At 62.5% G+C, this 82,712-nt stretch carries 78 protein-coding genes and 1 tRNA gene; 34 read left to right on the plus strand and 45 right to left on the minus strand.

Going from position 1 to position 82,712, the window contains the following annotated elements:
• Window positions 1-434 precede the first annotated feature (434 nt).
• Both mazG and EQG66_RS12035 read left to right on the plus strand, forming a co-directional pair.
• On the plus strand, window positions 435-1,235 hold the full coding sequence (mazG, locus tag EQG66_RS12030) for a nucleoside triphosphate pyrophosphohydrolase (RefSeq protein ID WP_281273946.1): 801 nt from the start codon (window positions 435-437) through the stop codon (window positions 1,233-1,235).
• Between the two features lie 322 nt (window positions 1,236-1,557).
• Complete coding sequence (locus EQG66_RS12035) at window positions 1,558-2,103, plus strand: hypothetical protein (protein WP_129404846.1); 546 nt, start codon at window positions 1,558-1,560, stop codon at window positions 2,101-2,103.
• A 325-nt stretch (window positions 2,104-2,428) separates the two neighbouring features.
• Here the strand turns inward: EQG66_RS12035 and EQG66_RS12040 are convergent, their stop codons facing one another.
• The 9 genes from EQG66_RS12040 to dusB all read right to left on the minus strand — a co-directional run bounded on the left by EQG66_RS12040 (window position 2,429) and on the right by dusB (window position 12,601).
• Entirely contained in the window at window positions 2,429-2,719 is a 291-nt protein-coding gene (locus tag EQG66_RS12040) for a type II toxin-antitoxin system RelE/ParE family toxin (RefSeq protein ID WP_129404847.1), read from the minus strand.
• Window positions 2,712-2,957, minus strand: coding sequence for a type II toxin-antitoxin system ParD family antitoxin (locus EQG66_RS12045; RefSeq protein ID WP_129404848.1), 246 nt, complete (start codon window positions 2,955-2,957; stop codon window positions 2,712-2,714). The genes EQG66_RS12040 and EQG66_RS12045 overlap by 8 nt, the downstream gene beginning before the upstream one ends.
• Window positions 2,958-3,100: 143 nt before the next feature.
• Complete coding sequence (hflX, locus tag EQG66_RS12050) at window positions 3,101-4,438, minus strand: GTPase HflX (RefSeq protein ID WP_129404849.1); 1,338 nt, start codon at window positions 4,436-4,438, stop codon at window positions 3,101-3,103.
• 226 nt (window positions 4,439-4,664) lie between these two features.
• Window positions 4,665-5,177, minus strand: coding sequence for an RNA chaperone Hfq (hfq, locus tag EQG66_RS12055; protein ID WP_281273947.1), 513 nt, complete (start codon window positions 5,175-5,177; stop codon window positions 4,665-4,667).
• A 129-nt stretch (window positions 5,178-5,306) separates the two neighbouring features.
• Window positions 5,307-6,677, minus strand: a complete 1,371-nt coding sequence (gene ntrX / locus EQG66_RS12060) for a nitrogen assimilation response regulator NtrX (protein ID WP_129404851.1) — start codon at window positions 6,675-6,677, stop codon at window positions 5,307-5,309.
• The gene (locus tag EQG66_RS12065; RefSeq protein WP_220428662.1) at window positions 6,667-8,937 is read right to left on the minus strand and encodes a sensor histidine kinase; all 2,271 of its coding nucleotides are present in this window, start codon (window positions 8,935-8,937) and stop codon (window positions 6,667-6,669) included. Before EQG66_RS12065 ends, ntrX begins: the two co-directional genes overlap by 11 nt.
• Window positions 8,938-9,018: 81 nt before the next feature.
• Window positions 9,019-10,482, minus strand: a complete 1,464-nt coding sequence (ntrC, locus tag EQG66_RS12070) for a nitrogen regulation protein NR(I) (RefSeq protein ID WP_129404911.1) — start codon at window positions 10,480-10,482, stop codon at window positions 9,019-9,021.
• Between the two features lie 8 nt (window positions 10,483-10,490).
• Window positions 10,491-11,573, minus strand: a complete 1,083-nt coding sequence (locus EQG66_RS12075; protein WP_129404912.1) for a two-component system sensor histidine kinase NtrB — start codon at window positions 11,571-11,573, stop codon at window positions 10,491-10,493.
• Window positions 11,574-11,602: 29 nt separating this feature from the next.
• The gene (gene dusB, locus EQG66_RS12080) at window positions 11,603-12,601 is read right to left on the minus strand and encodes a tRNA dihydrouridine synthase DusB (RefSeq protein ID WP_129404852.1); all 999 of its coding nucleotides are present in this window, start codon (window positions 12,599-12,601) and stop codon (window positions 11,603-11,605) included.
• A gap of 102 nt (window positions 12,602-12,703) precedes the next feature.
• Between dusB and EQG66_RS12085 the strand changes: the two genes are divergently transcribed.
• A complete protein-coding gene (locus EQG66_RS12085) occupies window positions 12,704-13,876 on the plus strand; it encodes a bifunctional 2-C-methyl-D-erythritol 4-phosphate cytidylyltransferase/2-C-methyl-D-erythritol 2,4-cyclodiphosphate synthase (protein ID WP_129404853.1) in 1,173 nt (390 codons plus the stop codon).
• Between the two features lie 8 nt (window positions 13,877-13,884).
• A complete protein-coding gene (locus EQG66_RS12090; RefSeq protein WP_129404854.1) occupies window positions 13,885-14,394 on the plus strand; it encodes a CinA family protein in 510 nt (169 codons plus the stop codon).
• Here the strand turns inward: EQG66_RS12090 and EQG66_RS12095 are convergent.
• Window positions 14,349-14,816 carry a type II toxin-antitoxin system RatA family toxin gene (locus EQG66_RS12095; RefSeq protein ID WP_129404855.1) on the minus strand — a complete coding sequence of 156 codons (468 nt, stop codon included), beginning with the start codon at window positions 14,814-14,816 and terminating at the stop codon, window positions 14,349-14,351. The genes EQG66_RS12090 and EQG66_RS12095 overlap by 46 nt on opposite strands.
• 4 nt (window positions 14,817-14,820) lie before the next feature.
• Window positions 14,821-15,798, minus strand: a complete 978-nt coding sequence (gene lipA, locus EQG66_RS12100) for a lipoyl synthase (protein ID WP_129404856.1) — start codon at window positions 15,796-15,798, stop codon at window positions 14,821-14,823.
• 42 nt (window positions 15,799-15,840) lie between these two features.
• On the opposite strand from lipA, the gene EQG66_RS12105 reads away from it, so the two are divergent.
• From EQG66_RS12105 to EQG66_RS12120, 4 genes are read left to right on the plus strand one after another with little or no spacing between them, the layout of a single operon-like run.
• Window positions 15,841-16,800: a sodium-dependent bicarbonate transport family permease gene (locus EQG66_RS12105; RefSeq protein ID WP_129404857.1), complete on the plus strand. Its 960-nt coding sequence runs from the start codon at window positions 15,841-15,843 to the stop codon at window positions 16,798-16,800.
• 4 nt (window positions 16,801-16,804) lie between these two features.
• Window positions 16,805-17,116, plus strand: coding sequence for a P-II family nitrogen regulator (locus tag EQG66_RS12110; protein WP_129404858.1), 312 nt, complete (start codon window positions 16,805-16,807; stop codon window positions 17,114-17,116).
• The gene (locus EQG66_RS12115) at window positions 17,116-17,754 is read left to right on the plus strand and encodes a carbonic anhydrase (protein ID WP_129404859.1); all 639 of its coding nucleotides are present in this window, start codon (window positions 17,116-17,118) and stop codon (window positions 17,752-17,754) included. Before EQG66_RS12110 ends, EQG66_RS12115 begins: the two co-directional genes overlap by 1 nt.
• Entirely contained in the window at window positions 17,751-18,635 is an 885-nt protein-coding gene (locus EQG66_RS12120; protein ID WP_129404860.1) for an alpha/beta fold hydrolase, read from the plus strand. Before EQG66_RS12115 ends, EQG66_RS12120 begins: the two co-directional genes overlap by 4 nt.
• Window positions 18,636-18,697: 62 nt before the next feature.
• On the opposite strand, the gene ndk is transcribed toward EQG66_RS12120, so the two are convergent.
• From ndk to EQG66_RS12135, 3 genes are all read right to left on the minus strand, one after another.
• The gene (gene ndk / locus EQG66_RS12125; RefSeq protein WP_129404913.1) at window positions 18,698-19,120 is read right to left on the minus strand and encodes a nucleoside-diphosphate kinase; all 423 of its coding nucleotides are present in this window, start codon (window positions 19,118-19,120) and stop codon (window positions 18,698-18,700) included.
• Window positions 19,121-19,212: 92 nt separating this feature from the next.
• Window positions 19,213-19,656 (minus strand): DNA polymerase III subunit chi, encoded by a 444-nt coding sequence (locus EQG66_RS12130; RefSeq protein ID WP_129404861.1) that lies wholly within the window; start codon window positions 19,654-19,656, stop codon window positions 19,213-19,215.
• Window positions 19,657-21,111, minus strand: coding sequence for a leucyl aminopeptidase (locus EQG66_RS12135; RefSeq protein WP_129404862.1), 1,455 nt, complete (start codon window positions 21,109-21,111; stop codon window positions 19,657-19,659).
• A gap of 175 nt (window positions 21,112-21,286) precedes the next feature.
• Here EQG66_RS12135 and EQG66_RS12140 point away from each other — a divergent pair, with 175 nt between their 5' ends.
• From EQG66_RS12140 to rsmA, 4 genes are all read left to right on the plus strand, one after another.
• Window positions 21,287-23,542 carry an LPS-assembly protein LptD gene (locus tag EQG66_RS12140; protein ID WP_129404863.1) on the plus strand — a complete coding sequence of 752 codons (2,256 nt, stop codon included), beginning with the start codon at window positions 21,287-21,289 and terminating at the stop codon, window positions 23,540-23,542.
• Between the two features lie 108 nt (window positions 23,543-23,650).
• The gene (locus EQG66_RS12145) at window positions 23,651-25,000 is read left to right on the plus strand and encodes a peptidylprolyl isomerase (RefSeq protein WP_425470245.1); all 1,350 of its coding nucleotides are present in this window, start codon (window positions 23,651-23,653) and stop codon (window positions 24,998-25,000) included.
• A gap of 3 nt (window positions 25,001-25,003) precedes the next feature.
• Window positions 25,004-26,035 carry a 4-hydroxythreonine-4-phosphate dehydrogenase PdxA gene (pdxA, locus tag EQG66_RS12150; protein ID WP_129404865.1) on the plus strand — a complete coding sequence of 344 codons (1,032 nt, stop codon included), beginning with the start codon at window positions 25,004-25,006 and terminating at the stop codon, window positions 26,033-26,035.
• The gene (gene rsmA / locus EQG66_RS12155) at window positions 26,028-26,843 is read left to right on the plus strand and encodes a 16S rRNA (adenine(1518)-N(6)/adenine(1519)-N(6))-dimethyltransferase RsmA (RefSeq protein WP_129404866.1); all 816 of its coding nucleotides are present in this window, start codon (window positions 26,028-26,030) and stop codon (window positions 26,841-26,843) included. Before pdxA ends, rsmA begins: the two co-directional genes overlap by 8 nt.
• Here rsmA and EQG66_RS12160 read toward each other — a convergent pair.
• The 4 genes from EQG66_RS12160 to EQG66_RS12175 form a co-directional block, all read right to left on the minus strand.
• Window positions 26,832-27,377 (minus strand): tetratricopeptide repeat protein, encoded by a 546-nt coding sequence (locus tag EQG66_RS12160; RefSeq protein WP_181951810.1) that lies wholly within the window; start codon window positions 27,375-27,377, stop codon window positions 26,832-26,834. The genes rsmA and EQG66_RS12160 overlap by 12 nt on opposite strands.
• A 71-nt stretch (window positions 27,378-27,448) precedes the next feature.
• A complete protein-coding gene (locus tag EQG66_RS12165) occupies window positions 27,449-28,633 on the minus strand; it encodes an RsmB/NOP family class I SAM-dependent RNA methyltransferase (RefSeq protein ID WP_129404867.1) in 1,185 nt (394 codons plus the stop codon).
• 114 nt (window positions 28,634-28,747) lie between these two features.
• A complete protein-coding gene (guaB, locus tag EQG66_RS12170; RefSeq protein ID WP_129404868.1) occupies window positions 28,748-30,205 on the minus strand; it encodes an IMP dehydrogenase in 1,458 nt (485 codons plus the stop codon).
• 88 nt (window positions 30,206-30,293) lie between these two features.
• Window positions 30,294-31,103, minus strand: coding sequence for an HpcH/HpaI aldolase/citrate lyase family protein (locus EQG66_RS12175; RefSeq protein WP_129404869.1), 810 nt, complete (start codon window positions 31,101-31,103; stop codon window positions 30,294-30,296).
• Window positions 31,104-31,196: 93 nt separating this feature from the next.
• Between EQG66_RS12175 and EQG66_RS12180 the strand changes: the two genes are divergently transcribed.
• Together EQG66_RS12180 and EQG66_RS12185 are read left to right on the plus strand one after the other, a co-directional pair.
• Window positions 31,197-32,186 carry an SPFH domain-containing protein gene (locus EQG66_RS12180; RefSeq protein WP_129404870.1) on the plus strand — a complete coding sequence of 330 codons (990 nt, stop codon included), beginning with the start codon at window positions 31,197-31,199 and terminating at the stop codon, window positions 32,184-32,186.
• A 15-nt stretch (window positions 32,187-32,201) separates the two neighbouring features.
• Window positions 32,202-32,651 (plus strand): NfeD family protein, encoded by a 450-nt coding sequence (locus EQG66_RS12185; protein WP_129404871.1) that lies wholly within the window; start codon window positions 32,202-32,204, stop codon window positions 32,649-32,651.
• 129 nt (window positions 32,652-32,780) lie between these two features.
• Here the strand turns inward: EQG66_RS12185 and EQG66_RS12190 are convergent, their stop codons facing one another.
• Both EQG66_RS12190 and EQG66_RS12195 read right to left on the minus strand, forming a co-directional pair.
• The gene (locus EQG66_RS12190) at window positions 32,781-33,095 is read right to left on the minus strand and encodes a hypothetical protein (RefSeq protein ID WP_129404872.1); all 315 of its coding nucleotides are present in this window, start codon (window positions 33,093-33,095) and stop codon (window positions 32,781-32,783) included.
• Between the two features lie 131 nt (window positions 33,096-33,226).
• The gene (locus EQG66_RS12195) at window positions 33,227-34,840 is read right to left on the minus strand and encodes a phosphoenolpyruvate carboxykinase (protein WP_129404873.1); all 1,614 of its coding nucleotides are present in this window, start codon (window positions 34,838-34,840) and stop codon (window positions 33,227-33,229) included.
• A 293-nt stretch (window positions 34,841-35,133) separates the two neighbouring features.
• Between EQG66_RS12195 and EQG66_RS12200 the strand changes: the two genes are divergently transcribed.
• From EQG66_RS12200 to EQG66_RS12240, 9 genes are read left to right on the plus strand one after another with little or no spacing between them, the layout of a single operon-like run.
• Window positions 35,134-35,862 carry a response regulator transcription factor gene (locus EQG66_RS12200; protein WP_129404874.1) on the plus strand — a complete coding sequence of 243 codons (729 nt, stop codon included), beginning with the start codon at window positions 35,134-35,136 and terminating at the stop codon, window positions 35,860-35,862.
• Complete coding sequence (locus EQG66_RS12205; RefSeq protein WP_129404875.1) at window positions 35,831-37,429, plus strand: stimulus-sensing domain-containing protein; 1,599 nt, start codon at window positions 35,831-35,833, stop codon at window positions 37,427-37,429. The genes EQG66_RS12200 and EQG66_RS12205 overlap by 32 nt, the downstream gene beginning before the upstream one ends.
• A complete protein-coding gene (locus EQG66_RS12210) occupies window positions 37,426-37,896 on the plus strand; it encodes an HPr kinase/phosphorylase (RefSeq protein ID WP_129404876.1) in 471 nt (156 codons plus the stop codon). Before EQG66_RS12205 ends, EQG66_RS12210 begins: the two co-directional genes overlap by 4 nt.
• Window positions 37,893-38,843: an RNase adapter RapZ gene (gene rapZ / locus EQG66_RS12215; RefSeq protein WP_129404877.1), complete on the plus strand. Its 951-nt coding sequence runs from the start codon at window positions 37,893-37,895 to the stop codon at window positions 38,841-38,843. The genes EQG66_RS12210 and rapZ overlap by 4 nt, the downstream gene beginning before the upstream one ends.
• Window positions 38,840-39,247, plus strand: a complete 408-nt coding sequence (locus EQG66_RS12220) for a PTS sugar transporter subunit IIA (protein WP_129404878.1) — start codon at window positions 38,840-38,842, stop codon at window positions 39,245-39,247. Before rapZ ends, EQG66_RS12220 begins: the two co-directional genes overlap by 4 nt.
• A complete protein-coding gene (locus EQG66_RS12225; RefSeq protein WP_129404879.1) occupies window positions 39,244-39,519 on the plus strand; it encodes an HPr family phosphocarrier protein in 276 nt (91 codons plus the stop codon). Before EQG66_RS12220 ends, EQG66_RS12225 begins: the two co-directional genes overlap by 4 nt.
• A gap of 6 nt (window positions 39,520-39,525) precedes the next feature.
• On the plus strand, window positions 39,526-40,332 hold the full coding sequence (locus EQG66_RS12230; RefSeq protein WP_129404880.1) for a TrmH family RNA methyltransferase: 807 nt from the start codon (window positions 39,526-39,528) through the stop codon (window positions 40,330-40,332).
• Window positions 40,298-41,590: an MFS transporter gene (locus EQG66_RS12235; protein WP_220428664.1), complete on the plus strand. Its 1,293-nt coding sequence runs from the start codon at window positions 40,298-40,300 to the stop codon at window positions 41,588-41,590. The genes EQG66_RS12230 and EQG66_RS12235 overlap by 35 nt, the downstream gene beginning before the upstream one ends.
• A gap of 60 nt (window positions 41,591-41,650) precedes the next feature.
• Window positions 41,651-42,811: a mechanosensitive ion channel family protein gene (locus EQG66_RS12240; RefSeq protein WP_245988076.1), complete on the plus strand. Its 1,161-nt coding sequence runs from the start codon at window positions 41,651-41,653 to the stop codon at window positions 42,809-42,811.
• Here the strand turns inward: EQG66_RS12240 and EQG66_RS12245 are convergent, their stop codons facing one another.
• Both EQG66_RS12245 and EQG66_RS12250 read right to left on the minus strand, forming a co-directional pair.
• Entirely contained in the window at window positions 42,812-43,816 is a 1,005-nt protein-coding gene (locus EQG66_RS12245; RefSeq protein ID WP_129404881.1) for a dipeptide epimerase, read from the minus strand. It lies immediately after the preceding gene.
• Window positions 43,817-43,834: 18 nt separating this feature from the next.
• Complete coding sequence (locus EQG66_RS12250; RefSeq protein WP_129404882.1) at window positions 43,835-45,058, minus strand: polyhydroxyalkanoate depolymerase; 1,224 nt, start codon at window positions 45,056-45,058, stop codon at window positions 43,835-43,837.
• 161 nt (window positions 45,059-45,219) lie between these two features.
• Between EQG66_RS12250 and EQG66_RS12255 the strand changes: the two genes are divergently transcribed.
• On the plus strand, window positions 45,220-47,040 hold the full coding sequence (locus EQG66_RS12255) for an ABC transporter transmembrane domain-containing protein (RefSeq protein WP_425470246.1): 1,821 nt from the start codon (window positions 45,220-45,222) through the stop codon (window positions 47,038-47,040).
• Window positions 47,041-47,065: 25 nt separating this feature from the next.
• Here EQG66_RS12255 and ettA read toward each other — a convergent pair whose 3' ends face one another.
• Window positions 47,066-48,748: an energy-dependent translational throttle protein EttA gene (gene ettA / locus EQG66_RS12260; RefSeq protein ID WP_129404883.1), complete on the minus strand. Its 1,683-nt coding sequence runs from the start codon at window positions 48,746-48,748 to the stop codon at window positions 47,066-47,068.
• Between the two features lie 277 nt (window positions 48,749-49,025).
• On the opposite strand from ettA, the gene EQG66_RS12265 reads away from it, so the two are divergent.
• The gene (locus EQG66_RS12265) at window positions 49,026-49,226 is read left to right on the plus strand and encodes a hypothetical protein (protein ID WP_129404884.1); all 201 of its coding nucleotides are present in this window, start codon (window positions 49,026-49,028) and stop codon (window positions 49,224-49,226) included.
• Between the two features lie 138 nt (window positions 49,227-49,364).
• On the opposite strand, the gene lpdA is transcribed toward EQG66_RS12265, so the two are convergent.
• The 3 genes from lpdA to EQG66_RS12280 are packed head-to-tail and all read right to left on the minus strand — an operon-like array spanning window position 49,365 to window position 52,463.
• Window positions 49,365-50,777 (minus strand): dihydrolipoyl dehydrogenase, encoded by a 1,413-nt coding sequence (gene lpdA, locus EQG66_RS12270; RefSeq protein ID WP_129404885.1) that lies wholly within the window; start codon window positions 50,775-50,777, stop codon window positions 49,365-49,367.
• A 4-nt stretch (window positions 50,778-50,781) separates the two neighbouring features.
• Complete coding sequence (locus EQG66_RS12275; protein ID WP_245988077.1) at window positions 50,782-51,171, minus strand: acyl-CoA thioesterase; 390 nt, start codon at window positions 51,169-51,171, stop codon at window positions 50,782-50,784.
• Window positions 51,168-52,463 (minus strand): pyruvate dehydrogenase complex dihydrolipoamide acetyltransferase, encoded by a 1,296-nt coding sequence (locus EQG66_RS12280; RefSeq protein ID WP_129404886.1) that lies wholly within the window; start codon window positions 52,461-52,463, stop codon window positions 51,168-51,170. The genes EQG66_RS12275 and EQG66_RS12280 overlap by 4 nt, the downstream gene beginning before the upstream one ends.
• Before the next feature lie 138 nt (window positions 52,464-52,601).
• Between EQG66_RS12280 and EQG66_RS12285 the strand changes: the two genes are divergently transcribed.
• The gene (locus tag EQG66_RS12285; protein ID WP_129404887.1) at window positions 52,602-53,057 is read left to right on the plus strand and encodes a universal stress protein; all 456 of its coding nucleotides are present in this window, start codon (window positions 52,602-52,604) and stop codon (window positions 53,055-53,057) included.
• A gap of 94 nt (window positions 53,058-53,151) precedes the next feature.
• Window positions 53,152-53,451, plus strand: a complete 300-nt coding sequence (locus EQG66_RS12290) for a GIY-YIG nuclease family protein (protein ID WP_129404888.1) — start codon at window positions 53,152-53,154, stop codon at window positions 53,449-53,451.
• Between the two features lie 79 nt (window positions 53,452-53,530).
• On the opposite strand, the gene rnr is transcribed toward EQG66_RS12290, so the two are convergent.
• From rnr to phaR, 4 genes are all read right to left on the minus strand, one after another.
• On the minus strand, window positions 53,531-55,831 hold the full coding sequence (gene rnr, locus EQG66_RS12295) for a ribonuclease R (RefSeq protein ID WP_129404889.1): 2,301 nt from the start codon (window positions 55,829-55,831) through the stop codon (window positions 53,531-53,533).
• A 47-nt stretch (window positions 55,832-55,878) separates the two neighbouring features.
• Window positions 55,879-57,135 (minus strand): MgtC/SapB family protein, encoded by a 1,257-nt coding sequence (locus EQG66_RS12300; RefSeq protein WP_164975674.1) that lies wholly within the window; start codon window positions 57,133-57,135, stop codon window positions 55,879-55,881.
• A complete protein-coding gene (gene proS, locus EQG66_RS12305) occupies window positions 57,132-58,658 on the minus strand; it encodes a proline--tRNA ligase (protein WP_129404891.1) in 1,527 nt (508 codons plus the stop codon). Before proS ends, EQG66_RS12300 begins: the two co-directional genes overlap by 4 nt.
• Before the next feature lie 85 nt (window positions 58,659-58,743).
• On the minus strand, window positions 58,744-59,301 hold the full coding sequence (phaR, locus tag EQG66_RS12310; RefSeq protein WP_129404892.1) for a polyhydroxyalkanoate synthesis repressor PhaR: 558 nt from the start codon (window positions 59,299-59,301) through the stop codon (window positions 58,744-58,746).
• A 127-nt stretch (window positions 59,302-59,428) separates the two neighbouring features.
• Here phaR and EQG66_RS12315 point away from each other — a divergent pair, with 127 nt between their 5' ends.
• Together EQG66_RS12315 and EQG66_RS12320 are read left to right on the plus strand one after the other, a co-directional pair.
• A complete protein-coding gene (locus EQG66_RS12315; protein ID WP_129404893.1) occupies window positions 59,429-60,397 on the plus strand; it encodes an alpha/beta fold hydrolase in 969 nt (322 codons plus the stop codon).
• Between the two features lie 45 nt (window positions 60,398-60,442).
• Window positions 60,443-61,615 (plus strand): acetyl-CoA C-acetyltransferase, encoded by a 1,173-nt coding sequence (locus EQG66_RS12320; RefSeq protein ID WP_129404894.1) that lies wholly within the window; start codon window positions 60,443-60,445, stop codon window positions 61,613-61,615.
• Between the two features lie 55 nt (window positions 61,616-61,670).
• Here EQG66_RS12320 and alr read toward each other — a convergent pair whose 3' ends face one another.
• The 10 genes from alr to EQG66_RS12370 form a co-directional block, all read right to left on the minus strand.
• Window positions 61,671-62,720 (minus strand): alanine racemase, encoded by a 1,050-nt coding sequence (gene alr, locus EQG66_RS12325; protein WP_129404895.1) that lies wholly within the window; start codon window positions 62,718-62,720, stop codon window positions 61,671-61,673.
• A gap of 22 nt (window positions 62,721-62,742) precedes the next feature.
• Window positions 62,743-64,338 carry an MFS transporter gene (locus EQG66_RS12330; protein ID WP_245988078.1) on the minus strand — a complete coding sequence of 532 codons (1,596 nt, stop codon included), beginning with the start codon at window positions 64,336-64,338 and terminating at the stop codon, window positions 62,743-62,745.
• A 79-nt stretch (window positions 64,339-64,417) separates the two neighbouring features.
• The gene (locus EQG66_RS12335; protein WP_129404897.1) at window positions 64,418-66,403 is read right to left on the minus strand and encodes an acetyl-CoA carboxylase biotin carboxylase subunit; all 1,986 of its coding nucleotides are present in this window, start codon (window positions 66,401-66,403) and stop codon (window positions 64,418-64,420) included.
• 450 nt (window positions 66,404-66,853) lie between these two features.
• Window positions 66,854-67,855, minus strand: a complete 1,002-nt coding sequence (bioB, locus tag EQG66_RS12340; protein ID WP_281273945.1) for a biotin synthase BioB — start codon at window positions 67,853-67,855, stop codon at window positions 66,854-66,856.
• The gene (gene scpA, locus EQG66_RS12345; protein WP_129404898.1) at window positions 67,852-69,978 is read right to left on the minus strand and encodes a methylmalonyl-CoA mutase; all 2,127 of its coding nucleotides are present in this window, start codon (window positions 69,976-69,978) and stop codon (window positions 67,852-67,854) included. Before scpA ends, bioB begins: the two co-directional genes overlap by 4 nt.
• On the minus strand, window positions 69,978-70,757 hold the full coding sequence (locus EQG66_RS12350; protein WP_129404899.1) for an enoyl-CoA hydratase-related protein: 780 nt from the start codon (window positions 70,755-70,757) through the stop codon (window positions 69,978-69,980). The genes scpA and EQG66_RS12350 overlap by 1 nt, the downstream gene beginning before the upstream one ends.
• A complete protein-coding gene (gene mce, locus EQG66_RS12355; RefSeq protein ID WP_129404900.1) occupies window positions 70,754-71,197 on the minus strand; it encodes a methylmalonyl-CoA epimerase in 444 nt (147 codons plus the stop codon). The genes EQG66_RS12350 and mce overlap by 4 nt, the downstream gene beginning before the upstream one ends.
• Entirely contained in the window at window positions 71,194-71,520 is a 327-nt protein-coding gene (locus EQG66_RS12360) for a hypothetical protein (protein WP_129404901.1), read from the minus strand. The genes mce and EQG66_RS12360 overlap by 4 nt, the downstream gene beginning before the upstream one ends.
• 11 nt (window positions 71,521-71,531) lie before the next feature.
• The gene (locus EQG66_RS12365; protein ID WP_129404902.1) at window positions 71,532-71,726 is read right to left on the minus strand and encodes a hypothetical protein; all 195 of its coding nucleotides are present in this window, start codon (window positions 71,724-71,726) and stop codon (window positions 71,532-71,534) included.
• Window positions 71,727-71,746: 20 nt separating this feature from the next.
• Window positions 71,747-73,279 (minus strand): acyl-CoA carboxylase subunit beta, encoded by a 1,533-nt coding sequence (locus EQG66_RS12370; protein ID WP_129404903.1) that lies wholly within the window; start codon window positions 73,277-73,279, stop codon window positions 71,747-71,749.
• A gap of 123 nt (window positions 73,280-73,402) precedes the next feature.
• On the opposite strand from EQG66_RS12370, the gene EQG66_RS12375 reads away from it, so the two are divergent.
• On the plus strand, window positions 73,403-74,818 hold the full coding sequence (locus EQG66_RS12375) for a helix-turn-helix domain-containing protein (protein ID WP_129404904.1): 1,416 nt from the start codon (window positions 73,403-73,405) through the stop codon (window positions 74,816-74,818).
• A 23-nt stretch (window positions 74,819-74,841) separates the two neighbouring features.
• Here EQG66_RS12375 and EQG66_RS12380 read toward each other — a convergent pair whose 3' ends face one another.
• Genes EQG66_RS12380 through pgi form a run of 3 tightly spaced genes read right to left on the minus strand, consistent with a single transcriptional unit; the run spans window position 74,842 to window position 78,529 of the window.
• On the minus strand, window positions 74,842-75,678 hold the full coding sequence (locus EQG66_RS12380) for a sulfite exporter TauE/SafE family protein (RefSeq protein WP_220428665.1): 837 nt from the start codon (window positions 75,676-75,678) through the stop codon (window positions 74,842-74,844).
• Window positions 75,675-77,024: a glutathione-disulfide reductase gene (gorA, locus tag EQG66_RS12385; protein WP_129404905.1), complete on the minus strand. Its 1,350-nt coding sequence runs from the start codon at window positions 77,022-77,024 to the stop codon at window positions 75,675-75,677. Before gorA ends, EQG66_RS12380 begins: the two co-directional genes overlap by 4 nt.
• Window positions 77,021-78,529 (minus strand): glucose-6-phosphate isomerase, encoded by a 1,509-nt coding sequence (gene pgi / locus EQG66_RS12390; protein ID WP_129404906.1) that lies wholly within the window; start codon window positions 78,527-78,529, stop codon window positions 77,021-77,023. Before pgi ends, gorA begins: the two co-directional genes overlap by 4 nt.
• A 134-nt stretch (window positions 78,530-78,663) precedes the next feature.
• Here pgi and lepB point away from each other — a divergent pair, with 134 nt between their 5' ends.
• From lepB to era, 3 genes are read left to right on the plus strand one after another with little or no spacing between them, the layout of a single operon-like run.
• On the plus strand, window positions 78,664-79,485 hold the full coding sequence (gene lepB, locus EQG66_RS12395) for a signal peptidase I (RefSeq protein WP_129404907.1): 822 nt from the start codon (window positions 78,664-78,666) through the stop codon (window positions 79,483-79,485).
• A gap of 12 nt (window positions 79,486-79,497) precedes the next feature.
• Complete coding sequence (rnc, locus tag EQG66_RS12400) at window positions 79,498-80,172, plus strand: ribonuclease III (protein ID WP_425470248.1); 675 nt, start codon at window positions 79,498-79,500, stop codon at window positions 80,170-80,172.
• Window positions 80,162-81,076, plus strand: a complete 915-nt coding sequence (era, locus tag EQG66_RS12405; protein ID WP_129404908.1) for a GTPase Era — start codon at window positions 80,162-80,164, stop codon at window positions 81,074-81,076. Before rnc ends, era begins: the two co-directional genes overlap by 11 nt.
• 10 nt (window positions 81,077-81,086) lie before the next feature.
• Here era and EQG66_RS12410 read toward each other — a convergent pair whose 3' ends face one another.
• Window positions 81,087-81,671: a hypothetical protein gene (locus tag EQG66_RS12410; RefSeq protein ID WP_129404909.1), complete on the minus strand. Its 585-nt coding sequence runs from the start codon at window positions 81,669-81,671 to the stop codon at window positions 81,087-81,089.
• 128 nt (window positions 81,672-81,799) lie between these two features.
• Window positions 81,800-82,345 (minus strand): hypothetical protein, encoded by a 546-nt coding sequence (locus tag EQG66_RS12415; protein ID WP_220428666.1) that lies wholly within the window; start codon window positions 82,343-82,345, stop codon window positions 81,800-81,802.
• Between the two features lie 160 nt (window positions 82,346-82,505).
• On the opposite strand from EQG66_RS12415, the gene EQG66_RS12420 reads away from it, so the two are divergent.
• Window positions 82,506-82,589 (plus strand) — tRNA-Leu (locus tag EQG66_RS12420).
• The last annotated feature ends 123 nt before the right edge of the window (window positions 82,590-82,712 follow it).

Consider the following 82,712-nt stretch of genomic DNA (forward strand, 5'->3'; position numbering starts at 1 on the left):
GCCTGCAAGGGCGTCGTGGCGAACGAAGTGGACACGGTCGCTGATACTGATGAAAGACCACCGTAACCGCAAGCCTTTCGCCATCACACTGGACACAGTTTACATGGACAGTTCTGGTAGTGCTATTAACATAATATATATTATCGGATTTGCAGATGGCATCAGATGGACCGTTGAAGCCGGGCATCCCCCCTCACACCGCTCACACGGCTCACACGGCTCACACGGCTCACACCGCTCGCTCGGCTCAAACTGCTCTCACGGCGCAAACCGCTGACGGTATCGACGTCGCCACCGGTGAGCGAGACGCGCACGCTCCGGCGTTGGCCGATGATACGGCACTGACTGACGGTATCGACCTCGCCTGCAATGAGCGCGACGCGCACTCAGCGTCGCCGGCCGAGACGGCACGGACCGACAGCACACCCGCAGACATCGCACCGCTGGTGGCGATCATGGCGCGGCTGCGCGATCCGGACACCGGCTGCCCGTGGGACGTCAAACAGACCTTCGCCACCATCGCGCCCTACACGATCGAGGAAGCCTATGAGGTTGCCGACGCTATCGCGCGCAACGACATGGCGGAGCTGCGCGACGAGCTGGGCGACCTGCTTCTCCAGGTGGTCTATCATGCGCGGATCGCCGAGGAATCCGGTCATTTTGCGCTGGCGGACGTGATCGCCGCGATCTGCGACAAGATGGTCCGCCGCCATCCGCATGTGTTCGGGCCGGATGGCGCGACTTCGCCCGGCTGGGAGGAAATCAAGGCCGCCGAACGCGCGGAAAAGCCATCGAAAACAGACGAAGGGAGCGCGCTTTCAGGCGTTGCGACCGCCCTTCCCGCGCTGGTTCGTGCCGAAAAGCTGCAAAAACGCGCCGCGCGCACCGGGTTTGACTGGCCGGATACGGACGGCGTTTACGCGAAGATCGACGAGGAACTGGCCGAGGTCCGCGCCGCCAATGCTCAAGACGAACAGGTCGAGGAGATCGGCGACCTGCTGTTCGCGGTCGTCAACCTGGCGCGCCATATGAAGGTGGATGCAGAGAGCGCCCTGCGCGCCGCCACTGCGAAGTTTGAGCGGAGATTTCGAAGTATGGAAATGAGGTCTGTGGATCAGGGTATTGATTTTGTGTCTTTATCCTTGGACGAGAAAGAGACGCTGTGGCAGGCGGCAAAGGCGGCAGAAGAGGATAATAAAGCTTCGGATACCGATGCTTCTTCGGTGACCAAATGACGGACGCGGCCCTTGTTCCCTCGTCATGCTGAACTAGTTTCAGCATCCATCGTGCACCACAAAGCGTTGTCCAACCCGGAGACATGGACCCTGAAACCGGTTCAGGGTGACGGTGTACAACAGATACACGTTTGACGTCAGGCCGCCGTGGCTTGGCGGATGTCTGATTAGGTGTGGGAAGGGACAGTCTGCTTTCTGGCTTGAAAGTTGGATAGTGGATTCTGCATCGAATTTGGTATGGAGCGATCATCCATTTCACGACTAAACCTGAACACAGTTACGCAAAGCTATGCCGTTTACGCCTCCAGAATTCTTCCTCCCTATGCGCGCCGTTGTCGCGGATATTACCTCGTGGTTCGATTGGGACGCCCTAAGCGCGATTGGCACCGTAGGTGCTCTTTGGTTTGCAGTCGTGCAGTCATCACGGACTGGCAGACTTGAACGAGCCCGCGCGATCGGCACTTTGACAGCCCTCAACAGCCTCATAGAACCGATTTGTGAAGCTGTTCCGATCTTTCCCGGCGAGCCCACTCGCCTTCTGAGCACCGATGAACTGACGTACCTGATCGATAGCCGGGAGATTGTCGAGAGGGCACTTTCCGGCCTCAAGCTTCTAACCATTCCTGATGTAGCGGCTGCCGGTGTCAGTGAGTGGTATATGGCACTCCCGATCGCATTGGAAGAGGTGCTTGAGAGCTTACCTAAATCGCGCCATGACACGCTTAGGCTAAAGGACGTCAGCCACACACACGGCATCCGGTACATTTCGGAAGCGAGCGAGAATTTTCGGGAAAATCGAGACCTTATACAACACGGTCGGCTGGGGCGACTAATAATGCGCAGAGTTCGCCGCTTTCGTTATGAGTAGAATTAGAGATGATGCTCAACGTAATCTGCTGTGGCAGTGATCACTGGGCACGTCGGTTTTCGACGTAGGCAAAGTTTATTCCAACGTCCGCAATGTTGTCCTCTCCCGACAATCCACCCTTCAAAGACACATCATCAATCCCGCGCCATAAACCGTGCATAGGCCGGTTCTGACAACCGCACGGAAACGGCGAGCGTCGCGCCATTCGCCCCCTGCTCTTCCACGCTCAGCACTTCCTCATGCTCATGCAGCCATGCGAGCGTCGCGCCGTCCTGTGTGGGGAGCGTGATGTCATGTACCTTGCCGCCTAATCCACAGTCGCTGGCTAAATGTACCGCGCGGCGTCCATGCGACCATGCAGGATGCGCACAACTTCGATGCCGTAACCCGTTATGCGGAAATAGACGATATGTCGCTCTACCCCGCGCCGCCGATAGCCTCGCCTGATGCGGTCACATGCCGGGGCGGTTTTCGGGGCTTCGGCCAGTTCTTCAAAAGCGGCCGTCAGCGTGTCCGTGTAACGGTGCGCCTGCTCGATGCCCCATTGGTTGCAGGTGTAACGCCAAATCCCCTCCATGTCGCTTTCGGCGGCGGGGGAAAGGCGATATTCAGCCATATGTGGCGGTCATGCGCTGCTTGAACGCGGCGGCGTCAAACGGCCTTGGTGTGCCGCTGTTCTCGCCCTCGATGAGCGCCGCGCGGATAGCCTCGACCTCGGCGGTGCGCTCCTGTTCGCGGCGGATAAGGTCGCGGATGGCTTCGCTGTCGTTTGTGTAGTGGCCTGCGGCGACCTGCGCCGCAATCCAGGCGTCTTGCTGCTCGGTCAGGGTGATGGTTTTTCGTACGGTCGCCATATCGCGCACTCCATGATATGCCAAGTGTTTGATGATATGTTCATACTATTGGTGTAATATAACACCGTTCCGCCTCAACGCGAAGCAGTTTTATCTGCTGCGGCCCTTATTGCCTGTTTAGCGGTTGCCTCGAGCGCGCGCAGTCAGTCCCGCGCCATAAAGCGCGCATAGGCGGGATCTGACAGCCGCACGGAGACAGCGAACGTCGCGCCGTCCGCCCCCTGCTCCTCCACGCCCAACACCTCGCCATGCTCATGCAGCCACGCCAGTGAAGCGCCGTCCTGTGCGGGGAGCGTGAGGCGGTGGACCTTGCTGCCCTGCGTCATCCGGTCTGCCACCGCGCGGCGCAGCGCATCCACCCCCTCTCCCGTCACGGCGGAGAGCGGCACGACATCGGCGCGGCGTGCGGCGGCGCTCAGCACATCGTCCCGTGCCTCGCCGTGCAACAGGTCGATCTTGTTCCATGCCTCGATATAGGCGGGCGCGAGCGCGTCGGCTTCCGCGCCCTCCCCCTGCCCCGCCGGGGTGACGCCGAGTTCGGACAAGACCTGCATCACATCGGCGCGCTGCGCCTCCGTATCGGGATGCGAAATATCGCGCACATGAATGATGAGATCGGCGTGGACCACCTCCTCCAGCGTTGCGCGGAAGGCGGCGATGAGCTGAGTCGGGAGGTCTGACACGAAGCCGACGGTGTCAGACAGGATCGCCTTGTCCAGCCCCGGCAGGCTGATCTGGCGCATCGTTGGATCCAGCGTGGCGAACAGCATGTCCTGCGCAGTGACATCCGCGCCGGTCATGCGATTGAAAAGCGTGGATTTTCCTGCATTGGTATAGCCCACCAGCGCGATCACCGGCCAGGGCGCGCGCTGGCGGCGGGCGCGGTGGAGGCCGCGGGTGCGAGTCACCTGATCCAGCTCGCGCCGGATCTTGGCCATGCGGTCGCGGATCATGCGGCGGTCCGCCTCGATCTGCGTCTCGCCCGGCCCGCCCAAGAAGCCGAAGCCGCCGCGCTGGCGCTCAAGGTGGGTCCAGCTGCGCACGAGGCGCCCGGCCTGATAATCGAGATGCGCGAGTTCGACCTGCAGGCGGCCCTCATTGGTGGCGGCGCGTTCGCCGAAGATTTCGAGGATCAGCCCGGTGCGGTCGATCACCTTGGCGGAGAACGCCTTTTCGAGATTGCTCTGCTGAACGGGGCTTAAGGGATTGTCGACGATGACCAGCTCGGCCCCGTGCGCCTCGGCCTGTGCAGCAATCTGCTCCACCTGCCCGCTGCCGAACAGGGTTGCGGGCTTGATCTGGCGGACGCGGAAGCTGTCACTCCAGACGACCTCGATGCCGATGGCGAGCGCAAGCCCCCTCGCCTCCTCCAGCCGCGCGGCGGCATCGCGCATGGCCGGGCCGGGGACATCGGCGCGCACCACCAGCGCGCGCGTGCCACGGGCGACTTCGTCGTCGCTATCGCGGTTGAAGACGCTCATCGCGCTAGGGCCTGTGGGGATTCAGCCCATACGGGCCTGCGAACGGCGGCTTTCTGCGCTTCCGGTGCTCACGTACCTGCAAGTACGCTGCGCTCCGGTTCTCGAAATCCACCATTCTCGGCTCCATCTGAACTGAATCTCCACAGGCCCTAGAGCATTTTCAGAATGACCAGAAAACGGCCGTCTCGAAAATGGCCTAAGTCGGCCATGAGCGCTCCGGTCAGCCTTATTCCTTGTCGTCCTGCTCGGCCTCACCGGAGAGGTCGAGCGGGCGCGAGGGCTGCACGGTGGAGATCGCGTGCTTATAGACCAGCTGCGCCATGCCATCACGCTCCAGCAGCATGCAGAACAGATCGAACGCCGCGACCGCGCCTTGCAGCATCACGCCGTTCACCAGAAACATCGTCACCGGATCATCGGACCGCTGCACTGCGCTGAGGAACACTTCCTGCAGCAGCTTGGACTTGCGGCCTGCCTCGGCGAAGGCCTTGCGCACATCGCTCAGCTCCAGCGGCTGCGCGGGCATGACGGTGGAGATGGCGTGTTTATACACCAGTTGCGACTGCCCATCGCGCCGCAGCAGGACGGAGAAATTGTCGAACCAGGTGATGATGCCCTGTAGCTTGACGCCTTTCACCAGAAACATGGTGACTGGCGTCTTGGTCTTGCGGAGGTGATTCAGGAAAATGTCCTGAAGATTGTTTGACTTGTCGGCCATGATGCTAACAGCCTTCCTTATTGGCGGAATGTTACCCGCACTCGCGCCCGTGCCGGGCGTCGTGCCAGTCCGGCGCGGCTCGCCGGAGACAATGACTTGTACCGCAGTTGCGAAGACAATTCCATGACTGAAATGACGGTAAGTAAAAAATCAGTCCCGGTCGTCCGTTAACCCCAACAGCTTCAGTTTCCGGTGCAATGCCGAGCGCTCCATGCCGATGAAACTCGCGGTGCGGGAAATGTTTCCAGAGAACCGCCGGATTTGTACGCGCAGATATTCACGCTCGAAATTCTCGCGCGCCTCGCGCAAGGGCGCGGTCATGATCGAACTGGGCATCGCCTGATCGCTCGTTTCGGCGGCTGAAGCCTCGGCGGGCAGCATATCCAGCTCGATCCGGCCGATGCGGCTACCCGGCGCGAGAATCATCGTGCGCTCGATCATGTTGCGCAGCTGGCGGACATTGCCCGGCCACTCGCCCGCCTGAAGGGCCGCCATCGCATCCGGCGCGATTTCGGGCGGCGGGACCCGCCGGTCTGCCGCAAAACGCGCGACATAATGCTCCACCAGAGTCGGGATATCCTCGCGTCGCTCGGCCAGCGAGGGGATGACCAATGGCACGACATTGAGGCGATAGAACAGATCCTCGCGGAAGTGCTTTTCCTCGATTTTTTCGGCGAGATTGGTTGCGGTGGAACTGATGAAACGCACATCCACCTTCACCTGACGCTGGCCGGAGACGCGGGTGAAGCTCTGATCGGTCAGCACGCGCAGGATTTTGGCCTGCGTAGTGAGCGGCATGTCCGCCACTTCATCGAGATAGAGCGTGCCGCCATGCGCCTGCTCCAGATAGCCGGGGCGCACCAGGCCGCTGGGGTCTTCCACCCCGAACAGCTCTTCCTCCACACGCTCCGGGTCCATCCGCGCGGCGGTGACGATGACGAACGGGCCATCCGCCCGCCCGCTCCAGTTGTGGAGCATGCGCGCGGCTACTTCCTTGCCCACGCCCGCCGGCCCGGTGATGAGCACGCGGCTGCCGGTGCCTGCCACTTTCTTGATCGTGGCGCGGATGCTGTTGATGACGCCCGATGTGCCGGTCAGCTCATCATCCTGCCCTACCCGCGCCTTCAGCTCCTGATTCTCGCGCCGCAGCCGCTCTGTCTCTGTCGCGCGCGAGACGAGGTGGAGCAGGCGGTCTGCCTCGAACGGCTTTTCGATGAAGTCGGCTGCCCCTTTGCGGATGGCGGCGACTGCGGTGTCGATATTGCCGTGGCCGGAGATCATCAGCACCGGGATGGAGGAATCATGCCGCTTGATCTCGTCGAGTATCTCTAGCCCATCGAGCCGGGAGCCTTGCAGCCACACATCGAGCAGCACCAGCGAGGGCCGCCGCACGGCAAGCGCCTCCATAGCCTCATCGGCATTGGCGGCGGTGCGCGTCTGGTAGCCTTCGTCATCGAGCACCCCGGCGACCAGCTCGCGAATGTCCTCTTCATCGTCCACGATCAGAATATCAAGCGCCATGAGCCAAGGCTTCTCCCTTCCTGTCGAGTACTGCGGTCTGTTCCTCGATCCGGGCCAGATGATCGGGATCGAGCATGATGCGCACCAAAGCGCCGCCTTCCGGAACGTCCGCAAAGTGCATGGTGCCGCCATGTTCCTGCACGATGCGGTTGACGATGGCGAGGCCGAGGCCGGTGCCCTTGGCGCGCGTGGTCATATAGGGTTCGATCATGCGGTCGCGCTCCGGCGGCAGGCCGGTGCCGTTATCTTTCACCTCTATCGCGATGCGGCCATCCGCCTCGCGCGCGATGCGCATGCCGACCTCGCCCTTGTGGTCCGCCTCTGTGAGGCAGCGGGCTTCCACCGCCTCCACCGCGTTCTTGACGATGTTGGTCAGCGCCTGCCCGATCTGCCGCCGGTCGCACACAAGGCTGGCCTCGCCCGCCTCGTTGGCGAAGGTGAAACGGATGGCGGGATGCGCCACCTCGTGCAGGAACAGCGAGTGGCTGGCGATGTCCGCCAGCGCCTCTGCCCTGAACACGGGCTTGGGCATGCGGGCAAAGGCCGAAAACTCGTCCACAATGCGCCGCAGATCACCCACTTGCCGCACGATCGTGCCGGTGAGGCGGGTGAAAGTGGCGCGATCGTTGTCGATCTGGTCGGCATAGCGGCGCTGGAGCCGCTCCGCCGCAAGCTGGATGGGGGTCAGCGGGTTCTTGATCTCGTGGGCGATGCGCCGGGCAACGTCAGACCATGCGGCACGGCGCTGGTCAGACAGTTGCTGCGTGATGTCGTCAAAGGTCAGCACATGGCCGCTCTGGTCCTTGACGATCTTGACCGCGAGCGTGCGCAGGTCTGTGCCCGCCCGGATCTGCACGATCTCCGCCACGGCGCCTTCCACCAGCAGGTCATCCAGATCGCGCGAAATCGCGCGCAGGGGATATTCGGTCACATCCTCCTCCTGCACCGCGAGGATTGCCCGCGCCGAATCATTCATCATCCGCACGTGACGGTCCTGCGACACGGCAAGCACGCCGGCGCTCACGCCTGACAGGATCGCCTCGATAAAGGCGCGGCGGTTTTCGAGCTGGGAGTTGGCGGCCATCAGTGCGCCGGTCTGCCCCTCCAGCCGCTGGGTCATGCGGTTGAACGCGCTGGAAAGTACGCCGATCTCATCGCGCGCATGCGGCCCGGCGACGCGCACGCTCAGGTCTCCCGCCGCCACAGCCCGCGCTGCGCCCACCAGCTCGTTCACCGGCTTCACCAGCCTGTCCGCCACCTTGAGCGCGATCCACACCGCAATGCCGATCAACCCAAGAGACCCGATGAACAAGGCAAAGTTGAAGCGGATTTGCAGTGCGCGGGACTGGCGCGCAAAGCTCTCATAATTGTTGAGTACCGCTTGCGCGCGCTTCACCTGGCTGAAAGCGGGCGCATCCGAATCGCGCGTGGCATAGAGGTAGATGCGCCGGTCCGGGTAGAGCTGGGTAAAGGCCTGAATCTGGTCTGGCGCGGCAGAGACGACCACCCCCTCGCCCTTCGCCAGCCGGTTGACGATATCCTTGGTGAGATACTGCGCGACAGGGCGCTGGTCCGGGTCCACGGTGGCGGCGGTGCGGGCGATGCCATCCGGCCCGATCTCGATGATGGCGGAGCGGTTGAGCTTTCGCGTAACCACCTGATAAATATAGCCCTCGGCAAACTCAGGGCTGTTGACGCGTGACTGGTTGAGATAGTCGCGCAGGTCGCTCGCCATCGTCAGCGTTTCGTCGCCCACCTCGCGCAGGTTTTGCTCATAATAGCCGCGGGCGAAATTGCCCGCGTTCTGGAGCATCGCACGGGCGCTGTCCGAAAACCAGAACTGCACGCCATATTGAAACAGCAACGAGGCGAAGATCACCACCAGCAGCATCGGGATGCTGGCGATCAGCGAGAATATGGCGACGAGGCGGACATGGAGCTGCCCATCGCCGCCAATAGCGGACCGTGCGGCCCGGCGCATCGCCACCCGCCTGCCAATCAACACCAGCAGCGCGATGGCCGGGACCAGATTAACGATCAGCAACAGCGCCACGACCGGCGGCGAGAGCAGCGCGGACTTGTCATCCTGCCGCGACAGCGAAAAATAGGTTGCTATCGCCGTCGCCAGCATCACGCCAACAGCCGCAATCTCTGCACCAGCAAAGAAACGGGGGTTGCGGGTCCATGCCCGGAATAGTCGCGATGCCCGGCTCAGCAAAATGGCGAAATTATCCTCCTGGATCGGATGCGTTGCAGCCATACAACAACTGTGTGCCATGATAAACACAGGAAATGCGATATTCGGTTGATCCGAACGAGGCCACGAAGCGACGCTTGGGAATCAGCCTCTCAGCCGCGCCGGATCGATATCGTAATCGGTAAGTTTCTTGCGCAGCGTGTTGCGATTGATGCCGAGCAGGCTCGCTGCGCGGATCTGGTTGCCATCGACGGCGGATAGCGTCTCGCGCAGCAGTATCGGCTCGATCAGCGCCAGCATCGCATCGTGCAGGCCTGCGCCGTCGCCATAAGTGGTGGCGGAAACGCGCTGGCGCACCCACTCCTCCAGCAGGCGGTGGAGATCGTCTGATGCAGCCTCGCCAGACGACGCCGCTATGTCTGCCATGTCGATATTGGCGCGCACCGCCTCTACCGAGATCACATCCTCACGGATCAGCACCGCCATGCGCTGCATCAGGTTTTGCAGCTCGCGCACATTGCCGGGCCAGCTATAGAGCGAGAGGAGCTGTGCGGCCTGCGGATCGAGGCTCTTGCGGGGCAGCCCCTCCTGCGCCGCATGGTCAAGGAAATGCCGCGCCAGCAACGCCACATCGTCACGCCGGGCGCGCAGCGGCGGCAGGTCTATCGGCACCACATTGAGGCGGTAATACAAATCCTGCCGAAAGCGGTTTTCGGCAATCAGCGAGGGCAAATCCTTGTTGGTGGCGGCAATGATGCGGACATTGACGTGCACCGGGGTGGAGCCGCCCACCGTCGTCACCTCGCCGCTCTGGAGCACGCGCAGCAGGCGGGTCTGCGCCTCCAGCGGCATATCGCCGATCTCGTCCAGGAACAGCGTGCCGCCATCGGCCTGCTCAAACTTGCCCGCCGTGCGCTGGGTCGCGCCGGTGAACGCGCCCTTCTCATAGCCAAACAGTTCCGCCTCGATCAGTTCGCGCGGGATGGCGGCCATGTTGACGGCGATGAACGGATGCACACGCCGGTGGCCAAGGCGGTGGATCGCCTGCGCCACCAGCTCCTTGCCGGTGCCCGATTCGCCGAGAATGAGGATACTGAGGTCATTGCCCAGCACCCGCGCCACGGTGCGATAAACCTCCTGCATGGCCGCGGAACGGCCAACGAGCGGCATATCGTCGCTGATCTGGTTGTCGTCTTCCGTCGGCGGCGCGGCGCCAGTGGGCGTGCCGCCTGCCACGCTCCGCGCGGCAAGGCCATCGTTGACCGCGCGGGTCAGCTCGTTCAGGTCGAACGGCTTGGGCAGATATTCGAACGCGCCCTGTTCCGCCGCCCGCACGGCGGTGTTGAGCGTGTTCTGCGCCGACAGGATGATGACCCGCATGCCGGGCCAGCGCTCAGTGATCGCCTGCACATCGTCCAGCCCGTCGCCATCGGGCAGCTTGACGTCGGTCACGAGGATATCGGGCTGGAAGGTGGCGAGCAGCTGTGCCCGCTCGGCAATCGTGCCGCCGACCTTGACGATGTGGCCCGCGCGGCGCAGCGCCTCGCTCACCACCACGCAGATTGCCTGATCGTCATCGACGACCAGCACCTTGCCGCTGGCAGACATCCTGCCCATTATACCGGCGCCATTGGCAGGAGGATACGGAATATGGTTTCCTTGAGCGCCTCGTCCCGGCTGTGCTGCACAAATCCGTTCATATCGCGTACCAGCTTGTCGACCAGCGCGAGGCCCAGCCCTTGCCCGTCGCGCTTGGTGGAGATGAAGGGGTTGAACAGATCGTCGCGGATATGCGCGGGAACGCCGGGGCCATTGTCACTCACCACGATCTCTATTGGGAGGATTGCGTTCCCCTTGCCCTCGCCCAGCATCACAGAGACGCCATGGCGGAACGCTGTCTCTATCCGCAGCACGGGCTTTTCCTGCGTGATGGCCGCTTCGCTGGCGTTTTTGAGCAGGTTGATGACGATCTGCGAGAGCGCATCGGGGTTGCACAGCGCAAAGGGCAGCGAGGGGTCATATTTGCGGACGATGTGAATATCGCTGGCGAAGCCGGTGCTGGCGATCTGGATCGCGCGGTCCAGCACCGGATAGATGTTGATCGCTGAGCAATCGAGCGGGCGTTCGGTCGTGAAATCCTGCATCCTGTCGATCAGGGCGGCGATGCGGTCTACCTCGTCGCAGATCAGCTGGGTGAGCGCGGCGTCGCCTTCACTGCCTCCGCCCGAAAGGAGCTGCGCCGCGCCGCGTATGCCCGACAGCGGGTTCTTGATCTCGTGCGCGAGGATCGCCGCTGCGCCCATGGCCGAGCGCGCGCCGCCCGATGTTCGCCGCCCGCCGATCGCCTGCGCAAGGCTCTGGGCGTGGATCGTCACCACGCGCCAGCCTTCATGCTCCGCCAGCGGCGCGATCATCACGTCCGCCTTGATCGCCGCGTTGCGCCCGGCGTGGAGCGAGATGTCATAAGCGGCGAGCGGCTTGTCTGACTGCCAGAGCTGGAAGCGCGGATTTTCGTCTTCGATCCGCACCGTGCGGGCGATGTCGCTGCCGATGATCGCGGTGCGCGCCATGTTGAACAGCGCTTCGGCACGGCCGTTCGCCTCGCGGATGATGTTATCAGGGCCGATCAGCAGGCTTGCCACCGGCAGGGCAGCGAAGATGTCTACCGCCCCCGGACCCAGACGACTCGCAGGCGGCATCAGATGCGCGGCTCTGGCCGGTGCGCTTGTCACGCCGCCGCTTTGCTTAAGTGCGGCTCGTAAAAGCGCGCCAGCATATCGAGCACGGTGCGGCTATCGGGGATCTGGTTCACGGCATTGCGAAACTCCGCCGAGCCGACCAGCCCCTTGGTATACCAGCCCAGATGCTTGCGCGCGATGTTGACGCCGACCTGCTCGCCATAATGCTCCAGCATGGCGCGGTAATGCTCGATGATGAGGGCATATTGCTCGTCCATCGATGGCTCGCCGCGCGGGGTGCCGCCAGAAAGCGCCTGCATCACCTGCCCCAGCAGCCACGGCTTGCCATAGGCGCCGCGGCCGATCATCACGCCATCGGCGCCGCTCTGCGCCAGCGCGGTGCGCGCGTCCTCAACCGAGCAGATGTCACCATTGACGATGACCGGCAGGCTGACGGCTTCCTTCACACTGCGAACGAAGGCCCAGTCCGCGCTGCCCTTGTACATCTGGTTGCGGGTGCGGCCATGCACGGTGATGAGCTGTGCGCCCAGATCCTGCGCGATGCGCGCCAGCTCCGGCGCGTTGAGGCTGGAGTGATCCCAGCCCATGCGCATCTTGACGGTGACGGGCACATCGACAGCCTTGACGGTGGCCTCGATCAGGCGCGCGGCGAGCGGCAGATCGCGCATAAGGGCGCTGCCCGCGTCGCCATTGACTACCTTTTTCACCGGGCAGCCCATGTTGATGTCTATGATCGCCGCGCCCTTGTCGGCATTGAGCTTGGCCGCCTCGGCCATCTCCTCAGGTACGCAGCCCGCAAGCTGCATCGAAACCGGCTCCTCGCTCAAATGCCATGCCGCCTTTTGCAGCGACTGCCGCGTCTGGCGGATCATCGCGGGAGAGGCGATCATCTCCGTGACGTTGAGGCCAGAGCCATAGCGCCGCACAAGGGTGCGAAACGGCATGTCCGTCACGCCCGTCATCGGCGCGAGGATTACCGGCGTGTCAATCGTGACCGGCCCGATCTGGATGGGCTTCAATGTCTGCATGGATTTCAAATCTGCCTAAAAAACAGGCAGGCCATAGCCGAACGCGCTGTGCCTCGCAAGGAGTCTGGCGTTGCGGCGCATGCTCCTCTATGGCGCGGCGTCATGACAGAGGGGCGCTCCATCGTTGCCATCATTGTTGCCGCCGGGGTTGGCGCGCGCGCCGGGCTGGGCGCGCCCAAGCAATATGCGCTGCTGGGTGGCCGGGCGGTGCTGGCGCATGGCTATGCCGCTTTGGCGTCTCACCCGCGCATCAGCCGCGTCATCGTCGCCATCGGGCCGGGACAAGAGGCCATGGCGCGGGAGGCTTTGGCGGGCGTTGCGGGGGATCCGTGGTTGATCGAGGGCGGCGCGACCCGGCGCGAGTCCGTCATGGCGGCTTTGGCGGCGGTGGAGGCTGCGGGCGGCGCGGAGGCTGTGCTCATTCATGACGCCGCGCGGCCTTTCGTGCCCTCGGCGGTGATAGACAGGCTGATCGATGCGCTGGAGCGGCATGAGGGCGCAATACCGGCGCTTGCCGTGGCCGATACACTGGTGCGTGACGAGGGTGGCGCGATGGGTGATGGCGTGCCGCGCGATGGCCTGATGCGCGCGCAGACGCCGCAGGCCTTTCGGTTCGGAACTATCCTTAAGGCGCATCGCGCCTGCCCTGCCGATGCGGATGTGACCGATGATGCGGGCCTGCTGCGGCTGATGGACATTCCCGTGGCGCTGGTGGAGGGAGACCCGATGCTCGACAAGCTCACCTATCCGGCGGATTTCGCCCGCGCCGAGGAGATGCTGCGCGCGCGGATGCTGCCGCGCACCGGCAACGGCTATGATGTGCATCGGCTGGTAGCGGGCAAGCCCTTGTGGCTGTGCGGCGTAGAGATTGCGCACGAGGCAGGGCTTTCCGGCCATAGCGATGCCGATGTCGCGATCCATGCGCTGGTCGATGCGATCCTCGGTGCGCTGGCGGAGGGCGACATCGGCCAGCATTTCCCGCCGTCCGATCCGCAATGGAAAGGCGCGGCGTCGCACCGCTTTCTGGAGTTCGCGCGCGAGCGGGTGAAGGCGCGTGCCGGCGTGATTGCGCATGTCGATGTCACGATCATCTGTGAAGCGCCCAAGATCGGCCCGCACCGCGAAGCCATGCGCGCGCGGCTGGCGGATCTTCTCGCCCTCCCCCTCGCCCGCGTTTCCGTAAAGGCCACCACAACCGAGCGCCTCGGCTTTACCGGGCGGAAAGAGGGCATCGCCGCTCAGGCGGTTGCTAGTCTGTTAGTGCCGGAGCTATAAGAATGACGATGACCGACTCCATTCTCCACCCCGATCTGGTCGCGCTGGCGCAGCGCGTGGTGGACGAAAACCGCCGCATGGGCCGAACCTTTGCGCTGGCAGAGAGCTGCACCGGCGGTCTGGTGGCGGCGGCGATTACGGAAATACCCGGCAGTTCGGATGTGTTTGAGGCTGGGTTCGTAACGTATTCCAATGAGATAAAGCAGGAACTTCTCAAAGTCTCGCAAGATGTGCTGGAGACGTTCGGTTCTGTCTCCATCGCCTGCGCCTGGGCGATGGCGCAGGGTGCGCTGATCAAGAGTCACGCCCATGTGGCGGTGGCGATCACGGGCATTGCCGGGCCGGGCGGCGGCAGCGAGCAGAAGCCGGTCGGCACCGTGGTGTTCGCGCGGGCAGAGCGGGGCGCAAATCCTGACAAGGTCGTGGCCGACATGAAGCTGTTTGACAACAACGGCCGGTCAGGCGTTCGCCTTCAGGCGGCGTTGTGCGCGCTGGAGCTGTTGCTACCCGAAGCGTAAAGCTCGGCCGCGCGCGCCTCGAACGCGCCGATCATCTTGCGCAGCGCCTTGTCAAACATTTGCCCGGCCATCATCTCGAACAGCTTGTTTTTGAACGCGAAATCGACCTCGAAGTCGACGAACACGCCGCCCGCGCCATCGCTGCGAAAGCGCCAGTCGTTGGAGAGGTGCTTCAGCGGGCCTTCGAGATAATCGACATGCACCCGCTCAGGCCGCAGCTTGTGAACGCGTGAGGTGAAGCTCTCGCGCAGGCCCTTGAAGCCGACGATCATGTCCGCCACCATCTCGGTCGCGCTGTCGGAGCGCACGCGGATTGCCGTCACCCACGGCAGGAATTCCTCATAGGCCTTAACATCTGCCACCATGTCGAACATCTGCTCGGGGCTGTAGGGCAGATGCCGGGTCTCCTTGTGCTGCGGCACGCTGCTACCCTTTGGCGCGGGCCAGTTGCGCCTCGCGCGCGGCGCGCATTTCCGCGAAATCCTTGCCGGCATGATAGCTGGAGCGCGTCAGCGGGCTGGCGGCGACCTGAAGGAAGCCCTTGGCGCGCGCGATCGCGGCATAGGCATTGAAACCTGCGGGCGGCACGAACTCTATCACCTTGGCGTGCTTGGGCGTGGGCTGAAGATATTGGCCCATCGTCAGGAAATCGATGTCGGCGGAGCGCATGTCATCCATCACCTGATGCACCTCAAGCCGCTCCTCCCCTAGCCCCAGCATGATGCCGGACTTGGTGAAGATCGAGGGATCGAGCCGCTTGACGCTTTCGAGCAGGCGCAGCGACGCATAATAGCGCGCGCCGGGGCGGATGGTGGGGTAAAGGCGCGGCACGGTCTCAAGATTGTGGTTATACACATCAGGCCGGGCGCGCACGATTGCCTCCACGGCGGCCTCGTGCTTGTTGCGGAAATCGGGCGTCAGGATTTCGATCGTCGTTTGCGGCGTGGTGCGGCGCAATGCCTCGATCACCTTCACGAACTGCGACGCGCCGCCATCGGGCAAATCGTCCCTGTCCACAGAGGTGATGACAATATGCTCCAGCCCCATTTCTGCGGCGGCATCGGCAAGGTTCTGCGGTTCGTTGACGTCAACCTTGCGCGGCATGCCGGTCTTGACGTTGCAGAAAGCGCAGGCGCGGGTGCAGACATCGCCCAGGATCATCACGGTGGCGTGTTTCTTGGTCCAGCACTCGCCGATATTGGGGCAGGCAGCCTCCTCGCACACGGTGGCGAGGCCTTTGTCGCGCATCAGCTTTTTAGTCGCCATATAGCCGGGGCTGGTTGGCGCCTTGACCCTGATCCAGTCAGGCTTGCGCGCACGAGCCGGGGCGTTTGTGTCCACAAGGGGGGGGAGATTTTCCTTCATACAGCCCAGATAGCGACGCAATTGCTCCTTGCCAACCATTTCGCCTAGCCATAGTGCCAGCCGAACATTGAGAGGCAGACCATGATCGTCGAAACACTGACATCCCCGGTAATCCTGTTTTTCGTCCTTGGCATTTTCGCTGCACTCATCAAATCCGACCTCGCCATTCCCGAAGCCTTTGCCAAAGCGATGTCGATCTACCTGATGGCTGCAATCGGCTTGAAGGGCGGCATCGAAGTTTCTGCGTCGGGTTTTACGCCTGACCTCGCGACAGCCGCACTTGCGGGCCTTGCATTGAGCTTCCTGCTGCCTTTCTTCGCCTTTGCACTATTGACCCGTTTCGGTGGGCTGGGGCAGATCGATGCCGGTGCGGTCGCGGCGCATTATGGGTCAGTCAGCGTCGTGACTTTCGTAACAGCCAAGGAAATCCTCACCGGGCAAGGCCTGTCACCCGCAGGATATATGGTCGCCGTTCTCGCCCTGATGGAAACGCCAGCCATTATCAGCGGCCTATTGCTCGCCCGCCGTGGACAATTGAACAGCAATACCGAGTCATCCGGCAATGGTCTGCTGCATGAAGTTTTCGCCAATGGCTCTGTTGTTCTGCTCGTTGGCAGTTTCGTCATCGGTCTGATTGCGGGCAAAGACGGCTTTGAACCTGTCAAGCCTCTGTTCGAGACTGGCTTTCGCGGCGTACTCTGCTTGTTCCTGCTTGATATGGGACTGGTCGCGGCGCGCAGGTTAACGCAATCCAAAAAGCTAAATGCAAGGCTGGTGGCGCTTGCCCTGATCATTCCTGTAACGAACGGGGCTTTAGGTGTCACGATCGGCACTTTGATCGGGCTTGATGTAGCTTCTGCGGCTGCGCTGGGCATATTGGCAGCCAGTGCCTCCTATATAGCCGTGCCGGCTGCAATGCGAATGGCCCTGCCTGAGGCTGATCCCGGCATTTATCTGTCGATGTCACTGGGAATAACTTTTCCCTTCAACATCATCATCGGCATCACCCTATTTTCACAGCTCGCATCCATGATAGGATAAGCCGATGGTTGAAACCGTCACACGCAAACGCATCGAAATTTTAGTTGATACGCCACTTGTTCCGCGCCTGATAAAGCACGCGCGTGAAGTCGATATTTCAGGGTGGAGCCTGATCCACGTCGATGCAGGCGGCGGGCACGACGGGGCATGGCAGCATGATGACGTGACTGAGGCTGCCGCCAAGACCATCATCCTTATAATAGCATCGGAGGCCAAGGCGGCAGCTCTTGTCGATGCGCTGGCCCCCTTGCTCGACAGTTACGGCCTGTTGCTCACAGTAGGCGATATTCAGGTTGTCCGTGGAGATCGTTTCTGATGGCTGATTTTTCTCACATGATTGAGGGATATCGCCGCTTTCGCGAAACAGGCTGGGCGCAGCAGCGCGAGCGCTGGGACGAGCTGCGCGATGGGCAAAGCCCCAAGGTGATGATCATCGCCTGCTCTGACAGCCGGGTGGACCCCTCGCAGATATTCGATACCAACCCCGGCGAAGTGTTCGTGGTGCGCAATGTCGCGGCGCTGGTGCCGCCGTTCGAGACAGCGCCGGGGCGGCATGGCGTCTCTGCCGCGCTAGAGTTTGCGGTGCAGGTGCTCAAGGTGAGCGAGATCCTCGTGATGGGCCATGGCCGCTGCGGCGGGTGCCAGGCGGCGCTGACGCAGGAACTGAAAGACGCGCCTCCCGGTGAAGGCGGCTTCATCGCCCACTGGATCGACCTGCTTGATGACGCACGCGACAAGGTGCGCGCTGAGTTTGGCGACGATCACAGCCGCGAGGCGCTGCGCGCGATGGAGAAGGAGGGCGTCAAGGTAAGCCTCGCCAACTTGCGCACTTTTCCCTGCATCCGCGACAAGGAAAAGGCGGGCGAGATCAGCCTTATCGGCGCCTATTTCGCGATCTCTGACGGCGTGCTGCATGTGCTTGATGAGGCGAGCGGGGAGTTCGCTGCGGCGTGAGCGATTTCCTCTCCAGTCCTGCCTCGCGCACCTTCATATCCCAGCGGCTGCGGCTGCATTATGTCGATTGGGGAAACCCTGACGCCCCGCCGCTGTTGCTGCTGCACGGCGGGCGGGATCATTGCCGCAACTGGGACTGGCTGGCGCAAAACCTGTGCGACAGATACCACATCATCGCGCCGGATTTGCGCGGACATGGCGATAGCGCGCACTCGTCCGATGGCTACTACGCGATGGAATGCTTCGTCTATGACCTCGCGCAGTTGATCCATCAGCAGGGGCTGGCCCCGCTCAACATCGTCGCGCATTTGCTGGGCGGCAACATCGCCCTGCGCTATACCGGGCTTTTCCCGGAGAATGTTCGGCGGCTGGTGGCGATTGAGGGGCTGGGAGACGCCCCGGCGGTGGTGGAACAGCGCATGAAGATCCCGGTCTTCGATCGTATGCGCACATGGATCGACTCGGGACGGGCAATGAGCAGTCGGCAGCCTCGCCGCTATTCCGGCATCGAGGAAGCGCTGCAACGGATGATGCAGGAAAACCCGCATCTCACCCTGGAGCGCGCCCGCCATTTGACGGTTCATGGCGTCAGCCAGAACGAGGATGGCAGCTATAGCTGGAAGTTCGATAATTATCTGCGCGTCCTGCCTCCGGTTGACATCAGCCAGGCGGAAAAAGAGCAGCTATGGCAGCGGATTACCTGCCCTACGCTGCTGGTCTATGGCAAGCAGAGCTGGGCATCAAACCCCGCCGAGGATGGCCGGGCGCGCCATTTTCAAAACGCGCGCGTGTCGCTTTATGACAATGCCGGGCACTGGGTGCATCATGACCGGCATGATGATTTCCTGGCCGAAGTCGAGGCGTTTCTGGCCGAGGATTAAGCGCCCAAAGACAAAGGGCCGCCCCGGCGGGACGGCCCTCTTGCCTTGAATACGGCTTAAAATCAGCCGACGATCTCGTCTTTCTTGAAGAAATAGGCGATCTCGGTCGCGGCATTTTCTTCGCTGTCCGATCCGTGGACCGAATTGGCCTCGATCGATTCGGCGAACAGCTTGCGGATCGTGCCCTCATCGGCGTTTTCCGGGTTGGTCGCGCCCATGATGTCGCGGTTGCGCTTCACGGCGTTTTCGCCTTCCAGCACCTGAACCACCACCGGGCCAGAGATCATGAACGCCACCAGATCAGCAAAGAAGGGGCGTTCCTTGTGGACGGCGTAAAAGCCCTCGGCCTGCTCGCGGCTCATGCGGATGCGCTTGGACGCGACGACGCGCAGGCCAGCTTCTTCCAGCTTCGCGGTGATCGCGCCGGTGAGGTTGCGGCGGGTGGCGTCGGGCTTGATAATCGAAAAAGTGCGGGTAACGGCCATTTTGAAAAGGCTCCACTGGTTGATCGGATGACGATTGGCGGGCGCTTTAGCCGCGATGCTGCGGCGCGGCAAGGGGATTAATCATGCCCTTCTTATGGCCCCTCGATCCATTTGCGCCCTTCTTGCCGCCAGAAGCGGGGCGTTACATCAGCTCGGCCCTTCAGCGCGCGCCAGCAATCCCGCGCGGCGGCTATCGTGCCATCATCGAAGAAATAGAAAGCGCGCTCGAAAGACAAAGCCTCTTCCCTCCAAACGCCGTCGGTCAGCGCAATGTTCCGCGCGGCGTTGGCTGGAGTGGCTGCGGCCTCCGCAGTCAGCAGGATCGGCTGCATCGCGTCATCGCCCTCCCCCGCTATCCCATGCGCGAGGAAGCTCTCCGGCTTCCATTCCCACAGCGCGCGGGAGAAACGAGCAAGCGCGCCCTCGCGCCCATCCACCACCAGCAGCCGCGCGCCATCATCCAGCAGCTTTTGCGCGATAACGGGCAGCACCTGCTCCACGGGATCACGGCTGAGCTGATAGAAGTCTACTCTCACCTATTGCTCGAACTTGTCGGCCACCAGCCGGTCTAGCAGGCGCACGCCAAAGCCGGTGGCCCCCTTGTCCCATGTGCCGCCGGGTTTGTCGGCCCAGACCATGCCCGCGATATCGAGATGCGCCCATTTCACGCCCTCGTCGATGAAGCGCTTGATGAACTGTGCGGCGGTGATCGACCCGGCATAGCGGCCGCCGGTGTTTTTCATATCCGCAATCGGGCTGTCGATCATCTTGTCATAGGCATCGCCCAGCGGAAAGCGCCAGAGCTTGTCGCCTGCGGCCGTTCCCGCCGCCAACAGATCATCCGCCAGCGAGTCGTCATTGCTGAACAGGCCGCCATGTTCATTGCCCAGAGATACGATCATCGCGCCTGTGAGCGTCGCGAGGTCGATCAACGTGGCGGGTTTATAGGTCTGCTGCGCCCATGTGATGACATCGCACAGGACAAGCCGCCCTTCTGCATCGGTGTTGATGACCTCTATCGTCTGGCCAGACATCGAGCTGACGACATCGCCCGGCCGTTGCGCATTGCCATCGGGCATGTTCTCGACCAAGCCGCAGATGCCGATGACCCGCGCCTTCGCCTTGCGCAAGCCAAGCGCGCGCATAGTGCCCGCTACGGCGCCCGCACCGCCCATATCCCACTTCATGTCTTCCATGCCCGCGGCAGGCTTGATCGAGATGCCACCGGTATCGAATGTCACGCCCTTGCCGACCAGCACGAGCGGGGTTGCGGCGGCGTCATTCGTGCCGTTCCACTCCATGGCGAGCAGGCGCGGCTTGCGCACAGAACCTTGCGCCACGCCCAGAAGCGCGCCCATGCCAAGGCTTGCCATCTCGGTTTCATCGAGCACGGTGAGCTTGACGCCCAGCCCTTCAAGCGCGCGGCACCGCTCGACGAAGCTTTCGGGATAGAGGATGTTGGCAGGCTCTGCCACCAGATCGCGGGTGAAGCGCACGCCCTCGGCCACGGCAGAGAGGTGCGCCCACTCGCCCGCGCAGTCCGCGCCGCTCACCAGCTCGACCGTGGCGAGAGTCGGCTTCTGCTTTTCCGGCTGCTTGGTGCGGTATTTGTCGATGCGCCAGCCGCGCAGCTCTGCACCCAGGCCGAAGCGCGATACGCCCGCTGCCGTCACCGGCCCTGCCGCCTCGAAGCTGACCGAGGCGAAAGTCGCGCCCGATGTCAGCAGCCGCGCGGTGAGCGCCGCCCCGGCCTTTTCCATGTCCGCATCGCTCGCGCCACCAACGCCAAGCAGAAGCACACGCCGCGCCTGCCCATCTATCTGCATGAAACTCTCGACCACCGCCCCACATTCGCCCGCAAAGCGCGCCAGCGCGGCGGCGCCTGCCATATCGGCCACAGCAGCGGGCAACAGCTCCAGCCCGCCGGTCTTCACGGTATAGACAAGCGCATCGGCTTGTGCAGAACGGGCAGCGGCAAAACGAATGTCCATTTACTCTCTTTCAGCAAGCAGGGGCAGATATGGACCGGCGTTACACCAGCCGCCCCATGATGGTAAAGCGCAGACGATCCGCGATGATATGATTGCTGGAGGGATTGCGGGATGCACCCTGATGCAATAGGCGGTCTTCATCCACCCCTTGCCGCATGAGCCGATTGCAGACCTGATGGAATTTCCGCTCTCTCCTCCATACAAAGCGCGCCAGCGACATGCGCTGGCTGGCGTGACGACGCTGATGCTGGCGCTGGCGGCGCAGAACGCTCAGGCGCAAGCGGACCAGCAGTCTCCTCCCCCCCCCCTCGCTTCCACAACGATGGATCAGGCAGACGAGATTGCCTTTTCGGCAGACCTACTGGAGTATGACGAAAACAGCGATATCGTTACCGCGACCGGCAATGTGATTGCCGTGCGCGAGGGCAACCGCCTGCGCGCAGACAAGGTGGTCTGGAACCGCACCACCGGGCGGGTAGACGCCAGCGGCAATGTATCCACCACCGATGTCGAGGGCAATGTCGCCTATGGCGATACGCTGGAAGTGACGGACACTCTGAAGGACGGCATCGCCGAAAACCTGCTGCTGGTGATGACGCAGGGCGGCAGGCTCGTCGCGCGCCGTGGAGAGCTGCGCGATGGCGTCTATTATCTCGATCAGGCAGCCTATTCGCCCTGTTCCGTCGAGGGTGCGAAAGGCTGTTCCAAGGAGCCGAGCTGGCAACTGAAGGCCGTCAAGGTGCGCTATGACCCGAAGCGGAAACGGGTTTATTACAAGACGGCAAGTCTGGAGTTGTTCGGCATCCCGCTTGGCGTGTGGCCCGGTTTTTCTCATCCGGCGGGCAACGCGGGGGGATCGGGCTTTCTTCTGCCCGATTTTCGCATCAACGGCCTGAACGGTTTTGAGCTGGCCCAGCCTTATTACATCAAGCTCGCGTCCAACCGGGACATGACGCTTACGCCGCATCTCTTTTCCAATCAGGCGCCAATGCTGGAAGGCAATTACCGCGCATGGATCGGGCGCGGTTCATACAATATGCTCGGCTATATCACCAACAGCGTGCAGAGCGACGGCGTGGCGGGCGCGCAACCGAGCGACCGGCAGTTTCGCGGCTATATCGAGGCGAGCGGTTCCTATCGTTTCAACCCGGAGTGGCGGCTGTATGGATCGGTGCGCCGCGCGAGCGACCGCACCTTCCTGCGTCGCTACAGCATCAACGGCGACGACCGGCTGCGCACCACGCTCAAGGCCGAACGGATAGACGCCAACAGCTATTTCTCGCTGACCGGCTGGGCGGTGCAGACCATGCGCCTCGGCGATAATCAGCGCCAGATGCCGATTGCGCTGCCGGTTATGGATATGCGCTGGCGCCTACCTGCGCCCGTTCTGGGCGGGCGGGTACAGCTTCAGGCCAACAGTCTCGCGATCAGCCGCAGCAGCGGGCAGGATACGCAGCGCGCCTTTGCCTCTGCCCAGTGGAAGTGGCGCGGCCTCACCGGCATGGGGCAAGAGCTGGCGCTCACCGCTTATGCGCGTGGCGATGCCTATCACAGCAGCAATACGGCGCTTAATCCCATCGCCGCCTATGCCGGCAAGGGTGGATGGCAGGCACGGGGCATCGCGGCCCTCTCTGCCGATGCGCGCTGGCCGTTCGTGGGAGATTTTCTGGGCGGAAGACAACGGATCGTGCCGCGCGTACAGCTTGTCGCCGCGCCCCATCTCGCCAACATTGCGCTGCCCAATGAAGATGCGCGCAGCGTTGATCTGGAAGACAGCAACCTCTTCGCGCTTAACCGCTTTCCGGGCTATGACAGGTTTGAGGACTCAAGCCGCCTCACGCTGGGCATAGAATATGGCCTTACGCTCAGGGACTTCACGCTAGAGAGCGTTATCGGTCAAAGTTTCCGCCTTACCCGCCGCCCGACATTGCTGCCGGATGGCACCGGCCTGACAGACAGGGAGTCCGATTTTGTCGGCAGGACGACGGTGCGCTTCCGGGATTTTCTGGCGCTTACCCATCGCTTTCGTCTGGACAAGGACAATCTCGCCATCCGCCGCAACGAGGTGGACGCCACTATTGGCTCGCGTCGTACCTATGCGGTCATCAGCTATCTGCGGCTGGACCGGAATATCACACGCCAGCTGGAAGATCTGGCCGACAATGAGGAAATGCGGATCGGCGCGCGTGTTGCGATTGCGCGCTACTGGTCTGTCTTTGGCTCGACCGTGATTGACCTGACCGGCAGAAACGAGGTTCCGGGAGTTTTGGCAGACGGCTTCGAGCCGGTTCACCATCGCCTGGGCATCGACTATCGCGACGACTGCCTCAACATCTCGTTCATCTGGCGGCGCAGCTATCAGGCCAGCGGCGATGCGCGCACCAACAACAACTTTCAGCTTCGGCTGGCGTTTCGCAATCTTGGCATATAAGGGTTGCTGTTCAGGGGCGGATGTCACTCAGCCAGGGTTCATCATCGGGGCGGTAAACGGCCTGCCTGTAACAGTTTGTTGAGAAGAGTAGTGTCGCAGATGGTCATAATGAAAACCGCCGCATTCCGGCGCGCTGCAAAGGCTTCTTCGGTTCGTTGTCTGGGGATGGCCCTTCTGGCGCTTGCGGCGGCCACACCCGGCACCGCCCAGAACGCAACCGATTCGCTCAAGCTGCCCGAAGACCTGACCATCTTCGAGGACCGCGACCCCAATCTTCATAAGCCCACCGCTGTCGTCAACGGCCAGATCATCACCAAGACCGATGTCGACCAGCGCATGGCGCTGATCGTGCTGGCGAATGGCGGCAAGATCGCGGACGAGGAACTGGCGCGCCTGCGCCTTCAGGTGCTGCGCAACCTTATCGACGAAACGCTTCAGATCCAGGAAGCGGCGGCCAACGACATCACGATCACCAAGCCGGAGCTGGAGGAGAGCTTTGCGCGTGTGGCGACCAATTTCCGCCAAACGCCCAAGGATTTCGCGAAATATCTGACCACAAAGGGCAGCTCCGCCGCCAGCATCAGCCGCCAGATCGAGGCGGAGACCGCATGGAGCCGCCTGCTCCGCCGCAAGGTTCAGCCGTTCGTCAATGTCAGCCAGGAGGAAGTGAAGGCGGTCATTGACAAGCTCAACGCCTCCAAGGGCGCGGATGAATATCGGGTGGGCGAGATTTATCTTTCGGCCACGCCGGAAAACGCCGATCAGATCTTCGGCAACGCGCGCAATATCATCGACCAGATCCGCCAGGGCGGCTCTTTCGCGGCGTATGCGCGCCAGTTTTCCGAGGCATCGACAGCGGCGGTGGGTGGCGATCTGGGCTGGGTGCGCGCTGGCCAGTTGCCAGACGCGCTGGCGCAGGCGGTTGCGGAAATCCAGGTTGGCCAGATTGCCGGTCCGGTGGCCATACCCGGCGGCTATTCCATCGTCTTCCTGAGCGACAAGCGCAAGGTTCTGACCGCTGACCCGCGCGATGCGGTGCTCAGTCTCAAGCAGATTTCCATCATCTTCCCCAAGGGCACGGGAGAGGCGAAAGCAAATGCGATCGTCAAGACCTTCGGCGAACAGATGAAAGGCCTGCAAGGGTGCGGCAGCGTGGCCGATATCGCGGCAAAGCTGGGCGCCGATGTGATCGACAATGATAATGTGAAAATCCGCGATCTGCCGGCGCCGTTGCAGCCGCTGATGCTTGACCTTCAGGTGGGGCAGGCAACCCCGCCCTTCGGTTCTCCCGACAGCGGGGTGCGCTCTCTGGTGCTGTGCGGCCGGGATGACCCGCAGGACGCCGGCGCGCCCTCCTTCGAGCAGATCATGTCCCAGATCGAGGATGAGCGCGTGAACAAGCGTGCGCGCATCTACCTGCGCGATTTGCGGCGAGACGCGATCATCGACTATAATTGAGCCATGCCTGCTTCCCTAAGCCATGATGCCCTTCCCCCGCTGGCGGTAACGCTGGGCGATCCGGCGGGGATCGGGCCAGAGATCATCGGCAAGGCATGGGCAGTGCGCGAGGCGCATGGGCTTAGCCCCTTCTTCGTTATCGGAAGCAGCCGTGCGATCAGCGCCGTCTGGAATGGCCCGATTGCGCGGATCGGCTCGCCAGACGAGGCACGGGCCGTCTATGGCTCTGCCCTCCCCTGCCTTGAGATCGAATGTACCGGCGAAATTGTGCCGGGCCAGCCCGATGCGGATGGCGCGCACTGTGCGCTGCATGCGCTGGAGATCGGCATCGGCCTTGCCAAATCCGGGGTGGCGAGCGCACTTGTCACCGGCCCGGTCGGCAAGAGCCAGCTCTATGCGGTGGGCTTCACGCATCCGGGGCAGACGGAATTTATTGCCGAGCGCTGTGGCATCGCGCGTGACAATGCGGTGATGATGCTCGCCGGGCCATCGCTGCGCGTGATTCCGGTGACGATCCATATCCCGCTGCGCGATGTGGCGGATGCGCTGTCCGTAGACTTGATCCGTGTTCGTGCGCTGGTCACAGCCAGAGGGCTTTGCCGCAATTTCGGCATTGAAAAGCCGCGCCTCGTGGTGGCGGGGCTAAACCCCCATGCGGGAGAGAACGGCAATCTGGGGCGCGAGGAGATGGAGATCATCCAGCCTGCTGTCGAGTCCCTCCGGGCGGAAGGGCTGGAAATCAGCGGGCCGTATCCGCCCGATGCGCTGTTTCATGAGAGCATGCGCGAAACTTATGATGCGGCGCTGTGCATGTATCATGATCAAGCGCTGATCCCTTTGAAGACGCTGCATTTTGACGAGGGCGTCAACATGACTTTGGGCCTGCCGATCGTGCGCACCTCGCCCGATCATGGCACCGCGTTCGGCATCGCCGGCCAGAACATCGCCAGCCCCGGCGCGATGATCGCCGCGATCCGCATGGCCGAAAAGGCGGTGCGCGGCAGGCTGACCCTTAGCGAAAGCGCCTGTGGCTGATCTTCCGCCGCTGCGCGATGTGATTGCCCGGCACGGCCTGCGCGCGAGCAAGGCGCTGGGCCAGAACTTCCTGCTGGACGAGCAATTGCTCGGCCGGATCGCCGCGATACCGGGCGATTTTGCGGGCGCCTCGGTGTTCGAGGTCGGCCCCGGCCCCGGTGGCCTGACTCGCGCGGCACTGAAGGCGGGCGCACGGGTGACGGCAGTGGAGATGGACCGGCGCTGCATCCCTGCGCTGGAGGAACTGGGCGCGGCCTTTCCGGGGCAACTCACGATCATCGAGGGTGATGCCATGAAGGTGGACGCGCGCCTTGCTGCGGGCGATGGCGCGCATATCCTTGCCAACTTGCCCTATAATGTCGGCACACATCTGCTCGTGGGCTGGCTATCGGCGGAGTGGAAACCGTGGTGGGCTTCGCTTACGCTCATGTTTCAACAGGAGGTGGCAGAGCGCATTGTCGCGCCGGTAGGAAGCGAGGCCTATGGCCGCCTCGCGGTGCTGAGCCAGTGGCGCACGGAGGCAAAGATCGCGATGAAGGTGCACCGCAGCGCCTTCACGCCGCCGCCCAAGGTGATGTCCGCCGTGGTGCATATCACGCCTGCCGATGCGCCGGAGGGAGTGAAGCTTTCAACCTTGGAGCGTGTAACCGCCGCCGCCTTCGGCCAGCGCCGCAAGATGCTGAGGCAGAGCCTTAAAGGGTTGCCCGGCGCGCTCGACGCGCTGGAGGAACTGCGCATAGACCCGCAACGCCGCGCGGAAACGCTCTGCGTTGAGGAGTATGTCGCGATTGCGCGGCTATTGGGGTGAGGCGGGCTTAGCTGAAACGGCGGGTGTGGTCGGCAGGCCCGTCACCACCGCAAGATCCTTCGCCTTTTGGGCGCTGTGAATTGCCGCCTGCTTCTCGATCAGTGCGCCCAGCTCCGCAATCTGAGGGCAGCTTCCCCGGCACAGCGTCTGCATGCGCGAGAGGTTTTCCTTGGCGTTGGCAATCGCCCCCCGCTCAGCCAGTGCGCGCACCGTGCCTGAGAGCGCCGCCATATCGGTCGGCTCCAGGCTCAACGCCGCATTGTAAAAGCGCACCGCCTTGCCCTGAAGCCCCTGCCCGCGCGCGACATCACCCAGCGCCACGAACACCGCTCGGTTGCGCGGGTCTGCTGCGAGCGCGCTCTCATAGGCATCGTTGGCGCCATCGATATTGCCTGCCGCGCGCGCGGCATCGCCCTGTGCCTGCCACGCCAGCGAAACGGGATCGATCTCGTTATCCGGCCGCTTGCTGATGCCCACGCTGGAGACAACGAGCGCCAGGCTGGCAAGGGCAAGGGTAGGCGGAGTGAAGCGCATGAACGTCTCCCAAAGGCCGCGCGGTCTGGCCTTGAGGCGGGGCTGTTCAGCACTGTTTCCCGGACTTCGCCTCATATCCTCACCAGCGCGGCGATGAAGAATCCATCCGTGCCATCATGCGCGGGCGTTAGCAAGCGGCCTTCACCATATTTGCGGCCTGCGGCTATGGCGGTGTCGTCTGCGCGCCAGCCGGGATGGCGCGCGAGGAAGGCGTCTATCTGCCCCGCGCCTTCCGCATGGGTGAGCGCGCAGACGGCATAGACCAGCCGTCCGCCGGGGCGGACGAGCGGCACGGAGATGTCCAGAATTCGGGATTGCTCAGCCACCAGCCGCTGAAGGCGGTCAGGCGTCAGCCTCCAGCGCGCCTCCGGGTTGCGGCGCCAGGTGCCGGTGCCTGAGCATGGCGCATCGATCAGCACGACATCGGCTTGCCCCGCGAACGGCGCGAGCGTAGCAGTCTCCTTGCCCGCATCGAGCAGCAGCGTCTCGATAAACCCGGCCCCCGCCCGCGCCGCGCGATCCGGCAGGCGGGAGAGGCGGTCCCGGTTCACATCCGCCGCGATCAGCCTGCCCTGCCCCGCCATATCGGCGGCGAGCGCCAGCGTCTTGCCGCCCGCCCCGGCGCATAGATCCACCACCGCCATGCCGGGCATAGCGGCACAGGCGCGCGCGATGTGCTGGCTGCCCGCGTCCTGAATCTCGATCAGGCCGTCAGTATAAGCGGCCGATTGCTCGACATTGGTGTTGTCGTGCAGGCGAAGCGCATTGGGCAGGCCCGCTATTGGTTCGGCATCGGCCAAGTGGCCGCGCACCTGCTTGGGGCTGGCCTTCAGCGTGTTGACGCGCAGATCGAGAGGTGCGCGCTCCAGCAGGGCGGCGTGCTCGGCGCTGTGCTGCACTGGCGCGGAGAGATGGGGCATCAGCCAGTGCGGCACCATGCCGGGGGATGCGCGTACCTCGTCGGCGCGGATCGGCGCGGGCGCGTGAGGCGAAGCGTCAAACAGGCTCGCCAGTTCCGGCTGCTGCTCAGTCAACGCCAGCATCGCCGCGCGCCCAGTCGCCGGGGTTTCCGCGCACAAACGGATCGCCGCATAGATATACTCCCGCACCGCCCGCCGGTCTTTCGATCCGGCATAGCGGCGCTCCTTGAAATAGCGGGCAATGAGCGTGTCTGCCGCGGCTCCACCCTCTCTCGCGGCGACGATGATCGCATCGAGCAGCTCTATCGCCGCCTGAACGCGCGCCTGCGGGGTCATATAACCACCTTCCGCTTTAGGGGAGGTGGCAGGAGTGAGGAATTTCCGGCACTTTCGTTCTGCAAAAGACCCACCCCAACCCCTCCCGCATGCGGGAGGGGCTTTCTATGCCGTTTACCGCGTCGGATAATTGGGCGCTTCCCGCGTGATGGTCACGTCATGCACATGGCTCTCGCTCAACCCCGCATTGGTGATCTGCACGAAGCGGGCGCGGCTTTGCAGATCGGGGATCGTGCGGCTGCCAGTATAGCCCATCGCTGCCTTCACGCCGCCTACAAGCTGGTGTATGACATCGCGCGCGGGGCCCTTGAACGGCACCTGCCCCTCGATCCCTTCCGGCACGAGCTTCATCTGGTCCTTGATGTCCTGCTGAAAATAGCGGTCCGCGCTGCCGCGCGCCATCGCGCCGACGCTGCCCATGCCGCGATAGCTCTTATAGGCCCGGCCTTGGTACAGGAAAGTCTCGCCCGGTGCTTCCTCGGTCCCCGCGAGCAGCGAGCCGATCATTACCGCGCCCGCGCCCGCCGCCAGTGCCTTGGCGACATCGCCTGAGGTGCGCAGTCCGCCATCGGCGATGACGGGGATGCCGGACTTGGCGGCTTCCTCCGCCGCGTCCATCACGGCGGTGAGTTGGGGCACACCGACGCCCGCGACCACGCGGGTGGTGCAGATCGACCCCGGCCCGATGCCGACCTTGACGCAGTCCGCGCCCGCATCAATGAGCGCGCGCGCGGCCTCTGCGGTGGCGACGTTGCCCGCCACCACCTGCACGCTGTTCGACAGCTTCTTGACCGCCGAAACAGCAGCGGAGACCATCCTGCTATGGCCGTGCGCGGTATCGATGACGATGAGATCGCACTCGGCGTCTATCAGCGCCTCGGTGCGCTCCAGACCTTTGTCGCCCACGGTCGTCGCCGCAGCCACGCGCAGCCTACCGGCTTCGTCCTTGGTCGCCTGCGGATAGGTGACGGCTTTCTCCATGTCCTTGACGGTGATGAGGCCGACGCACCGATAGGCATCGTCCACCACCAGCAACTTCTCGATCCGCCGCTGATGCAGCATCCGCCGCGCTTCCTCCTGAGATACGCCAGCGGGGACCACGGCAAGATTGTCCTTGGTCATCAGCTCGGCAACGGGCTGGGCCGGGTTTTCCGCGAAGCGCGTGTCGCGGTGGGTGAGGATGCCGACCAGCTTGCCGCCGGCCTCCACAACGGGAATACCGCTGATGCGGTGGCGCTGCATCAGCATCTGCGCATCGGCCAGCGTGGCGTCGGGCGTGATCGTGATCGGGTTTACGACCATGCCGCTCTCATAGCGTTTCACCGCACGCACGGCCGCAGCCTGTTCCTCGACCGAGAGGTTGCGGTGGAGCACGCCCATGCCGCCCAGCTGCGCCATCACAATCGCCATGTCCGCCTCTGTCACCGTATCCATCGCGGAGGAGAGGATCGGAATGTTGAGGCGGATCGCCTTCGTCACATAAGTGCCGGTATCGGCCTGGCTGGGCAGCACATCGGACTCGCCCGGCTGAAGCAGCACGTCATCGAATGTGAGGCCGAGGCGGATGTCCATGAGGTGCCACTTTCGTATCGCTATATGGGTGTGTGGCCGCCCATGTAACCATTTCACCGACGCAGGGCTAGAGCGACGAAAAGAAATTTCAGGCCTGCCCGGCCCGCTCCAGCAGGCTCCGCGCCTGCGCGATGTGCATGTCCTCGATCATGGCGCCTTCATGCCGCTCCGCCCCGCCGCTGAAGCCGGCAATCAACGCGCGCGCGTTTGCCAGTTCCTGCTCAGACGGCCCGAAGATGGTGTTTGCAGGCTCGATCTGGTTGGGATGAATGAGCGTCTTGCCATCGAACCCCAATGCCCGCCCGTCGCGACATTCGGCGGCAAAGCCATCAGGGTCTTCGAGCCTGTTATATACGCCATCGAACACCGCCTTGCCGGAAAGCCGCGCCGCAAGGATCGTCGATTGCATCGCCAGCATCAGGCCGGAGCGATCGGCGTCCAGCGGGATACGCAGATCATGGCGCAGGTCGTTATTGCCCATGAACAGCCCGGCGACGCCCGGCTCGGCGGCGATTGCCTGCGCTTCAACGATGCCGCGTGGAGACTCTATCATGGCGATAACGGAGCGCCCGGTAGCACGATGGACCTGCGCGGCGTGGGCTGCTGCTTCCACCTTCGGCAACACAATGAAATCCGGCGTGAGGCCAGAGAGCGCGGAGATGTCTGCGCCGTGATGTGGGCTATCGACCGCATTGACGCGTACCGCCACCAGCCTGTCACCAAAGCCCTCCAGCAGGGCCGGGCCAAGCGCCGCGCGGGCTTCCTCCTTGCGATCCTCCGGCACCGCGTCCTCCAGATCGAGGATCACCATATCGCACGGCAGGCCACGCGCCTTCCCTATCGCCCGCTCGTTGGAGGCGGGGAGGAACAGCAGCGAGCGGGCATGGCGAAGCAGCATGAGGCAGGCCTTTCTGGTAAAAGCGAATTGCCTTTCCCCCTCCCCCATTTCACGGCATAGTGAAAGTATAAATTCAAACGGCGGAGACGTGCGATGGGTGCAGGCGTTGCCTTTATGCTGGTTTTGCTGGTGCTGATCTATCTGGCGGCCAGCATCAAGATCGTTCGGCAGGGGTATCAGTACACGATAGAGCGGTTCGGCCGCTTTACCGAGGTGGCTCGCCCCGGCCTCAATTTCTATCCTGCATTCTTTTACAGTGTTGGCCGCAAAATTAACATGATGGAACAGGTTGTTGATATTCCGGGTCAGGAAATCATCACCAAGGACAACGCGATGGTCGCGGTGGATGGCGTGGTGTTCTTTCAGGTGCTCGATGCCGCCAAGGCCGCTTATGAGGTGAGCGAACTTTACGTCGCCATCATGCAACTCGCCACCACCAACCTGCGCACGGTGATGGGCTCGATGGACCTGGACGAGACCCTTTCCAAGCGTGACGAGATCAACGCCCGCCTGCTCTCGGTGGTCGATCATGCCACCAACGCCTGGGGCATCAAGATCACCCGTGTGGAACTCAAAGACATCCGCCCGCCGTCAGACATCGTCAACGCGATGGGCCGCCAGATGAAGGCCGAGCGTGAAAAGCGCGCGCTGATCCTTGAGTCGGAAGGGCTGCGCGCTTCGGAGATCCTGAAGGCCGAGGGGCAGAAAGCCTCGCAGATCCTTGAGGCCGAGGGCCGCCGCGAGGCCGCTTTCCGCGATGCCGAGGCGCGCGAGCGCGAGGCCGAGGCCGAGGCCAAGGCGACTCAGATGGTGTCAGACGCGATCGCGGGCGGCAACGCGCAGGCTATCAACTATTTCATCGCGCAGAAATATGTCGAGGCAATCAGCCAGTTCGCTACGTCGCCCAATGCCAAGACGATCCTGTTCCCGGTGGAAGCAACGCAGCTTATCGGCACGCTGGGCGGCATCGGCGAGCTGGCGAAGGAAGCGCTTTCGGGCGGGGACGGGGGCGGCGCCCCCCCTCCCCCTGCCGCGCCCCGCTCTGTTCCGCCCTCTCGCCGCGGGCCATTCGAGGGACAATAGGTCAAAAGGAGCGCCATGATGATCGAACAGATGATCGACAATCCGTGGTGGTGGTTGGGCCTCGCCGTGCTGCTCGGCATCGGCGAGATCGTGACGCCCGGCGTCTTCCTGATTTGGGTAGCGGTGGCAGCGGCCATTGTCGGCGCGGTATCGATGGCGATGCCGATCCCGCTGGCGCTTCAGTTCCTGCTGTTTGCCGGGTTGTGCCTGCTCGCTGTGTGGGCCGGGCGGCGCTGGTATCGCGACAATCCCGTCGCCTCGCAGGACCCGCTGCTCAATGATCGCATGGCCCGCCTCATCGGCAAGCATGTTGTCGTGGTCGATGCGATCACCAATGGCGAAGGCCGGGTGCGGGTGGACGACGGCACATGGACCGCTAACGGCCCGGATGCGCCTTCTGGCACGCAGATGGTCGTAGTGGGGGTAAGCGGTGCGGCATTGGTGGTGGAGCAGCCGGGCGAATAATCACGCCCGGCTCTCGCCGCTTAGAGCGCGCTGCGTTAAATCTGACGCAAGATGCGCGCTCTAACTTTTTGTTGTCGCATCGTTTTTTGCCAAAAACCGGTTCCCACTTTTTGGCACGATGCTCTATTCTCAGCTTTTGCCAAAGAAACCCTTGGCTGCATCGGCCAGACCGCCAAGGCCGCCGCTGTCTCCGCCAAGCATGTCACCGACCTTACCGAGCAGGTCTTCGGCCCCGCCGCCGCCAAGGCCGCCCAGCATTTCCTGAATCTTCTCGACCGGTAGGCCATGCTGCTCCGCCGTCTGCATCAGCGCGGCCATCTTGTCGCCGCCCTCGCCCATATTGGCGGTGAGTGATTCGGTGAGGGATTTGATCTGGTCCGCAGGCAGGCCGAGCTTGCCGGCGATTTCATCGAGGTTGAGATTTTCCAGAAGCTTGTCGAACATGGCCCGCCCTTTCGTGAAAGTGAGGGGGGAGCATAGCAGACGCGCGTCACGCTGGCGATGGCCGGTGAGGCCAGACAAAAGGGCGCGAAAGCCAGTGCCTCCGCGCCCTATGAGCATTGATATGCAATGTTTTATTCGGCGGCGAGCATCACACCCGGCGCAGCATCCAGCACCGAAGCATCCACATGGTCGGCAAACTGTGCGAAATTATCGACAAACTGCTGAACCAGCTTGGCGGCTGTCTCGTCATAAGCGTTCTTGTCGGCCCATGTCGCACGCGGATCGAGGATCTCGCTTTCCACACCTGCAACTGCCACCGGCACCTCGAACCCGAAATTGGGATCGGTGCGGAATGCAGCGGCGTTCAGGCTGCCATCAAGCGCGGCATTGAGCAGCGCGCGCGTCACCTTGATCGGCATGCGCTTGATGCCGGGATCGGTCGCCCGCCCGCCCGACCAGCCGGTGTTGACCAGCCAGCACTGCGCGCCGCCTTCGGCAATCCGCTTTTTCAAGAGGTTGCCATAGACGCTGGGGTGGCGTGGCATGAAAGCGGCGCCGAAGCAGGTGCTGAAGGTCGCCTGCGGCTCGGTCACGCCGATTTCGGTGCCAGCAACCTTGGCGGTATAGCCAGAGAGGAAGTGGTACATCGCCTGATCGGGCGTCAGCCGCGCGATCGGGGGGAGCACGCCAAAGGCGTCCGCCGTCAGGAAGATGATGTTGGACGGCGGCGGGCCGAGGTTCTTCTCGCTGGTATTCGGGATGAACTCGATCGGATAGGCGCCACGCGTGTTCTCTGTCTTGCTGGCATCGGTGAAATCCAGCTCACGTGTCGCCTCGTCCATCGCCACGTTCTCAAGGATCGTGCCGAACATCTTGGTGGTGGCGTAGATTTCCGGCTCGCCCTCTGCAGAGAGGTTGATCATCTTGGCATAGCAGCCGCCCTCAAAGTTGAAAACGGCCTGGTCAGACCAGCCATGTTCATCATCGCCGATCAGCGTACGGCTGGCGTCTGCCGAGAGGGTGGTCTTGCCGGTGCCCGACAGGCCGAAGAAGATCGCGCTCTTGCCATCCGCGCCGATGTTGGCGGAGCAGTGCATCGGCATAACGCCCTGAGCCGGGAGCAGATAGTTGAGGAGGCCAAACACGCCCTTCTTCATCTCGCCCGAATATTCGGTGTTACCGATGAGGATCAGCTTCTCGGTGAAGTTGACCGCGATCACCGTGTCGCTGCGAGAGCCGTGGCGGGCCGGTTCGGCCTTGAAGCTGGGCAGGTTGATGATGGTGTATTCCGGCGCAAAGCTAGCCAGCTCATCCGCCTTGGGGCGCACCAGCAGCGTGCGAACGAACAGGCTGTGCCAGGCCATCTGGGTGACGACGCGCACGTTGACGCGATATTCGGGCTGGCTGCCGCCAAAAAGGTCTGCGACAAAAAGCTCGTCCTGATCCTTCAGCGCGGCCAGGAAATCGGCCTTGAGGTTGGCCCAATGCTCGCCTGACATAGGCTGGTTGATGGCGCCCCAGTTGATCGTGCTTTCGGTGGTGGCGTCGCGCACCACGAACTTGTCCTTGACGCTGCGCCCGGTGAACTTGCCGGTATCGACCAGCAGCGCACCGTCCTTGGTCAGCTTCCCCTCGCCGCGCTTCACCGCCTGCTCGACCAGCGGACTGGTGCCCAGATTCCAGTGAAGGGTTGCGTCGGTTACGATGCCCTGATCGGTCAGGGGTGTTGAGGAATACGCCTGCACGCGCTTCTCCCTAAAAGATTTATTACGGTTCCCGGATGGAACTCGTTATACCATCGGCACGGGCTACAGTAGCCGCACGACTTGCGTCACGCATTGGCACAGTTCTGCACAACCGACTCTGGGGCGCATAGTCTCTGGAGGTCGTTACGTCAATTAAACTGGTGGTTAATGGCGCGGATTAAGGACGTTTCGGCGCGATCAAGGGCCGGAAGGCGGTAAAAAGCAGCGCGACCATTAACCCATGCCGGACGGGGCGTTGCCGCTGCGTCCGCATTGCGATATTCCTGCCGTCAATGACCGACACAAACGCCGCCCCCACGATCGCGCTCATAGACGATGACCGCAACATCATCACTTCGCTTGCTATCGCATTGCAGGGCGAGGGTTTTGTTACCCGGCTGTATACGGACCCGGAGGCCGCATTGAAGGCGCTGGCCGACAACCCGGCAGACATCGCGGTGTGCGACATCAAGATGCCCCGGCTCGATGGCATAGAGCTGCTGCGTCGCCTGCGCGAGAAAAGCGCGATGCCATTCATCTTCCTTACCTCCAAGACAGACGAGCTGGATGAGGCGCTGGGCCTCGCCATGGGCGCGGATGACTATATCTCCAAGCCCTTTTCCCAGCGGCTGCTGATTGCACGAATCAGGGCGATCCTGCGTCGTACCGACATGAGCCGCGCTGCCGCCGCCGGTGATGGAGTCGCGCCGCCGCCTGCCGAGCCAATGGTGCGCGGGCGGCTGGCGATGGACCCGGACCGGCATCTCGTCACCTGGAACGACCGATCCGTAACCCTCACCGTGACCGAGTTTCTGATTCTTGAGGCGCTTGCCGCGCGGCCAGGCGTGGTAAAAACCCGCAATCAGCTTATGGATGTTGCCTATCAGGATGATGTCTATGTCGACGACCGCACCATCGACAGCCATATCAAGCGCCTGCGCCGCAAATTTCGTGAGGCTGATCCCGATTTCAACGCTATAGACACCTTGTATGGCGCCGGATACCGTTTCTCAGAAGGATAGGCATATCCCCTATCCACCGATTTCGTGGCGTGGCGGCTTCAGCCTCACATGGCGCATATTGGCGGTCAACGTCATCGCGCTGGCGCTGCTGGCGGGCGGTTTTTTCTATATCGACAGCTATCGCGCCCGCGTGGTTGATGAGCGGCTGGTGCAATCGGCCCGGCGCATGGAGATGATCCGCGATGTGGCGCCTTCTATCCCGCCTGCCAGCCTGAACGAGCTGCTGCGCGGGCTTTCCCTGCGCAACGCCGAGCGCATCCGCCTCTATGACCCTTCAGGCGTCCTCAAGTTTGACAGCGCCACTGCGGGCGGCGCGGCCTATATGCTGGTGGACCCTGATGAGGAGCCGCTCAAGCGCCATGTCGCGCGGTTTCTCGATGAGATGGTCGATGGCGTGGTGGATGCCGAACCCCTCCCCCCGTTCGAGGAGCCGCGATCCGACATCGCATCAGGATGGCCTGAGCTGAGGGAGGCTGCCCGCACGGGGCAGGCCGTTTCCACTGCCCGCTTTGCGCCCGATCGCACACCGATGATCAGCGCTGCGATTCTTCTTGGCAACGGCGACTCCCTGCTCGCCATCACCAATGCGCGCGACATCACCCGCGCAGTGCGGGCAGAGCGGTTGCGCCTGACCATTGTGCTAACGCTGGCGCTGCTGAGTTCGATCTGGCTTTCGCTGTTTCTGGCGCGAACGATCGTGCTGCCCTTGCGCAAGCTGGCGCGGGCCACGGCGCGGGTGCGGCTGGGCCGTGCGCGTCAGGTCAAAATACCGCGCCTGCCAGAGAGGCGGGACGAAATCGGCGCACTCGCCCGCTCTGTCGCGGACATGACAGAGGCGCTGCGCAACCGCATCGACGCGACGGATAGCTTCGCGGCCGATGTCAGCCACGAGCTGAAGAACCCCATAGCCTCGCTTCGCTCCGCGCTGGATGGCCTTGGCACAGTCAGCGACCCAGAGCTGAAGGCGCAGTTGCTCGGCATCGCGCAGGATGATGTGATGCGGCTTGACCGGCTGGTTACGGACATTGCGGAGGCCTCGCGCATCGACGCCCAGCTCTCGCATACCCGATTCGAGCCGGTCGACCTCGGCCAGCTCATCGAGCAGATGCTGCTCGCCCGCGAGGCGCGGGGCATTGAGCGGGGCGTGCGCCTCGCCTTTGCGCGGCCCAGGCGGGATGTCGCGGTGGTGATGGGCGAGGAGGCACGGCTGATCCTGGTGATCGACAACCTGCTCGATAACGCAGTGTCCTTCTCTCCCCCCGGCGCGCTGGTGCAGGTGACGGCGACTGTGCTGAACGATGAAGTGCTGCTCAGCGTGGAGGATGAAGGGCCGGGTGTGCCGCCGGCAGAGCGCGAGACGGTGTTTCGCCGGTTTCACAGCGTGCGGCCTGAAAACGAGAGCTTTGGCAAGCATAGCGGCCTCGGCCTCGCCATCGCGCGCAGCATTGTTGAAGGGCATCAGGGCCGCATCGTGATAGCCGATCGCGATGACGCGGCGCAGGGCGCCCGGTTTGATGTCTATCTGCCGCTCGCACATCTCAACGATCCGGGCATCGCCTCGGAATGAGCGACGAGGCGGACCCGGATTTTGCGGGCACGGTGCATGGCAGCAGCGTGATGATCGAAGGGCGTGGCGTGTTGATCCGTGGCCAGAGCGGCGCAGGAAAATCGGACCTTGCCCTGCGCCTGATCGACAGGGGCGCGACTCTGCTGGCGGATGATTACACGCAGATAGCGCGCGAGGGAGACGCGATATTTGGCCGCGCGCCGGAGACTATCGCCGGACTGATCGAGGTGCGTGGACTGGGGCTGGTGCCCATGCCGCATGGGCAAAGCGCGCCGATTGCGCTCATTATCCAGCTCATCGACGCGCCGCCAGAGCGCCATCCCGATCCGCTGCCCAGCTGCAAGCTGTGTGGCCTAAGCCTGCCGCTGCTCATGCTCAATGGCTTTGAAGCCAGCGCCCCGATCAAGATTGAACTGGCGTTGCGCCACATAAACGGCCAGACTGGTGGCTGGGAGCCAATGCGATGACTGAGGGCCATTCCAAGTCGATAGTGTTGGTGTCCGGCATGTCGGGCGCTGGCAAATCCACCGCGCTGAAGACGCTGGAGGATCTGGGCTGGGAGGTGGTGGATAATCTGCCGCTCATGCTGCTCGAACGGCTGATGGATGCGCCGCCAGCGCCAGATTCCAAGAACCGCGATCGTCCCCTCGCCATTGGCATCGACAGCCGCACCCGCGGGTTTGATGCCGCCGCGCTGGTGCAACGCATCAAAATGCTGCGCGATCATGAGAGCTGGGATATCGAAACGCTCTACCTCGATTGCTCCGGCGCGGAGCTTGAGCGCCGCTATGCCGAAACGCGGCGGCGGCACCCGCTGGCCGAGGACCGCCCTGCAGCGGACGGCATCGCGCGCGAACGCGAACTGACCGAGCCGTTGCGCCGCTGGGCAGGCCAGGTGATCGATACCACAGCGATGTCGATCAACGACCTGCAACAGGAAATCCGCGCGCGCTACAGCCGCGATCCCAATGAGCGCACGGTACTCACCATATTGTCCTTCGGCTTTTCGCGCGGAGTGCCGCGCAACGCGGACCTGATGTTCGACATGCGCTTCCTGCGCAACCCGCACTGGGATGATGCGCTGCGCCCGCTCACGGGGCAGGCAGACGCCGTGGCAGCCTATATCGCGCAAGACCCGGCCTATGAAGACGCCGTTTCACAAATCGAGCATCTGTTGCTCACCCTGCTGCCGCGCTATCAGCAGCAGGGAAAATCCTATGTCACCATCGCGTTCGGCTGCACCGGCGGTCGTCACAGATCGGTACATGTTGCCGAACGTGTCGGCAGATACTTGCGTCAGGCCGGTTTTTCGCCCACGGTCCTGCATCGCAACATGGAATCGGCGCCGCACAATGCCACAGAACAGGCAGGCAGCGCCCAAAAACAAGGTTTTCGGGGCGAACATACGGCATGATTGGCTTGGTTCTGGTAACGCACGGCAAGCTGGCGAACGAGTTTCGCGTGGCTATGGAGCATGTGGTCGGCCCTCAGCAGGCGATCGAGACGATCTGCATCGGCCCGGATGACGACATGGAGACGCGGCGCAGCGACATTGCGCGCGCAGTGGAGAAGGTCAACAGTGGCGCCGGCGTCATCCTGCTGACGGACCTGTTCGGCGGTACTCCGTCCAATCTTGCCATTTCGCTGCTGAAGGCGGGCGAGGTGGAGGTGATCGCCGGGGTCAACCTGCCGATGCTGATCCGCCTCGAAAGCGCGCGCAAATCCATGAAGGTGACGGCGGCGGTGGCCGCCGCGCGCGAGGCGGGACAAAAATATATCAGCGTCGCCTCGGAATTGCTGGGGGGAAGCGGGAAATGAGCGATGCGGTGAGCCGCGAGGTACAGATCACAAACCGGCGCGGGCTTCATGCACGGGCGAGCGCGAAGTTCGTGACGATGGCGAGCGCCCTTCCCGCCCAGATCACCGTTTCCAAGGATGGATCGAGCGTGACCGGCACCTCGATCATGGGCCTGATGATGCTCGGCGCGGCGATGGGCGATTCGATCACCATTGCCGCCAGCGGCGATGACCACGAACAGGCGCTGGAGCAGCTCGTCGCGCTGGTCGAGGGCAAGTTCGGCGAGGACTGAGCCGCCGTGCGCCGCGAGATTACCGGATTTTCCAACCCGCTGGTAAAGCGCGTGCGCTCTCTGCGCGAAAAGAAGCACCGCAAGCGCGAGGGGCTGTTTCTGGCGGAAGGCCTGCGCATCATGACCGAGGCGCGCGAGGCGGGCGCGCTGCCTGAAATGCTGTTCTATGCTGCCGAGGTCGCGCCGCATCCGCTGGCCTCCGCGCTGATGGACGCGGTGGATGAAGCGGGCAGCGAGGTGATCGCCACCAGTGCGGACATCCTCTCCAAAATGTCCGGCAAGGACAATGCCCAGACTTTAGTGGGCGTCTATGCAGACCGGCTGACGCCGATCAACGCGCTGGACCGCGCATCGGCGGACATCTGGCTGGTGGCGCAGTCGCTGCGTGATCCCGGCAATCTGGGCACCATCCTGCGCACGGGCGATGCGGTCGGCGCGGGCGGGCTGATATTGGTCGATGATTGCGTAGACCCTTTCTCCGTCGAAGCGGTGCGGGCGAGCATGGGCGCGCTGTTTACGCAGGCCATCGTCCAGTGCAGATGGCAAGAATTCATTGGCTGGCTGCGCTCCGGCCACGGCGCGCTGGTCGGCACCAGCTTGCAGACCGATCAGGATTACCAGCAACCCGCTTACACCGCTCCCACCTTCCTGCTCATCGGCAACGAGGCGCGCGGGCTGCCAGCGGACTATGAAGCGGCATGCGATACGCTGGTCAAGATTCCGATGCTGGGCAAGGCGGACAGCCTCAACGCGGCGGTCGCGGCAGCGGTGATGGCGTATGAAGTACGCAACCAGTTGCGGCGGAGGGGATGAGGGCATGATGTGGGCGCACAGGCGGGTGTTGACGGCGAGCCTCGTCGGCACGGCGGTCGAGTTCTACGATTTCTATATCTATGCCACAGCCGCCTCGCTCGTGTTCGGCCCGTTGTTCTTCCCCTCCACCTCGCCGGCCACACAGCTCATGGCATCCTACGCCAGCTTTGCCGTCGCTTTCTTCGCGCGGCCACTGGGAGCGGCGGTATTCGGTCATTATGGTGACAAGATCGGGCGCAAGTCCACACTGGTCGTCTCGCTGATGCTGATGGGTGGCTCGACCCTCGCCATCGCATTTCTGCCGACCTATCAGGCGATCGGCTTCTGGGCGCCGTTGCTGCTGTGCCTCATGCGCTTTGGCCAGGGCTTTGGGCTGGGCGGCGAATGGGGCGGCGCGGCGCTGCTGGCGACGGAGAACGCTCCGCCGGGTTGGCGCGCGCGCTTCGGCATGGTGCCGCAGCTCGGCGCGCCGGTGGGCTTCCTGTTCGCCAACGGGCTGTTCCTGCTACTGGGGCGCTATCTCGATGACGCGCAGTTCATGAGCTGGGGCTGGCGCATCCCGTTCCTCGCCAGCGCGATCCTCGTTATCCTTGGGCTGTGGATTCGCCTCAAGATCACGGAAACGCCTGAATTCGCCGTGATCCTTGAGCGGCAGGAGGCCGCAAAAGCGCCAGCCATAGCCGTGATCCGCGAGCATCCCGGCGCGCTGCTCGCAGGAACCTTTGCCGCCGTCGCTTGCTTCGCGATCTTTTACATCACCACGGCATTTGCGCTGGGCTATGGCACCGCGACGCTGGGGATAGCGCGCGAGCATTTCCTCGTGCTTCAGCTTATTGCCATTATGTTCATGGCGCTGAGCATCATTCTTTCCGGCTGGTGGTCTGATGTGCGCTCGCCCCGCTCTGTGCTGATCGCCGGATGCGTGATGAGCGTGCCGATGGGCATCGCCTTCGGGCCGCTATTGGGGCTGGCGAGCGATGCGGGCATATTGCTTGCGCTCTCAAGCGGCCTTTCCGTCATGGGCTTTGTCTATGGGCCGCTGGGCGCGTTTCTGCCCTCGCTGTTCCCGGTGCGGCTGCGCTATTCCGGCATATCCTTCGCGTTCAACATGGGCGGCATATTCGGCGGGGCGCTTGCGCCCATCGTCGCGACGGCGCTGGTGGCGCGCTGGAGCGCGAGTGCGGCGGGCCTCTATATGTCTGCCGCAGCGGCCCTTAGCCTGATTGCGCTGATGGCGCGGAACCATAGACGGGCTTGACGCGTTGAGCGCGACGCGCAAGGCTGCCCGCCGTTCCCGATGATAGAGTTTTTCCGGTCCATGCCCTCCCAGCCACTACTGTCCCTGTCAGCCAGCCCCAGCCCTGCCGGTTTCGATCTCGAACTGGCGGAGCTGCGCCATATGGTTCATCTCTCACAGCAGTGGCTCTCCAGCCATATCGTACCGATTCTGCTCGCGACGATGGTCGGCCTCGCGCTCTATCTCGTGATGGCGCTGGTGCGCCGCAGCCTGGCCCGCAGGCGGAGGGTGGAGCACGGCCAGCCCGATATGGCGGCGATTCTTGTGCGCACCTTCTCACGCACCACGCATATTTTCATGATCTTGGCCGCGGCGCGGCTGGTCGTGGGATACGCCTATCCGCCGGAGCTGATCTTCACCACGATCCGCTTCCTCTTCACCATAGTGGCGGTGTTTCAGGGCGCGATCTGGACGCGCGAGTTCATCCTCGGCCTGATCGAGCGCCGGGCCGAGGAAGATGGCCGGGGCGAGACACTGGCGAACGCGATGGGGCTGATCCGTGTACTCGTCACCTTCACGCTCTTCGCAATCGCCGCGATCATGGTGCTCGATAATCTGGGCGTCAACGTCACCGGGCTGGTGGCGGGGCTTGGTATTGGCGGCATAGCTATCGGCCTTGCCGCGCAGGGCATCTTTTCCGACCTGTTTTCGGCGCTCTCGATCATTTTCGACAAGCCATTTCGCAAGGGTGACACGATCCAATTCGGTACGACCACAGCGACGGTGGAGCATATCGGCCTCAAGAGCACCCGGCTGCGCTCGGTCGATGGCGAGCAGAGGATCGTCGCGAATGCGAAACTGCTGGAGCAGGAGATTATCAATTATAACGACATCGCGGTGCGGCGTTATCTCTTGCCGCTGGGGCTGGTCTATCAGACCCCGCCCGACAAGGCAGAGCGCGTGCCGGAGATCGTGAAGCGAGCGGTAAAGGAGGCCGGCGCGGAGTTTCAGCGCGCAGGTTTCGTGCGCTTCGGCGCGAGCAGCCTCGATTACGAGGTCTATTTCATCGTGCACGGGCATGACATAGACCATGCGACGGCGGTGCGGCACAAGGTGGGAATCGCGATTTTGCGGCATTTCGCGGCCGAGGGACTGGAATTCGCCTATCCAACACAGACGACCTTCACCGCCGCGCCGGATGGCACCTATGTCTGGCCCTACGCACAGCCTAAAGAAAGCTGATTAGCCCGGCAGACCCCATAATGTGCCTGGGTGCAGCAGCCCATCGCGCACCGCGAGGCCCGCCTCCCTGTCTTTCGCCAGCAGCAGCGCGCCATCAAGGTCCACCCATTCCGCACGGCTGCCGAGCAGGAAGGCGGGCGCTATGCCGAGCGAGGTGGACAGCATACAGCCGATCATCAGCCGCTTGCCTTGCTGGTGCGCCATGTCGGCCAGCCCAATGCCCTCCGTCAGCCCGCCCGCCTTATCCAGCTTGATGTTGATCACCGGAAAGTCGGCAAGGCGCGGCATGTCTGCCCGGTCCTGACAGCTTTCGTCCGCGCAAAACGGCACCGGGGTGGCGATCCCGGCAAGCTGCGCTTCCTCGCCGTGGCGGATAGGCTGCTCGATCAGCTCCACCCCCAGCGCGGCAAGGGCGGATGCTTCGGCCTCCAGATCATGCCCGTTCCAGCTTTCATTGGCATCGACAATCAGCCGCGCATCGGGCGCGCCGGCGCGCACCGCCGCGATGCGGGCCGCGTCGCCCTCTCCGCCCAGCTTGCACTTCAGCAGCGTGAAACCGCGCGCGACAGCTGCGCGGGCGTCCGTCTCCATCTGCGCCGGTTCCGAAATGCTGATCGTGAAGGCGGTGGGCAACGGCGCAGGCTTGGCCAAGCCCGCGATCTGCCACACGGGCGCGCCTGTATATCGGGCTTCCCAATCCCACAGCGCGCAATCGAGCGCGTTGCGCGCCGCGCCGCGCGGCATCTGCGCGTTCACCCGCTCGCGCGACAGGCCGCCTGCCCCGGCTTCGTCAGCATAGGCACGGATCGCCGCCGCGCATCCTTCCGCATCCTCGCCATGATAATAGATCGGTGTCGCCTCGCCGCGCCCGACAAAGCGTCCGTCAGTGACGGTGCAGAGCACCACATCGACATGGGTCTTCGCGCCCCGGCTGATCGTGAACGCGCCAGCCACCAGCCAGCGCTCCACGGCAACGCTCTCAAGGCGGACTAAAGGGCGGATCATCTGATCTGCGTCCGCCGATCAGCCGTTATGCGTGGCGATCCACTCCTCAACCACGGGTGCGATTTTGGTGCGCCACTTGTTGCCGTTGAATATGCCATAATGGCCCGCGCCTTTGGCCATGTAATATTTCTTTTTCTCTTCGGGCAGGCCAGTCGAGATCTTCAAGGCCGCCTTGGTCTGGCCGAGGCCGGAAATGTCATCACGCTCGCCCTCGATTGCGAGAATCGCAACGTCCTTGATCGCGCCGGTATCGATGGTTTTGCCGCGATGCACAAATTCACCTTTGGGCAGGCTGTGCTTCTGGAACACCTCCTGCACCGTCTGGAGATAGAATTCCGCCGTCATGTCGCAGACAGAGCGATATTCGTCATAAAAGTCCTTGGTCATGTCTGCGCTGGCGTCGTCGCCGTCGACCAGATGCTTGAACATTTCCCAGTGGCTCATCATGTGGTTGCCAAGGTTCATAGACATGAACCCGGCAAGCTGCATGAAGCCGGGATAGACCCGCCGCCCGGCGCCCGCATACTGAAATGGCACGGTAGCCACCACATTCTGCTCGAACCAGCTGATAGGCCGTTCGGTCGCCAGCGTGTTGACCACGGTGGGCGCCTCGCGCGTGTCGATCGGCCCGCCCATCATCGTCAAGGTGCGCGGGCGGTTGGGATCATTCGCAGCAGACATCAGGCAGGTTGCGGCATAGCAGGGCACCGAAGGCTGGCACACCGCCAGCATATGTGCACCCGGCCCGATATGGCCCATCCAGTCGATCAGATAGTCGATATAGTCATCGAGATCGAAATTTCCGTCGCTCATCGGCACATTGCGCGCATCTCGCCAGTCGGTGATCCACACGTCATGTCCGGGCAGCATCCGCTCCACCGTGCCGCGCAGCAGCGTGGCGTAATGGCCAGACATCGGCGCGACGATCAGCAGCTTGGGCCTGCCCTTGGGCGCGCCCTTGACCACGAAATGCTTGAGCTGGCCGAAGTCCTTGCGCGCCTCAATCACTTCCTTGACCGCATATTCCTTGCCATCGATCACGGTGGTATCGAGGCCGAAGGCGGGCTTGCCACGCGGAGCGGAGGCGTGGGCAAACACCTCCAGCGCAGAGGCGAGGATCGGGCCTCCGCCGAAATAGGAAAGGGGGTTGGCGGGGTTGTTCAGAAGCTCCGCCCCGGCATTGGCCATGGCGCTGACGCCAGCGAGCAGATTGCGATGAAACTCATAGGCACTGTACAACATTTTTTTGGACCCTCATTGAGGCATTGCCGGCAGCATATACCGAAATGATTTTCAGGTTATTATCGCGCTGCACAATAGGCAAATGATTTTCTGTGCGGCGCGATTGCGGCTGATGCCAACGGCCCATTGAGAAAGACGTACGCCACTGCTAAGCGCCTCGCATGGCGAGAAACACCCCCCGCAGGCTAGATCCTGACGCGCCGCGCGGCTCTTTGGGCGAGCTGCGCTGGATCATGACCCTTTTGCGGCGCTACCCGGCGATGCTTGCGGCTGCGGGCATCGCACTGGTGCTCGCATCGGCAGCCACGCTGGCGATTCCCAGCGGCTTCAAGCTGGTGATCGACAAGGGCTTCACCAGCGGCGGCGGCGCGCAGGATATCGGCCGCTGGTTCCAGTATCTGATCCTCATCGTGATCGTGATGGCGCTGGCGAGCGCATCGCGCTTCTATTTCTTCTCGATACTCGGAGAGCGTGTGGTGGCGGATATCCGCATGGCCGTGCAGCGGCACCTGCTGCGCCAGCCGCCCAGTTTCTTCGAGGAAAACCGCCCATCAGAAATCTCCGCGCGCATGACGGCGGACGCTGCGGTGATCGAGCTGATCGTTGGCTCTACCATCTCGGTTGCCCTGCGCAACATGCTGACGGGTGTGGGCGGTATGATCTATCTGTTCACGATTGCGCCCAAGCTCACCGCCTATCTTCTGGTGGGAATACCGGTGGTCGTTCTGCCCCTTCTCGCGCTGGGGCGCCGCCTGCGCGGGCTGTCACGCGATAGCCAGGATGGCGTCGCCAACGTGGGCAGCATGACGGCTGAGATATTGGGTGCCATGCGCATCGTGCAGGCTTTCGGGCAGGAAGAACGCGAGGCGGATCGCTTTGCCGCCGCGGTGGGGCGGACGCTCAGCATCGCCCGAAAGCGCATCCGCATGCGCGCGATCATCACGGCGGTGGCGTTTTTCCTGATCTTCGGTTCGATTGTCGCGGTCATGTGGCAGGGCGCGCTCGATGTCGCGGCAGGCAGGATGACCGGGGGCAGCATCGCCGCGTTCGTCATCACCGGAGGCCTTGTGGCGGGGGCGTTCGGCTCGCTCTCGGAAAGCTGGGGCGATCTATTGCGCGGGGCGGGCGCGGCCGGGCGGCTGGGCGAGCTGCTGGCAAGCGAACCGGGCCTTGCCTCCCCAGCCAACCCTGTGTCGATCCCGGCGGGCGATGGCGGAGTGCGGATCGGCTTCGATCATGTCAACTTCCGTTATCCCACCCGGCCAGACAGGCTGGCGCTGGAGGATTTCACGCTCGATGTACAACCGGGAGAGACGCTGGCGCTGGTCGGGCCATCGGGCGCGGGCAAGAGCACGGTGCTGCAACTGCTGCTGCGCTTTTACGACCCGGAATCTGGAGCCATCCGCCTGAACGGCATGGCTCTGCCCGATGCGGCGCTGGGCGATGTGCGCGGTCTGATGGCCTTTGTGCCGCAGGAAACGATCATCTTTGCGGCCTCTGCGCGCGATAACCTGCGCTATGGCCGCTGGGACGCCAGCGATGCGGAGATATGGGACGCCGCGCGGGCCGCCAACGCGGAAGAGTTTTTGCGCGATCTGCCGCAGGGTCTGGACACGTATCTGGGCGACAATGGCGCGCGTCTGTCCGGCGGGCAGCGCCAGCGCATCGCCATCGCCCGCGCGATGCTGAGGAACGCGCCGATATTGCTGCTGGACGAGGCGACTTCCGCGCTCGATTCGCGCTCGGAGCATCTGGTGCAGCAGGCTATCGAGCGGTTGATGCACGGGCGCACCACCATCGTCATCGCGCATAGGCTCTCCACCGTGCGCTCGGCCGACCGCATCGTCGTGATGGATCAGGGACGCATCGCAGAACACGGCAGCCACGACGCGCTGATGCAGCAGGGCGGCCTCTATGCGCGCCTCGCCTCGGTGCAACTGACCGACAGCGAGACGAAGGCGGACGCCGCGCCCGCCGCCTGAGAGCAGCGGGCGCGAGAGCCGGAGCCTATCGCGTCAGCTTCTTGTATGCGAGGCTGGTCGGGCGGTCCGCAGCATCGCCAAGGCGGCGGCGCTTGTCTTCTTCATATGCGTCGAAGTTGCCCTCGAACCACTCGACATGGCTGTTGCCCTCGAACGCGAGGATATGAGTCGCGAGGCGATCGAGAAAGAAGCGATCGTGGCTGATGACCACGGCGCAACCTGCGAAATTCTCGATAGCATCTTCCAGCGCGCCCAGCGTTTCCACGTCCAGGTCGTTGGTCGGTTCGTCGAGCAGCAGCACGTTGCCGCCGGTCTTCAGCATCTTTGCCATGTGGACGCGGTTGCGCTCACCGCCGGAAAGCTTGCCGACATTCTTCTGCTGGTCCTGCCCCTTGAAGTTGAATGCGCCGACATAGGCCCGCGTACTCATGTCAAAGCCGTTGACCTTCATATAATCCAGCCCGTCGGAGATTTCCTCCCACACATTCTTAGAGCCATCCAGATGATCGCGGCTCTGGTCGACAAAGCCGAGATGCACGGTAGAGCCGATCTCGATGCTGCCGCTATCGGGCTTTTCCTTGCCGGTGAGGATCTTGAACAGCGTCGATTTGCCCGCGCCGTTCGGCCCGATCACGCCAACGATGCCGCCCGGCGGCAGGGTGAAGCTCAGATCCTCGAACAACAGCTTGTCGCCAAAGGCCTTGGAGATATTTTTGACCTCGATGACCTTGCCGCCCAGCCGCTCTGGCACCTGAATGACGATCTGGGCCTTGCCGGGTGCGCGGTTTTCCTGCGCGGCGACAAGCTGCTCGAATTTCGAGATACGCGCCTTGGATTTGGTCTGGCGGCCCTTCGGCCCCTGCCGGATCCACTCCAGCTCTTCCTTGATCGCCTTCTGGCGGCCTGATTCCTCGCGCTCTTCCTGCTCCAGCCGCTTGGACTTCTTTTCAAGATAGGTGGAGTAATTACCCTCGTAGGGATAATATTTACCGCGGTCGATTTCGAGGATCCAGCCCACCACATTATCGAGGAAATAGCGGTCGTGGGTGATCATCAGCACCGCGCCGTGATATTCCTTCAGGTGGTTTTCCAGCCACTCCACGCTTTCGGCATCGAGATGGTTGGTCGGCTCATCGAGCAGCAGGATCGAGGGCTTCTGGATCAACAGGCGCGTAAGCGCGATGCGGCGCTTCTCGCCGCCGGAAAGGCTCTCCACGCTCCAGTCGCCCGGCGGGCAGCGCAGCGCCTCCATTGCGATCTCAAGCTGGTTGTCGAGCGTCCATCCATCGACAGCGTCGATATGTTCCTGAAGCTCGCCCATCTCTGTCATCAAGGCATCGAAATCCACGTCTTCCGGCGGATCGGCCATGATCATGCTGATCTCATTGAAGCGATCGAGCTTGTCGGCGATGTCGCGCGCGCCGTCTTTCACATTTTCCAGCACGGTCTTGGTCGGGTCCAGCTCTGGCTCCTGCGCCAGATAGCCGACCGTGATATTCTCGCCCGGCCATGCCTCTCCGGTAAAATCGGTGTCGATCCCGGCCATGATCTTCATCAGCGTCGATTTACCGGCTCCGTTGGGGCCGACGATGCCGATCTTCGCACCAAAGTAAAATTGCAGGTTTATGTTGTTCAGCACCGGCTTTTGCGCGCCGGGGAAAGATTTGGTCATGCCCTTCATGACATAGGCATATTGCGCACCGCTCATGATCGGTTGGCTCCGCTCGGATGGTTAAGGAATGGATGGCTGCGCGTTAGCGCAGCGCGTCCGCAATGGCAAATGGCTTCCGCGACCAACCGCAGATCACCCTTGCACAAAAATAAAAGCTATGTAGTAGAGAATCGTTCGTCGCGCGATTCTCAACAGGACGCTCGGTGGCAAAAAAGAGTTGATTTGTTGACTTGATGCGTTAATTCGGTGCGCTCGCATGTGTGAAACTGTTAAGGTTTACATGAGCGAGACACGCTATTGGGAGCCTAACAAGATGAAGAAGATCGCTGTTGTTTTTGCTTCGGCTGGCCTGCTGGCACTTGCCGCTTGCGGTTCGAAGCCGGAAGAAGCCGCCAACAATGCTGCAAACGTTGTTGATAACGCTGCTAACGCCGTTGAGAACGCTGCTGCCAACGTTGCAAACGTTGCTGACAACGCCGCCAACACTGCCGAGAACGCCGCTAACGCGATGTAATCTTGGGCGCTGTTGCGCACATAATCAGGCGGGATGGCCCAGTGCCTCCCGCCTTTTTTATTGCCTGCCGGACAAGAAAAACCGCGCCGGAGCAGGTTACTCCGGCGCGGCCACTGATGGCTGTATCCCCTCCGCGCGTCACATATGCAGCGCACGCCCATAGGCAGAGAGCACGCTCTCGTGCATCATTTCACTCAGGGTCGGGTGCGGGAACACGGTGTTCATCAGTTCCGCCTCGGTCGTCTCCAGCGTCTTGCCGACGACATAGCCCTGAATCAGCTCCGTCACTTCCGCGCCGATCATGTGCGCACCCAGCAGCTCTCCGGTCGCAGCATCGAACACGGTCTTGATGAAGCCCTCGGCCTCGCCCAGCGCAATCGCCTTACCATTGCCGATGAACGGGAAATTCCCGACCTTCACCGTATAGCCCGCTTCCTTCGCCTTCGCCTCGGTTAGGCCGACAGACGCGATCTGCGGGTGGCAATAGGTGCACCCCGGAATATTGCGCACATCCATCGCATGCGGGTGCACATCCTTGTTGCCCAACGCCTGAGCAATGGCCTCGGCGGCGATCACGCCCTCGTGGCTTGCCTTGTGCGCCAGCCATGGCGGCGCGGTGATGTCGCCAATCGCCCACAGTCCGTCCACATTGGTGCGGCACAGGCCATCAGTCTTGATATGGCCCTTCACCTGCTCGACGCCCAGCGCCTCCAGCCCGATATTTTCGCTGTTAGGCACGATGCCGATAGCAACGATGCAATGGCTATAGTCGCCAGAGACGATTTTGCCATCCTTGCCTTTGATCTTTGCGGAAACGCCCGTTGCGGTGGCTTTCAGCTCCTCGACCCCCGCGCCAGTGAGGATGGTCATGCCCTGTTTGGCAAGCGCCTTTTCAAGGAAGGCAGAAACATCCGCATCCTCGACAGGCACGATGCGGTCCATCATCTCGACCACGGTCACATCTGCGCCCATATCGTTGTAAAAACTCGCAAACTCGATGCCGATGGCGCCAGAGCCGATGACGAGCAGCTTTGTGGGCATCTCTGGCGGGGTCATGGCGTGGCGATAGGTCCATATGCGCTTGCCGTCTGCCGGCGCGAACGGCAGATCGCGCGCCCGCGCGCCGGTGGCGATGATGATGTGCTTGGCGGTGAGTTCTTCGGTCTTGCCATCCTTGGTCACGGCAAGCCTGCCTTTGCCGGTTATCGTGCCCTCGCCCATATGCACGGTGATCTTGTTCTTCTTCATCAGGTGGGTGACGCCCTGATTGAGCTGTTTCGCCACCCCGCGCGAGCGCGCGACGACCGCGTTGATATCGGCGCTGATCTTCTCCGCCGCGAGGCCATAGGCGCTGGCATGGCTCATATAGTGAAAGATCTCGGCAGAGCGCAGCAGCGCCTTGGTGGGGATGCAGCCCCAATTGAGACAGATGCCGCCCAGATTCTCGCGCTCCACAATCCCGACCTTGAGGCCAAGCTGGCTCGCACGGATCGCCGCGACATAGCCGCCAGGGCCGGAGCCGAGGACAATAAGGTCATACGTGTTTGACATTATTTCACTTTCCTAGATCGGATGAGATGGTGCGCGGGGTGTTATTTTCGTCCACCGCCACAAATGTAAAGCAGCCGGTTGCGGTAAGGCAAGCGTCGTCCCCATCCCGCTCGCGCCGCCAGCCTTCCGCGGAGATGGTCATCGACGTGCGCCCGGATTTCTCCAGCGTGGCATAGACCGACAGCTCCTCGCCCACCAGCATCCCCGCCGGAAACGTGAAATCGCTTGCCGCGACGAGGATCGCCCGGCCCTTGGAGTGGCGGGAGGCGAGCGACGCCGCGCCCAGCGCCATCTGGCTCATGATCCACCCGCCAAACACCCCGCCATAGGGGTTGAGATCCGTCGGCATCGCGGTGAGCCGGATGATGGGGTGGCCTTCGGGAGGCGCTGTCACGCCAGCATGCCCAGCGGCTTCTCTACCAGCTCTCGGAAGGCGCTCATCAGGCGGGCGCCGTCCGCGCCGTCGATGGCGCGGTGGTCAAAGCTGCCGGTCGCGCTCATCACGGTGGCGATCTGCAGCGCGTCGTCCACCACGAACGGCCGCTTCTCGCCCGCGCCGATCGCCATGATCATCGCCTGCGGCGGGTTGATCACCGCCTCGAACTGCTTGATGCCCATCATGCCCATGTTGGAGAGCGAGGCGGTGCCGCCCTGATATTCCTGCGGCTGCAGCTTGCCCGCCTTGGCACGAGCGGCAAGATCGGCCATCTCAGTGGAGATTGCCGAGATGCTCTTCGATCCCGCGTCCGTGACGATGGGCGTGATCAGGCCGGACGGGATCGACACCGCCACGGAAATATCCGCACGCGTGAACTGCAGCATCTGGTCGCCCGCGAACTGCACATTGCACTCCGGCACGATCATCAGCGATTGCGCCAGCGCCTTGATCAGCATGTCATTGACCGAGAGCTTGATGCCCCGGCTTTCCAGCGATGCGTTCAGCTCGGTACGCAATTTCAACAGCGCATCAAGGCGCACGTCCACCGTGAGGTAGATATGCGGCACGGTCTGCTTGGATTCCGTGAGGCGGCGCGCGATCGTTTTGCGCATGTTGGAAAGTTTGACGACCTCATGCGGGATGCCGAAATCCTGCGCCGCGACGGGTGCGGACGGAGCAAGCGGCGCTGGCGCGGAAGCGGTTGTGCTGGCGGTCGGCACGGGCGCTGCACCGGGCATAGCCGCCTCGACATCTGCTTTAACGATGCGGCCATTGGGGCCGGTGCCGGTCAGGCTCGCCAGATCTATGTCACGGGCCTTGGCGATACGGCGGGCGATAGGCGATGCCATCACCCGCGCGCCGGATGCGGCAGATGATGCGGGCGACGTGACTGCAGGGATGACCGCCGCAGGCTCAGCAGCGCGCGCTGGCGCCGGAGCTGGGGTTTGAGCTGGGGCCGTGACAGCGGCAGCCGGTTTGGCAACGGGGGCGGCGGCGGCCTCACCGCCCTCGCCCGCCATCGTGGCGATGACCGTGCCGACCTTCACGCCCTCGCTACCCTCGGCAACCAATATCTGGCCGATCACGCCCTCGTCGACCGCCTCGAACTCCATCGTAGCCTTGTCTGTCTCGATCTCTGCCAGCAGATCGCCGGACTTGACGCTATCCCCCTCCTTCACCAGCCATTTGGCGAGGGTTCCTTCCTCCATTGTGGGAGAAAGCGCGGGCATTTTGATTTCGATGGACATGAGCTATGGTGCCAATCTCGAATGAGCGTTCTATGGATGGGGCGTGATCGTTCCATTTTATACCGGGGTCAATCCAAATTGCATAAAATACACTAAAAACATGCTAATTTGGCACATTTATAAAGGAGAGATGTGCATATGAGAACCTATCTGGTTATCATGGATGAAAGCCCGGAGGCCGAAAAGGCCATCCATTTCGCCGCGCGCCGCGCCGCCAAGACTGGCGGCGGAGTGCATATCGTCGCCGTCACTCCGCCTGCAGACTTCGTCCAGTGGGGCGGCGTGCAGGAGATGATGGACGAGGAAGCCCGCGAACGCGCCGAGGAAATGGTGATGGGTCTGGCTGGGGCCCTGATGCAGGAATCCGGCATCCGGCCGACGATCACCGTGCGTAGTGGCGAACCGATCCCGATCATCCGCGAGCTGCTGAAGGAAGACGCCACCATCGCGGCACTGGTGCTGGCGGCGGCAGCCAACGGCACGCCGGGCCCCCTCGTCGCCCACTTCACCGGCGCGGAAGCAGGCAAGATGCCTTGCCCGATCATGATCGTGCCGGGCGGCATCAGTAGCGAAGAAATGGAACGGCTGAGTTGATGAAGCGGACTGTTGGAACATGACAACTTGCGGATATCCCCTCCTTCGTCACCCCGGGCTTGACCCGGGGTCCCGCTTTTTTGATGTTCCAACGATGCGTGACACGAAACAGGGCGGATGGGTCTATATGATGGCGGACCGCTATCGCGGCACTATGTATGTGGGCGTCACATCCGATCTCCCGACGCGCATTTACCAGCATCGAGGCGGTACTGGCTCCGACTTCTGCGCTAAATATGGACTAACTCGGTTGGTATGGGCGGAGCAAGGCGAAGATATCGTGAGTTGCATTGCGCAAGAGAAGCGCATCAAGCGCTGGCGGCGCCAGTGGAAGTTCGATTTGATCGAGCGTGGCAATCCGGAATGGCGCGATTTGTTCGATCTGCTGGCCTGAAAGAACAGCGGGACCCCGGGTCAAGCCCGGGGTGACGGTAAGGATTAGGCAGCTAACCCCAACAAAGCAGCCACTCCGCTCACCGCCGTTTCACCGGCCCCTTTTTCCTGCTGGTGTGCCGGATATTTGCCGGGCGGCCCTGGCGATGGATGGGGCGCGGCGGGCGTTTTGCGCCGGTTCGCCCGCCCGCGCCGCCGCTCATGCCAAAGCTCGGCCCATCGGGCAGCTCAAAGCGCAATGACCCGCCGACCGGATCAGCCTCCACCAGCCTCAGTTCGATCTCTTGCCCCACATGAAAGCGCGTGCCGGTCTGTTCCCCCTCCAGCGCGCGGTGTGTTTCATCGAAATGAAACCGCTCGACGCCCAGCATAGACACCGGCACCAGCCCGTCGCCGCCCAAGCCCTGAACGGTCGCGAAAAAACCGAAGCTCTGCACCCCCGTAATCCGCGTCTGCATCACCTCGCCCACATGCTGCGCCAGATAGGCCGCGACATAGCGATCGACCGTTTCGCGCTCCGCCTCCATCGCGCGGCGTTCGCACCGGCTGATCAGCTCTCCCACGTGGGCCATATGGGTATAATCTTCCTGGCTGAGCGCGGTGACGGGCGGGATCGCGCCATCCTTGGGCGCGGGCAGTTCGAAACTGAAAGCCCCCACCAGCGCACGGTGGACCAGAAGGTCCGAGTAGCGGCGGATCGGCGAGGTGAAATGCGCATAGCTGCCGAGAGCAAGGCCGAAGTGCCCGGCATTCTGCGGGCTGTAATAGGCCTGCGTCTGGCTGCGCAAGATCTGCTCCATGATGATGGGCCGCGCCTCGTGATCCTCCAGCCGCTCGATCAGGCGGTTGAACATGGCGGGTGTAATCACCTGCCCCAGCGCAAAACCGATGTCGTAGGTGGCGAGATAGTCCTTGAGCGCGACGAGCTTTTCCCGGTTTGGCGGCTCATGGACACGGTACATCACCGGAGCCTTGCGGCTTTCGAGCGCCTTGGCCGCCGCGACATTGGCCGCGATCATGTAATCCTCGATCAGCATGTGCGCATCGAGCCGCTCGCGCACGGCGACGCTGACCATCTGCCCGGCCTCATCGAGCACTACGCGGCGTTCGGGCAGGTCCAGCTCCAGCGGCGCACGGTGGGTGCGCGCTTTCTTGAGCACGGCCCAGCACGCCCATAGGGGCTTCAGCGCCGCATCGGTCAGCTCATGCGGCTTGGCGCCATCAATCGCTGCCTGCGCATCCTCATAGGGGATGTTCGCCGCCACGCGGATAATCGCGCGGGAAAAGCGCCATGACTTCATCTTGCCCTTGGCGTCGAACGTCATGTGGCAGGCCATCGCCGCCCGGTCCTGCCCCGCTTTGAGCGAGCACATATCTGACGAGAGGGCGTGCGGCAGCATCGGCACGACGAGGTCCGGGAAATAGACGCTGTTGCCGCGCTTTCTTGCCTCGCGGTCCAGCGCGCTGCCGGGGCGGACATAATAGGACACGTCGGCTATGGCGACGATGGCCTTGAAGCCGCCGGCATTGGCGGGATCATCATCGCTCTCTGCCCACACAGCATCGTCAAAATCGCGCGCGTCGAGCGGGTCTATCGCCACAATCGGCAGATGGCGCAGGTCTTCGCGCTTGTCGGCATGGAGCGGCAGGCCGGAGACGGCCCCCGCCTCCGCTTCCACGCCTTCCGAAAACACATGCGGGATGCCATATTTGTGAATGGCGATCAGGCTGAAGCTCTTGGGCGCGAACGGATCGCCCAGCACCATGGCCACGCGCGCGGTGATGCGCGGCGGCCTTCCGCTCGCCTCGCACAGCACCAGATCGCCCGGCGCGGCGGCGCCGATGTCTGAGATCAGCGTGGCGTGGCGGATGCGCTTGTCGACAGGCTTGAGCCAGAAGCGATCATTCTCGCCCTTCTCCACCACGCCCAGAAGCTGCTCTTCCGCTTTGCTGAGCTTCTTCATCGGGTGGGCAACGAGGCCCTTGCCGGCATCCTCCGTGCGCGCGAGGAAGCGGTCGCCAATCCCCAGCGCGCCGGATTTGCGGCCCCGCTCGATTACGCGCAGCTTGGGCGGGGGAATACCTTCCGCCTCCCAGCGTTCCGGCACGGCAATCGCCTGATCGCCGTCCACCTCGACCACGCGCAACACGGTAACGCGGGGCACGCCGCCCATCTTGTGAAACGCCCTGCCCGGCCCAATGTCGATCAGGCCTTCGTCCGCCATGTCTTTCAAAAGCGCCTTCAGCAGGATCTTCTCCTGCCCGTGCAGGCCGAACGCCTTGGTGATCTCGCGCTTGCCCGCCGGTTGCCCGCTGGTTTCGATATATTCGAGGATCTGCTGCCGCGTGGGCATGCCTGCGGGGCGATGAGGTTTGGCCATGCGCCTTCGCTAGCCTGCCTTGGGGCGGGACGCCAGCGAAACAGGCGTCAGACTCTGAGCCACACCATGCCGCCGCCGATCAGCATCGCGGTGATCCCTAGCGGCAACGCCCCACGCCATCCCTTCGCGATCCCGGCTATGGCAAGCACCAGCACCAGCTTGACGACGCTGTTCACGAGGATAGGCAACGAAAACAAAAAGCCGATGAAACGCCAGTCCGTCAACAAGTGGCTGAGATTGGCGGCGGCGATGATCGCGGCGTCTACATCATAGAGGCCGGTGAGCCCGATCATCACCTCCGCACCCCGGCTGCCGAAGCGGGCGATCGTCCAGTGCGACGCCACCAGCACGACCGCGACCAGCGCGGCAAAGCCGACTGCGGGCCAGAAATCGAATGGATTGCGGGGCGGTGGCAGCGGGCCGTCTGCCTCGCGTTGTCGCGCGTGCAGCGCCGCTATAAGCGCATAGCCAATAGCAAACAACACCGCCGCGCCAATGCCCTCCAGAAATCCGCCTAGCGCCGATGGCGCGATCACCGCGCACAATATCAACACGCGGACCGGCATCATTGCCGTGGCGGCAGCAATGCCGGCGTTGAAGGTGGCGGGATCGGCATCAGCCTTGCGAAGCCTGCGCGCCATTTCCAGCGTCACGGCGGTGGAGCTGTAGGTCGCTCCGATCGCAGCAGCGATGATCGTCCCCCTGCTGTGACCAAGGCGCTTCCCTGCCCAATATCCCGCGAACGAGAGGCCGGTGACGAACACCACCACCAGCCAGATCATGCGCGGATTAAGGGCATCATATGCCCCCATGGCTTCATCGGGCAGCAACGGCAGCGCCACCAGCGTTATCGCCCCATAATGTGCCGCCGCGCGAATATCCTGCTCGCTCAGCGTCTTGAGCCAGCCATGTAACTGATCGCGCATCGAAAGCACGAGTGTGATCGCCCCGGCGGCGATCATTGCCTCGCGCGCATAGCCATAGGTCGCTTGCAGGCCGAGCAGCGCGGTCATGATGCTGACGATGGCATTTGTGGCGGAGACGTTTTCATCCGCTTCACCGAGCCGTGCCCGGTGGGCCAGCAGCACCGCCAGCACTATGCCCGCCATGCCCACGACCGCCAGCCAGATGGAAACATCGCGCGCCGCCAAGCCGCACAGCCCGCCGCCCAGCCCCAGCAACCCATATGTGCGGATACCTGCTATCCGCCCGCCATCATGCTCTTGCCTCAGCCGCCAGCCCCGCTCCAGCCCGATCAGCAGGCCGAGGCCCAGGGCAAGGAGGAGGGAGAGCGGCGCGCTCAATAACTGCGGCCGACCAATACCCGCTCGGTTGCGGGCGCGCCGGTGAAGATGCAGGCGCCGGAGGCAGGCGCTGCGTCCAAGGGCACATTGCGCAGCGTCAGCTTGTGGCCTTTGAGCCACTCCACCACCGTGTCGAGCGCGTCGCCGGTGGGTTTGCTCCACTCAACCTCGACCCAGCCGGGCTTGTCGCCATTGAACGCCGCGGCGAGCGCGTCCTTGTCGGTCACATCGCGGCGGATATTGGCGGAAAGCCGTGCCTTCGCCTCAGCATGCAGGCTGGCCTGAATATCCTCCAGCATCGCCGCTGCATCGCTGACGAAAGCATCGCGCGCCATAATCGCGCTGTCGAGCTTGCCCGCCTCGTTATACAGCCGGTCGCGACGGAGTACGGAAACATTTCCGCCCGCAACATCGCGCCCGCCGACCTCGATGATGATCGGTGCGCCCTTCTTGACCCAGCCCCAGCGCTTGGTAGCGGCCTTGGTCGGTCTCTTGTCAAACAGCACGCGCAGCGGCTCGCGGAACACATCAAGCGCGCCCAGTGCCTTTGCCAGATCCTCGCAGTAAGCGATTATGGCAGCATCCTCGTCATTGTCGCGCAGCATCGGCACGATCACGATCTGATGCGGCGCAATCTGTGGCGGGCAACGCAGCCCATCATCATCGCCATGCACCATGATGACGCCGCCGATCAGGCGCGTGGATACGCCCCAGCTCGTGGTGTGGGCGAGCTGCTGGCCGCCTTCCTGATCCTGATATTTGATGCCCGCTGCCTCGGCAAAGCCAGTGCCGAGATAATGCGAGGTGCCAGCTTGAAGCGCCTTGCCGTCCTGCATCATAGCCTCGATGCTGTAGGTGGCGACTGCACCGGGAAAGCGCTCATTCTCCGGCTTTTCGCCGGCAACAACCGGCATCGCCAGCGCGCTTTCGGCAAAATCACGATACATTTCCAGCGCGCGCATCGTCTCGCTCATGGCGTCGTCGCGCGTGGCGTGGGCGGTGTGCCCTTCCTGCCAGAGGAACTCCGACGTGCGTAAAAACATGCGCGTGCGCATTTCCCAGCGCACCACGTTCGCCCACTGGTTGACCATCAACGGCAGATCGCGCCAGCTCTGCACCCAGCGGCTCATCGCCTGGCCGATCACCGTCTCAGACGTGGGGCGCACAACCAGCGGCTCCTCCAGCTTCGCCTCCGGATCGGGGATCAGCCTGCCCTTGCCGTCAGCAATCAGGCGATGATGGGTGACGACCGCCATCTCCTTGGCGAAGCCATCGACATGATCGGCCTCTTTCTCGAAGAAGGAGAGCGGGATAAACAGCGGGAAATAGCAATTCTCCACCCCAGCAGCCTTGATCCGCGCGTCCATCAGCTTCTGGATGCGCTCCCAGATGCCATAGCCCCACGGGCGGATCACCATGCACCCGCGCACGCCCGATTCCTCGGCAAGATCAGCCTCTGAGATGACGGCCTGATACCAGGCGGCAAAATCCTGTTCGCGGGTGACGGGGAGTGCGTGTTTCACGGGGCTAATCCTGCTTACGGGGCTTAAAATGCCAACAGCCCCGCCATTAGGCGAGGCTGCTTTGCGTGTCGAGGGGTTTGCCCTCCTAGCTCAGCTTGTCGATCTTGGCATTGAGCGATGCAAGTTGCGCCTTGAGCTGGGCAATCTCGTCGTCCTTCGCGCCTTCGTCCTTTTTGGCGGCACTCGCCCCGACAGCAGGCGTGAAGGCCTGCGTAGCCGCCTCGAACATTTCCATATTGCGCTTGGCGATCTCTGCGAATGGCCCGGCGGTAAATGCGCCCTGCATCGCCTGCTGAAACTGCTGCTGGTTTTTGCGGAATGCCTCCATCGAGGATTCCAGATATTGGGGCACCAGCGACTGCATCGAATCGCCATACATCGAGATGAGCTGGCGCAGGAAGTTGACCGGCAGCATGTTTTTGCCGCGGCTTTCCTCTTCCATGATGATCTGTGTCAGCACGTTGTGCGTGATGTCTTCATCGGTCTTGGCATCGACGACCGTAAACTCGCGCCCCTCCCGCGTCATCTGCGAGAGCAATTCGAGCGTGATATAGCTGGAGGTTTCGGTATTATAGAGTCGTCTGTTCGCGTATTTCTTGATGACGATCGGTGATGATGCATCCACGCCCTTTTTTTGTGCCATGACGAGACCCGCTCCTTTGCTTCCCCGCAGCGAAGATGCACCATATTTTCTTGCGCCGCAACATGGGCCGCGCCCTTTGCCGCTTTTTCTTGCGCATTTATGGCGGGAAAGCCAAAATGATCCCGATTTGAGACAGAAAGCGCTCGCCGGGCTGCGCGCGTATCAGCATGCGAAGCGTCATGATCCACCCTTGAATCATCCCGTTTCAGCGCAGTGCGGTGCGACGCGGCTGCTGCATCCATATTGCGCACAAAAATCGGGCCGCGCGGCGATCGTGCTGATCCCTTCACTCATAAATCCGCCGCATATCCTCGATATGGCAGGCGAGTCGTCGCTGCTGCGCTACCTGGTTGAATGCGGGCATGACCCATGGCTGGTGGACTGGGGCACTCCGGCGGATGATGACCGCAATCTCGATCTTGGCGGCCATATCATGGATAGGTTGCTACCGCTCGTTGCGCAGATTGATCGCCCGGTGATCCTCGTCGGCTATTGCCTTGGCGGAACTATGGCGCTGGCTGCGGCCGGGCCTGTGGGTGCAAAGGCGGTGGCGACGATCGCATCGCCATGGAACTTCTCTGCCTATCCAGAGGATGATCGCGCGCTCATCCACACATTATGGACGGAGGCCCAACCTTTATGCGAGCGAATGGGCTATATGCCGATGGAGGTGCTGCAATCCGGCTTTTGGGCGCTCGATCCCACCCGCACCGTGCGCAAATATGCGGCCTTTGCCGATATGGAGCCGGGCGGAGACGCGCATCGGGCGTTTCTCGCGGTTGAGGACTGGGCGAACGATGGGCCGCCCCTCACCTATGCCGCTGCGCACGAGCTGTTTGAGGATCTCTATGGCGCGGACATGACCGGGCAGGGCCGCTGGTCCGTTGGCGGCAGGATCGTCGACACCGCCAGCCTCCCCTGCCCCAGTCTCTCGATCCGCTCGATGACGGACAGGATCGTACCCGCAGCCGCAGCCCCCCAATTGAAGGAAAGCCACGATTCGGGGCTTGGTCATGTCGGCATGATCGTCAGCCGTCGCGCACCGCAGCAAATTTGGGTCAGACTTTCGCAGTGGTTGTCCGAAAACGGCGGATGAGCTAATGCCGCTTCGCACCATAACAATATCCTGCACGGAGATACTATGAGCAATATCGTTATCACCGCCGCGAGGCGCACCGCCGTTGGCAGCTTCCTGGGCGCCTATGCCAATACTCCCGCCCACGAGCTGGGGCGCATCGCCATCGAGTCGGCGCTCGCGCAGGCGGGACTCGCGCCGGAGGAGATTGATGAGGTGATCTTCGGCCAGGTCCTCACCACCGCGCAGGGCCAGAACCCGACGCGGCAGGCGGCCATCAACGCGGGCATCCCCAAGGATCGCACCGCCTTCACCATCAATCAGGTCTGCGGATCGGGCCTGCGCTCGGTCGCGCTGGCGGCGCAGGCGATCCAGACCGGCGACGCGCGCATCATGCTGGCAGGCGGGCAGGAGAATATGTCCATGTCTCCCCATGCGCAAAATCTGCGCGGCGGCATCAAGATGGGCAACGCCTCTCTGGTCGATACGATGGTGTTTGACGGCCTGACCGACGCCTTCAACGGCTATCACATGGGCATCACGGCGGAAAACCTCGCCGAGCAGTATCAGATCACCCGCGAAGAGCAGGATGCCTTCGCTGTCGGTAGCCAGAACAAGGCAGAGGCGGCGCGTGCCGCCGGGCGCTTTGCCGACGAAATCGTGCCGGTGACGATCAAGGGCCGCAAGGGCGATATCATCGTCGATCAGGATGAATATATCCGCGCCGGCGCGACAATCGAGGCGATGCAGGGCTTGAAGCCCGCGTTCAAGAAGGACGGCACCGTCACCGCCGCCAACGCCAGCGGCCTTAATGACGGCGCGGCCGCGCTGATCCTGATGACCGAGGAGGAAGCCGCGAAGCGCGGCGCGACCGTGCTCGGCCGGATCGCAAGCTGGGCCACCTGCGGCGTTGACCCGTCGATCATGGGCATCGGCCCCGCCCCCGCCAGCCGCAAGGCGCTGGAAAAAGCGGGCTGGAGCATCGCCGACCTCGATCTGATCGAGGCGAACGAGGCCTTCGCGGCGCAGGCGCTGGCGGTAGGCAAGGAGCTGGGCTGGGACGCGGCGAAGGTCAATGTCAACGGCGGGGCCATCGCCATCGGCCACCCGATAGGCGCATCGGGCGCGCGCATCCTCACCACCCTGCTTTATGAAATGGGCAGGCGCGACGCCAAGAAAGGCCTTGCCACGCTCTGCATCGGCGGTGGCATGGGCATCGCCATGTGCATCGAGCGGTAAACGGGCGAGCTTACCAAGGAAGCGGGCCGTCGGGTAAAACCGGCGGCCTTTTTCATTACACCCAGTAACGCTCGAAGCGATGCCCCAGCCGCGTCAACAGCTCATATTGCGACAGGCCGGATACCAGCGCGGTATAACCCAGGTCATAGTCGATATCGACCCAGTCACCCTCTTGCAGTGAGGGGCACTCATTGACGTCTATCGTCACGAGATCCATCGATACACGGCCGATCACCGCCAGACGCGCGCCGTCCTTCAGCGCTGCGCCGGAACCGGAGAAGATGCGTGCAAAACCATCTGCATAGCCGATGTTGATCGTCGCGGTTTCCATCGTGCGGTCGGCGATGAATTCCGCGCCATAGCCTACGGATTCGCCACCACGCACGGTGCGGCGTTGCAGGATTTCGGCCTGCGGCGTGACCACCGCCTGAATGTTCAGCTCTGCGTCCAGCGTAGGTGTGCCGCCATAGAGCGCAATGCCGGGCCGGGTGAGGTCGAACGCGAAATCGGTGCCTCGGCAGATGCCCGCGCTGTTCGCCAGGCTGTATCGATTGGCCTTGATGGACTTCTTGGCCTCATTAAACAGCATCAGTTGAATGTCATTAAGGTGATGATCGTCCTCGGCGCTAACGAGGTGGCTCATCAGCGTATCGATCTCCAGCCCGTCGAACAGGCCCATGTCCAGCCCGTCGAGCGAGAGGCCGAGCCGGTTCATACCGGTGTCGATCATCACATCGCACGGGCCGCCGTTGGCCGCTTTCCAGCGCGCGATCTGCGCCGGGCTGTTCAGCACAGGCCGCGCGCGCGATGCCAGCGCGATCTCCATATCCTCAGGCCGAACGCCGTGAAACACGCTGAGCGACACGCCATCGCCCAGCCCCGGCTCGACATGCTGCGCCTCTTCCCATGTCGCGACGAAGAAATCGCGGCATCCTTCGGCGGCGAGATGCTCCATCACCCCTTCCGCGCCGAGGCCATAGCCATTGGCCTTGATCGTCGCGCCGCAGGCCGCGCTGCCGCTCTGTTCCTTGAGCCAGCGATAATTGGAGAGCAGCGCCTGCTTGTCCAGCCGGAGCCGCAGGGGTGATTGATAGTCCATGCTCATAGCGAAAAATGCCCCACCGCGCCTAATCTGCCCACATGCCCCCCTTGGTTTCCTTCAACCCCCATAGGCACACCAGCAGGGCCATTAGCACGACCGCGAACGTATACCAGAGGCCCGCATAAACATTGCCTGACCGCGCTGCAATATACACGCTGACAAGTGGAAGAAATCCGCCGAAATAGCCGGTGCCGATATGATAGGGGATCGACATGGAGCTGTAGCGCACCTTGGGCGGAAACATCTCTGCCAAAAGCGCCGCAACCGGCCCATAGGTCATGCCTGACAGCGCTGACAGCGCCAGCAGTAAGCCGATGATGATGAGCGCGCTGGAAAGCGGGGGGTGCTGTTTGGCAAAGCTGTATCCGGCAGCCTCCAGTGCGGGCTTGATCGTATTTGGATCGCCGATCGCCAGAGTGCGATCTCCGATACGCATGGAAGCAGGCAAATATGTGTCGCCATATCCGCCGATCTGCTCGCGCTGATACTGCACACCCAGCCGGGTCAGCTCCGCAAGCGCCTGCCCGCATGGGGTTTTCTGATTGGCGCTGAAGGGATCGAACGCACATTCGTTCGCCACTACTACTACCGGCGCAGCCTCTTCCGCCGAGGCCCGGCCCGGATTGGCGGCATGGCCCATAACAAGCATCAGCGGGAACAGCAGCAGCAGCGTCAGGACATAGCCAATGATGATCGGCTTCTTTCGCCCTACCTTATCGGATAAGTGGCCGAACAGGATGAAGAAGCCCATGCCCAGCGTGGCGGCGATGCCGATGGTGATCTCAGCCCATGTCTCATCAACCTGCAACGGCCCCTTGAGCAGGCTCAATCCGCTGAAGAAGGCCGTGTACCAGATCACGGTCAGCCCCGCCGCGATGCCGAACAGTGCCACGAAAATCCGCTTCTTGTTGCCTGGATAGGTAAAGCTCTCGACAAAGGGGTTGCTCGCCAGCTCGCCTTCCTCCTTCATCGCCTTGAACACCGGGCTTTCCGAGAGCTTCATGCGCATCCAGAGCGAGAGGGCCAGCAGCAGCAGCGAGATCAGGAACGGCACGCGCCAGCCCCATGTCGCCCATGCGTCCGCCGGGATCAGCGCTTTGCACAAGAGCACGACGACAAGGCTCAGCACGAAGCCGCCCACCACGCTGGCCTGAATGAAGCTGGTGTAAAAACCGCGCTTTTCCGGCGGCGCATGCTCTGACACATAGACCGCCGCGCCGCCATATTCACCGCCGAGCGCCAAGCCCTGGCATATGCGCAGCAACAAGACCAACGCTGGCGCGGCATAGCCAATGCTATCCGCCGAGGGGATGAGGCCGACCCCCGCTGTGGCAATGCCCATCAGTGTAACGGTGACGAGGAACGTGTATTTCCGGCCCAGCCTGTCGCCCAGATAGCCGAACAGGATCGCGCCCAAAGGCCGGAAGCCGAAACCGACGGCGAACCCCGCCCACACCAGCAGAGTCTCCAGCGTCTCGCTACCGGATGGAAAGAACGCCTTGCCGATAAACCCTGCCAGCGTCGCGTAAATGAAGAAATCATACCATTCGAATACTGTACCGGCTGATGATGCGCCGATGACCAGCCGAATTTCGGACTTGCTGACTTCCTTGCCTGCCACGCCTCTGCCCCTCGCCCGCTTGATTATAGGTGAGGAGCATTAGCGTGAATAGCGGGCCGCGCAACTGGCAACGCGCGATTTATTCCAGTTCGAGAATGATGCTGTCCACGGCAAGGCTTTCGCCTGCCTTGGCATTGACGGCCTTGACCACGCCGGTCTTCTCCGCGCGCAGGATATTCTCCATCTTCATCGCCTCGATCACGGCCAGCGGCTGGCCCGCCTCCACCTTGTCGCCTTCCTTGACATTGAGCGACACGAGCAGGCCCGGCATCGGGCAGATGAGATATTTGGAAAGGTCGGGCGGCAGCTTCTCGATCATGTGCGCGGCAAAGGGCGCGACATGGGCAGGCAGCACGCGCGCGACATGGCTCGCGCCGCGCGTTGTCAGCTTGAAGCCGGTGCGCGTGGGCGCGATGCGGACGGAAAGCGCCTCTTCGCCAAACTCGGCGTCGATGATGCGGTCCCCCGGCGTATATTCAAGGCTCATGTCGAGCGGCGCGTTGTCCACCAGCACATCGTCGCCGTTGATCGAGACGATATGGTCCGCGCCGCCGATGCGCACCGCCCAGTCTGATGGCGGACGCAGGCGCTTGCCCAACTGCCCGTCGATCCGGCGCGAGCGGTCTGCCTGCGCCATCCCTGCAAAGGCGGCGATGGCGGCAAGGCGGCGCAAAAGCTCTTCGGACGCGGGCGCGCCGTGGAACCCATCGGGATACTCCTCGGCGATGAACCCGGTTGTGATATTGCCGGAGCGGAACCGCTCATGCTGCATGATTGCGGAAACGAAATCGATGTTGTGGCCAAGCCCCTCGATCTCGAAGCTGTCCAGCGCCGCAATCTGCTTGTCGATTGCCTCAAGCCGCGTCGGCGCATAGGTGATCAGCTTGGCGATCATCGGGTCATAGAACATGCTGACCTCGCCGCCCTCGGCCACGCCATCGTCCACGCGCACGCCCTCGATCACCGTCGGCGGGTTATAGCGGATCAGGCGACCGGTGGAGGGCAGGAACCCGCGATAGGGATCTTCCGCATAGACGCGGTTTTCGATTGACCAGCCGTTGATCTTCACGTCATCCTGCGTGAACGAGAGCTTTTCTCCATTCGCGACCCGGATCATCTGCTCGACGAGGTCGACGCCAGTGATCTGCTCGGTGACGGGGTGCTCCACCTGAAGCCGGGTGTTCATTTCGAGGAAGTAGAACCCGTCGCCGGTCTTGTCCGCGCCCGAGACGATCAGCTCGACCGTGCCCGCGCTGAAATAGCCCACCGCACGCGCCAGAGCGACGCACTGCTCGCCCATTTTCTTGCGCATTTCAGGGGATACGAACGGCGACGGCGCTTCCTCGACCACCTTCTGGTGGCGGCGCTGGATCGAACATTCGCGCTCGTTCAGATAGACGATATTGCCGTGCTGATCGCCCAGCACCTGAATTTCGATATGGCGCGGGCTTTCGATGAACTTCTCGATGAACACGCGGTCATCGCCGAAGCTCGCAAGCCCCTCGCGCTTGGTCGCCTCGAAGCCCTCGCGCACATCCTGCTCGGAGTAAGCGAGGCGCATGCCCTTGCCGCCGCCGCCCGCCGATGCCTTCATCATAACAGGATAGCCGATCTCGTTCGAGATTTTCACCGCATGTTCGGTGTCTTCAATCTCGCCCACAAAGCCGGGGACGACATTGACGCCCGCCTCCATCGCGAGCTTCTTCGACTCGATCTTGTCGCCCATCGCCGCGATGGCGTTGGCAGGCGGGCCGACGAAGATGATGCCTTCCGCGTCCAGCGCCTTGCGGAAGCTCTCCCGCTCAGACAGGAAGCCGTAGCCGGGGTGGACCGCGTCCGCGCCGGTCTGCTTGCAGGCCGCGATGATCTTGTCCGCGATGAGGTATGACTGCGCGGCGGGCGACGGGCCGATATGCACCGCCTCATCCGCGATCAACACATGCGGCGCGCGCGCATCGGCATCGGAATAGACCGCGACCGTGGCGATGCCCATCTTCTTCGCCGTGCGCATGACCCGGCAGGCGATCTCGCCACGATTTGCGATGAGGATTTTTTTGATGGTCATTTGTTATTGTTCCTAGATACTATTCGCACAGACCAAAACAGATATAAAAAGAAGAAGAAACTCAGTATTATACGCGACCCATTGCCAACAAACTCGGTATCAGAAGTTGTCAAACCATAAGTTCCCCAACACACTATCGATACAAAACATAACCCTGCACAAACTGCCGCGCATTCGATCAGGTCAGCAATAAGTCTCACTCCGTCGCCCCCGCAACAAACCCGTCACCCTGAACTTGTTTCAGGGTCCATTCCTCCCAACACGCCATCGCTGCCGAAGGCGGGATGTGTTGTCGAGGCACGTGACTCGACAGCACTGAAACAAGTTCAGCATGACGATGACTTAAGGGAGCCGTCATGCCGGGCTTGACCCGGCATCCCGCTGCTTTCTCGGCTGCCAAGAAAGCTGGACCCCGGATTAAATCCGGGGTGATGGAGGCGGGTGAGTAATTCACTCCGCCGCCTCTTCGAGATGCCCATGTGGCACCGCCTGCATCGCGCGGATGCCGAGTTTCGCCAGCATCGCCGCGTCCTTGTCGTCGCCCGTATTGGGCGCGGTGAGGAGCTTGTCTCCGGTGAAGATGCTGTTCGCGCCCGCCATGAAGCAGAGCGCCTGACAGCTCTCGGACATGCTCTCGCGCCCCGCAGACAGGCGCACCATGCTCGCGGGCATCGTGATCCGCGCCACCGCGACCGTGCGGACGAACTCGATCTCGTCGATCTTCGCCAGCGGCGTATCGGCCAGCATATCGCCCAGCACCGTGCCCTTCACCGGCACCAGCGCGTTGATCGGCACGCTTTCCGGGTGCGGCATCGTGCTCAAAGCATGGATGAAGCCGATGCGGTCCTCGCGCGTTTCGCCGAGGCCCACGATCCCGCCGCAGCACACGTTGATCCCCGCCGCGCGGACATTCTCCAGCGTCTCGATCCGGTCCTCGAACGTCCGCGTGCTGATGATGTTCGCGTAATTCTCCGGCGCGGTGTCGATATTGTGGTTGTAATAATCGAGGCCCGCATCGGCGAGTTGGCGGGCCTGCCCTTCGCTCAGCATGCCCAGCGTCATGCAGGTTTCCATGCCCATTTCACGAACGCCGCGGATCATTTCCTTCAGCGCAGGCATGTCCCGCTCCTTGGGGTTGCGCCACGCTGCCCCCATACAAAAACGCCCGGAGCCATTGTCCTTCGCCTGCGCCGCTGCCTGCAACACCGCGCGCACATCCATCAGCTTGGTCGCCTTGACGCCGCTGTCTGCCTCCACGCTCTGCGAGCAATAGCCGCAATCCTCCGGGCAGCCTCCGGTCTTGATCGAAAGCAGTGTTGAGAGCTGAACCTCGTTTCGCGGATGGTTAGCGCGATGCACCGTCTGCGCCTCGTACACGAGGTCCATGAACGGCATATCGAACAACGCGGTAATATCGGCGCGGGTCCAGTCTGTGCGTGGTAAAACGGTCAAGCGGCGTCCTCCAGTGGCGGCATGTTGTGGCCGAGCAGGCGCAGCACATCCGCCGCGCACTCAACCACATTGGTGCCGGGACCATAAATGCCCTGCACGCCCGCGTCACGAAGGAAATCATAGTCCTGCGGGGGGATGACGCCGCCCGCCACCACCTTGATATCTGCCCTGCCCGCTTCCTTGAGCAGCGATATGAGCTGAGGGATCAGCGTCTTGTGCCCCGCGGCGAGGGAAGACGCGCCGACGATATCGACCGACTTGTCCAGCGCCAGATCGCGCGTTTCCTCCGGCGTCTGAAACAGCGGCCCGGAAACGACATCGAAGCCCATATCCGAAAATGCCGACGCGATCACATTTGCCCCGCGATCATGCCCGTCCTGCCCCATTTTCGCGACAAGCATGCGTGGTTTGCGCCCCAGGCGGTGCTCGACGGCCTGCACTCCGTCGAGCACCTGGCGCCAACGCGCGTCCCCTTGATAGGGGGCGGCGTAGACGCCTGTCACTGGGGTCGGAACGGTCGCATGACGACCGAAAACTTGCTCCATGGCGGCGCTGATCTCGCCCAGCGTGGCGCGGGCGCGGGCGGCATCGACCGCCAGCGCCAGCAGGTTGCCGTCGCCACGCGCGCCTTCCGTGAGTGCGGAAAGCGCGGCCTGACACGCAGCCTCATCGCGCGCGGCCTTGACCGCGTTGATCCGCGCGATCTGCCCTTCGCGCACCTTGGCGTTGTCAACTTCCAGCGTTTCGAGCTGATCCTCGGTGCCGAGACGATATTTGTTGACGCCGACGATCACGTCCTCGGCCCGGTCTACCCGCGCCTGCCGCGCAGCCGCCGCCGTCTCGATCATCGCCTTGGGCCAGCCTGCCGCCACGGCCTTCGCCATGCCGCCCTCGGCCTCGACCCGCTCGATGATCTCCCACGCCTTGTCGACCAGATCCTGCGTGAGGTTTTCGACATAATAGCTGCCACCCAGCGGATCGACGACATTGCACATGCCGGTCTCTTCCTGAATGACGATCTGTGTGTTGCGGGCGATGCGCGCCGAGAAATCGGTCGGCAGCGCGATGGCTTCATCGAGCGCGTTGGTGTGGAGCGATTGTGTACCCCCCAGCATCGCCGCCATCGCCTCGATCGTGGTACGGATCACGTTATTATAGGGGTCTTGCTCCTGCAAGCTGACGCCCGATGTCTGGCAATGGGTGCGCAGCATCTTGGAGCGTTCGTCCTGCGCGCCGAGCTTGGTCATCACCCGGTGCCACAGCACCCGCGCCGCGCGAAGCTTCGCCACTTCCATGAAGAAGTTCATGCCGATGGCGAAAAAGAAGCTCAGGCGGCCCGCAAACTTGTCGATATCGAGGCCCGACGCCACGCCATATTTCACATATTCCATGCCGTCGGCGATGGTGAAGGCCAGTTCCTGCACCTGCGTGGCGCCTGCCTCCTGCATATGATAGCCGGAGATCGAGATGCTGTTGAACTTGGGCATCTCGCGGCTGGTATAGCCGAAGATGTCCGAAATGATGCGCATGCTGGGTTCGGGCGGATAGATATAGGTGTTCCGCACCATGAACTCTTTGAGGATGTCGTTCTGGATCGTGCCGTCCAGCAGCTTGCGCTCGACGCCCTGCTCCTCGCCCGCGACAATGAAGAAAGCGAGGATCGGGATGACCGCGCCGTTCATCGTCATCGAAACGGACATCTGATCCAGCGGTATGCCATCGAACAGGATCTTCATGTCCTCGACCGTGTCGATCGCGACGCCCGCCTTGCCGACATCGCCGACTACGCGCGGATGATCGCTGTCATAGCCGCGATGGGTGGCGAGATCGAAGGCGACGGAAAGCCCCTTCTGCCCGGCGGCGAGGTTGCGGCGATAAAAGGCGTTGGATTCCTCGGCCGTGGAAAAGCCTGCATATTGCCGGATCGTCCACGGGCGCCCTGCATACATAGAGGCGCGCACCCCGCGCGTGAACGGCGCGAAACCGGGCAGACCGGGGTCGGTGGTCACGTCTTCCGCAGTGTACAGCGGCTTCACCGTGATGCCTTCGGGCGTCTGCCAGTCAAGCGATTTACCCCTGACCTCCTTGTCGGCCAGAGCCTTCCAGTCTGTATAATCCGTCATTATTCGCCCCTGAAATCCGGTTTGCGCTTTTCGGCAAAGGCCTGCACCGCCTCGCGGAAATCGCGCGTGCGCCCTGCGGCCTGTTGATTGCTTTTCTCGACCTCAAAGGTCTCTATCAATGTCATGTTGAGTGCGGCGGCGACCTGTTTGCGGATCATCCCCAGCGCTACCGACGGACCACGCGCCAGCTTGGTGGCAATCGCCGTCGCATCAGCGAGCACGGTATCGTCGTCGGCGAGTCGCGTCACCAGCCCCAGATCGAGCGCCTGCTCCGCCGAAACCTTCTCGCCCAGCAGCGCCATTTCCAGCGCCTTGGCCCGCCCGGCAGACTTTGCCACCAGCCATGTCGCAGCCGCATCCGGCACCAGCCCGATGTTGGCGAAGGCGAGCATCAGATAGGCCGAACGCGCCATCACCACGATGTCCGCCGCCAGCGCAAAGCTGAGCCCTGCGCCCACCGCCGGGCCATTGATCGCGCTGATAATCGGAATGTTGGCATCCGCCAGTGCTTGCACCGCCGGGCGGTAATAGGTGTCGAGCAACGCACCCAGATCTTCCGGCATACCCTGCCCGTCGCCGATCAGGTCCGCGCCAGAACAGAACGCCCCGCCCGCTCCGGTCAGCACCAGCGCGCGCGCGCCATCGGCCTGCGCCTGTGCGACCGCCTGCGTCAACTCGGTCAGCAGCGTGAACGACAGCGCGTTCATCCGCTCCGGCCGGTTGAGGGTGATGGTGGCGACGCCTCCCTCAAGCGCGTAGATCAGCGTTTCATAGCTCAATGCGCGGCTCCCGGCTTGGGTGTTTCCATGATCTCGGTGAGGACACCGTTCATGTCCTTGGGGTGGAGGAAGAAGATCAGCGTGCCATGCGCACCGATGCGGGTTTCACCCAGAACCTTCTTGCCCATCGCCTCGAACTCCGCGCGGGCGGCGTGGATATCCGGCACCTCATAGCACATATGATGCTGGCCGCCCGCCGGGTTCTTGGCGAGGAAACCGTGGATCGGGCTGTCCGCGCCCAAAGGCTCGATCAGCTCGATCTGGGTGCCGTTGGTGCCATTTTCCCCCGGCGTATCGACGAAGCACACCTTCACGCCATTGGACGGCATGTCGAATGGCTCGTGAATATGGGTCGCCCCCATAACGTCGCGATAATAGGCGATGGAGGCTTCGAGCGAAGGCGTCGCGATGCCGATATGGTTGAGACGGCCGAGTTTCATTTTTGAACCTCATTCGCCGATCTTTCGCACCGGTAAGCATTTAAAGTGTATTGGTGTTGGTTATTGCTGACGGTAGTGGCAGTTATAACTGCAGAGTCTGCGCCTTTTGCCTTAGCTTTTTCAAGTGCAGCTATCAGCGCCGCACGAGAAGTTTTCGACGCACTAACCATGGCAAACTTCATAGCACTTACAATATCCAAAAACTGACACGTCGATGCTTGGTCAACAGCGATGATTTTTATGCCGTCCGGAAGTGGCTTTTCGGCAGCTTTCACTGCTGTTGACAGCAAACCTATCACAAAAAATATGGCTAAAAAACGCACCTCGTTACTCCTCAAATGTCTGTAGACATAAATTGAAGATTGACCGCGGCAACATCAGCTTTCTCAATCGCCCACTTACGGGCAGCGTCTTCGGAAGAAGCAGAAGTAACATCTATCCTAGCTAATCCTGCCTCAATAAATGATATGGCGGCGATCCAACCAGAATCGGCTCTCCGCACAACTGCAATTGCTTCAGTTCCAAGCATTTATTGTTCCTTTTCAGAATCTAAAGCGGAATATTGTCATGCTTCTTCCACGGATTCTCAAGGCTCTTGTTCCGTAGCTTCCGCAAGCCCAGCGCGATGCGCCGGCGGGTGGAGTGCGGCATGATGACCTCGTCGATAAAGCCCTTGGATGCTGCCACGAACGGATTGGCAAAGCGCGCTTCATATTCCGCTGTGCGCGCCGCGATTTCTTCCGGCGTCTTGCCGCGAAAGATGATCTCCACCGCGCCCTTCGCGCCCATCACCGCGATTTCCGCCGTCGGCCATGCGTAGTTCAGGTCTCCGCGCAGATGCTTGGAGCTCATAACGTCATAGGCGCCGCCATAAGCCTTGCGGGTGATGACGGTGATCTTCGGCACGGTGGCCTCGGCATAGGCGAAGAGCAGCTTTGCGCCATGCTTGATGATGCCGTTATGCTCCTGCCCGACGCCGGGCAGGAAGCCGGGCACGTCGACAAAGGTGATGATCGGGATCTCGAACGCGTCGCAGAAACGCACAAACCGCCCCGCCTTTTTCGAAGCATTGATGTCAAGGCATCCGGCCAGCACCATCGGCTGGTTCGCGACGATACCCACCGTGCGCCCCTCGATGCGGCCAAAGCCGGTGATGATATTGCCCGCGTGGGTCGGCTGAATCTCGAAGAAATCCCCCTCGTCCAGCGTCTTGCGGATCAGCTCGTGCATATCATAAGGCTGGTTGGCATTGGCGGGGATCAGGGTATCGAGACTGTCCTCGACCCTGTCCCACGGGTCGGCGCTGGGGCGCTCCGGCACGCCCGCCTGGTTGTTGGCTGGCAGCAGATCGACCAGATCACGCGCGGCGAGCAGCGCCTCTATGTCGTTCTCGAACGCGATGTCCGCCACGCCGGATTTGGTCGTGTGCGTCACCGCCCCGCCCAGTTCCTCTTGGGTCACGATCTCGTTGGTCACCGTTTTCACCACATCCGGGCCGGTGACGAACATATAGCTGCTGTCCTTCACCATCACGATGAAGTCTGTCATCGCGGGTGAATAGACCGCTCCGCCCGCGCATGGCCCCATGATGACGCTGATCTGCGGCACAACGCCAGACGCCAGCACATTGCGCTGAAACACTTCAGCATAACCGCCCAGTGACGCGACACCTTCCTGAATTCGCGCGCCGCCCGAATCGTTGAGGCCGATGACCGGCGCGCCGACCTTCATCGCCATATCCATGATCTTGCAGATCTTCTGCGCGTGCCGCTCGCTGAGCGAACCGCCGAACACCGTGAAGTCCTGGCTGAAGACGAAGACAAGGCGTCCATTGACCGTGCCGGAGCCGGTGACGACGCCGTCGCCGGGGATATGTTGCTCGTCCATGCCGAAGTCGATGCAGTTATGCTCGACATACATGTCCAGCTCCTCGAAGCTGCCTTCATCGAGCAGCACATCGAGCCGTTCACGCGCGGTGAGGCGGCCCTTGGCGTGCTGGGCCGCAATGCGCTTTTCGCCGCCACCCAGATGGGCCGCCGCACGCTTTTGCTCCAGCTTCTCGATGATCGCCATTTTGGTCATGCAGTAGTTTCCTCGGCTTATCCGGTGCAAGTCATTCATGCTGCTCCTTTCACCGGCGAACGCAAAGTGCAAATGTGAATTTGCAAATTTGCAAAAAGCGATTTTGCAAAATACAAGGGCGGGATGGCACGAGGAAACAGATTATTTGTCGGCGGCAGGCTGCGGCAGTTGCGGATCGACCAGCGCATGGATCAGGCGGCGATGGCGCGCGTGCTGGGGATATCCGTCTCCTATCTCTCACAGCTTGAGCATGACGACCGGCCACTGACCGCCAAGGTTAAGGCGGCGCTGGCCGCGGCCTATCCGGTCGATTGGGCCGCGTTCGACGACCGCGAGGGCGAGCAATTGCTCGGCGCCTTTGCTCATGCCCTTGCCCAACCTGATGTGGCGGGCGCACCGCTTGAGGCCGAGCGGATCGAGAAGCTGCATCTGCACTTCCCGGAGTTTGCCGCGCGCTATGTCGACCTGCACCGCGCCTTCCGACAGACCAATGAGCGGCTCAACATGGTGGAAGAAGCCATCGCCAACGATATGACGGCGCAGGCGCGCATGCCTTGGGAAATGGTGCGCGACTGGTTTCACGATACCGGCAATTATGTCCATGCGCTCGATTGCGTGGCTGAAGAGTTGCGCGCTGAGATTGCGCCAGCGGATCGGCTGAGCGAGGCGGATATGGCCGAAGCGCTGATGCGCGGTCATGGCGTCTCGCTAGTGGTGGACGAGAGCCGCTCCCGCCTGTTGCGCCATTATGATGCGCACAGCAGACGCCTGTTCATCAACGCCGCCGCGCCTCCGGAAAGCCGCCGCTTTCTGATCGCGCATCAGCTCATGCGCCTCGCCGCTGCCGACATCATGGTCGATATCGTGCGCGCCGCCGCGCTGCCGCTGCCGGGGGCAGACCGCTTGCTGGAGGTGGGGCTGGCGAATTATGCGGCAGGCGCGCTCATGATGCCATACGCCGCCTTTCGCACCGCCGCGCGGGCAATGCGGCATGATATTGACCGGCTGGCGCGGCAGTTTGGTGTGAGCTTTGAGCAGGCATGCCATCGTCTCTCCACCCTCCAGCGCCCCGGCATGCGCGGCATCCCGTTTTTCTTTTGCCGGGTCGATATGGCGGGCAACATCACCAAGCGTCACAGCGCAACGCGCCTGCAGTTCGCGCGCTTCGGGGGAGCATGTCCGCTCTGGATCGTGCATGAGGCGGTGGCGATCCCGGATCGCATCCTCACCCAGCTCGGCGAGACGCCCGATGGGGTGCGCTATGTCTCTATGGCGAAGGGGCTGGTCAAGCCGTCAGGCAGCTATGCCCGCGCGCCGCGCCGCTACGCCGTGGCGCTGGGGTGCGAGGCAGAGCATGCCGCGAACTTCATCTACGCTGACGGCATGCAGCTCGCGGATGAGGCGGGTGCGACGCCGATCGGCGTGACCTGCCGCCTGTGCCCGCGCCAGGGGTGCGATCAGCGCGCCTTCCCGCCTACCGATCGCCCGATCCGGGTCGATCCAGACAACCGCGATGTGGTGCCCTACTCGATCGATTAGGCTACTGAGCTGCGTTCCCTGTCTCACCAGATGATCGCGGCAACAAAGCGCGCCGCGACAGTGGCGAGATAGATGCCGAACGCCACTTCGAGCTTGCGCTTGGGAAGGGCATGGGCAATGCGCGCGCCCCATGGCGCAGCTATGATGGATGTCGGCACCATCATCGCGAATCCGATCAGCGAGACATAGCCTATCGAAAACGGAGGCAGCGCCGCCATCTTGCTCCAGCCGCTGAAAATATAGGCGATCACGCCGGGAACGGAGATGATGACGCCCAGCCCGGCCGAGGTCGCTACCGCGCGATGGATAGGCATGGCATAGAGGCTCAGCAACAAGTTGGAGATCGCACCGCCGCCAATGCCCATAAGGGCCGATGCAATCCCGATCATCAAGCCATAGAGCCGCATGACGGCCTTTCCGGGCAGACTATCCGCAAACCGCCAATCGTCCCGACCGAACAACAGTTTGAACGCTGATATGCTTGCAACCGCGACAAACACGGCCTTGAACACCCATGCCGGTGCGAAGGAGGCTACATAGCCGCCGATGGCTACTCCCAAAACCACCGGCACGAGCCATACGCGCAGTACCGGTATTTCAACCGCGTCGCGCCGGAGGTGCGCGCGATAGGAACTGATCGAGGTCGGCACGATAATCGCCAGCGAGGTGCCCACACACAGTTGCATGCGCACGTCTTCGGGCACATCTATCAGCCGGAAAACCTCATAGAGCACTGGCACGATCACCGCGCCACCACCAACACCGAAAATCCCCGCCAGCAATCCGCTGACTATCCCGGCACCCACCAGCGCGCCTGCCAGCATCAACACGTCATTCAGAGGCATTTCAGCGATGCTCACTTGAGCAGCACCAGCTCCTCGGCCATGCTGGGATGCAGGGCCATGGTGTCGTCAAACGCCTGCTTGGTCAGCCCAGCCTTCACCGCCACCGCCGCAGCCTGCAGAATTTCTGGCGCGTCAGGGCCGATCATGTGCAGACCAATCACCTTGCCCGTCGCTCCATCGCAGATCATCTTGTAGAGGCTGCGCTCCATGCGCCCGGCCAATACATCCTTCATCGCGCGGAAATCAGACGTATAGATGCGCACATCCGCATATTTCGCCCGCGCCTCGCGCTCTGTCAGCCCAACACCGGCAAGCGGAGGGCTGCTGAAAACGGCAGAGGGGATGCAATCATAATCCACAGTGCGCGCGATGCTACCAAACACTGTGTCGGCAAAGGCATGGCCTTCGCGGATCGCCACCGGCGTCAACTGCACCCTATCGGTCACATCGCCCACCGCATAGATGCTGCTTACATTGGTCTGGTTACTTGCGTCGACAAGGATTGCGCCGGTGTCGCTTGTCGCGATGCCCACATTCTCCAGCCCTAGCCCGTGGGTCTTGGGCATCCGTCCCGTGGCGAACATCACGACATCACATTCAATCGGCGCGCCGCCATCCGCAAGATGAACCAGCAGGCTGTCGTCGTCCTGTTTCTCTATCCGCTCGAACGGCGCATTAAGACGAAAGCCGATACCCTTCGCCTTGCTGATTTCCATTAGCCGATCCCTGATCTGCTCGTCATAGCCGCGCAAAATCTGGTCCGAGCGGTTGACGATGGTGACATCGCTGCCCAGCGCGTGGAAAATCCCTGCGAACTCGTTGGCGATATAGCCGCCGCCCGCTATCACGACGCGCTTCGGCAGCGCGTCCAGATGAAACGCCTCGTTGGAGGTGATGCCATGCTCCGCGCCGGGAACATCGGGCACAACTGGCCAGCCGCCGGTTGCAATCAGTATGTATTTCGCGCTGATGGTCTTGCCACTGGCGAGGGTGACTTCATGCGCGCCGGAAATGACCGCCCGTTCGTGAAAGGTGGTAACATTGTTGCTATCGAGCGTGTTCTGATACAGGCCATTCAAGCGATCGACATCGGCCAGCACATGATCGCGCAGCGTCTTCCAGTCGAACTTCGCGCCTTCGATGGTCCAGCCGAAGCGGGCGGCGTCTTCCAGATCCTCCGCGAAGTGCGAGCCATAGACCAGCATCTTCTTGGGCACGCAGCCGCGGATGACGCAGGTGCCGCCAACTCGATATTCCTCCGCCACTGCCACCCGCGCGCCATGCCCCGCCGCGATGCGCGCCGCGCGCACGCCGCCAGAGCCTGCGCCAATCACGAACAGGTCATAATCATACTCGCTCATGCCGCGCTCCCCAGCGCCAGTTCAATCAGCGCGGTGGTGGAGGGATCGAAGCCCGATGTTCCCTCCGTCTCGATGGACTTCGCTATTTCTTTGCCAAGCTCCACGCCGAACTGATCGAACGGATTGATGCCCATCAGCACCGCGTTGGCAAAAGTGCGATGCTCGTAAAAGGCGATCAGCGCGCCCAGCGCATGCGGGGTCACATCGTCGAGCAATATGGTGGTGGAGGGCCGCCCGCCGGGATAGGCGCGCGCGGGGTCTGCCGCATTGTCGCGCCCGCGCATCAGTGCGGCACCCTGCGCGAAGCAGTTGGTAAGCAACACGCGGTGATGCGCCGGATCAAACGCGTGCCCCGGCTCGATGGATGCCAGAAACTCGACCGGGATCATATGCGTGCCCTGATGCAGCAGCTGGAACACCGCGTGCTGCGCGTCAGTCCCCACCCCGCCCCATGTGATTGCGGCTGTTGGCCCGTCGACCGGCGATCCATCCGCCTTCACGCTCTTGCCATTGCTCTCCATCTCCAGCTGCTGGAGATAGGAGGGCAGAAGCCGCAGCCGCTCATCATAGGCGAAGACCGCGCGGGTCTGGCATCCCATGATGCGGGCATAAAATTGATCGACGAACGCGGCGATCAGCGGCACATTCTCCTCTGGCGCGGAGAGGCGGAAATGCCGGTCCATCTCCGCAGCGCCTTCGAGCAGGCTTTCGAACCCATCCCAGCCGAGGCCTATGGCGGCGGGAAAGCCTATGGACGACCACAGCGAATAGCGCCCGCCCACCGCTTCGTTAAATGGCAGGATGCGCGTTTCATCGACGCCCCATGCAATTGCCTTCTCCGGCGATGCGGTGAGCGCGATCACCTTGCCATAGGGGTCTTCCACCCCGCCCTCGGTCATCCATTCTATCGCGCTCTGGGCGTTGAGCATCGTCTCGGTGGTGGTGAAGGTCTTGGATGCGACCGCAAGCAGCGTGGCCGAGGGATCGAAATTTTTCACCGCTTCTTCCAGCGCACAGCCATCGACATTGGAAACGATGGCGACATCATAGCGCCCCGCGTCACGCCCCAGCGCGTCCATCAGCAAATCCGGCCCCAGCGCCGATCCGCCGATGCCGACATGGAGGATATGGCGCACCGGGCCGAAGCCTTCTGCCTCTATCACGTCGATCAGCGCGCGCATCCGCTGGTGCAGCGCCTTGGCGGCGGCAACACTGTCGGGCGCGCCCTCGCCCCGCTCTGCGCTGTGCTCCGCCGCGCGGCCTTCTGTGGTGTTGATCTTCGCGCCAGAGAACAACTGGTCGCGCTTGCCAGTAAAATCCTGCGCCTGCGCCAGAGCGCCAAAGGCGGCCATGATCTCAGGCGTCAGGTGCGTCTTGGACCAATCAAACCGCAGCGGGCCGACAATGCGCGTCAGCCTGTCCAGCCTGCCCGGATCGCTCGCGAATATCGTGCGCAGATCGGGCCGGGGCAGCGCGCCAATGGCGGCCAAAAGCTGCTGCGTCATGCATATTCTCCTGTGATTGCCCAGAAACGGATGTGCCAGCGCACGAATCACAGGCGCAGATACACGCATTTGCTTGACCTCGCCACCGCAGCAAAGCAAAGCCATGCGCGCAAATCTCAACTTTCAGGGCATGTATGAGCGAGAAATCGGAAACGCGCGAATTTATCACCTTTCTGCTGAAGCTCGGCCTGTTCGTGTTCGTGCTGCGCAGCTTCATCGTCGCGCCGTTCAACATCCCGTCGGAATCGATGCAGCCGCGCCTGCTGATCGGCGATTATCTGCTCGTCGGCAAATGGCCCTATGGCTATTCGCGCTATTCGCTGCCGTTCAGCGTGCCTCTTATTCCGGGCCGGATCATGCCCAGCACTCCTGAGCGCGGCGATGTCGTGGTGTTCAAGGCGCCGCCCAGCCAGAACCTCGATTATATCAAGCGCGTGATCGGCCTGCCGGGCGATGTGATCGCGATGCAGAACGGCCAGGTGATCCTCAACGGCAAACCAGTGCCCAAGCAGCGGGTTGCCGATCTCGTTATCCCCGTCTCGCAAAACATGATCGACGCGACCAATGCCGAAGGCGGCCTCTCCCCCTGCTATCGCCCAGAGTTCGAGATTACCAAGGACGGGGAGCGCTATTGCGCCTATCCCCGCTTCCGCGAGACGCTGCCCAACGGCAAGAGCTATGAGGTGCTCGATGTCGATAGCGATGGCGCGGGCGACAACCGCGCGCCGATCACGGTGCCCGAAGGCCATCTCTTCATGATGGGCGACAACCGCGACCGCAGCGCCGACAGCCGCTTCCCGGCGAGCGATGGCGGCGCAATCGGCCTCGTGCCTGAGGAAAACCTCGTCGGCCGGGCGCTCATCAGTGTGTTCTCCACCGATGGCAGCGCCAACTGGTTCCTGCCATGGACCTGGGTAACAGCCGCGCGGTTCGACCGGATCGGCCAGGGATTTTGACAGGCTCCGCCCTTGGATAATCAGGCGCGCCTGGACTGGATCAGGATACATTCCGGGTGGGAGCCGAAGGACCGGATGCTGTTCCTGCAGGCGATGACCCACGGCAGCGCCTCGTCCGATCATTATGAGCGGCTGGAGTTTCTGGGGGACCGTGTGCTAGGCCTCATCATCGGCGCCTGGCTCTATCAGCTCTACCCTGCCGAGCCGGAGGGCAAGCTCTCCGCGCGCCTCAACCAGCTTGTCTCGCGTGATGTTTGCGCCGAAATCGCGCGCGAGATTGGTCTGCAAGAGCATATGATCCTCGGCAAGCAGGCGCGCGACGATGGCGCGCGAGACAGCGCCAATGTCCTGTGCGACATGCTGGAGGCCATGATCGGCGCACTCTATCTCGATGCCGGGATAGAAACGGCAGGCGGCTTCGTCCGCTGCATATGGTCCAGCCGGGTCAAAGGAGCGGGAGGCGCGCCCAAACATCCCAAGTCCGAGTTGCAGGAATGGGCCGCCAGCCACAAACGCAAGCCGCCCGAATATACGCTTACCGAACGCTCCGGCCCCGCCCATGCGCCGGTCTTCACCGTCACCGTCTCGATCCGCAATATCGGCGAGGCACAGGCCAGCGGCGCCTCCAAGCAAGAGGCGGAAAGAGAAGCTGCCCGCAAATTACTGGAACAGTTGAATGCCCTCTGAAAATATCACTATCCCTCCGCGCTGCGGTGTCGTTGCTGTCCTTGGCGCGCCGAATGCGGGCAAATCCACGCTGGTCAATGCGCTGGTCGGTCAAAAGATCGCCATCACCAGCCCCAAGGCGCAGACCACGCGCACCCGCGTCCTCGGCGTCGCGCTGGAAGGCGAGACGCAGATCGTGCTGGTCGATACGCCGGGCATCTTCGCGCCGAAACGCAGGCTGGATCGCGCCATGGTGCAGGCGGCATGGGGCGGTGTGCAGGATGCAGACCTTATCGCGCTGGTGGTCGATAGCAAGGCGGGTCTCGGCGAAAAGGTAGAGGCGATGCTGGCCGGGCTGGAGGGGCGGCGCGAGCCTAAAGTCCTGATCCTCAACAAGGTCGATATCGCCGACAAGGGCAAGCTGCTCATTCACGCACAGCGGTTGAACGAGCGCATAGCCTTCCGCGACACCTTCTTCATCAGCGCCGCGACCGGAGATGGCCTCGCCGCCATGAAAACCGCGCTCGCCCGCGCCATGCCGGAGGGGCCATGGCACTTCCCGGCAGATCAGGTTTCCAGCGCGACCGACCGGATGCTCTCCGCCGAGATCACGCGCGAACAGATCTATCATCAGCTCCATGCAGAGCTGCCCTATGAAGCGGCGGTCGAAACCGAAAAATATACGGAGCGCGCGGACGGGAGCGTGGAAATCCATCAGCAGATCCTCGTCGCCAAATCGAGCCAGCGCGCCATCGTGCTCGGCAAGGGCGGACAGCGCCTCAAGGAAATCGGCTCAAAATCCCGCGCAGAGCTGAGCACCCTGATGGGCTGCCCGGTGCATCTCTACCTCCACGTCAAGGTGAAGGAAAACTGGGATGAAGACCGCGGCGTCTATCGCGATATCGGGCTGGACTGGGTGGAGTGATATGGGGCGCTTATTGCGTCAGCCGTACCTGAAAATCGTCGCTGATCCTGAAATCAATCGGCTTACCCGTCCACTCGAACGTCTGCTGCAAATTTATCGAGCGCTCAGCATTGTTGGTGCAATCTACCGGCCCTTCCGGCCTCGAATAGCGGATGTTGATGGTGTAGTGGTTCTTTCTGGCGCCATATCGTGATGGCGTGATAACGATATTGATTTGCTGCGTATTCGGCTGGTGAAATGTGCCCGGCGGACACAGGATCTCCTCACCGGCGGCAGGCTCTGAAATCGAGAGGTTTGAGTTTGCTCGTCCGCCAATGCGTATCGGCTGGTTCATAATCGTCTGGCCACGCTGGATCAGGATTAGCCTCACGGTGTGGATCGGCTGAGGCTCCTGCCTTGTCGACGGGCTAAGAGGAGCAGATGTTATTATCGGCATAGGCGGAGGAGGCATCGGAATTTGCGCCGTTGCATGAACCGCCCCCGTTGCAGAGATCAGCGCGACCAGCCCAACCATGCCTATCCGTTTGCTGAATGTCATGATGCCCTCCAAAGAAAAAATACCAAGATGCCGACTATTCATCATAATGATACGCATATGCGCAAGTCAGTATCATGACCGGAACCGATATTCTTACTCCGCTCGTAATACCGGACATTATGGGCAATATACCCCCGCCACCCTCCTTGTTGAGAAGGCAATGGCGGCGGGGTGGTGGTGTGATGTTATTGCGCCGTGGCAGGGGCAGCAGCAGGTGCAGTCGATGCCGCTGCCGGAGCGACTGTTGACGCCGACGCGGCCGCTGAGGCGTCAGCGGCGGGTGCCGGTGCAGACGCCGCAGTCGCCGGGCTGGCCGCCGCGACGACAGGCTCTTCCACCTTGGGGGCTACCGGCTTCAGGACCACCTTCAGCGGGTTCGGCTCCAGATTGTTGAGCGCACCACTGCTGGCGTCCACGCCTGCACCGATGAAACCGCCGATCAGGATATTGCCTGCGCCTGCTGCCGCGCCGCCGCCCGAAAACTTGCTGCGCACGTTCACCTGCTGCGTCTCAAAGCCATCCTTGGTGAAGGTGGCGGTGAAGGCCTCCTTGCGCTTGAGCTTGAGGTTGCAGGGCGTGACGCACTTGTCGCCCAATGTCGTGACGACCTGCGCCGCTGACGGTTCAGACGTAATCTCGAACTTCTGCTTGCTGCCGCGCGTGATCGTTGCGCAGGCGGAGAGGCTGGCCACGGCCAAGACGGCCGCAGCGACGCGGAAACTGACTTTCATGATATCCCCCCAATAAACTGCGCCAGAGCGGCGCGTTGCTGTGTGTATCGGATCGATTGCCGATGGCAAGCCTGTAATGATCCCCGCTGATTTTTGGCCTGAGGAAGCATGAACTCGGCACTTGGCATCCGCCCGATAGCCGCCTATAGCGAGCGCCCACGCGGATGTGGCGAAATGGTAGACGCAGCGGATTCAAAATCCGCCGTAGCAATACATGTCGGTTCGAGTCCGACCATCCGCACCAACTGGACGCCTCGAAAAACTCTGGCCTTTGATGGGTGGATTTGATTCACTTCGCTCACGTTACGGCGGAGGCGATGATGGCAGGACAGCCCGGTTTCTTTGACCTATCTGACCGGTACGAGGC

Source organism: Sphingobium fluviale (genome assembly GCF_004122115.1).
GTDB classification, from domain to species: Bacteria; Pseudomonadota; Alphaproteobacteria; order Sphingomonadales; family Sphingomonadaceae; genus Sphingobium; species Sphingobium fluviale.

Excerpts from the sequence above, each read along its gene's own strand:
- EQG66_RS12035 (WP_129404846.1), top strand. The coding sequence starts at position 1,558 with ATGCGCGCCGTTGTCGCGGATATTACCTCGTGGTTCGATTGGGACGCC.
- EQG66_RS12040 (WP_129404847.1), bottom strand. The coding sequence starts at position 2,719 with ATGGCTGAATATCGCCTTTCCCCCGCCGCCGAAAGCGACATGGAGGGG.
- EQG66_RS12045 (WP_129404848.1), bottom strand. The coding sequence starts at position 2,957 with ATGGCGACCGTACGAAAAACCATCACCCTGACCGAGCAGCAAGACGCC.
- hflX (WP_129404849.1), bottom strand. The coding sequence starts at position 4,438 with ATGAGCGTCTTCAACCGCGATAGCGACGACGAAGTCGCCCGTGGCACG.
- ntrX (WP_129404851.1), bottom strand. The coding sequence starts at position 6,677 with ATGGCGCTTGATATTCTGATCGTGGACGATGAAGAGGACATTCGCGAG.
- EQG66_RS12065 (WP_220428662.1), bottom strand. The coding sequence starts at position 8,937 with ATGGCTGCAACGCATCCGATCCAGGAGGATAATTTCGCCATTTTGCTG.
- ntrC (WP_129404911.1), bottom strand. The coding sequence starts at position 10,482 with ATGTCTGCCAGCGGCAAGGTGCTGGTCGTCGATGACGATCAGGCAATC.
- EQG66_RS12075 (WP_129404912.1), bottom strand. The coding sequence starts at position 11,573 with ATGCCGCCTGCGAGTCGTCTGGGTCCGGGGGCGGTAGACATCTTCGCT.
- dusB (WP_129404852.1), bottom strand. The coding sequence starts at position 12,601 with ATGCAGACATTGAAGCCCATCCAGATCGGGCCGGTCACGATTGACACG.
- EQG66_RS12085 (WP_129404853.1), top strand. The coding sequence starts at position 12,704 with ATGACAGAGGGGCGCTCCATCGTTGCCATCATTGTTGCCGCCGGGGTT.
- EQG66_RS12090 (WP_129404854.1), top strand. The coding sequence starts at position 13,885 with ATGACCGACTCCATTCTCCACCCCGATCTGGTCGCGCTGGCGCAGCGC.
- lipA (WP_129404856.1), bottom strand. The coding sequence starts at position 15,798 with ATGGTTGGCAAGGAGCAATTGCGTCGCTATCTGGGCTGTATGAAGGAA.
- EQG66_RS12105 (WP_129404857.1), top strand. The coding sequence starts at position 15,841 with ATGATCGTCGAAACACTGACATCCCCGGTAATCCTGTTTTTCGTCCTT.
- EQG66_RS12110 (WP_129404858.1), top strand. The coding sequence starts at position 16,805 with ATGGTTGAAACCGTCACACGCAAACGCATCGAAATTTTAGTTGATACG.
- EQG66_RS12115 (WP_129404859.1), top strand. The coding sequence starts at position 17,116 with ATGGCTGATTTTTCTCACATGATTGAGGGATATCGCCGCTTTCGCGAA.
- ndk (WP_129404913.1), bottom strand. The coding sequence starts at position 19,120 with ATGGCCGTTACCCGCACTTTTTCGATTATCAAGCCCGACGCCACCCGC.
- EQG66_RS12135 (WP_129404862.1), bottom strand. The coding sequence starts at position 21,111 with ATGGACATTCGTTTTGCCGCTGCCCGTTCTGCACAAGCCGATGCGCTT.
- EQG66_RS12140 (WP_129404863.1), top strand. The coding sequence starts at position 21,287 with ATGGAATTTCCGCTCTCTCCTCCATACAAAGCGCGCCAGCGACATGCG.
- EQG66_RS12145 (WP_425470245.1), top strand. The coding sequence starts at position 23,651 with ATGAAAACCGCCGCATTCCGGCGCGCTGCAAAGGCTTCTTCGGTTCGT.
- pdxA (WP_129404865.1), top strand. The coding sequence starts at position 25,004 with ATGCCTGCTTCCCTAAGCCATGATGCCCTTCCCCCGCTGGCGGTAACG.
- EQG66_RS12160 (WP_181951810.1), bottom strand. The coding sequence starts at position 27,377 with ATGCGCTTCACTCCGCCTACCCTTGCCCTTGCCAGCCTGGCGCTCGTT.
- EQG66_RS12165 (WP_129404867.1), bottom strand. The coding sequence starts at position 28,633 with ATGACCCCGCAGGCGCGCGTTCAGGCGGCGATAGAGCTGCTCGATGCG.
- guaB (WP_129404868.1), bottom strand. The coding sequence starts at position 30,205 with ATGGACATCCGCCTCGGCCTCACATTCGATGACGTGCTGCTTCAGCCG.
- EQG66_RS12175 (WP_129404869.1), bottom strand. The coding sequence starts at position 31,103 with ATGCTGCTTCGCCATGCCCGCTCGCTGCTGTTCCTCCCCGCCTCCAAC.
- EQG66_RS12180 (WP_129404870.1), top strand. The coding sequence starts at position 31,197 with ATGGGTGCAGGCGTTGCCTTTATGCTGGTTTTGCTGGTGCTGATCTAT.
- EQG66_RS12185 (WP_129404871.1), top strand. The coding sequence starts at position 32,202 with ATGATGATCGAACAGATGATCGACAATCCGTGGTGGTGGTTGGGCCTC.
- EQG66_RS12190 (WP_129404872.1), bottom strand. The coding sequence starts at position 33,095 with ATGTTCGACAAGCTTCTGGAAAATCTCAACCTCGATGAAATCGCCGGC.
- EQG66_RS12200 (WP_129404874.1), top strand. The coding sequence starts at position 35,134 with ATGACCGACACAAACGCCGCCCCCACGATCGCGCTCATAGACGATGAC.
- EQG66_RS12205 (WP_129404875.1), top strand. The coding sequence starts at position 35,831 with ATGGCGCCGGATACCGTTTCTCAGAAGGATAGGCATATCCCCTATCCA.
- EQG66_RS12210 (WP_129404876.1), top strand. The coding sequence starts at position 37,426 with ATGAGCGACGAGGCGGACCCGGATTTTGCGGGCACGGTGCATGGCAGC.
- rapZ (WP_129404877.1), top strand. The coding sequence starts at position 37,893 with ATGACTGAGGGCCATTCCAAGTCGATAGTGTTGGTGTCCGGCATGTCG.
- EQG66_RS12220 (WP_129404878.1), top strand. The coding sequence starts at position 38,840 with ATGATTGGCTTGGTTCTGGTAACGCACGGCAAGCTGGCGAACGAGTTT.
- EQG66_RS12225 (WP_129404879.1), top strand. The coding sequence starts at position 39,244 with ATGAGCGATGCGGTGAGCCGCGAGGTACAGATCACAAACCGGCGCGGG.
- EQG66_RS12235 (WP_220428664.1), top strand. The coding sequence starts at position 40,298 with ATGAAGTACGCAACCAGTTGCGGCGGAGGGGATGAGGGCATGATGTGG.
- EQG66_RS12240 (WP_245988076.1), top strand. The coding sequence starts at position 41,651 with ATGCCCTCCCAGCCACTACTGTCCCTGTCAGCCAGCCCCAGCCCTGCC.
- EQG66_RS12245 (WP_129404881.1), bottom strand. The coding sequence starts at position 43,816 with ATGATCCGCCCTTTAGTCCGCCTTGAGAGCGTTGCCGTGGAGCGCTGG.
- EQG66_RS12250 (WP_129404882.1), bottom strand. The coding sequence starts at position 45,058 with ATGTTGTACAGTGCCTATGAGTTTCATCGCAATCTGCTCGCTGGCGTC.
- EQG66_RS12255 (WP_425470246.1), top strand. The coding sequence starts at position 45,220 with ATGGCGAGAAACACCCCCCGCAGGCTAGATCCTGACGCGCCGCGCGGC.
- ettA (WP_129404883.1), bottom strand. The coding sequence starts at position 48,748 with ATGAGCGGTGCGCAATATGCCTATGTCATGAAGGGCATGACCAAATCT.
- EQG66_RS12265 (WP_129404884.1), top strand. The coding sequence starts at position 49,026 with ATGAAGAAGATCGCTGTTGTTTTTGCTTCGGCTGGCCTGCTGGCACTT.
- lpdA (WP_129404885.1), bottom strand. The coding sequence starts at position 50,777 with ATGTCAAACACGTATGACCTTATTGTCCTCGGCTCCGGCCCTGGCGGC.
- EQG66_RS12280 (WP_129404886.1), bottom strand. The coding sequence starts at position 52,463 with ATGTCCATCGAAATCAAAATGCCCGCGCTTTCTCCCACAATGGAGGAA.
- EQG66_RS12285 (WP_129404887.1), top strand. The coding sequence starts at position 52,602 with ATGAGAACCTATCTGGTTATCATGGATGAAAGCCCGGAGGCCGAAAAG.
- EQG66_RS12290 (WP_129404888.1), top strand. The coding sequence starts at position 53,152 with ATGCGTGACACGAAACAGGGCGGATGGGTCTATATGATGGCGGACCGC.
- rnr (WP_129404889.1), bottom strand. The coding sequence starts at position 55,831 with ATGGCCAAACCTCATCGCCCCGCAGGCATGCCCACGCGGCAGCAGATC.
- phaR (WP_129404892.1), bottom strand. The coding sequence starts at position 59,301 with ATGGCACAAAAAAAGGGCGTGGATGCATCATCACCGATCGTCATCAAG.
- EQG66_RS12320 (WP_129404894.1), top strand. The coding sequence starts at position 60,443 with ATGAGCAATATCGTTATCACCGCCGCGAGGCGCACCGCCGTTGGCAGC.
- alr (WP_129404895.1), bottom strand. The coding sequence starts at position 62,720 with ATGAGCATGGACTATCAATCACCCCTGCGGCTCCGGCTGGACAAGCAG.
- EQG66_RS12335 (WP_129404897.1), bottom strand. The coding sequence starts at position 66,403 with ATGACCATCAAAAAAATCCTCATCGCAAATCGTGGCGAGATCGCCTGC.
- scpA (WP_129404898.1), bottom strand. The coding sequence starts at position 69,978 with ATGACGGATTATACAGACTGGAAGGCTCTGGCCGACAAGGAGGTCAGG.
- mce (WP_129404900.1), bottom strand. The coding sequence starts at position 71,197 with ATGAAACTCGGCCGTCTCAACCATATCGGCATCGCGACGCCTTCGCTC.
- EQG66_RS12365 (WP_129404902.1), bottom strand. The coding sequence starts at position 71,726 with ATGCTTGGAACTGAAGCAATTGCAGTTGTGCGGAGAGCCGATTCTGGT.
- EQG66_RS12370 (WP_129404903.1), bottom strand. The coding sequence starts at position 73,279 with ATGACCAAAATGGCGATCATCGAGAAGCTGGAGCAAAAGCGTGCGGCG.
- EQG66_RS12375 (WP_129404904.1), top strand. The coding sequence starts at position 73,403 with ATGGCACGAGGAAACAGATTATTTGTCGGCGGCAGGCTGCGGCAGTTG.
- gorA (WP_129404905.1), bottom strand. The coding sequence starts at position 77,024 with ATGAGCGAGTATGATTATGACCTGTTCGTGATTGGCGCAGGCTCTGGC.
- pgi (WP_129404906.1), bottom strand. The coding sequence starts at position 78,529 with ATGACGCAGCAGCTTTTGGCCGCCATTGGCGCGCTGCCCCGGCCCGAT.
- lepB (WP_129404907.1), top strand. The coding sequence starts at position 78,664 with ATGAGCGAGAAATCGGAAACGCGCGAATTTATCACCTTTCTGCTGAAG.
- era (WP_129404908.1), top strand. The coding sequence starts at position 80,162 with ATGCCCTCTGAAAATATCACTATCCCTCCGCGCTGCGGTGTCGTTGCT.
- EQG66_RS12410 (WP_129404909.1), bottom strand. The coding sequence starts at position 81,671 with ATGCGTATCATTATGATGAATAGTCGGCATCTTGGTATTTTTTCTTTG.
- EQG66_RS12415 (WP_220428666.1), bottom strand. The coding sequence starts at position 82,345 with ATGAAAGTCAGTTTCCGCGTCGCTGCGGCCGTCTTGGCCGTGGCCAGC.